Genomic DNA, 108,535 nt, shown 5'->3' on the forward strand with positions numbered 1-108,535 from the left:
GATACCGGAGACCTCCTCCGTCACCGGGTGCTCGACCTGGAGACGGGTGTTGACCTCCAGGAAGGAGATCGTGCCGTCGACGCCGACCAGGAACTCCACCGTGCCCGCGCCGACGTATCCGGCCTCCTTCAGGATCGCCTTCGACGCCCGGTACAGCTCGGCGTTCTGCTCCTGGCTCAGGAACGGCGCGGGGGCCTCCTCGACGAGCTTTTGGTGGCGGCGCTGGAGGGAGCAGTCACGGGTGGAGACCACGACCACGTTGCCGTGGGTGTCGGCCAGGCACTGGGTCTCCACATGGCGCGGCTTGTCCAGGTAGCGCTCGACGAAGCACTCCCCCCGGCCGAACGCGGCCACCGCCTCGCGGACGGCGGAGTCGTACAGCTCGGGCACTTCCTCCATGGTGCGGGCGACCTTCAGACCACGGCCGCCACCGCCGAAGGCGGCCTTGATCGCGATCGGCAGGCCATGCTGCTCGGCGAACGCCACGACCTCCTCCGCGCCGGAAACGGGGTCGGGGGTGCCGGCGACCAGGGGGGCTCCGGCGCGCTGGGCGATGTGGCGGGCGGCGACCTTGTCGCCCAGGTCGCGGATGGCGTGCGGCGGGGGGCCGATCCAGGTCAGCCCGGCGTCCAGGACGGCCTGGGCGAAGTCGGCGTTCTCCGAGAGGAAGCCATAGCCGGGGTGGACGGCGTCGGCGCCGGACTCGGCGGCCGCGGCCAGCACCTTGGCCTGGTCCAGATAGCTGGCCGCCGGAGTGTCACCACCCAGCGCATAGGCCTCGTCCGCCGCGCGCACATGAACGGCGTCCCGGTCCGGATCGGCGTAGACGGCAACGCTCGCGATCCCGGCATCCCGGCAGGCACGGGCAACACGGACAGCGATCTCGCCACGATTGGCGATGAGCACCTTCTGCATGCTCTCTCTTCCCTCTTCAGAAGTTACCGTCCGGCGGGGACGGTCACGTTGCTATCCCAGGGCCCGCTTGAGGAAATCCAGTACCACGCTCGCGTAGCCTTCAGGATCGGATTGCAGCCCGAGCAGATGCTCGGCTCCCGGAAGGACGTGCGTCTCGGCCTGGGCATAGCGCTCGGCCAGCGCGTCCACCGAGGAAGGCGGCACGATCGCATCGTGCTCGCCCGACATGAACAAGAGTGGGATCTTGGCGAACTTGCCGGTCGCGGGCGGTGGCCACCCGGCGCGCAGCATGGCGGGCCCCAGGGCGCACAGCGTGCGGGTCACCACGGAACGGGACGGTTCGCCGCTCAGCGCGGGGGGCATCGGCAGCGCCTCCGCCTCCAGGTACTTGCGCAGCAGCGGCGGAACGTCGTGCCCGGGGCCGCTGTCGCACACCAGGGCGTCGAACTCGAACCCGTCGTGAGTCAGCGCCCACATGGCCGAGAAGCAGGAGAAGGAGAAGCCGTAGACGGCGATGCGCGCCGTGGCGTACCCCTGCTTGGCGCGCAGCCAGGACACCACCGAGGTGACATCGCTCGCGAACCGGTCGCCGAGCCCGAACAGCGCCCGGTCGTCGCTGCTCGCCCCGTGGTTGCGGTGGTCGAACAGGCAGACCGTGTACCCGGCGTCGTGCAGGAACTTGGCGTGGCCGAGGCTGTGGTCCTTGCCCGCGCCCAGACTGTGCGCGAGCACCACGACCTTCTCGGTGGAGCCGGGGCAGAGCCAGGCGTGCACCCGCTTCCGGCGGCCGAACGGGATCTCCAGGTCGGTGCAGGGCAGCCCGTGGTCCCGGGGGTGCTCCCGCTGGGTCCGGTCGCGCGGGTGGAAGGCGAGATACGCCAACTGGGCCCCGTACAGCGGGGCTATCGGCAGCGCCGCGACCGAGAGGGCGCGGGACACCGGCGTGGGTGGCCGCACCGGCGTCCGGGGTGGCTCGGGCATCGGCGTCCTCCGGGAGGGGGTGGAGTGTCCGTCGGCGGTCAGGGCGGTCTCGTCTCGGTCGGTGTCGTGCGGTGGGGCAGCGGGGCGGGTACGTCAGGATGACGGCTACGCGGGAGTACGGGCGGTCACCCGCAGCCCCCGGCGTGGCCCTGGTCGCCGGACGGGGCGGCCACGAAGTCCGCGTCGGCCGGTGACTCGGGGGTGGGTGCTCCGGGTACGCGTGGGGGCGCGTCGCGGGAGCGGACCGCCCCCACGAACGCCGGGAGCCGGTCCACGCCCCAGTACTTGTCGTAGCCGAGGGTGAAGAACGGCACGCCGAACGCCCCGTCCCGGCTGAGGTCCAGCAGCGCCCGCAGCCCGCGCCCGGCGCGCAGCTCCGGGTCGCCGGCGGCACCGGCCATCCGCTCCGCCACGGCGTCCGGCAGCCCGAGGCCGGTGGCGAGGTCCGCGATGACCTCGCGGTCGCAGATGTCCCGGCCCTCCTGCCAGCGGGCCCGGTAGATCCGCTCGATGTACGCGGGGCCGCACCCCGCGTCCAGCGCGAGAAAATACGCCAGATGCGGTACTTCCCAGACCGGGTCCCGGTCCACCGGCCAGGTGATGGGGAGGTCACGGTCGGCGGTCAGACGGCGCACGTCCTGAAGGATATAGAGGTGCTTGTCGCGTGACATCGCCGTGTACGGAAAAGAGCGGCCGTGTTCGGCCATACGGCGCTCGCCCTCCGCGTCCGGCTCCCACCAGGGGTGCCATTCCACCACCTGTGCGACATCCGGATAGCGGTCCATCAGATCACGGTAGGCGATCCAGCTGTACGGGCTGCGGAAATTGAAATAGAAGCGCGGCACCCTGCTGCGCCTGGCCGTCATGTCCGTTCCCCCTTCACCGGGACCGTTCGGATCGCTCCGACCGCCGCCCGCTCACTCGCTCGCTCGCTCAGATCACGATGCCACCGTCGACCTGGAACACCGCCCCGGTCACATACTCCGCCCCGACCAGGTACGCGACCATGTCGGCGACCTCCTCCGGGCGTCCGAAGCGGCGCAGCGGGATGCTCTGCTCCGCGTCCTTGCGCACACTCTCGGACAGTGCCGCGGTCATATCCGTCTCCACGAAGCCCGGCGCGACCACATTGGCCCGGATGCCGTACCGTCCGACCTCCTTGGCGAGCGATTTGGTGAAGCCGATGATCCCGGCCTTGGAGGCCGCGTAATTCGACTGTGCCGCATGGCCGTGCACGCCCGCCACCGAGGAGATGTTGATGATGCATCCGGACTTGCGCTTCATCATGCCGAATACGACCGAACGGCATATGTGATACGTGCCGTCCAAGTTGACTTCCATGACGCCCCGCCACTCCTCGTCCTTCATCAACAGCAGCGGATTGTCCCGCGCGATGCCCGCGGACACCACCGCCACGTCGAGGGGACCGAGCCGGTTCTCGGTGAACGCCACGAAGTCGCGCACCGCGTCCGCGTCCCGTACATCCGTCTGCCGGCCGACCACCCGGCCGCCGCCGAGCCCCGCCGCCTCGTCCTCCAGGGCGCGGGCCGCGTCGGGGCTGGACTGGTGGCAGAACGCCACGTCGAAACCGTCCCGGGCCAGCCGCAGCACGGTCGCGCGGCCGATGCCCCGGGAGCCGCCGGAGACGAGGGCCACCTTGCTGTGCGCGTCGGACATGGTGTTACGTCACCTCTCCTGCCGGGGCCTTCAGTGCGGCGGCCGGGCGCATCGTCATCACCAGCCGCCCGACGGTGAGCACGGTCGCGTCACCGACCAGGCTCTCCCCCTCGAACATGTACGTCTCCCCGACCCGCCGGGCCAGCCGGACGTGGTGTTCCACCACGTCGCCGGGGAGGACCGGGCGGTGGAATCCGGCGTCGGTGACCCCGCCGAGCAGCATCGCCATGCCGTCCAGCACATCCGGATTGGGCTCCTCCCAGGCCACCAGGACCCCCGCCACATGGCACCAGGATTCGAGGAGCACCGTCCAGGGGTAGTGGTAGGCCTCCGCGGGCGCGTCGTCGGGGACGGCCTCATACCAGGGCTCGTTGCAGGTGACGGCCTTGAGGCCACGGGCGCGCGTCCCCGGGACCAGCTCGGTGACCCGGTCGACCAGCAGCATGGGGTAGCGGTGCGGCAGCACCCGCTTGATCTGGTCCACGGTGATCATCCGGTGGCCTCCCGTTTCTCGCGAGCGCCGAAGCGCAGCCGCACGCGCGCGGCGAGCCCGCGCTCGGTGGTGGCCTCGGCGCGGCAGCGCCAGTCGCCCGTCGCGTCGTCCCGCGACCAGGTGAACTCGCAGCTGAGGGTGGAGCCGGGGAAGACCGGGCCGAGGAAGCGGGCGGACTCGACCGCCGCCAGGGCGCCGCCCGGTTCGGGCAGCGTGGCGAGGGCGCCGCGCTGGACGTACTCGACGACGCACACCCCGGGGAAGATCGGGAAGCCGGGGAAGTGACCGGCGAACACCTTTTCCGTGCCGCCGATCACGGCCACGCACCGGGCGGGCCGCTCCCCCGGCGCCCCGGCGTCGACCACCTCGACGGTGCCGTCGACCGGTCCGCACGCGGTCGCCGTCACCTCACTTCTCCAGCTTCGACGCGAGCAGGTCGTGCACCTTCCGCAGGGTGGTGATGCTCTTCATCTCCCGCTCCTCCAGCTTCACCGCGTACTTCTTCTCCAGTTCGACCATGACCTCCAGGGCCATGAGCGAGTCGACGCCGAGGTCCTTGACGAATTCGGCCTCGTCGGTCACCTCCTCCTCGTCGACGTCGAGGACTTCCGCGACGAAGGTGCGCAGTTCGTCGAGGTCCAGGGCGGCGGTGGCGTCGGCCATGGCGGGTTCCTTCCCAGGGTCGGGGGTGTTCAGGGGGTTCCGGGTTCGGCGGGTTCGGCGAGCGCGGCGGGGGGCTCGACCGGGACGGCCGTCGCGTCCGCCGCGATCCGGCGGATCGTTCCGGTCAGCCTGCGGCCGGGGCCCAGCTCCACGAACCGGGCGCAGCCCGGCTCGGCTTCGAGGGTCCGGACGCCGTCCTCCCGGCGCACCGGGCGGCCCGGGCGGCGACCAGCCGCGCCGCGCGGCCCGTCATACGCGCTCCTCGTGCTCATGGCCGCCTCACCGGGTCCGCAGCAGGGCCGCGCCGACCACGCCGTCCCGGTCGATCGTGGTGACCAGGGCCGGACTGCCGGGGGCGATCTCGCCGTGCTCGGCGAGCGCGAGGACGGCCGCGATCTGGAACGCCGCCGAGGCGGCGCAGGTGTCGCCGATGGCGTCGGCCGTCGCCACCCGCAGCGGCCGGTGCCCGCCGAGGACATCGGCGAGGGCGGCCCGCTCGGCCTCGCCCTCGGCGCCGGGCGCCTGGGCGTCGGCGAGGGCCCGTACGTCGCCGGGTGCGGTGCCGGTACGGTCCAGCAGCCGCGTCACGGCGTCGGCGAGCGCCGTACGGGCCGCCGTCGGGTCCGCGGCGAAGCCGAACTCCACGCCCGCGACGTCGGCGAGCCCGCCGCGGCCGTGTTCGCGGGCCTCGTCGGCGGTCTCCAGCAGCCAGACCGCGGCGCCCTCGCCGAGCACGGCCGTCGCGTCGTCGTCGGCGCGGGTGTGCCACTCCAGCCAGGCGCGGGCGGAGGTGAACTCCTCGACCGCCCCGCACAGCACGGTGCGGGCGCGGCCCGCGCGCTGGAGCCGCAGCGCGTACCGCAGGGTGAGCAGCCCGGCGGCGCGGCCGCCCGCGATGGTGGTGTTGGGGCCCTTGAGGCCGTGCCAGATGGCGGACTGTCCGGCCGCGCAGTTCATGACGGTGTTGGGGAAGCGGGCCGGATCCACGAAGAAGGGCTTGGCGCCGACGAGCGAGTCGCGGGTGAAATCCATGATGGACTGGGCGCTTCCGGTGCTGGTGCCGAGCGCGATGCCGGTGTGCTCGCCGACGCCCGGCAGCCGTGTCGCCCCGTCGCCGCCGGCCGCGCCGCGTCCGCCGTCCCGTGCGCCCTCCCGTACGCCGCCGCGCCCGCTTTCGCTCTCGCCGGACAGCAGATGACGGATCGCGGTGACGGCGAGGCCGGTGACCCGGTCCATGGAGCGGGTGTTCTTACGGCCGAGGATCTCCCGGATGTGGAAGTCCGGGACGAGGCACGCCTCGCGGAACGGCACCGACCACTCCTCGGGGTCCAGCGGCTTGCCGGTGCCGCGGCCGGACCGCAGCCCGCTGCTGAAGTCCGCGGCCCGCAGTCCCAGGGGCGATACGGCGGTCCAGGCGGAGATGACCGGGCTGACCGCGGCGGGAGCGTTGACCATGGGCGTGGATACTCCTTCGGTTGTGGCCCGGGGGCCGGACGGGGTGCTCACAGGAACCACACCTGTTCGTAGGAGGGCCATCGCGCGGCGAGCCCGTGCGCCTCGATCACCCGCACGCCGGGCAGCAGCCGGTCGGCGGCGGTGCGCCCCAGCGCGGTCAGGTCGGGCCGCTCGACCAGCACGGTCACCCCGGCGTCGAGGAGCTTCACGACCGACGCGCGCGGATCGGGCAGGGTGTCCAGGGTGCGCCCGCCGAGGCGCAGCGGCGGCTGGGGTTCGGCGCGCAGGGCGTAGCCGGCGGCGGGTCCGCGCAGCGCCAGGTGGCAGCCCCCGCCGCTCCGCCGGTGCAGATCGGGGACGACGTAGAGGGCGTCCGCGAACTGGGTCTCGACCGATCCGCGATACGCCTTCTCCATGATCAGCAGCCAGCGCGCCTGTTCCTTCATCGGTTCAGCACACCCCCATGACCAGGCTTTTGTCCGCCGCCTTGACATGTTCGGCGAACAGGAACGGGGACCGCTTGCTGACCTGGGGGATCTGGTCGGCCGCGCCTCGGTCGTCGGCGCAGAAGCGGCAGACGTACCAGTAGAGCCGGTCGGGGTGGTCGGCGAGCAGGTCGCGGACGATCAGCGCGGTGGACGGGTGGCGGCGCTCCAGGTCGGTGAGGTCGCGCGGTTTGGTGTCGCCGAGGGCCGCGCTGGTCAGGCGGGTGGCGTCGCCGCAGGTCCAGATCTGCACCCGGGCGCCGCGGTCGAGGAGCGCGGTGGCCAGCCGGAGCGCCGAGGTGACCAGGTCGCTCTGGTGGGGCGCGCCGAAGAGGTTGAGCAGCACATCGGTGGCGGGTATGGGCCGGGCCATCAGTGCCACACCGCCCGCACTCGGGGTTCCAGCAGCTTGGCGGCCACGTCGTCCATCTCCACCATGCGGACGTCGGGGGTGAGGTCGGCGGCGGGCAGGGCGCGTTGGGCGGCCGAGAAGGTGTCCACCCACACCTCGCCGCCGTCGCGCAGGAGGGTCTCGATGCCGGGCGCGGCGCCGGGGAGGGCGGCGGTGACCCCGTTCTCGACGAGGAACAGCACCACCCGGTGGCCGTCCCCGGCCAGCCGTGCCGCGTCGCCGACGAAGCGCTCGCACGCGGGCCCGGTCTGCGGGCCGCCGCTCTCGATCAGCAGGTGGTCCGTCATGTGAGCAGTTCACCGCCGTCCACGCCGATCACATTGCCGGTGATCCAGGAGGAGTCGGTGCGCGACAGCAGGGAGACGGCCTCGGCGATGTCCTCCGGGCGGGTGAGCCGCCGGTGCGGGTTGAGGTCGCGGGCGTACGCGGCGAGCTGTTCGCTGTCGGGGATGCGCTCCATGGACGGGGTGGGGGTGACCCCGGCGCGCAGCGCGTTGACGGCGATGCCGGAGGGGGCGAGTTCCAGGGCGAGTTGGCGTACGTGGGACTCCAGGGCGGCCTTGGCGGCGGAGACGGCCCCGTAGTGGGGCATGACGCGGGTGCCTCCGGCGGAGGTCATCGCGTACACCTTGGAGCCCCGGCGCAGCAGGCCCGCGGTGAACAGGTCCTGGGTCCAGTAGACGAGGGAGTGCGCCATCACGTCGAGCGTCATGTTCATCTGACGGGAGGTGACGCTGCCCTCGCCGTCGGGGGTGACGTACGGCAGCAGGGTGCCGAACGCGAGGGAGTGGACCAGGACGCGGATGCCCGTGCCGCCGGTCAGCTCCGCGAACCTCGGCAGCAGCTCCTCGCGGGTGCGGGCGGAGGCGGCGTTGGCGTTGAAGAAGTGCGCCTGGACGCCGTGCGCGCGCATCTCCTCCTGGGCGACCGCCGCCTTCTCCTGGCCCTCGGTGGTGTCGAAGTGGACGCCCAGGATGCCGACGCCCGCGCGGGCCAGCTCGTGGGCGATGGCCAGGCCCATGCCGCTGGAGGCGCCCAGGACCAGGCACCAGGATCCTTCGAGTGAGGTGATCATCGGCCGCTCGCCCTCCGTGGTCCGGTCATCGGCTGCTCGCTTCGGCGCCGCCGGATCCGCCCGGGGTGACCAGGCAGACGGCGGTGTTTCCCTCGGCCGCCGCGGTGACGACGGCGTGTGCGTGGTCCGTCGGGTGCCGCAGGGCGGCGGCGACGTGTGCCAGCGGCGCGAGGCAGCCCGCGCCCGCCGGGACGCGTTCGGCCCCGGGGAACGCCGCCACGACCGCCTCGCCCACCGCCTCGCCGACCGGGGAGCCGTCCAGGACGGCGGTGACGGTCGGCGGGGTGCCCGGCCGGTGGCCGAGGGCGGCGAGCGCGTCCCGCAGCGCCTCCGCTGCCGCCCCGGCGCCGCCGGCCGGGACGGCGAGGGCGGGCGGCAGGAAGAACGTGACGACTCCGACGCGCCCGTACGCCCGGCCGCCGCGCTCCGCGACGGCCGCCGCGGGCTCCAGCAGCAGCGCGACGGCACCGGCCTCCGAGGTGTCCGCGCCCGGCTCGCCCTCCGGCAGCGCCTCCTCCGTCGCCCCGGCCAGCAGCCGGGAGGCGCGCCCGGCGGCGACGGCGCGGGCCCCGGTCTGCAGCGCCTCCAGGCCCGCGACGCGGGGGCTGGTGACGGTGAGGTTGAACCCCTTGAGGTCGTGTTCGGTGGCCAGCCTGCTGCCGAAGAGGTTGATGGAGAAGTAGGGCGCGGTGGCCGGGCTCAGCGCCCCGGCACCGCCCGCCCCGACGACCGTACGGTTCATCGCGTGGTGCAGGGAGGTGGCCGCGCTGTTGGTGCCCACCGCGGCGCCGCGGCGCTCGGGTCCGGCCGCCGTCAGCGCGTCCTCGCCCGCGTCGGCGAGGGCGCGCTTGGCGGCGGCCAGCACGTACTGGGAGGCGCTGGGCAGGTACTTGTAGCCGCGGCGGCCCAGCTCGGCACGGAAGTCGAAGCCGTCCGCCTCCACCTCGCCCACGCCCGTGACCAGGAGATCCATCAGCGGGCCTCCCCGAAGACGAGGGAGATGTTGTTGCCGCCGAAGGCGTAGGCGTTGACCAGCCCGAATCCGCCGCTCAGCGGGGTGCTTTCCGACGGCAGCGGCACCGCGCACTCCGGATCGGCCGCCCCGACGGGCACGTTCGGCGGCAGCGTGCGGTGGTGCAGCATCAGGGCGGCGGCCAGCGCGGCGAACGCGCCCGCCGCGCCGCCGGTGTGGCCGATGAGCGCCTTCAGGCTGTACAGCGGGGGCGCCGCCGCGCCCAGCACGGTGGTGAGCACCCGGCTCTCCACCACGTCGTTGAGATCGGTGCCGGTGCCGTGCGGCACCACGAACCCGACCTCGCCCTCCCCCGCCTCGCGCAGCGCCTCGCGCAGCGCCTCGCGCAGCGCGCGCTCGATCTGCCCGCCGCCGGGCTCGGGCGCGGTCGCGTGGTGGGCGTCGCAGCTCCAGCCGCTGCCCGCCAGGCGGGCGTAGCCGGGCCCGGCGCCCCGGGCGCGGGCGTGCGCGGCGGACTCCAGGACCAGGACGGCGGCACCCTCGCCGAAGACCGTGCCGCGCCGGTCGGCGGCGAACGGGCGGCAGCGCTCGGGGTCGATGGCGCCCAGCCGGTTGAAGCAGGCGAGCGCGACCCGGGAATACGCCTCGGCGCCGCCCGCGAACACCACGTCCGCCTCGCCCGAGCGGATCAGGTCGGCGGCGACGGACAGCGCGTAGCCACTGGCGGAACAGGCGTTGCTGACGCACAGGTTGGGGCCGCGCGCGCCGAGCAGGCCGCCGACCGCCGAGGCGACCGGGAAGACGGGCGCCCAGCGGCCCGTGCCCGGGGCCTCGCCCGTCCACCACGCCTCGTGCAGCTCCGTGTCGCCCATACCGCTGCTGATCGCGACGGCCACCCGGCGCGGGTCGACGCCGCCCGGCTCCGCGAGCCCCGCGTCCCGGGCCGCCTCCCGGGCCGCCTCGATCGCGAACCGCGAGCCGCGCCCCAGCGGCAGCCCCTCCCACTCCGCGGGGCCCTCCGGCACATCGGCCCCGGGCACCAGATACATCCGCGGATGGTCCATGTGGGCGAGGGGGTCGGGCACCCGGGACGGGGCGGTGCGCGCGGTGTGCATACCGCGCCAGAAGGCGTCCGCGCCCCCTCCCAGCGGCGACAGCGCCCCCACCCCGGTGACCAGCACGTCGTCCATCAGGTGCCGCTCGGCTTTCCGGCCAGCGCGTCCAGCACCCGCTGGTCGAAGGGGACCAGATGCCAGTCGCGGCGGTTCTCGATCAGCGCGTAGCCGTGCACGATGCCGCCGGTGGCGGTGAGGGTGAGCGCGCCGTCGCGGACCGCGTAACAGTCCATGCGGGCGGTGTAGGTGAGGTCCTTGAAGATCTCCTCCACCGTGTAGACGGTGTACAGGTCCTCCTCCATCAGCGCCTCGCCGGTGATCCGTATCCAGGAGCGCGGCACGACCGGTATCCAGCCGCGCTCGTCCAGCAGCGTCTTGATGGAGATGCCGCGGGACTTCACGAACCGGTCCTTGGCCTCCTCCATCAGCCGCAGATAGCCGGACATCTGCAGCCGCTCGGTGAAGTGGCAGTAGGGGTAGGTGATGCTCCACTTCCAGGCGTGGGTGTTACGGCCCTCCGTGAGCGCCGCCAGCACGGTCCGCTCGTCGCCGTCCGGCACCGCCGGGCGCGGCTCGGCGGGCGCGCCCTCGCCCAGCCGGTCCACCGTGAACCGGCCGAACTCGCCGGGCGGTTCGGCGGCCCCCGTCAGATAGGTGTCGGCGCGCAGCGAGGCCCGGACCTTGGCGGTGACGGCCTTGAGGACGGAGCCGTCGCGGACGATGCGCAGGGTCACCCGGAAGCCGAGCGCCGTATCGCCGTCGGAGGTCCGCGGCACCACCTCGGCCTCGGCCTCGTCGTCCAGGTGGAGGGCGTGCAGGATGCGACTGTCCAGCTCCACGATGTCCAGCCCGAGCCCGTGCTCCTCGTACAGCCGGCGGGCGGGCGCCCCGCTGCGGGCGAAGTGGACCAGCACCGCCTCCTCGATCAGATAGTTGACGTGCTTGAAGCCGATCCAGGTGCAGATGTTGGAGCCCTCGTACCGCGGCCGCAGCCGCACCGTGGTGGTGTCGGTCAGCAGGGCCTTCGTCGACGTCGGCGGGGCGGCGGCTCTCATCAGGTGCACTCCAGGGCTGAAATCTCTGACATCGCTGAAACCTCTGGCGTCCGCCGCCCGCCCGGCCCGCGCAGCAGCAACCCGGCCACGGCGTCCGCCGTGTCGTCGCCGCTGGTGATCAGCGCCTGGCCCGCCCCGGCTTCGGCCCCGGCGGTGCCGAGCCAGCCGACCGCGGCGGCGCACTGGAGGACGCCGAGCGCGCCGGAGGCGCGGCCGACGGCGGTGGTGACGTCGTGCCGCGGTACGGCAGGGGGCACGGGTGCGTCGGATGCCGGCTCCTGGTAGCGCTCCGGGGTGAACCAGACGCCCGGCCCGTCACCGCCCTCCGGCAGCAGGGCCCGCACGCAGCCCGCGAGCCCCGCCCGGCGCTCGTACGGCCCCAGGACGGCGAGGGCGCGCGCCCCGCGCTGCTCCGCCCAGCGCGCGCCCTCGACGACGAGGGCGGCCGCGCCGTCCAGCAGGTCGTCGGCGGGCCGGGCGAGCAGGTCCTCGACGACGGCGTTGTGGGTTTCGGCGCCGACCACCAGGGCGCGGCGGACGCGGCCGGCGGCCACGAGCGTCGCGGCCCAGTGGACGGCGTCGAGACCGGACGTCGGCCCGTTGCACAGCATCAGGTTGGGGCCGCGCAGCCCGTGCCGGATCGCGACCCAGGAGGCGATCACATTGCTGGAGGCGTTCGGCAGGCTCATGGGGCTCAGGGAGCGGGCCGACCCCTCGGCGATCGCGGCGGCGGTGAGGCACGCGGTGTCGAGGTTGCCCAGGTTGGAGCTGGCCACCACGCCGACGGTGTCGCCCGGCACGGTCAGCGTCCCGCCGTCGGCGTCATCGGCGGGGACGAGGGCGGCGTCGCGTAACGCGTCGAGCGCGGCGCACAGCGCGAGTTGGGTCGCCCGGTCCTTGTAGCGGTGCCCGCGGCGGCCGATGCGGGCACCGGTGTCGAACGGTTCGGGGGCGTGCCCCAGGGCGCGCGCGCCGCGCAGCAGCGCGTCCGGGGTGTCCGCGCCGGGCAGGGCCAGCCCGACCCCGGAGACGACGACGGCGCCGGGTGCGCGCGGCTCGGTCACCGGTCGGCCCTCTCCACGATGGCGACGGCGTTGACCCCGCCGAACCCGAACGCGTCGATCTGGGCGAACCGCAGGGGCTCCCCGCCGCAGGACTCCCGGACGAAGCGGAAGCCCTTCGCCTCGGGCAGCGGGTCGGTGAGGCCGAGGGTCGGCGGAATCCGGCCCGAGGTCAGCGACTTCAGCGCCACGATCAGGCTGACCAGGCCCGAGCTGCCCGAGGTGTGGCCCGTCATCGACTTGATCGCGGTCATCCGCGGCGTCGTGACGTCCGGGCCGAAGACCTCGGCGATCGCGGTCGCCTCCGCGCTGTCGTTGAGCTGCGTACCGGTGCCGTGCAGCAGCACCAGGTCGATGTCGCCGGGGGTGACGCCCGCCCGCTGCTGGGCCTCGTGCACCGCCCGCACGATGCCCCGCGCGTCGGGCGCGGTGACATGGCTCGCGTCGCAGTTCATGCTGACGGCGCGAAGCCTGCCCAGCGCGCCGGAGCGCGCGCCGGGCTCCTCCCGGCGCAGCACCACCGCGGCGGCGCCGTCGCCCATCAGCACCCCGCGGCGCTCCCGGTCGAACGGCCGCACCCGGTCCGGCGGTTCGGCGTTCACCCGGTCCAGCAGCCCGTACATGCTCTCGGTGAGGGTGTCGACCCCGGCCACGATCACGGTGTCCTCGGCGCCGGCGGCCAGCAGGTCGCTGCCGAGCGCCAGCGCGTACAGCGAGGCCGAGCACGCCCCCGCGAAGGTGTGGGTGCGCACCGCGCCGAACCGCTCGCGCAGCGCGGTGCCGAAGTGCAGCCGCGCCCCGGTGTCGAACGGGGTGCCGTCGCACCAGGCCAGCTCCGCCGAGCGCAGCTCGCGCAGCCCGGTGCCGACGAGGACCGGCACCCCGCTCAGGTCCTCGCCGAGCCCGGCCTGCCGCGCCGCCTCCCCGACGGCGCGCAGCAGCCACGCGGTGGCCCGGCCGGGCACATCGGCGCCCGGTCCCGGCCGGTCGTCGATCTCGTACGCGTGCCGCCCCCGGTAGCGCCCGGGGTCGAAGCCGCGCAGTTCACCGAGTCCGCTGGTGCCCGCGCACAGGGCCGCGAAGACCTCGTCGACGCCCTCGCCCACACTCACCACGGCGCCCGCGCCGGTCACCAGCTGACTCATGCGTTTCAATTCCAGTCCGTGCCGCGCTTGCCGAAGATCACGACGGCGTTGTTGCCGCCGAAGGCGAGCCCGTTGTTCTGTACGACCCTCAGCTCGGCGTCCACCGCCTCGTTCGGTACGACGTCGAGACCGCACTCCGGGTCGGTCTCCTCGTGGTTGATGGTCGGCGGGATGAACCCCTCGGTGAGGGCCAGCGCGCAGGCGATGGAGGCGAGCGCCCCGGCGGCCCCCATGGAGTGGCCGATCATCGACTTGATGGACACCGTGCGCGGCGGCGCGGCGTCGCCGAAGACCTGGCGGATGGCGCGGGCCTCGGTGATGTCGTTGGCCCGGGTGCCGGTGCCGTGCGCGGAGATGAAGTCGACCTCCTCCGGCTTGATCCGGGCGTCGTCGAGGGCGAGCCGCATACAGCGGGCCACGCTGTCCTGGTTGGGGGCGACGGGGTGGTCCGCGTCGCAGTTGAGGCCGTAGCCGAGGACTTCGGCGTAGATCCGGGCGCCGCGGGCCAGCGCCGACTCCAGGCTCTCCAGGACGAGGACGCCCGCGCCCTCGCCGGTGAGGATGCCCTTGCGGTCCTTGTCGAACGGCTGGCAGCGCTCGGGCGCTATGGTGCCCAGCCGGTAGAAGCCGGTGAAGGTCTTGCGGCACAGGGCGTCGGCGCCGCCGCACAGGGCGATCTCCACGTCCCCGCCGCGGATGGCGTCGTAGCCGTAGCCGATGGCGTAGTTGCCCGCCGCGCACGCCGTGGGGAGGGTGACCGCCTCGGTCCGGCTCAGGCCGAACTCCGCCGCGATGACGGCCGAAAGCCGCCCGGCGGGCACCCGGCGGGCGACGGTGGGGTCCATCCGCTCGGGCCCGAGGTCGACCTCCGTCTCGACGAGCTGGTCCAGGTCGCCCGACTCGCCGTCGGTGGTGCCGATGGAGATCAGCGACGGGAGGGCGCGCAGCGCGTCCTCCGCGACACCTGCGTCGGCCACCGCCATGCGGGCCGCCGCCACCGAGAACTGGCTCGCCCTGCCCAGGTTCTCCACATCCAGATGGTGGATCCACCGCCCGGGTTCGAAGTCCGGGACCTCACATGCCATCGCATGCTCGAAACCCTCGGTGTCGAACGCGGTGACCGGCCGTGCCGCGCTCTTCCCGGCGCGCAGTCCGGCGAGGAATTCCGCGGTGCCGACGCCGATGCCGGACACCGCCCCGAGGCCGGTGACGACGACCCTGCGACCCGACTCACCACGCATATCGCCCTGCCTTCCGAGGAGTTGGCCGAGGGTCCGGTCACCAGCCGGCCGCGTCGGAAACAACCTCGTAGACGCCCCTGAGGTGCACCATCCGGCCCAGCTCGGCCTGGTCGATGACGACGTTGAACGTTTTTTCGAGCGCCGCGAGTATTTCAATGGCACGCAGCGAATCAGCGTCATGCTCTTCTTTGAAGAGGCTGGTCTCGGTGACCTCGTCCGGGTCGATCTCAAGGATATCCGTGACGATTTCCTTGATGGTTTCCCGACGCTCTTCGACGATGGCGGCCATGACCGCGCACCTCCATTTTCGGCATGGGCAAAGCGACGACTCCCGATGACGCTATGCGCCGGTTCCGGGGCCGACAAGCCCCGAGTCCACTACCTGTCACACCGCCCGTGAACCCAACCGGACGACAACCCCCGCTGTCATAAAGCTGCACTGCGCAGCCGGTTACCGGAACGTCAGGATGCCCAATCTGCAGCAAGCTGCCACGGCGATACCCGCAGACCACGCAAATCAGCCGGAACCCGACTACCCGTCACAGCAGTCGACTAGTCGCGCTCCGCCTCCATGAGCCCCGCGCGCACGGCCCGCACCCCGGCCTGGAAGCGCGACTCCACGTTCAGGTCCCGCATGATGTCGGCCACGTAGCGCCGGTACGTCCGCACCGAGAGCCCCAGCTTCCGGGCGGCCGCGTCGTCCTTGTAGCCCTCGGCCATCAGCGTCAGCACCTCGCGCAGCACCCGGCCGCGCGCCCCGCCCTCGAACGACAGCGGCCGCATCGGGCGCTGCGCGGTGTCCCACATCCCGCACATCAACCGGTGCAGCATCGCGGCCACCGTCGAGTTCTGGATCATCGAGGCGCGGGACCCGCCCGGATCGCCCGGTGAGGCCTCGGGCGCGATCACCGCCGCGCCGTCCACCGCCACCAGTTCCTGCCGCACGGAGCCGCACACCCGCACCTCCAGACGCGGCACCGTGCCGACCGTGCGCTGCCACCCCGCCCCGCGGATCACCCGCGGCGGGCACAGCATCCGGATCCGCACGCCCTTGCCGGACAGCTGTGCGAGCGTCTGCGCGACCAGCCGCGCATGGTCCTCGCCGGTGACCTCCGGCAGGCTCCAGATCACGTCACGCTCGGCGCGCAGCACCAGCCGGGCCACCCATCCGGCCACGACCTCCCCGTCCACCGGGAGGTCCGCCGTCGCCGAGGCGAGCACGCCGCGGCGGTGGTGGGTCACCGCGGACTCGATCAGCCGTAACGCCTGGCCGAGGGCTTCTTCCAGGTTGTCCGACCTGGCTTCCGGCTCCATACGAACCGCTCCCCTTGTGCCCGCCGCGCCGTCAATACCGTCGATACCCTCAATAGGCGTACGGTCATTGGGTTGAATTCCAAAATGGCTCAAAGGACACCCCCCGTTCCCCGATCGAGGCACAGTAACGAGCCATCTGCCGAAACGGCAAGGAACATCATGGCTCAACGGGCTGTCAGCCGGGTAAATATCTTCGCTCTCCCGCGCGGGAAGACCCTCCAACGGGTTCAAGGGGCTGCGCCCCGGCTCGGCAGATTGGTAACTTCCTCTTGAGCCAGCAAGCCCTGAGCCAGCAAGCCTTGAGCCAGCAAGCCGTCCCTTGCCGTACGAGCGCGGACCCCCCACCTCCAGTGGTCCCCGAAAGGCGCCGCCCCCATGGCTGCACAGAACACCGCGATCACCGACACGGCACCGGCGGGCGCCCCGCGGTCGCCCACCGGTCGTCAATGGCTCGCCCTCGCGGTGCTGGTCTTCTCCCAACTCGCGGTATGGCTCGACAACACCGTTCTCAACGTCGCGCTCAAGACACTGGCCGATCCGGACGAGGGGCTCGGCGCCAGCCCCAACCAGCTGCAGTGGAGCATCAGCTCCTACACGCTGGTCTTCGCGGTCCTCCTCTTCACCGGCGGGGTGCTCGCCGACCGCTACGGCCACCGCAATCTGCTGCTCACCGGCATGCTCGTCTTCGGCGGGGCCTCCGCCTGGGCCGCCTACGCGGGCTCGGCCACCGAACTCATCGTCGCCCGCGGGGCCATGGGCATCGGCAGCGCCCTGATCATGCCCGCCACGCTCGCGCTGATCGCCCAGGTCTTCGACGAACGGCACCGCGCGACCGCCATCGCCATCTGGTCCGGCTCCAGCGGTATCGCCATCGCCACCGGGCCGATGCTCAGCGGGGCGCTGCTCGACCACTTCTGGTGGGGGTCGGTCTTCCTCGTCAACGTGCCGATCGTCGTGCTGTGCGTGGCCGGTTCGCTGCTCTTCCTGCCCGGGGCGGCCGCCAAGGTGCGGCAGAAGTTCGATCCGCTGGGCGTGGTGCTCTCCACCGTCGGGCTGTTCGCCATCGTCTGGGCCGTCATCGAGGGCGGCCACCGCAACGACTGGAACGATCCGGCCATTCTCGGCGCGTTCGCCGTCGGCGCGGTCCTCGTCCTGGTGTTCGTCCTGGTCGAACTGCGGGTCGCCAACCCCAGCTTCGACGTCCGGCTCTTCCGCAACAGCCGGTTCACCGGCGCGAGCGTGGCCGTCATGCTGACCTTCTTCGGCCTCAACGGCTCGATGTACTACACCAGCTTCTATCTCCAGGGTGTCCACCGGCAGACCCCGCTGGAGTGCGGACTGTCCATCGCCCCCGTCGCGATCGGCGTGCTGCTGGGCGCGCCGCTCTCGGCGAAGCTGGTCCGGGCGTACGGGGTGCGCCGCGTCGTCGGCGTCGCCATGGTCATCGCCACGGCCGGCTTCTTCGCGTACGTCTTCCTCGACGAGCACAGCGGGCTGGGCCTGTTCTGGGTCTTCCTCATCCTCCAGGGGCTCGGCATGGGCGCCGCCGTCGCCCCCACCACCGAGGCCATCATGGCCGTCCTGCCCGCCGACCGCACCGGCGCCGGATCCGCCGTCAACAACGCGATGCGGCAGATCGGCGGCGTCCTCGGGGTCGCCGTCCTCGGCTCCATCCTGGCCGGTGTCTACCGCGGCGAGATCACCCCCAAGCTGGACGATCTCCCGCCGGGCGCCGCCGACGCCGCCGAGGAGTCCCCCGAGGCGACCCGGCTGATCGCCGGGCGGCTGAGCATGCCGCGGCTGTCCGACTTCGCCGACCAGGGGTTCGTCCACGCCATGCACATCGCCTCCGTGGTCGGGGCGATCGTCGCGGCGGTCGGCGCGGTCATCATCTGGTGGACCTTCCGGCGGGCGGCGTACGCCGAGAGCACCGGCTGATCACCCCCGGGTGATCCTTTCCTTGCCTCCCCGGGGGTACGGGCATAGCCTCCCGGCACAACGTCCGTATTCCGGAGGGCTGTTCCCATGCGTACAGCGGTCATCACCGCAGCAGGCGAGGTCGAGTTACGACGGATACCCGTGCCCGGCGTCGGGGACTCGGAAGTGCTGGTGCGCATCGCGGCATGCGGCATCTGCACCATGGAGGCCAACCTGTACGCCGGGCGCATGGCCGTCTATCCGGCCGCCGCCGGACACGAGATCTCCGGGTGGGTCGAACAGGTCGGCGCCACCGCCGCCGGTCTGGAGGACATGCCCGCCGTCGGCTCCCTCGTCACCCTCGACGGCCTCCCCCGCTGCGGCGCCTGCCGCGCCTGCCGCCGCGGCCAGTCCGCCATCTGCGTCGCCCTCCAGGGCCGGGTGCGCGAGGCGGACGGCGCGATCGCCATGGGCGCCGGGCTCGCCGACCACATCGTGCTCCCCGCCTCCCGGGTCTGGTCCGTCGGCGACACCGACCCCGCGGTCGCCGCCATGGGCGAACCCCTCGCCTGCGTCGTCCACTCCCTGCGCCGGGGCGGCTTCCGCGCCGGTGACCGGGTGACCGTCATCGGCGCCGGCTACATGGGCCATCTGCACCTGGCCGTCGCCCGCGAACTGGGGGCGCGCGGGGTCGCGGTGGTGGAGCGCGACGAGGAGCGGCGCACGGCGGTCGCGGCGGCGGGCGCCGACGCGGCCGTACGCCCCGAGGACATCGCCCAACTGCCCGCCGCCGACGTCGTGTTCGTCACCATCGCCAGCGCCGAGTGCATCGCCGCCGCGCTCGCCGCCGTGGCGGACGGTGGCACGATCGTCCTCTTCGGTGGCGCCCCGGACGGCCCGCCCGCCGACCTGCCGGGCTACGAGGTCCACCGCCGCCAGCTGACCGTGACGGGCTCCTTCAGCCACGAACCGGACGACTGGCGCACGGCCGCAGAACTCCTCCGCGGCGGCTCGCTGTCGCCCCGCCTGGAGCGCCTGGTGACGGCGCGGTACGGCTTGGACGAGGTGGAGAAGGCCCTGCAGCAGGCCGCGGAAACCCCGGTCTACCGCGTGGTCGTCACCCCGTAGACCCCGCGATCGCCCGCGGACCACGGCCATCCGTACGCCACGGCGGCCCGCACGCCGCGGCGGCCCGCGGGCCACGCTCCACACCGTCCACCCCGCCACGCCCCGCGACACCCGACGAAGGCGGCCCCCGTCCCCCGGCCGGGGGCACCGCCCGCCCACCCGCCCGGCAAGGGCGGACACCGGCCCCAGCCGGGGGCGCGGGGTCCAGGGGCGGAGCACTTGGGCCGGGAAGGGGCGGGGCGGGGCGGGGAACAAACGACCACCGAAAGGACCACCGTTGCGCATCGGCGTACAGCTCCACCCCCAGCACACCGGCATCCAGGAACTCCGCGCCGCCTGGCGGCAGGCCGACGCGCTCGGCGTCGACTCGCTGTGGACCTGGGACCACTTCCTCCCCCACATCGGCGACCCCGACGGCACCCACTACGAGGGCTGGTCGCTGCTGTCCGCGATGGCGGTCGAGACCCGGCACGCCACCATCGGCCCCCTCGTCACCTGCACCGCCTTCCGCAATCCGCACCTCCTCGCCGACATGGCCCGCACCGTGGACCAGCTCAGCGGCGGGCGGCTGGTGCTGGGGCTGGGGGCGGGGTGGTTCGAGGCCGAGCACACCGCGTACGGCATACCGTTCCCCGGCCCGGCCGGGCGCATGGACGCCTTCGCCGCCTCCATCGCCGCCGTCAAGGAGCGGCTGGCCAAGCTCAACCCCGGCCCCGCCGGCCCGCTTCCGCTGCTCATCGGGGGCGCCGGGCGGCGGCGCACCCTGGAGCTGGTGGCCCGCGAAGCGGACTGGTGGAACTGGTACGGCTGGGCCGCCACCGACCCGGTCGCCGAGTTCCGGGAGCTGAACCGGACCCTGGACGAGTGGTGCGAGCGGGTCGGCCGCGACCCCGGGCAGGTGGCCCGTACGGTCATGGTCAACCCGGACCAGCTGCCGCTGGCCGAGGGGTTCGCGGAGGCCGGCGCGGTGCACCTCGTGCTGTCGCTGCCCGCCCCGTACGACCTGGAGGCCGTCGAGAAGCTGCTCTCGCTGCGCGCCGCGCTCACCCCGTGACCAGCGAGCAGCCGCTGGGGCACCGCTTCACCCTGCTCATGGGTGCCCTGCTGGTCTCCACCCTCGGCAACGGCCTGTGCTTCCCGTTCACCGCGATCTACGTCCAGGAGCTGCTGGGCCTTGGGCCCCGGGCCGCGGGCGGGTACTTCGTCGCGATGGCCGTGGCCAGCTTCGCCGCGGCCCTCGTCGGCGGCCCGCTGGCCGACCGGCGCGGGCCGCACCGGGTGGGGATGCTGGGCGCGGCGGCGCTCGCCACCGGGTACGGGATGCTGGCCCCGGCCGACACCACCTCCCTGGTCCTCGCCTCGGGCGCGTGCGTGGGCGTGGGCTTCGGGCTGTTCTACGCGTCGATCGTGGGCATCGTGGACGCGGCCGTCCCGGAGAGCGGCCGCCGCACCGCGTTCTCCGTCCGGCACATCGTCAACAACGTCGGCATCGGGGTGGGTTCGGTGGCCGCCGGGCTCGCGCTGCACGGCGCGCACACCCCGACCGGCACCCTGCGCGGGCTGTACCTGGCCAACGCGCTGGCCGCGCTCCCCCTCGTCGCCGCGATCCGGTACGTACGCCCCCACGACACCGCGCGGCCCGCACAAGCGGAGGGGCCCGCCGAGAGCGCCACCTACCGCGACCTGCTGCGCGCCCGCCCCATGGCGCTGCTCATCCTCGCCCAGGCCCTCTTCGCGATCGTCGGCTTCACCCAGATCGAGGCCACGGTTCCGCTGCTCCTGCACGACGACATGGCCGTCACCCTGGGCTGGGTGAGCACCGTCGTGGCGGCCAACTCCTTCGCCCTGATCGCCCTCCAGCCGCTGATGAGCCGCCGGCTGGAGCGGCTGCCGGAGACGGTGAGCCTGGCCGCCGGGCCGGTGCTGTGGGTGGTGGCGTTCGGCTGCGGCCTCGGGGCGGCGCTGGCCGGGAACGGGACGGCGCCGATCCTCCGTTACGGGCTACTGCTGGCCTTCGCGGTGGTCTTCGCGGCGGGCGAGCTGACGTACTCCTCGGCCTTCTATCCGCTGCTGCTGCGCTGGTCCGGCGAGGCGGCCGTGGGGCGGGCGAGCGCGCTCGCCTCGCTGGCCTGGAACCTGGGCACGGCGACCGGGCCGCCGCTCGGGCTGTTCGTGGTCGCCCACTTCTCGGCGACGGGCGGCTGGACCGCGCTCGCGGCCGGCGCCGGGATCGCATGCGCGGTGGCCGCCGCACTGCACCGGCGCGCGGCGGCCGTCCCTCCCGCGCGGGGTCAGGACTTCGGCAGGTAGCCGTTGTCGTACGCGTCCTCCGGGGTGACCGTCTTCTCCAGCAGCCCCTGTTCGTACATGAAGTCGGCCATCCGGGTCCAGGTCTGCGGGTCGTTGACGCCGACCTCGCCCCCCTCGGCCTTCATCATCGGCATCGTGGCCTTCAGGACCGCCATCGCGTTCTTCCGCTGCTTTTCGCCGCGCAGCCCGGGCACGTATTTCTCGCTGAGCTTGATGGTGCCCTCCGGGTCGTCCATCGCGTAGCGCAGCCCGCGCAGCGTGGCGGCGACGAACTTCTTCATGTCGTCACCGCGCTTGTCCAGCACCTCTTTCTTGGCGCCCAGACCGACCCCGACCAGCGGATCACCCTTGTCCCCGGAGTCGAGCGTAATCGCCCGGACCTCTTCACCGGCCTCCTCGAAGGAAATGGCGTCGTTGTTCAGATAGCCCATCACGCCCTCGACCTTGTTTCCGGTCAGGGCCGCCTGCTGGGTGAATCCAATGTTTTGGATCTTGGCCTGCTTCGGGGAAAGCCCGCCCTCCTTGAGAAGGGCGAGCAGACCGAAATAGGTCTCGCCGAAGGGCCCGGGGGTGCCGATCTTCCGGCCCTTGAGGTCGGCCGGTTTCCTGATGTCGGAGTCCTTGGGCACGATCAGGCCGACGGGGTATTTCTGGTAGAAGGTCGCGATGTCCACGACCGGCAGATCGTCGGAGGCGCGCGCCTGGAGCATTTCGTCGCCGCCCGCGTAGACGACGTCCTCCTTGCCGGACTTCAGCGCCCCGAAGAGATCTTCCGCCGCGCCGTGGTGACGTAGCGTCACCTTGAGCCCGGCGTCCTTGTAGTAGCCCTTCTCGGCGGCCACATAGAAGGGCGAGAACTGGATGTTCGGGGTGTAGGTCAGCCCGACGGTGATGTCCTTGCCGCCCTTGCCCTCCGCGTCCTTCGGCTCCTCGGCGCATGAGGTCAGGCTGGCCGCGGCCACCACCGACACGAGAGCCGCCCCCAGGACCCGCTGTCCGAGGGCGGCCCTCATGGACTTCTGCACTGAACGCACGTACTTCTCCTCACGAATCGACTCGTGCATCGAACAGGACCGGTCAGTCACGCTGTGCGAACCGCTCGACCAGCCGGACCACCCCGTACAGACCGGCGGCGAGCAGGGCGAGCATGACGAGTGTGGAGAACAGGCCGACGGTGTCGGCCGCCTGGCGCTGCACCGACAGCAGCTGCCCCAGGCCCTCGCCGCCCATGACGAACTCCCCGACCACCGCGCCGGTGATGGAGAGCGTGAGCCCGTTGCGCACCCCGGCGAGGATGCTCGGCAGGGCGAGCGGAAGCTCGATGTACCAGAGCATGCCCGACCACCCCACACCGTCCACGCGGGCGGCGCCCAGCACCTCGGGGTCCAGGGCACGCAGTCCCAGCACGGTGTTGACGAGGATGGGGAAGAAGACCAGGAGCGCGCACAGCACGGCGATCGGCAGCAGTCCGTAGCCGAGCCACAGCGCGAGCAGTGGGGCCAGCGCTACCGCGGGCACCGCCTGCGACGCGGCGATATACGGCTGGAGGGCGGCGGCCGCGAGGTCGCTGCGGGCGATGAGATAGCCGAGCGGCAATGCCACTCCGATTCCCATGCCGCTTCCGGCCAGTGCCTCCCGTACGGTTTCCCACGTGTAGTCGACGAGTGAATCGTGCAGTAACTCATCGATGAAATGCCGGGCCAACTGAACCGGCCCCGGTAGGTAGAACTCCGCCACCGCTCCGGTACGGGTCACGATGTCCCAGACGAGAAGCAACGCCAACCCGAATACGAGCGGCGGAAGCACTCCCCGGAACATGACCCCCGTACGACGTCCGCCGCGCGCGACCGCCGTGGCCGCCGCGCCGCTCCCGTACCCCTCACCCATCCCCGAATCCCCTTGTATTACCGGCTGTTGCCAGACGCGGCACGCCCGCGTGCAACCTATCCCCAGCGCACACCTGTTCACAATGTCGATGGGAAGACGAAACAATTCCGGTGCCGGACTTCACTCCCCGCCCTCAGTGTTCCCCGAGAATGCCCAGCTCGGAGGCGCGCGCCCCGGCCTGGAAGCGAGAGTTGGCGTCCAGCAGTTCCAGGATCCCGGTGACATAGCGGCGGTACGTACGCACGGAAATCGCCAGATCGCGGGCAGCCGCCTCGTCGGTCACCCCGTCCCGCAGCCGCGCCAGCACCCGCCGCACCATCTCCGTACGCGCGCGGTTGCCGAAGTCGAGCGGGCGCGGGGCCGGGGTGGCGCCCGCCCAGATGGAGCGGAACATGCCGTGGAGCGAGCCGACCACCACCTGGTCCTCGATGACCGAGGTGCGCCGTCCGTTCGCCGACTCCGTGCACACCAGCGCGGTCCGGCCGTCGGCGATCACGGCCGTGGGCAGGGGCACCGGGGCGGTCCGGACCTGCGCGGGGCGCGGGGCGGGCGCGGGCGCGTCCGCCCCCGGCTCGGGCTCCGGCGCGGATCCGGGGGCGGGCGCCGGCACGGGGACGGGCACGGGCGCGGGTCCCGGGATGGGCGTGGGCACCGGCGCGGGTCCCCCCAGTGCGCCACCACCGCCCGGACCACCGCCCGGACCGCCGCCCGGTCCGGAACCCGGGGCGCGGCCGCGCAGCACCCGCACCCCCACCGCGTCGTCGTCCAGGTGCAGCAGCAGGGCGGTCAGCGCCGCGTGCGCCGCCGCCATCGGGCCGGACGACTCCGGGAACACGGCGTCCACTCGCCGCCGGGCCGCGGTGATCACCTGTTCGGCGGCGGCCAGGAACGCCCCGTCGGTCATGCCGACCTGGGTGAACTGCCCCGTTCTCGTTCTGCGGGCCCGATGTTCGACGACGGTGGCCTCGATGAGGGCGCGCACCTCCCGTAACGTCCGCTCCAGAACGTCCCCCGGATCACGGGGTTCCTTCATGTCGTCATTCCCGCCTCGCGACGTGGTCAAGGTCTCGAGTGTCATGAGCTGTGTGGCCGTGTGGGCGCGTGGCCGTGTGGGCGCGTGGCCGTGTGGGCCAGGGATCAAGGCGGTCTCAGTGGTCCGACAGCAACCCCAGTTCCACCGCCCGCGCCCCCGCCTGGAAGCGGGACCCGGCCCCCAGCTCCCGCATCGTCTCCGCGACATACCGGCGGTAGGTCCGCAGGGACACCTGCATCTCGCGCGCCGCCACCTCATCGGTGTGGCCGGTGCGCAGGCATTCCAGGACGCGCCGCGTGGAGGTGGGGCACAGCCGCCCGCCCAGCCGCGGATAGTCCTCGAGCGCCACGGCGTTCCCCCAGGTCCCCGCGAACATCAGCTCCAGGGCCTGCACCGCGGCGGGGTCCTCGACGAGCGACGCCTGCCGCCCGCCGCCCCGCGCCGGGTCCGGCGGTTCGTTCCGTACGTAGACGATCTGGCCGTCGATGAACAGCGTCTCCGGTAACTCGCCGTCACAGACGCGGACTTCGCAGCGCGGGTCGGTGCGCGCCAGCGCCCGCACCCGGGCCGCGTCCAGCGCCCGCGGCAGGCACAGCAGCCGCACCGCGCGGCGCCCCCGGCCGCCCCGGGCGGGCCGGGCCAGCGCCGCGCAGACGACCTCCGACTGCTCCTCACCGCCCGACAGGACGACGCTCACGGTCCGTTCGGCCCCGTCCACGAGGGTGTCGACGACCTCGGCGAGCGGCACCTGCCCGAGGGCCTTCCCCGCCCAGGAGTCCTGGGCCAGCTCACGCCGGTGCCGGGTCACCGTGGATTCGATCAGATCGCGGGCGGCCAGCAGGGCCCGCTCGACATAGTCACCGGGCAGGTCGGGGGCCGAGGAGTCCGCCTCACGCTCAGGAGAAGGCTCGGACCTCGTCACAAGACCAACCATGACTTCCCCTGCAGGGCGACAGTTACCCAGGTGTGCGAATACCAGCCTGGCTCTTGGAATTCCCGTGCCTCAATAGCGGAGGCAGCATGGTGCGAAATCACTGATGACAGTAATTCGCGCACAGCGACGACGTCAACGCGGGGCGTGAAGTAAAGAATGGACCAAGTCCGGCGCGTCAGGGTGCGCCACGGCGCTCGACCTCCCGTCAAGCGACCCGATGTGTCATCAAGTTACGAACCGTCAGCTCACCGACCGCCCATCCGGACACGATCAGTCGCGACCGGCAACGCTCTGCCACAAACGAAAGCGACCGTGTCCGGTTGCTGCCACTGTCCCCGAACGGACCCGGTTCACTGCGGGCCGAAACTGATCGGACCGTGGAAGTCACGGCCCTGGATGACCGGGCCCGAGGCGGTCCCGGAGAAGGTGTTGTGCACCGAACCCGCCTCCCGCTCGGCCGGTCGGCCGAACTCCCGCAGCCAGGCGGCCAGATCGCGCCCGAACTCCGGGTCCCGCCCGGCCCGTTCGACCAGCAGGTCGGCCAGCCGGCGCAGCCTCTCCTCGTCGTCGTACGGAATGGCGACCGGCTCGGGCTCGCCCACCGGCTCGGCGTCACCGCGCCGCCACACCCGGCGGACCAGCGCGCCGAGCGATTCCATGGCCCGCCGCCCCGCCTCGCCCCCGGCGCCCGACACCGCCGAGTTGACCGCCGCGACCAGCGCTCCCGCTGTCACCGGATCCATGGAACCTCCCCCTGCCGCTCCGTCGACTCCACGCTAGCGGCGCCGGCGCTCACCGATCCACCGTTTCGGCACACAGCGTGAACCAGACCGTCTTGCCGCTGCCGTGAAGATCCGTACCCCACTCGTCGGCGGTCTTGCTGAGCAGGAACATCCCGCGCCCGCACTCCGAGAGGAAGTCCGGCTCCTTGGCCACCGGCAGTGAGGGCTCGGTGTCGGTGACGGCGGCGCGTATCCCGCGCGGGCGGTTCTCAAGCGTCAGCACGCAGTCGGGCGAGGCCGCGTGCTTGTGGACGTTGGACAGCAGCTCGGTGACGCACATCGCCGCGGGCGTGATCAGCTCCTCACGCCCCCACAGCCGCAGCCGGGCACCGACGGCGCGGCGCACCTCGGCGAGTTCCTGCGGGTGGACACGGAGGCGAAGCTCGTACCGCTGCGGGATGTTGTCTGCCATATGACCCGGGGCCCTCCGATGCGCGGCGCACTGCCGCCGTCTCGCAAGAGCGATCCTGACCCATCGGGAGCGTCACTCGCAATGTTTCGACCCATTGCCTCAAGACTGGCATATGCCGCCTGGTCGCCCCAGTTGGCGATAGGCCAGACTGACGGCATGTCCTACCAGCCAGTGCCCACCGTACGGCGCAGGCGTCTGGGGTCGACTCTGCGGAAGCTGCGCACCGAAGCGGGGATGACACTGGACGCGGCCGCCGAAGCGCTCAACGCGACCGCGAACGGTTCCCCGGGCGCCCGCCACTGGACCGCACCCAAGCTCTCACGCATCGAGAACGCCAACGCGACCATCCGCACCACCGAAGTCGAGATCCTGCTGCGGGCGTACCAGGTCACCGACCGCGACATCCGGATCGCGCTGGAGGGGCTGGCCAAGGACGCGGGCAAACGCGGCTGGTGGCAGACGTACCGCGGAGTCGTCGCGCCCGCCTACGCCGACTACATATCGCTGGAGTCGGACGCCGACTCCGTCCGCGACTACGCCCCGCTGGTCGTCCCCGGGCTGCTCCAGACGTCCGAATACGCGCGCGAGACGATCGCCGCGAACGCCCGGGCGCGCAGCGCGGCCGAGGTGAGCGCCCTCGCCGAGGTGCGGCTCGCCCGCCAGGCCGTGCTCACCCGCCCGGACACCCCGCTCAAGCTGTGGGCCGTCATCCACGAGACGGCGCTGCGCCGCCGGTTCGCCGACCGCCCGGCCATCATGGCCGACCAGCTGCGCCGGCTGCTGGACGTCGCGGACTGGCCGACGGTGACGCTCCAGGTGATGCCGATCGACGCGGCACCCAACCCGGGGGACGCCGGCGCGTTCACACTCGTGGGCTTCCCCGGTCCGATGCCGGATGTGGTCTCCCAGGAGAACCTGCGGGGCCCCACGTACGTCGAAGGAGTCGACGACGTCAACGTTTTCGTCGACGCCTTCGGCCGCATCGCCGACAGCGCGCTGTCACCGGATGCGACGAAGGGCCTCATCGCAGATCTCGTATGAGAAAGAGGGCCCCACACATGAACACCTCATGTACCTCTGCCCCGTTCGCCGGTAACCAGCACCGTCCCCGCTGGCGCAAGTCCTCGTACTCCGTGGGCGAGGGCCAGTGCGTGGAGATCGCCGCCAGCGGCGGACGGCTCCTGATCCGGGAGAGCGACGACCCGGGCGTGGTCCTGACCACGGCCCCGGCGACGCTCGCCGCCTTCCTGCGGGGTGCGAAGGCGGGCACGTTCGACGCGTGACGCAAGCCGATGAACGGCCGCCCGGCCTCACGGCCGGGCGGCCCTTTCCGTAGCGGCCCTGTCCGTAGCGGCCCTTTCCGTAGCGGCGCGGGCCGTCAGAACTGCACGTCCGAGCACGCGTAGAACGCGTTCCCGGTGTCCGCGATGGTCCAGACGGCGAGGATCACATGCCGCCCGGTCATCCCGCTCGGGATCGTCCCCGAGTGCGAGAGCGTGGACGGCGGCCGCTGCCCGTTGTACGGCACGGTCAGGAAGGGCTGGGACTGGAGGCTGGAGCGGGTCACCTTGGTGCTCGGATTCCAGCCGTTCTTGGTGATGTAGTACCTGAAGTCCGTGGTCGCGTGCGAGGCCGTGAACCGCCAGTTGAAGGTGTAGCTCTTCCCGGCGGTCAGCCTGGTCGCCGGCCACGCCCCGCCGCGCGGATCGTCGAGCTGGGCGAACCGGCTGTTGCCGCCCGCACAGATCGTCCCGTCCGCGGGCCCGCCCGACGGGAACCCCTTGGGCCCTTCCACGCTCTGCGGCTCGTACTGGATCTCGCCACAGTTGGCGACGGTCCCGCCGGCGCACAGCTTCTGCCTGCTGATCGGTGAGTCGGTGTAGCCGTGACTGCTGGCGCTGCCGCCGGTCGCGAGGACGGTGACCGCCGCGAGCCCGATACCGACGACGGCGGCGCGGATCTTCTTGCGCATGCTTCGCTCCTGAAGACGTGGGGAGTGCTTCTGCGAGCCGTGCGATGCGGTCTAGACCAAGTCGGAGCGTAGCCAGGTCGCCTGGTCATGTCCATACCAAATGCAGCAGGCTGGTTCGGACCACGCTCCGAGGTCCGGTAGGATTCCGTCGTCAGCAGGCGCCGCTAGCTCAGTTGGTTAGAGCAGCTGACTCTTAATCAGCGGGTCCGGGGTTCGAGTCCCTGGCGGCGCACCTGGTTTTACGTCACTGACCTGGGGTTTCCTGGCTCGTCCGGGAAACCCCGATCGTGTTTACGCGGCAAGTGCTCTCCCTGTGCGACGGCCCCTCCCCCTGCGCGACAACGCGGACTCGGGCGCCGACGACGGTCAGGCCGCCCGCCGGGCCGCCCGCCATTCCGGCGCGAGCACCGACCAGATCTCCATGTCCGCCCGCTTCCCCCGGCACAGGAAGCTCTCCCGCAGCACGCCGTCCTTCGTCATCCCGAGCCGCCGGGCCACGGCGATGCTGGGCTCGTTCGCCGCCGAGACGTGCCACTCCACCCGGTGGATGCCCCGCTCCTCGACGGCCCAATCGATGATCACGCGGCAGGCCCTGGTCACCAGCCCCCGGCCCACCGCCGACGGCTCCAGCCAGCAGCCCGCCTCGGCCGTCCCCTGCGCGAGGTCCATCGTCCGGAACAGGACCCCGCCGACCAGCTTGTCGTCCGTCCAGATCCCGTAGATCCGGCCGGTGTCCGTCGCGGCCTTCTTCGCGTACGACTCGAGGAACGTCCGGCTCGACGCCAGGTCCGTGACGACATCGGCCAGCCCGACGTGCCGCCCGATGAGATCCCGTCCCCGCTCCATGTGGGCCAGGAACTCCTCGGCCTGCCACGGTTCGAGCGGACGCAGCTCCGCGCCGTCGTCCCCCAGGGATATCGCGTACATCATCGCCCTCCACGCCCCAGCCCACCCCACGGTGGGACGGATCTTCTCATGGGCGTCAGCGGCGGTACCGGTGGTTTTCCGGCGGCGCGAAGCACACGAACGCCCCGGCGCGCTCAAGGCGCCGGGGCGTTCGCACAACGGCGGGGCCGGCGATCAGCCGCAGGAGGGGCACGGCTCGCAGTGGCGGACCGACACGTCGTCGATGACCGGCCCATAGGCGCCGGACACCGTGCTGGCGAAGGCCAGCGTCGTGGTGGCGCCGGTGGCCACGAAGGACACCTCGTGGGTCACGTAGCCCATGTTCGCGGTCGTCCTGCCGGTGACATCGAAGGTGAAGTCCTGGAAGTTCTGGCCGTCGACCAGCACCTTTCCGGTCCTCACGGCCGGACCGCCGGCCGGGTTACCGGCGAGCGAGTACGTCACCGTGTACCTCTTGCCCGGCACCGTGGTGAAGGTCTGGCTCACCCTGCCCGCGTCGCCCCCGTTGAGGTCGACGGACTGGTCCCCCTCGGCCGCCTGCCAGAACCCGGCCCCGATCAGGTCGACGTTCCCCCCGGTGACCTTCCACGGCCCGATGGACCCTCCCGTCCCCACATTCACGAAGGTGCCGGCCGCCATCCGGGGCGTTTCGAAGCTGCCGTCATCGAAATGGCTGGCCGCCGGCGCGGCCAGCGCGGCACCCGTACCGGTTCCCGTGAGAACACCGGCGATGATGACCGCGGCGACGAAAGTACGAATGGGTGACATATTCCCCTCCTGGATGAAAGATGCGCGAGCGTCTGAATTGACCGCCCGGACGAATCTCCCGCACCCCCCGACGGAGACCAAGACCGAGTCACGGGCGCACGGTGGCGCGCGACGGCCCGAACTCCCCGGGCGCGCCGTCCAGTTGACGCACCCGCCCCTGAAGGGTCGCAGCCAAAGGGCGCCGGGGGGCCGTCAGCCCTCGGGGGTCTGCTGGAGCTTGGCGAGGGTCAGGACGTTGCCGCCGAAGCCCCAGCCGCCGTCGGTGACCTCCTCGACCAGGACCAGGGTGTTGGCCCGAGCCCGTTCGCCGTAGATCTCGGCGTACAGCTCGGTCGTGCGCGTGATGATCTTCTCGCCGCGCTCGTCGGCCCGGCCCCGGCAGTGCGCGGCCCCGCGGCGAGCCTGGTCCACCGCTGGTTCACCGACCCCGGCGCCCGCGCCGTCTACCCGGCCGAGGACCACCCCCACCACTCCCGGGTCTTCGTCGCCGACCTCCAGGCCGTCGCCGCCCGGCGCGGCGGTGACGCCACGGTGACCCGGCTGGTGGCCGAACTCCGGCACCGCAGCGAGGAGTTCGCGGCTCTCTGGGCCACCCACGATGTCGCCCTCCGACGGGCCGACCACAAGCGCATCGTCCACCCCACGCCGGGCGTCATCGAAGTGGACTGCCACAGCCTGTTCAGCGAGGACGGCTGCCAGCGCCTCCTGTGGTTCACCGCCCCACCCGGCACCGAGGGCGCCTCCCAGCTCGAACTCCTCTCCGTCATCGGCACCCAGGACATGGAACCTGCCATCATGCCTGGGTGGAGATCGCCGAACTCGTCCTGAAGTACATAGAGGCCCTGGCCTGGCCCTTGGTGACGGTGGGTCTGGTCTGGGGCTTGCGCAGCCACATACGCGAGGCGTTTTCGCGGATGACCCGCTTGGAGACGCCGGCGGGCGCGATCGAGTTCGAGGCGCAGGTACGGGACGTACTGACCCGGGCGGAACAGGCCACCATCGCCGACGCGCCGAGGGGCCCCTACGGCCAAGGGGTGCCTACGCCACGTCCCCAGCCCTGGCCGCCGTACCCCGCGCCGGCCGGGGAGCGCGTGGAGGAAGGGCTGGGCCCTTCCGCACACGAGGAGCCCCCGGCACCGGCACAGTCATCACCACAGCCCCAGGCCCAGGCACCGGGGCCGGCACCGGGGCCGGCACCGGGGTCGGGGTTCCCGCAGGGGCCGCCGGCCCCACCGCTCGAGGACCCGTGGCCCCTCCCCCCGCAACCGCGGGTGGCCGCGTTCGAGGCACCTCCGCACTGGCACGAACAGCTCCAGGAAGCCCGGACCATAGCCGACGCGTCCCCCGTCGGAGCCATCATCACGGCGTGGAACGCGCTGCTCACCACGCTGCCGAACGACCTGCCGCCCGACATCGTCGTGGTCGTCAACCGGCTGCGCACCCTCCGCAACCGGGCCGTGCACCAAGCCGACACCGTCACACCGGGCGCGGCCCGGGACTTCGTCGAAAGTTGCCTTCACGTCGCCCGGCTGGCCGGGACACCGAGGTAGCTTCCGCGGACATGGCGATCGTTTCTCTTGAGAGGCTACGCGCCGGGCTGCGCGATCTGGCGGAGCCGGCCATCCGGGTCCAGCAGCTTCGCGTGCTCACCCCCGCCGACGACGACCAGCTGCTGGGCGTGCGGGTGCCCGCGGTACGGAAACTCGCCCGTGCCCACCGGGGGTTGACGCTGGACGACGTGGACGTGCTGCTGCACAGCCGGGTTCACGAGGAGCGGTTCGCCGGGCTCCTGGTACTGGCCGAACAGGTGCGCTCGACGCACGGCGCGGAACGCGGGACGCTGGTCGATTTCTCTCTGGGACGCACCACGTGCGTGGACAACTGGGACCTGGTGGACGGCTCCGCGCATGTCGTTCTGGGCCCCTGGCTGCTGGACGATCCGCCACGCTTCTGGGACGTGCTGGACGAGCTGGCCGCTTCCGCATGGCTGTGGGACCGCAGGATCGCGGTGGTCTCCACGCTGGCCCTGATCCGCGAGGGCCGCTTCCAGCCGACGTTTCACCTGGCGCTGACCCTGTGCCGGGATCCGGAGCCGCTGATCCACAAGGCGCTCGGCTGGATGCTGCGGGAGATCGGCCGCCGGGACGGGCCTCTGCTCGTGCGATTCCTCGACCAGCGTCTCGCCGAGCTGCCGCGCATCACGGTGCGCCACGCGACGGAACGGCTGGCGCCGGGCGACCGGGCGCGGTTCGTGAAAGGGCGGTAGGGCTGCGGCCGACCGCGGTCCGGGTGGCTACGCTCGTCCCTCCACCGACCTACAGGGGAGCAGAGTGTGCGCAACGCCGCCGTGACGCCCGAGGGCGACCAGATCCGCTGGGTCGAGCTGCCGGGGCAGGAACCGCCACGCGTCTACGTGCACGGGCTGGGCGCCACGTCACCCGCCTACTTCACCGCCACCGCCGTCCACCCCCTGCTCGCCGGTCACCGCTCCCTGCTGATCGACCTCCTGGGCCATGGCATCAGCGATCGGCCGACGGGCTTCGACTACACCCTGGAATCCCACGCCGACGTGCTCGCCACCGCCCTGACCCACGCGGGTGTCAGCAACGCGGAGCTGATCGCGCACAGCATGGGCGGCTCGGTGGCCATCGTCCTGGCGGCCCGGCACCCCCATCTGGTCTCCCGGCTGGTGCTGGTCGACGCCAACCTCGACCCGATCCCGCGCATCCCCTCCTCCGGAGGCAGCAGCGGCATCGCCGCCTATTCCGAGCAGGAGTTCCTGACGGACGGCTGGCGAGAGGTCCGCGACCGGGTCGGCCCCCACTGGTGGTCCACGATGCGCCTGGCCGGACGGGAGGCCCTGCATCGCAGCGCGACCCACCTCACTCGCGGCACCGTTCCGACCATGCGCGAGCTGCTGCTGGACCTGAAGATCCCCCGCACCTACCTCCTGCCCGAGGCCGACGGTCCGCTCCCGGGCACCGACGGCCTCACCGACGCCGGGGTGTCCGTCGTCGCGATCCCCGACTGCGGGCACAACATCATGCTGGACACCCCGGAAGCGTTCGCGCGCGCCACGGCCGCGGCGCTCACGGACGGTGGCCCTCTTGCTCCGCGTACCGGAACGAATACACTGAGTGACGATCGCGCGTGTGGGCACGTCAAGCGGAGGCATTGATGAACCGTGTCTGGGAAGCCGACCCGTCAGCGTTATTCGCCCGACGTCTGGGCAAGACCGCACAGGAGTTGCACAAGTCGGACGACGACGAGGACTGCCCTGACATCTGGCAACTCGAAAACGGCGACATCGCCGTGATCGGACGGGACCTGACGACCGCCTACACCGATCATCTGCCCTCCGGTGTACGGATCGGCCACGACGAGCGCCTCGTGGTGATTCCCGGCATCATGCTGTCCGTCGCGAAACAGGACATCCCGGATGCCTAGCCCCGCTCCGGCACTCGACCGCGCACTCGGCTCACGGCTCGACCTGGATGCCTACCACCGCGATTTCGCGGAGGTCAGGGCCCGCACGCTCGGCCAGGATTCATGGAAGCTTGAGCGTCAGCAGCACTTCGAGGAGCAGAACAACCCCGGGCGGGACGCCCTGCGCCGCGGAGACTGGGATGAGGTGATGCGTCAGTTCGAAAAGAAGCGGCCCCGGTTCCTGGAGAGCGTTCAGAAGGACCGCGAACGCGGTAGCGCCTTCCACCGGGTCCGGGTCGTGGAGCATCCCTTCACTCCGTACGTGCGCTGGGAACTGCTCTCTCTGCGAGTCCAGGCCGAGTGCGGCAAGCCGATCCGTGTCGTTCGGGCCGACCACGTGCGGGAGTTCGAGCAGCGGGCGATCCTGCCGGAGGTCGTGGTGCTGGGGGCGCGGGTGCTGTACGAGGTGGTCTACACCGACGAGGGCGTGCCGGACGGCGCCGTGCGGCACAGCGATCCGGAACTGGTTGGCCCGTGGGGGTCGTTCATCTCCGACCTGTACGCCGGGGGCGAGGACGTCGTGGCGTATGTGGAGCGCCACACGGACTCTTTCCCCCCGCAAGCACTGATGCGGGGGTAGGCGATCGACGGCGGAACCGACCGGGAGGAAACCCCCGGCACCCATGCGGAGCTGTCCGGCACGGCACATGACGTCGTGCAGGCGCGCGATGTCAGCGGCGGCGTCCATTTCCACGCCCACGACAACACCGCCCGCTCCGCCCCCGTCCCGCCCCGTCAGCTCCCCGGAGACATCAGGAACTTCGTGGACCGCACCGACGCACTTGAACGGCTTGACGCGATCCTCCCGAGCGATGGGGGCAAAGATCCGCTCATCGTCTCCGTCTGCGTCATCGCCGGTACTGCCGGCGCGGGTAAGACATCGCTCGCGCTGCGCTGGGCACACCAAGCCAAGGGCTGGTTCCCCGACGGGCAGCTGTACGTCAATCTGCGCGGCTACGATCCCGGCGAGCCGGTCGCCGCGCACGAGGCACTGCACCGCTTCCTGACCGCGCTCGGCACACCCGCCGCGACGATCCCGGCCGACCCGGATGCGGCAGCGGCCCTCTACCGCTCGATGCTGTCCGGCCGCCGGATGCTCGTGGTGCTCGACAACGCGGCCACCGTCGCCCAGGTCCGGCCGCTGCTGCCGGGCAACTCCCACTGCCTGGTCGTGGTGACCAGCCGTGGTCGGCTGTCCGGGCTTTCCATACGTGACGGAGCCGAGCGGATCACCCTCGGAACGCTCCCGGAGACGGAGGCGGTCGCGCTCCTGCACGCGGTGACCGCCGGACACCGACCCGCAGACGACAGCCGGAACCTTGCCGAACTCGCCCAGCTGTGTGCCCGCCTGCCGCTCGCTCTGCGGATCGCCGCCGAGCGGGCGGCCACTCACCCCCACATGGGGATCGATGAGCTGATCGAAGACCTCCGGGACGAGTCTGCTCTCTGGGACGCGCTGAGCACGGGCGATGAAGTGGAGGCGGACGCGGTGCGGACGGTCTTCGCCTGGTCCTACCGGGCCCTCTCTGCTGACGCGGCACGCCTGTTCCGGCTTCTCGGGCTGCATCCCGGGCCGGAGTTCGGGCTGGCAGCGGCCACGGCCCTTTCGGCGCTGCCCATTCGGCGTACCCGACAGTTACTCGACGTCCTGGTCGGCGCCCATTTGCTGGAGCAGACCGCCCTTGATCGCTACGAGTTCCATGATCTGCTCCGTGCCTACGCCGCCGAGCAGGCCAAAGCCGAGGAGCCGCCACGAGCCCGGCTGGCCGCTCTCCGCCGCCTCCTCGACTGGTACGTGTACGCCGCCGATGCGGCAATGACATTGCTGTGGCCCCACCACAAGCGTCTCGGACTCGGACAGCCGCCTCCGGACGTCAACGTTCCGGGGTTTGTTGACTACGAGCAGGCGGTGGACTGGGCGGAGCGGGAACAGGCCAACGTCGTGGCGGCGGTGCGTGTCGCGGAGCGGGAAGGTCTCGACCGGTACGTCAGCTGGCTGGCCGACCTGGTCTGGTCCGCGCGGGCACCGTCCGCCGTGATTCCGGATCTCCTCCCCGTGATGGAGCAGGGCCTCCGCGCGGCGCGGCGGTCGGGTGACCGTGAGGCGGAAGCGCGGTTGCTGGAGGCGCTCGGTCTGGGAAACCGGATGGCGAACCGGCTCTCGGCGAGCCGGGAGTTCCTGGACGCCGCCCTGACACTGCGGCGGGAACTGGGCGACCGAAGGGGAGAGGCTGCAGCGCTCAACGCCCTCGGACTGCTTGACGCCCGGACCCGGCGTCTCGACGCTGCCGACGGGCACTTTCTCCGGGCAGGGGCTGTCTACCGCGAGGTGGACGAGGGCCGACTGGAGATCGTGGCCCTCTCGAACCTGGCAGCGTCCCGCCTCCAGGCCGGCCGTCTCGATGAAGCGGCCCGCGACGCGCGACGAGCGCTTGAGTTCCATCGCGAGGCGGGCAACAAGCGCAGCATCGGCAACGCGCTGCGCATCCTCAGCGCCCTCCACCTCGACCGTGGCGAACCGCTGGAGGCCCTGCGGACGGCGGATGAGGCCATCGCCATCGCACTCGAACTGCGCAACACCACCCTCGAAGGCTATTGGCTGCTTGCCCGGGCCGATGCCCTGCGTGCCCTGAGAAGGTTCGGGGAGGCGTTGGAGGCGGGGCAGCGGTCGGCGGTGTTGCACGGCAGGTTGGGAGACACATCGCGGGCGGCGATGGGGTGGCACGGTGTGGGCGAGACGTACCAGGCGATGGGGAGACCGGCGGACGCCGAGCCGTTTCACCGGATGGCGGTGGAGGCGCACCACGCGCTCGGGGAGACGTGGCACGCGGCTGTCGCGCTGGACGGGCTCGCCCGGGCGGTCCAAGAGGATCATCCGGCGCAAGCCGTCGCGCACTGGGACGAAGCCATAGGGCTCATCGCCGAATACCGAGACGACCGCGCGGTGGCGTTCCGGGACCGCATGATCCGCGCGCGACAGCAGGCGAGCCACGGCGGTGTCTAGTGCCGCGTCAGCCAAGGTTCACCCCGCTCGCCGCCCTGGCACGGCCATCTGCGGCGTTGCCGAATCGACCGAGTAGGCCCACTACGAGGCCGATCCGGCGCCTTGCATCTGACCGCACCAGGACGCCTCGCTACCGGGAACTCCTTGGCTGACGCGGCACTAGTCGCGCCGTGAGGTGACCTGCGCCCAGACGGCCTTGGCCGGGCGCCGTCGGCCTGGTGTGTCGGTGGCGCCTTCTAGTCTCGGCACGAACACACAGGTTGCGGTTTGGGGAGGGCGTCATGGGTGACGGTATTCAGTGGCTGAGGGGCGGGAACACGGGTACGGCCTGGATGGTGAGTGTGGTTTTCGCGCGCGGGATCGACCCGGAGGAGCTGGCGTTACGGATGGGTGCTCCGCGTGGTGCGGTGACCGAGCCGATCACAGACGCCGAGGTGCTCGACTTGGACCTGGACTTCTACCGGCCGCTCACGCACGGTGACGCGGTGGCCCGGGTCGGCGAGCACGCGGGATGGTCGTTCGCGATCGAGTACGGGCACGCGGTTGGAGTCAGCCGCCTGGCGGAGGTCTCCCGCGACGGCGTGGAAGCCTTCCACTACGACCGCAACCCGGAACACCCGCCCACCATCGTCTTCTATGCGCGCGACGGCCAGAAGGTCTGCGGCTTCGGCTTGGGGGAGGAGCCCATCCGGTGGGGCAAGGAGCCCGACCTGCTGCTGCCCGACCTCGTCGCCGCCGGCATCCTCAATCCCGACGGGGACACCTACCCCGCGGACCCGGACGAGGACGAGGACGAGTCCGTGGATTACGCCGCCCGTGACCGCCGGGCTCTGGCCGTCGTCGAGGAACGCTTCAGCCTCTCTCTGCCGCGGACCGTCTTCACCGAGGACCGCCTTCCCGCGTACGTGACCAACAGCACCCCCGCTCCCGACTTCGAGGCCATCCATGACTGGGCCGCCACCAACGGTCGCCCGCTCCCCGACGCCCGGCTCGGCCTGATCCCCGCCACCCTGCGACGCAATTACGAGCACGCCACCGATCCCCGCTGGCACAAGCGGCAGCGGTAGGGCGTCGGGTGTCCGCACGAAGCCCGTCGGAGTAACCCGCCCCCGTCACCCCGGAGCTGTCACCACGTGCGCCCAGACGGTCTTGCCCGGGCCCCGGCGTTCCTTGACGCCCCAGCGGTCGGCCAGCGCCTCGACCAGGAGCAGGCCACGGCCCTGTTCGTCGTCGGAGGCGGGCGCCTTGGGGGTGGGCTGACGGTCGTGGGTGTCCGACACCTCGATCTCCAGGCGGCCGGTCTCATGGTCGTACCGCAGCAGCAGCGCGAAGTCCCGTCCGGGGACGCGGCCGTGGAGGACGGCGTTGGCCGCCAGCTCGGCAACGACGAGGACGGCGGCGTCGCTGGGCCCGAGGCCCCAGGAGGCGAGCTGGTTCGCGGTCAGCAACCGGGCGAGCCGGGCCCCTCGTCGGGTGGCGGAGAATCGCTGTGCGAACGTACGTACGGTGACGGGAGCTTGGCCCTGTGGTGCGGTCATGGGCGGAAGCGTTGCGGTGCGGGTGGGGCTCCGGCCAGGTATGACACCCACCCAGTTTTCGCTGTACCAGTTGACTCGCTGAACTGGGGCGGTCACCGCGCGTGACGATAGGCATATGGGAGCAGACAACAGCGAACCCGAAGTCTCGGACAGCCTCAAGACGTTTGGCGCGGTGCTCAAGGCACTGCGGGACGAAGGGGGGTTGACCCAGGAGCAGTTCGCGCCGCGCGTGCGGTACTCGGTGACGTACGTCGCCAAGATCGAGCAGGGCAGGCGCTTCCCCCCGAAAGAACTCGTCCCACGGACGGAAGAGGTGTTGGGCCCGTTGGCCGCGCGGGTGCTAGGTGCCGCGTATCGCAGTCTGACGCGGAAGGTGGGGTTAGCGGCATGGTTTCAGCACTGGGCGGGAATCGAGGAGGAGGCGCTGACGCTCCTCACCTACGAGTGCACGGTCATCCCTGGGCTGCTCCAGCCCGAGCCGTACATCCGCGCCGTCTTCGAGCGCCGCATCCCGTACATCACGCCGGAGCAGTTGGAGCAGCAGGTCATCGCACGCCTGGCCAGGCAGGGGCTGTTCTCCGAGCTGCCGAACACCTCGTTCTGCTTCATCATCGAGCATGCGCTGCTGGACCGGGGGTTCGGTGGCCCCGATGTCACGAGGGCGGTTCTCGACAACCTTCTGGAGCAGGGGCGCTGCCGCAACGTGGAGATCCAGATCATGCCGCTGAAGCAAGCGGATCACTTCGGCGCCGACGGACCGATGTGCCTCGCCGAAACGCCGGACCACCAGTGGGTCGGCTACATCGAAGCGCACGACACCAGCGTGCTGATCACGGACCCGAAATCCGTGAGTGCGATGCTCCAGCGCTATGGCAAACTGCGCCCACAGGCACTGAGCCCTGAGGCCAGCGCGAGCCTGCTAGAGCAGATGCGAGGAGCGCTATGAGTGGTACCGAACTCGACTGGTTCAAGAGCAGCTACAGCGGAAGCGGGGGCGGCAACTGCGTCGAGGTGGCCATGTGCCTGGACACCGTGCATGTTCGCGACTCCAAGGACACCCGACTCGGCTCCCTGACCGTCTCGCGCCAGGCGTGGTCGGCTTTCACCACCGAACTCGACTGGTTCAAGAGCAGCTACAGCGGCGGCGGGGGCGGCGATTGCGTCGAGGTCGCCATACGCCCGGACACCGTCCACGTCCGCGACTCCAAGGACACCCAGCTCGGCCGACTGACGGTTTCCCCCACCGCTTGGGCCGCATTCACCGCGCAGCTCTGAGGGAACACCCGGCACCGCTGCCGCTAAGCTGACCGAAATCGGAGGTGGCGGTGGCGGCGCAGGCGCGGGGTGGGATGGCGGGCGACATCCAGGAGCGCGTCAAACGGCTCATCGTCGACCGGCGACTCCCCTCCGGCGCGCCCCTGCCCACCGAGACGGAGCTGATGGAGCTCCTCGGGGTCAGCCGTAACTCCGTGCGCGAAGCACTCAAGGCACTCCAGGCCATGGGGATCGTGGAGATCCGGCACGGCTTCGGGACGTACGTGGGGCCCATGTCGATGGCGCCCATGATCGAAGGCCTGATCTTCCGCACCGTCGCCGGTCACTACCGGGGCGAGGACAGCCTGCTGCAGCTGCTGGAGCTGCGGGAGGCCGTGGAGACGGGGCTGATCGCCCGGCTGGCCGGGCGGATACCGGCGGATGACCTCACGACGCTGGACGCCATCGTGCGGCGCATGGAGGCGGAGGCGGCCGAGGGGGCCGTGCACGCGGAGACGGATCGCGCCTTTCACGCCGCGCTGTACGGGAGCCTGGACAATACGCTGCTCAGCGAGGTGCTGGAGGCGTTCTGGGACGCGTTCCACCGGGTGCGTACGGACCTGGTCGACGTACCGACCGACCCCCATGTGACCCTGGCCCAGCACCGGCGGATTCTGGAGTCCGTGCGCTCCGGCGATGCCCTACGCGCCGAAGAGGCGATTCGCGACCACTTCTGCAACATTCGCAACAGGCTGCGTTCGCCGCATCACGAATAAGCCGTTTTCGCGACCGATTCGCGACGCCCCCCCATGGCACGCCTTGTCTGAATAAAGGTGCGTTTCGCCTTGTGGCCACCCGGGCGCCCTCGGCCCCTGATCTGGGTGCACCCCACACCAACCTGCTGCGCGGCCAGGTGCTCGATGACCGACCACGGCACATCCAGCGGGTCGTCCACCAGGAACCAGCCGACGTACCGGACGGTGCACATCTGGACCGCGAACCCCAGTTGGTGCGCCGCCGTACGGCGCAACGCGATCAGGTCCCGGTCCACGTCGTCCAGGAAGAAGAACCGCTCCAGCTCCGGCCGCGATGCCGCCGTGCTGTGGACGACCCGCTATCTGGACGCCGCCGTCGAGGAGTTGCGAGCGCTGCCGCCCACGAGCGCGAGCACGACGTCTTGGACGAGGACGACGACAGTGAGGAATGACCGCACGAGGCCCTGCGGTGGTGGAGCGGACCCACGCACGAGTCCTCACGGGCGGACCGTGAGGCCGTCCAGGGTGAGGTCGAGCAGGCGCTCCGCTTGCTGTCGGTGTTCAGCACCCGCCGAGGTGAGGGCGATGCCTTCCAGGGCAGCGCCGATGTCGGTGGGCTGGATATCAGTGCGGATCGCCCCGGCGGCCGTGCAAGCGTCCATGAGTGAGGTGATGGCGGCCTGGATCATTTCCCGGCTGTGACCATAAGGATTGCTTCCCGTCGCGGCGATAGCGCGCAGGGCGTCGATCATGCCGTACTTGGCGGTGACGTAGTCCAGGAATAGGCGTGTCCACGCGCGCAGGGCCTCTGTCGGCGACTTCTGCGTGAGGAGAGCGGGGGCGGCATCGCACAGGTGGGCTACCTCGTTGCGGTAGACCGCCTCGATCAGGGCCTCCCGGGTGGGGAAGTTCCGGTACAGCGTCGCACTGCCCACGCCCGCCTCCTTGGCGATGCGTTCCAGGTGCGCGTCGAGCCCCTCCGTCGTGAACACGCGTACAGCGGCCGTGAGGATCTTCTCCCTGTTCCGCCGTGCGTCAGCCCGCAGCGGCCGAAGCGTTCCATCGGTCATCAGTGCTCGCCGTCCCCTCTTCGAAGCCCTCTCGAACTTGTTAAGTGGATGCGCCCCCATTTAATGTGAGCTAACCGGGGACACCTCCGGTTTCACTGTAGGTCACCGCCCTGACCTGCGCGCACTCCAGGAAAGGAAGCGATCATGTCGGGTATCCAGGGCAAAGTCATCGCGATCACAGGTGCCAGCAGTGGCATCGGTGAGGCAACCGCGGCCTACCTCGCCGAAAAGGGCGCCCAACTCGTGCTCGGAGCCCGGCGTGAGGACCGGCTGAACGCCGTCGTGGACGGCATCACGGCGAAGGGCGGCACCGCCACCGGCGTCATCGTCGACGTCACGCGCCGCGAAGACCTCCAGCGCCTGACGGACACGGCCCTCAACCAGTACGGTCGGCTCGACGTCCTCGTCTCCAACGCGGGCACGATGGCCGTCTCGCCGTTCGACGACCTGCGCCAGGACGACTGGGACGCCATGGTCTCCACCCACATCACCGGCCTGCTCAACGGCATCGGGGCGGCCCTTCCCGTCTTCCGCCGGCAGCGCTTCGGCCAGTTCGTCAACGTCGGCTCCACTGCGGCCTACGTCGTCAAAACCCCCCAGGCGGTCTACGCGGCCACCAAAACGGCGGTGAAGGTGCTTACCGAGGGCCTGCGCCAGGAATCGGGACCCGACCTGCGCGTCACCCTTGTCTCACCCGGCTTCACCAATACCGAAGGCGTCGGCAAGGGAGCCAGCCCTGAAGCCGCGGCCGCGATGACCCAGCAGCGGGACGAGATCGCCATGCCGCCCTCGGCGATTGCCTCCGCCATCGGCTACGCCATCGAACAGCCCGACGGCGTCGATGTCAGCGAGATCGTCGTCCGCCCCACCGTGCAAGCCTGATCGCAGCGAGCCGGGCCACGCGAAACCGCCTCCGGCGCCTCGCCCCGCGCATCCACGACGGCGCCTTCTCCGCGATGGACCTCACCGCCCGCCACCCGCGCACCGGCGAGCTGCCGTCCACCGTGAAGTTCATGGTGCAGACCCTCGCGGCCGCCGGCGAACTCCAGCGGGACCTCCAACGTGAACTGACCTACGACGGACTGTGCGCCGCCGAGTCCAAGGGCAGCGGGGGCGGCGCCGCCCCCGCAGTGGCGGCCGCGAAGACCGCCGACGTACGCACCGCGTACCTGGAAGGCCGGCCCATCGCCGCCCTCGCCCGCGACCACGGCGTCAGCCGCGGCGCGATCCGTACCGCCGTCGCCGACCTCCTGCCCGAACACACGACTGCCGACCCGGGCGCCCCGGCCCCGGAGCTGCCTGTCGTCCTCGACATGCCGGGCAAGGTAGCCGACCTCCTTCGCACCGCCGAGTTGGACGACGCCGAGCGGGCCGTCCTCGACCACGGCGTGTCCGTACGCCGTGGCCAGGGCTACCCCCTGCGCGCCAACGCCCTTCGGGCTGCTACAGCCAGACCATGATCAATCTCAGCGCCAACCACGGTTCATGACTTCTTCGCATCGGTCGATACCGATCACGTCCCGCTGCCGAACTATCTGGAACGGATGCTCGACTACTTCCGCGATCCGGATATCGCCTTCGTCGTCGGCCCGCAGGTGTACGGGAACCACGGCGCGGCGGTCACCAAGGCCGCCGAGAGCCGGCAGTTCCTGTTCCACGCGCTGATCCAGCGCGCCGGGAACGCTGCCGGTGGGGAAGCTCTTCAACTACACCCTGATGGTGATCTTCTATCCGATGGCGGCGCTGAACTGGATCCTCGCCGGGATCAGCTGCGCGCTGTTCCTCGGGTTCGGGGCATCCGGCATCCAGATCGATCCCGCCATGTGGATGATGCTGTACGGCAATGCCTCCGCGCCGCAGATCGGGCTCTACGTCTGGAACCGGCGGCACAACGTTTCCCCGCATGAGCCGGAAGGGTCGGGGGGCGTGGGCCGGAATGGTGATGTCCGCGATGTCCGCACCGGTTTACGCGCGCTCCCTGCTGAATGCCGTATCGCGCCGGAAGAGCCGCTTCGCCGTCACCCCCAAGAGCGACTCGTCGAGCCCCGACACCCTCTTCGGTACGTTCCGGATCCATCTTTTCTTCCTGGTGCTCTTCGGCGGGTCGCTCGCCTCTTCCTTCTACTTCGGCCACAGTCATCCAGCGATGACCGTTTGGGCATCACTCGCCCTGGCTATCACAGCCGCCCCGATCATCGCCTGGCGGTGGACCGTCCGCCAGGAGAAACGGACAACGCAGCCCGCTCTTGGGGGACGATAAGACGTGAAGTACCGACCGAGTCGCCGCACCCGCCGCTTCGGAATCGGTGCGGCGGCCGTGACCGTGCTGGCCGGAATGAACGGACCGGCGCTCTACCGATTCAGCTCCGCGCAGTATCGCGATTACAAGATCAACCAACCGGAGTACAAGGCCGAGAACGGCCACTGGGACGTCGTGAACGTCCCGAAGGCTTATCGGATCAATACGATCCACGCCGCCCTGCTGCACACCGGAAAGGTGCTGCTGGTCGCCGGTTCCGGGAACAACGCCAAGAACTTCGACGCCAAGTCCTTCCGCACCGTCCTGTGGGACCCCGAGAAGAACACCTACCGGAACATCCCCACGCCCCAGGACCTCTTCTGCTCCGGGCACACCCAGCTCCCGGACGGAAAGCTGCTGGTGGCGGGCGGTACACAGCGGTACGAGAAGCTCAAGGGCGATGTCGAGAAGGCGGGCGGGCTGATGTTCGTCCACAACGAGGACCCGGACAAGCCGAAGACCCTCCCGTCCGGGACCCGCTTCACGGGCAAGGAGAACGGAAAGACCTTCGAGTCCAGGGACCCGGTCCTCGTTCCGCGTGCGAAGAAGAAGACGAACGCCAAGACCGGAAAGGTCACCGTCACCGCCAGCACGGCGCGGGTCTACGTCGAGGCGCTCGGCAAGGGGAAGAAGTACCAGACCGGGACCGAGGACAATTACCGGATCGCCGGGCTGAAGGGCAAGGACCGGCAGAACTTCTACGGCATCGCGCAGAAGCTGTCGTTCGACAAGAAGGACTTCCAGGGCATCAAACAGGCCTATGAATTCGACCCGGAGTCGGAGCGGTACATCACCGTGGACCCCATGAACGAGGCCCGCTGGTATCCGACCCTGACGACCCTGAGGGACGGCCGGGTGCTGGCCGTGTCCGGGCTCGATGAAATCGGCCAGGTCGTGCCGGGCAAGAACGAGATCTACAACCCGAAGACGCAGAAGTGGAAGCGCATGAAGAAGCAGCGCTTCTTCCCCACCTACCCCGCGCTCTTCCTCACCGAGAAGGGCCGGATCTTCTACACCGGGTCGAATGCCGGCTACGGCCCGGACGACAAGGGCCGCACCCCGGGGATCTGGGATCTGAAGGGCAACACGTTCACGGTGGTGCCGGGCATCAGCGACCCGAAGCTGCTGGAGACGTCGATGTCGGTCATGCTGCCGCCGGCGCAGGACCAGCGGTTCATGGTGCTGGGCGGCGGCGGGGTCGGCGAGTCCACCGCGTCCACCGCCGGGACCCGGATCGTCGACCTGAAGGACGATCAGCCCCGGTTCAAGGACGGACCGGATCTGTACGAGAAGGTGCGCTATCCGAGCAGCGTCATCCTGCCCGACGACACGATCCTGACCACCAACGGCTCCGGCGACTACCGGGGGCGCGGCGACACCAATGTGCTGAAGGCCGAGCTGTACGACCCGAAGACCAACCGCACGCGCGGCGTCGCCGATCCGCTGGTCGGGCGCAACTACCACTCGGGTGCGCTGCTGCTGCCGGACGGGCGGGTCATGACCTTCGGCTCCGACTCGCTGTTCAGCGACAAGGCGAACACCCAGCCGGGCGAGTTCCAGCAGCAGATCGACCTGTACACGCCGCCGTATCTGTACCGGGACTCCCGGCCGGAGCTGGTCGACGAGGGCGGGCCGAGGACGGTCAAGCTGGGCGCGACGGCCGCGTACAAGACCGCGCACACCTCGGCGATCAAGAGGATGCGGCTGATCCGGCCCAGCTCCTTCACCCATGTGACCAATGTCGAGCAGCGGTCGATCGCGCTCGACTTCAAGCGGACGAAGGACGGCATCACGGTGACCCTGCCGAAGGACCCGTCGCTGGTGCCGCCGGGCTACTACATGCTGAACGCGGTCGACGGCCGGGGCACGCCGTCGAAGGCGGTGTGGGTGAAGGTGCCCGTGGCACCCAAGACCGCCTCCCGGCGCTGATCAGCGGCTAGTCGGCGTTCCGGCGTTCCGGGCGAGATCGAGCGCGTACCGCGGCCACCACTGGCCCGCCTTGGGGCCGCCCTTGCAGGGGCCGTCCGACTCGCCCGGACGCTTGATCCACAGATAGGCGTCGACGCTCTTGTCACCGGTGTGGACCGTCGGCGGCTCGCCCAGCGCCCGGCCCTCCGGGTTGCACCAGGCCTCCGGGTCGTCCTTGCCGGTGGCCGGGCCGTTACCGTTGCGGCTGGTGTCGATCACGAAGGGCTTGCCGCCGACCATCGCCGACAGCCTCTTGCCGTAGGTCTTGTTCTCCACGGTGGTCTGGTAGTTGGAGATGTTGAGCGCGAAGCCGTCCGCCTTGGCGATCCCCGCGCGCTTGAGCGGCCCGGCGATCGCCCTCGGGTCCTTGATCCAATGCGGGTTTCCGGCGTCCAGGTAGACCTTGGTGCGGGGCAGCCCCTTGAGCTTGTCGACGGCGCCGGTGAGCAGGTCGTACCGCTCCTCGAGGAACTTCTTCGGCGTGCAGCCGTCCGCCACGTGCGGCAGCGCGTCCGGCTCCAGGATCACCGTGGCCGGGCGGTCCCCGATGCCCCGGACGGCCTTGTCCAGCCACGCCCGGTAGGCGGCGCCGTCCGCCGCGCCGCCCTTGGAGTACTGGCCGCAGTCGCGGTGCGGGATGTTGTAGAAGACCAGTAACGCGTTACGGTCCGCATGCCTGGCGGCCTCGGTGAAGCCGCGCGCCTGCCCCTCCGGGTCGTCCACCCCCAGCCACTCCGCGACCGGCTGCTCGGCGATCTTCTGGACCAGCCGGGCGTCGCCCTTCGCGCCCTTCTTGCGGTACGCGGCGACCTGCCGCGCGGCGCTGCCGTCGGGATTGACCCAGTAGGGGACGGCGGCCTTGGGGCGCTGCTTCTGATGGACCGGCGGGGCCACGTGATCGTTCTTCCTGGGGCCCCCGGAGGCGCCGAAGCAGCCGGTGAGCGTCGCGAGCGACAGCAGCGCCCCGGCGGCCGCCACGCCGCTGCGCCTCAGATTCCGCTTACGGTCGTGGTGACGGGCAACAGGGTGCCGACGGCCGGTGCAACTGCCGTACATCCGCTCCCCCTTGGGTGCACGCTCCGGGGGAGGACAGTGGGCCCCCCGGGTGGGACAAGCCGGTCTAATCCATCCTTGCACAGGGCCCCGGCCGCCCAGGTCCGCATCGTCAACCGGGGGCGGGTTTTCGCCCGTCCGGCGCGATGCGCACGGCGCTCCACGCGAGGCCCCGATCGGCGCTTTACGTTCCACTTGCGCCCGGCATCACCCAGCGGTCCCGGCGGTCCCGGCGGTCCCGGCGGTCCCGGCGGTCCCGGTGTTCCCGGTGTTCCCGGGCGTGGGGTGGCTCGGAGGCCGCGTCGTGCCCGTCAGATACGCGGACACCACCACGTTCGCCGAATACGTCCGCGTCTTCGGGTCGAACCGCCCGCCGCACGTGATCAGCCGCAGCTCCGCCCGGCCCGTGGTCCGCGCCCCGTACACCCGGCGCGCGTCGAACCGCTTGGCGGTCACCATCGCCACGTCCTCCACCGTGAACTCCGCCGTCGAACCGTCCGACCGCGCGACCCGGACCGTCTCCCCGCGCCGGAGGTCGCTCAGCCGGTAGAAGACCGCCGGCTTGGACCTGGTGTCGACATGGCCGACCAGCAGCGCCGCCCCCACCGTGCCCGGCTCGGGCCCGCCCCGGTACCAGGCGACGGAGTCCGCGCGGCTGAACGGCGGCGGCTTCACCGCCCCCTTGCGGTCCAGGCCCGCGCCGACCACCGGGGCGTGGACCCCGGCCGCCGCGATGTCGACCCGTTGCGGCCGGGCGGCCGCGATCGGGGCGTGCGCCTCGGGCAGCGGATGGGCCGGGGGACGGCCGACGGCGGCCGCGTCCCCCGTCATCGGCGCCGGGGCGCCCGTACCGTCGGTGATGTCCCGGCCCCACATCCACAGCCCGAGCAGCAGCGCCACCCAGGCCAGGCCCATGGCCAGCCGTCCGGCCCCCGCGAAGCGCGTCTCAGACATCGCCACCCACCCGCTGCCGACGCCGCCGTACCGCGAGCCCCGCGACGACCACCGCCGTACCGCCGGACAGCGCCAGGCCGTACGCCTCCGCGCCGCCGACGTCGTCCCGTGGCGCCCGGTCCTCGCTGCCCGGCGCGGGCCGTGGCGCACCACCTCCGCCCGCGCGCACGGGCGCGACGGGCGAGGGCGGGCGCTGCACGGCGACCGACACCCTCCCGGCGCCCGGTTCCGCGCCACCACAGTCCACGGCGACCCGGTGCGCGCCCTGGGTCGCCGTCGAACGGATCGTCGCCTCGCTGAACAGCCCGTCGCCGTCGGGCGTCAGCTCGGCGTCGCTGACGAACACCGGCGACGTGGCCGTCGCCACCGTGCCCTGACAGCCGAAGGCCCGTACCTCCACCTCGCTGCCGGGCGCGATGGCCAGCGCGCTGACCCGGATCGTGGCGGTGCCGTCATGACGCCGATCGGCGAGCGCGGGACCTGCGGCGATGAGACAGAGAGCGGCCGTACAGAGCGTGAGGGTGGCGATGCGCATCGTGAACCTCCTGACATCACGAGGCTCACGCGCCCGGCCGGGCCCCGCATCCGCTGCGGACCCGGCCCTGCTCCATATGGGTGCTCAGGCGGAGGCTGAGGCGGAGGCCGAGGCGGGTGCTCAGACGACGCGTTCCACGAGGTCCGCGATCGAGTTCACGACGGTGGACGGGCGGTAGGGGAAGCGGTCGACCTGGTCGGCCTGGGTCACCCCGGTGAGCACGAGGAACGTCTCCATGCCCGCCTCCAGACCGGCCCGTACGTCCGTGTCCATCCGGTCGCCGATCATCGCGCTGCTCTCGGAGTGCGCGCCGATCGCGTTCAGCCCGGCGCGCATCATCAGCGGGTTCGGCTTGCCGACGAAGTACGGCTCCTGGCCCGTCGCCTTGGTGATCAGCGCCGCGACCGAGCCCGTGGCGGGCAGCGCGCCCTCGGCCGAGGGGCCGGTCTCGTCGGGGTTGGTCGCGATGAACCGGGCGCCGTCGTTGATCAGGCGGATCGCCTTGGTCAGCGCCTCGAAGCTGTACGTACGGGTCTCGCCGAGCACGACGTAGTCCGGCTCAACGTCGGTGAGGACGTAGCCGATGTCGTGCAGGGCGGTGGTCAGCCCCGCCTCCCCGATCACATACGCGGTGCCGCCGGGGCGCTGCTCGTCCAGGAACTGGCCGGTGGCCAGCGCCGACGTCCAGATGTTGTCGACGGGGACGTCGAGGCCGATGCGGGACAGACGGGCGTGCAGATCGCGCGGGGTGTAGATCGAATTGTTGGTGAGCACGAGGAACGGCCTGCCGGACTCGCGCAGCCGCTTGATGAAGGCGTCCGCCCCGGGCACCGGTATGCCCTCGTGCATCAGCACCCCGTCCATGTCGGTAAGCCATGACTCGATCGGCTTGCGCTCTGCCACTGCTTGCTCTCCGCTCGGCTTGACCGTCTGGCGACGTCAACAGCCTAACCGGGGCCGTCGCGGCCTCAGCGCGACAGACCCGCACAGCTGTCCGATCCTGAGGGGAGGGGAAACGCGAGCCGACGGTTAGGAGACCGCCATGGGCATCATGGACAAGCTGAAGGACGCGATCGGCAAGAACCCGAACAAGAGCAGACAGGCTGCGCGCAAGGGGGCGGACACCGCCGACAAGAGGACCGGCGGCAAGCACTCGGAGCCGATCCAGCACGGTTCGGACAAGCTCGACGACGAGCTCCGCCGCCGGGGCGAGGGGCCCCGGGGCGGTTAGCGGCCGCGTCCTCAGCGCCTGGCGCGCCGGGACTTCACGACGAGGGCGGCGCCTGCGGCCACCAGTCCGACACTGACGACGCCGAGCCCGGCGAGCCGGACATCACGGCCCGTCGCGGCCAGCTCGGGCTTCCAGTGTTCGGGGCGGCGGGCGCCGTCCTCCTCGTCTGCCTCGTCTGCCTCGTCTGCCTCGCCTTCCTCGGCGGTCTTCTCGGGGTCGGGGGCGGTGCCCGTTTCGGTGCCGGGGTCCGTTCCGGGGTCTTCGGTTTCGTAGCCGGGGTCGGTGCCGGTTCCTGTTTCGGTGTCGGTGCCGGTGCCGGTGCCGGTGCCCAGGTCGGTGCCGGGGTCGGTACCGGGGTCGGTACCGGGGTCGGTGCCGGTGTCGGTGCCCAGGTCGGTGCCGGGGTCGGTACCGGTCTCGGTGTCGGTCTCGGCGCTCGTGTCGGTACCGGGGTCCGTCTCCGTATCCGCCTCGTCCGTGCCCACCTCGTCCGTGCCCGCCTCGCCCGTGTCGGTGCCCAGATCCGCATCGACGTCCAGGTCCTCGTCCGTGCCGGAGTCCGCCGGGTCCTGGGCGCCCTCATCCGTCTTGGCCTCGCTGTCGGGGCTCGGCGGCACCGCGACCGGGCTGCGGTCCAGTCGGCGCTCCGGGCTCGGCGTGGCGCTGGGTTCGCCGGTCGGTTCGGCGCTCGGCTCGGGGTCCAGCTCCGGCACGGCGCTCGGCTGCGTATCCGGTACGGGCGCGCTGTCCGCCCCCGCCGTGCCGTCCGCGCTGGGGGCCGCCCCCGTATCGATCCGGAACGCGTAGTCGTTCGACTGCCCGACCCAGTCCCCGTCGTCCGCGCGCCGCTGTACGGCGATGGCGTTGGCCGTGACCGGGCCCAAGGGGGCGTCGGGGGTGAAGCGGGAACGTATCGTCACGTCGACCGTCTTGCCCGCCTCCACGGTGAACCCCTTGAAGTCCTTCTCGAACACCCCGATGTTCTCGTCCTCGTCGGTCGTCTGGAAGGAGACCTCCCGCCAGGTGCCGCCGTCCGCGTACGGGTCCAGGAACTCGAACTGGATCTGACGGGGCCGCAGCGCGTGACCCTGGTCGACGAGAACCGCGACCGGGTGGATCGCCCGGCATCCGGTGTCCGTGGTGTTGCGCAGTTCCAGGTGCCACTGCCGCCATCCGGCACCCCGTGCGTAGCGGTCGGGTCCGCCGCGCAGCCGGGTCTCGATGGGGAAGTCGGAGGTGGTGCCGTCGCCGCAGACCGGGGCGGGTTGGGCCGCGGCGGCAGGCGCTCCCAGCCCGTACAGGGCCGGGGCGAGGGCGAGCGCGGCCGCGGGCACGGCGGTGCGCAAGGCGGCACGAAAGGACAGGGTGGTGGGCAGGCGCATGGGTGACCTCTGCTGGCAGCGGCGTATCCCCGAGCACTCCGCCACATTCCGCGTCCGCACGCCGACACACCGGCGGGGCGGCCGATTGACCCCGACCGGCCGTCAACAAACCCTCGATCAGCCCAATGCGAAGAGCGGGGCGAGCACGAGCTGCGCCGCCCCTTCGACCACCGCCCGCGTCCCGCCGCGTACGACGTCGACCGGGACCGTGGGGCGGTTGGTGCGGGCGGCGTCCTCGGCGAGGACGGCGGCCACGCCGCGTACGTACGACTCGGGGGCGGCCAGCACGATCCGGCCGCCGAGCAGCACCCGGTCGATGTCGAGGAGCCGTACGAGGTTGGCCGCGCCGACGCCGAGCAGCCGGGCCGCCTGTTCCTGTGCGCCGCGGGCGACGGCGGCCAGGCACAGGGCTTCGAGACAGCCGTAGTTGCCGCAGCCGCAGCGCGGCCCGTCGAGCTGGACCACCTGGTGGCCGAACTCCCCCGCGTCGGTCCGCGCGCCCCGGTACACGCCGCCGTCGAGCACGAGCCCGGCGCCGAGGCCGGTGCCGAGGTGGAGGTACGCGAACGAGCCGGCCGCCGGGGCGGCGAGGCCGAGGGCGGCGGCGTTGGTGTCCTTGTCGAGGACGACGGGCAGGCCGAGCCGCCGGGCGAGCGCGTCGCGCAGCGGGAGGCCGTCCCACTGCGGGAAGCCGGTGACCCGGTGCAGGACGCCGGAGCCGTGGTCGAGCGGCCCGGGCGCGGCGACCCCCACCCCGAGGAGCCCGCTCCCGGGCACCCCGCCTCCGGGCAGTGCGCCTGCGCCCGCGTCGGCGATCAGCGCCTCCACCTCCGACGCCGCCGCCGTCAGGGCCCGTTCCGCCTCGGCGCCGAAGTCGAAGCGTGCCGTACGGAGGGCCACCGGCGTGCCCGCGAGGTCGACCACGACCGCCGTCAGCTCGTCGCGGTCCAGGTGCAGGCCGATCGCGTGACGGGCGCCCGGGACGAGGCGGAGGACGGTGCGCGGCTTGCCGCCGGTCGAGGCGCGGCGGCCCGCCTCGGCCGCCAGGCCCTCGGCCCGCAGCCGGGCCGTGATCTTGCTGACGGCCTGGGGAGTGAGGCCGGTGCGCTCGGCCAGCTCCAGCCTGCTGACGCCGTCCTCACCCGCGTCGCGCAGCAGGCGCAGGACAAGGGCCGCGTTGTGGCCGCGCAGGGCGGAAAGATTGGCTCCGCCTCCGGCCGTCGTCCCCGACATCGTGCTGTTCACACCCCCATTGTGGCCATCGCTTGCGCTTTGGCAACGCTGTTGTCAAAGTGGCGGCATGGATGAGAAGAGCAGCGATGAGAACAGCACCCTCCGCGCAGGACTGATCGGCTACGGCCTCGCGGGCTCCGTCTTCCACGCCCCCCTGATCGCCGCCACCGACGGCCTCGCCCTCGACACCGTCGTCACCTCCAGCCCCGAGCGGCAGAAGCAGGCCCGCGACGAGCACCCCGGCGTACGGATCGCCGCGTCCGCCGACGAGTTGTGGGACCGGGCCGATGAGCTGGACCTGATCGTCATCGCCTCCCCCAACCGCACCCATGTGCCGCTCGCGCGCGCCGCGCTCGAAGCCGGGCTGCCGGTCGTCGTGGACAAGCCGCTGTCCGGGACCGCCGCCGAGGCCGAGGAGCTGGCCGCGCTCGCCGAGTCCCGCGGGCTGCTGCTGAGCGTCTTCCAGAACCGCCGCTGGGACAACGACTTCCTCACCCTGCGCTCGCTGCTCGCCGACGGCTCGCTCGGCGAGGTGCTGCGCTTCGAGTCACGCTTCGAGCGGTGGCGGCCGCAGCCCAAGGGCGGCTGGCGGGAGTCCGGCGACCCGGCCGAGATCGGCGGGCTGCTGTACGACCTGGGCAGCCATCTGGTCGACCAGGCGCTCACCCTCTTCGGCCCGGCCGACTCCGTCTACGCCGAGGTCGACGTACGCCGCGCTGGAGCGGAGGCCGACGACGACACCTTCATCGCCATCCGCCACGCGAACGGTGTCCGCTCGCAGCTGTGGATGAGCGCCGTCACCGCCCAGCTCGGCCCGCGCTTCCGGGTGCTGGGCCGCGAGGCGGGCTACGTGAAGTACGGCCTCGACCCGCAGGAAGCGGCGCTCCGCGAGGGCCTGCGCCCCTGTGAGGCCGAGGCGTGGGGCATCGAGCCCGAGTCCGCGTGGGGGCGGCTGGGCGCGGGCGAGTCGCCGCTGACCGGCGGCGGGCGGCCCGTCCCCACCGCCTCCGGCGACTACCCCGCGTACTACGCCGCCATCGCGGCCGCCCTCCGCGACGGCACCCCGCCCCCGGTCACCGCGGCCGAGGCGGCTGTGGCGCTGCGGGTGCTGGAGGCGGCCCGGGTGTCGGCGGCGGAGGGCCGTACGGTCCGTATCGGGGGCGCCGCGTGAACACCCCGGCACCGGACATCTGCGATCTCATCGCCCGCCTGGAGGAGCAGGAGCGCCGGCTGCGCCTCACGGGCCTGTCCCATGACGACGCCTGGCGCCTCGGCTGCCTGATCGCCGACATGGCGCGGGAGCGCGGCGCGGCCGTCACCATCGGCGTACGCCGAGGCGGCCAGCGCCTCTTCCACCGCGCCCTGCCCGGCACCTCCGCCGACAACGACGAGTGGCTGGAGCGCAAGTGCCGGGTCGTCGACCGGTACGCGGCCTCGTCGTATCTCGTCGGCACCCGCTTCCGGGCGAAGGGCACGACCTTCGAGGAGTCCTCCCGGCTCGACCCCGACCGCTACGCCGCGCACGGCGGCGCCTTCCCGCTCCATGTGACGGGCACCGGCGTCGTCGGCACGGTCGCCGTGAGCGGTCTGCCGCAGGCGGAGGACCACGCGCTGGTGGTGGCCGCCCTGGAGCGGTTCCTGGCCGCCTGAGACCGGCGGCGTGATCACTTCGCCGGGTGCCGAAGCTTTTCGCGCCTACGGTGAAGCGCATGGCGACGCAAACCGGCACCCCGGGCGCATCCACCACCCGCGGACCAGCGCGCGTTCTGTCGTTCGCGCTGGTCGCGGTGTGTACGGGCTACTTCATGGTCATCCTGGACAGCACGATCGTGAACGTCGCCCTGCCCGCCCTGCGCGGCGATCTGCGGGCGGGCGTGAACGGGCTGCAGTGGGTGGTCGACGGCTATCTGCTGGTGCTGGCGGCCGGGCTGCTGTCGGGCGGGGCGCTCGCGGACCGCTTCGGCGCCCGGCGGGTGTTCCAGACCGGGCTCGGGGTGTTCGTCGCGGCGTCCCTCGGCTGCGGACTGGCCCCCGGGGTGCCGGTGCTGGTGCTCGCCCGGGTCGCGCAGGGGGCCGGGGCGGCCCTGTCGGTACCGGCCTCGCTGGCGCTGCTGCGGGTCGCGTACGCCGACCGGACGACGCGCGCCCGCGCGGTCGGGGTGTGGGGCGGCATCGCCGGGGTGGCCGCGGCGGGCGGGCCGCTCCTCGGCGGCGTCCTGGTCGGCACGGTCGGCTGGCGGTGGGTCTTCTTCGTCAACGTGCCCATCGGGCTGGCCGCGATGGCGCTGACCGCACGGTACGTACCGGCGCCGCGCGCGCAGACCGGCAGGGGGCTGGACCCGGCCGGGCAGCTCACCGGCGTCGCGGCGCTGACCGCGCTGGCGCTCGCCATGATCGAGGGCGGCCGCTTGGGGGTGGACCCGCTGGTGGCGGGCAGCGCGCTGGTGTTCGTCCTGGCGGTGGCCGGGTTCCTGGCCGTCGAACGGACGGTCCGCACGCCGATGCTGCCGCTCGGGCTGTTCCGTACGCCCACCTTCTCCGGGGGCACGGCCGTCGGCCTGCTCATCAACCTCGGCTTCTACGGCGAACTGTTCGTCCTCAACCTCTACTTCCAGCAGACCCTGCACTACTCCGCGCTGCTCGCCGGGCTGGCGCTGCTGCCGCAGATGGGCATGGCGGTGGCCGGTTCCTGGCTGTCCGGGCGCTTCACCGCCCGGGCCGGCAGCCCGCGGCCCACGCTGCTCATCGGCCTGGTCACGGGCGGGGCGGGGCTGCTCGCGCTCACCGGTCTCACCGCCGCGGCCGCGCACGTCCCGTATCCGCTGATGGTGCTCCCGCTGGTGGCCACCGGCTTCGGGATGTCGTTCACGATGCCCGCGGCGACGACGGCCGTCACCGACGGCGTGCCCGCGGAGCAGGCCGGGCTCGCCTCCGGAGTGATCAACGCGGCCCGCCAGACCGGCGGCGTCATCGGCGTCGCCCTCCTGGGCGCCCTGGCCGGTGCCGGCACCCTGCCCGGGCTGCGTACGGCGCTGGCCGTCGCGGGGCTGGCCTTCCTGGCGGGGGCCCTGATCACCCTGCGCACCGTCGACCGCGCCATGCCATGATCCTGCGGTGCCCGCAGCGACGATACGTCCCCGAACCGGCCAGGACCTGGCGGCCTGCCTCAGCGCGCTCGCGACCGTACAGCGGGCCGACCGCTACCCGGTCGACTGGCCCGAGGACCCGGAGGGCTGGCTGACCCCGGACGGGATGCTCGGCGCCTGGGTCGCGACCACGGCCGAAGGCCCCGCCGTACAAGAACCCGCCGTACAAGAACCCGCCGTGCTCGGGCATGTGATGCTCACCCGCGCCGACCCCGCCCTCGCGGACGCCATCGGCGCACCGGCCGAAGGGCTCGCCGCGGTCGCCCGACTGTTCGTCACCGCCGCGGCACGCCGCCGTGGCCTGGCCGCCGGGCTGCTCGGGCACGCGGCCCGGGCGGCGGTGGCGGACGGGCTGCGGCCCGTGCTGGAGGTCGACTCGGGCGCCACCGCGGCCATCGGGCTGTACGAGCGCGCCGGGTGGCGCTTCGTCAGGGCCATGACCGCCGACTGGCACACCGCGGACGGACACCTCGCCGTGGTGCACGCGTACAGCGGACCTGCTGGTCTTTGAACACACGCGGCCGCCGGGCCGTACGGATAACGGCGGCCCTCGACCCCCCGAGCCTGGTCCGCCGTGTCACACCGGGCCCCGCACGGAAGGACCTTCGGGATGCGCCAGCTGCCGGACAAGGACGAGGCCGACAAGGCTGCCCCGGAGGAGGGCGAAACCTCCGAAGACCGCCCACCAAAGCGGACGCCGGAAGCCAAGGGCGAGGACGGCGCCAAGGATCAGGACGCCGAGGCCCAAGCCCCCGAGGCCCAAGCCCCCGAGGCCCGGGACGAGGCCGACGGGCGGACCGAACTGCTGGGCGGTGCCACCCCCGGCGACGGCACCGAGGACGACGGGCCCGGACCCGACCGGGCCGTCGCGCCCGGCCGTGGCGGCTGGCGCGGCCGGTATCCCGTCGCCGCGCGCGCCCTGTCGTGGACGGTGACCGGCCTGTCCGTGGCCCTGGTCTTCGTCGCCCTGCTGCTGCCGACGAAGCTGGAACTCCTCACGGTCGACCACTTCGCCCGCATCCCGGTGGAGCTGATCTTCGGCGCCGGTCTGCTGCTCCTCCTGCCGGCCCTGGCCCGAAGGGTGGTGGCGGTGGCGGCGGGGCTGTTCCTCGGCGCGCTGGCCATCCTCGACATGCTCGACATGGGCTTCAACGAGTTCCTGGGCCGCGGGTTCAACGTCGTGCTCGACTGGATCCTGTTCGACGACGCCCAGTCGTACCTGGAGGACTCGGTCGGCCATACGGCCGCGATGGCCGCCGTGGTCGGAATCGTGGTGCTCGCCCTCGCCGTGGTCGCCCTCATGGCGCTGGCGGTCCTCCGGATCGGCGACGTCATGGCCCGCAACAGCGTCGTGGCGACCCGCGCCACCCTGGTGGCCGGGACCGTCTGGGTCGTCTGCGCGTCGGCCGGCGCGCAGGTCGCGGGGCTGCCGGTGGCGTCCAGGAGCACCTCCGCGCTCGTCCAGGACCGGGCGGAGCGGGTGGAGAAGACCATCAAGGACGAGCAGGAGTTCAAGAAGGTGGCCGCCTTCGACACGTACGGGGACACCCCGGGCGATCAGCTGCTGACCGGGCTGCGCGGCAAGGACATGATCTTCACCTTCATCGAGAGCTACGGCCGCAGCGCGATCGAGGACCCGGCGATCGCGCCCGGTGTCGACCCGACGCTCCAGAAGGCGACCAAGCGGCTGGACAAGGCCGGATTCGCCGCCAAGAGCGGGTGGCTCACCTCGGCGACGTACGGCGGCAACAGCTGGCTGGGCCACTCCACCTTCCTGACCGGCCTGTGGATCGACAACCAGAACCGCTACCGCACCGTCACCGCGGGCAACCACCTTTCCCTCACCCACGCGTTCAAGCGCACCGGCGCCTGGCGGACGGTCGGCATCATGCCGGGCGTGCAGAAGAGCTGGCCGGAGGGCAGGTTCTACGGCCTCGACCACGTCTACGACTCCCGCGAGCTGGGCTACAAGGGGCCGAAGTTCAGCTGGTCGACCATGCCCGACCAGTACGCGCTGAAGGCGTTCGAGCAGCTGGAGCACGGCAAGAAGCACGACAAGCCGCTGATGGCGCTGAACATCCTGACCTCCAGCCACCAGCCGTGGGCGCCGATCCCCAAGACCATCCCGTGGAGCAAGGTCGGGGACGGCTCGGTCTACAAGGACATCGAGAAGGCGGGCAAGCGGCCCGAGGACGTCTTCACCGACTCGACCAAGGTGAAGCAGGAGTACGGCAAGTCCGTCCAGTACTCGGTGAACACCCTCATCGACTACGTGATCAAGTACGGCAACAAGAACACCGTGCTCGTCTTCCTCGGCGACCACCAGCCGCTGGCCCGGGTCAGCGGCAACCACGCGAGCCGGGACGTGCCGGTCTCCATCGTCGCCCATGACCCGAAGGTGCTGAAGCGGATCTCGAGCTGGAACTGGGCGGACGGCCTGATGCCCCGCGCGGACACCCCGGTGTGGAAGATGAACAGCTTCCGCGACCGCTTCCTGAAGGCGTACGGCTCGACCCCGAGCGCCACTCCCCAGCAGGCGAAGCGGGCGGTCAAGTGAGCCGCGCGGCCCCCGGGCGCCGGTGGCGTCCGGGGGCCGCGCCGGGCATCACGCGTCCTTGAACTCCTGGCGCTGGCGGCCCAGCCCGTCGATCTCCAGCTCCACCACGTCCCCGGCCCGCAGATACGGCTTGGGCTCGGGGCGGCCCATGGCGACGCCCGCCGGGGTGCCGGTGTTGATGACATCGCCCGGGTAGAGGGTCATGAACTGGCTCAGATAGCGGACCACATGGGCGACGCCGAAGATCTGCTCGGCCGTCGTGCCGTTCTGCTTGAGCTCACCGTTGACCCACAGCCGCAGGCCGAGGGCCTGCGGGTCGGGGACCTCGTCGGCGGTGACCAGCCAGGGGCCCAGCGGGTTGAACGTCTCGCAGTTCTTGCCCTTGTCCCACTGGCCGCCGCGCTCGATCTGGAACTCCCGCTCGGAGACGTCGTGCGCGACCGCGTAGCCCGCGACGGCGGCGAGGGCGGCCTCGTCGGAGTCGAGGTAGCGGGCGGTGCGGCCGATGACGATGGCCAGCTCCACCTCCCAGTCGGTCTTCAGGCTGCCGCGCGGCACCAGCACGGTGTCATCGGGGCCGATGACCGTGTCGGGGGCCTTCATGAAGAGGATGGGCTCCTCCGGAAGGGCGGCGCCGGTCTCGGCCGCGTGATCGTGGTAGTTCAGCCCGATGCACACGATCTTGCCGATGCGGGCCAGCGGCGGGCCGACCCGTACGCCGCCGTCACTGATCACCGGCAGCGCGTCGGCGCCCTCGGCCGCGGCAGCCTCGCGGATCCGGGCGAGCGCCGCCTCGTCCGCGAGCAGGGTGCCGTCGATGTCCGGGACCAGGCCGGACAGGTCGCGGAGGGTGCCGTTCTGGTCGAGGAGGGCCGGGCGTTCCGCCCCGACCGGTCCGACGCGCAGCAGCTTCATCCTCACAACTCCCTGGTCTCAGGACGGTGGCCAGGGGCGACTCCGTGGCCTCCGGCCGCTTGATCCTCCACGAGCCTCATCCGGCCCGCAAGAGCCCGTTCACGGACTGGACCGTCGGCTCACCTGAGACCGACGGCTCACCTGCCCGTCTCCCCCGCTCACCGTCCGCGCAGCAGCAGGGCCCGCTCCACCGCGGTCCAGGTGGTGCTGGTCGCGAGGTAGAGCGCGGCGGCCAGCGGCACCACGGCGGCGGTGACCAGCGTGCCGAACGACAGCAGCGGCAGCGCCCGCGCCATCCTGGACGCACCGGGAGCCGCGGACGCACCGGGAGCGCTGGGGACCGCCGCGTCGCGGGCGGCCTTGCGGGTGCGGACGTAACTCCAGGTCGCGACGGCCGCGAGCAGCGCGAACAGGCCCAGGTAGACCAGCCCCCGCTGCCCGTCGAGCGCCCCGCCCCAGCGGCCGTCGAGCGGGGCCCCGGCCAGCGTGTGGTCCAGCAGGTCACCGGCGCCGCTGCCGGTGGAGAACACGTGGTACATGACGAAGAAGACCGGCAGCTGCACGAGGGTCGGCAGACAGCCCGCCAGCGGCGACGCCCCCTCCTTGTCCCGCAGGTCGGCCATCGCGCGGCGCAGCCGCTCGGGGTCGTTCTTGTGCCGACGGCTCAGCTCGGCGATCTTCGGCGCCAGCGCGGCCCGGGCCTTCTCGCCGCGCGCCGCCGCCCGGGCGAGCGGATGGAGCGCGGCCCGGACGCACAGGGTGAACAGGACGATGGCGGCGGCCGTCGCCGACGCCCCGAACAGCGGATCGAGCGAGTCGGCCAGGGTGGTCAGCAGGGTGCCGAGGGATGCGAAAACAGACATGGGAGCCCTCCACGGGTCTCGTCATGGGCCGGGGTGACCGAAGGGAAAACGGATCGGCGTGACGAGCCGCGTGGGCGCGGCGGGCGGGTGCTGCGGGATGCTGCGGGTGCGTGCGCCTACGCGGCCGTCGGGAGACGACGGCCGGGCGCCCGGGGCCTGGGGCGGCCCGCGGCATCGGGGTCCCGCTGCGGCAGGAACGCGGTGCGGCGCTCCCGGTCCCGTATCGCGGTGCGTATCCGCCCCGGGGGCGCGGGCACCCGGGCCCGGGCGGCGAGCACCGCGCAGGTCAGCAGCGCGGCCGCGACGGCGGCGGTGGCAGCGGTGGTGGCGGCGAGGGCGACGGCGCTGAGCAGCCCGGTCTGGGTGAGCAGGGCGCCGGTCAGCAGGAAGAGGAGAACGCCCAGGTGCATGCGCAGCGTCTCGACGCGATGAGTCATGCGGCTCCCCCTCTCCACTCGGCCACCACCACTCTAAGAGGTGCCACTCTAAGAGGTGCCACCGACAACGCGCGGCCCGGCCGCCTTCAGCCTGGCCCACACCACCAGCCGGTAGCGGGAGGTGTATTCGGGGGTGCAGGTGGTCAGCGTGAGATAGGAGCCGGGCTCGGTGTACCGGTAGCGCGGGTGGAACGAGCTGTACGGCACCTTCGCGATCACCGTGCCGTCGGAGGGCGAGGTGCGCGGCAGGGTGTGCTCGACGACGTAGGTGAAGCGGGCGTGGAAGGTCTCGACGCTCACCCGGTCCCCCGGGCGCAGCTCATCGAGGTGGCGGAACGGTTCGCCGTGGGTGTTGCGGTGGCCCGCGAGCGCCACGTTGCCCATCTGCCCGGGCTGGGCGGTTCCCGGATAGTGGCCCACGTAGCCCTGGTTGAGGACGTACGGCTTGCTGATGCCCTCGGCGATCGGGGCGGTGAGCCCGATGCGCGGGATGCGGATCACCGCGTACGTCTGGTTCCGGTCGGGGGTCCCGGCGCGGAGGGTGGTGGTGGCGGTGTCCTTCTGACGGTGCGTACCGCCCGTACCCCCGGAGGCCGTACCGTCCGTGTCGTCCGTACCGCCGGATTCCGTGGAGCCCGCATCGCCGGAGGGGGCCGTCACCGAGGGGTCGTCGGTGTCCCATCGCCGTTCCAGCTCCGCCACTTGGCGCTTCGCGCCCGCCCGCGCCTCCCGGTTGGTCCACCACAGCTGGTGGGCGACCAGCAGGAGCACGACGAGCCCGATGGTGACGGCGATCTCGCCGCCGGTCCACAGCACCCGGGCCACAAGGACCTGCCGCCGCCGTCGCACACCGACCTCCCCACCCAGGCCACCGGGAGGGGCACCATAGGCCCTGCGGCGCGCACCCGCCAGACACGCGACCCGTCAGCCGCCGCCCAGCGCCCGCGAGAGGGTGTGGATGACCAGCCCCGCGAGCGCTCCCACCACGGTGCCGTTGATGCGGATGAACTGCAGATCGCGGCCGATATGGGCCTCGATCTTCCGGGAGGTGTGCTCCGCGTCCCAGCCCGCGACCGTCTCGGTGATGAGCGAGGTGATCTCGTTCCGATAGGTCGTCACCACATAGACGGCCGCGTCCTCCAGCCAGCCGTCGATCTTGCCGCGCATCGTGGGGTCCGTCACCATCCGCGTGCCCAGCGACAGGATCGCCGTCCGGGCCCGCAGCCGCAGCTCGCTGCGCTCGTCCTCGGCCGCCGCGACGATCATCGACCGCACCGAGGCCCAGGTGGAGGCGATCAGGTCCTGCACCTCGCCGCGGCCCAGCACCTCGCCCTTGAGCCGTTCGACCCGGTCGCGGGTGCCGGTGTCCGACTGCAGGTCACCGGCGAAGTCGGACAGGAAGCGGTCCACGGCGCCGCGCGCCGGATGGTCCGGCATGTCGCGCATCTCCCGGACGAACCGCAGCAGTTCGCGGTAGACCCGCTCGCCGACCTTGCGGTCCACGAACCGCGGCGTCCAGCCGGGGGCACCACCGGTCACCGCGCCCATCACCGACTCGTTGTGCTCCACCAGCCAGTCGTGGGCGTGTACGCACACCAGGTCCACGGCCCGGCGGTGGCCACCGTCCGCGACGATCCGCTCCAGCAGCTTGCCGAGCCCCGGCGCGATCTCCTGGGCGTCCGCGCGCCGTGTGATCGCCTCGCCGACGACCGCCTGCACATCGGAGTCGCGCAGCACGGTGAGCGCGCCGCGCAGCGCGGTCGCCAACTCGTCCGTCACCCGGTCTGCGTGCGCGGGTTCGGCCAGCCAGGTGCCCAGCCGGCCGCCGATGCCGACGGCGCGCAGCCGCATCCGTACGACGTCCCCGGACAGGAAGTTCTCGCCGACGAAGTCGCCCAGGGTCGCCCCGAGCTGATCCTTCTTCGTGGGGATGATCGCGGTGTGCGGGATGGGCAGCCCCATCGGCCGCCGGAACAGGGCGGTGACCGCGAACCAGTCGGCCAGCGCGCCGACCATGCCCGCCTCGGCGGCCGCCGCCACGTAGCCGGACCAGCCCCCGGCGCCAGAGTTCTGCGCCCACTTGGCGACCGCGTACACCAGCGCGACGGCGAGCAGCATGCCCGTGGCGATCGCCTTCATCCGGCGCACACCGCGCCGCCGCTCCTCGTCGAGGGGGGTGTCCGCGAACGCGGCGACGCCACCGGCCGGCGCTCTCACGCCGGGCGGCCTCGGCCCGTTTTCGTCCGTCGTTGTCCGGTTCATGGCCTCCACCCGGTCGAGCCGTCCCCTCTGCATTGTCTCGTTCCTGTCTCACTCGTCCTTGAGTGGAACGAACGGCGAGTTCCCGTCGTCTGTCTGGGGGAGCGACCCCGTCCAACCGGGGGCAGGCCGACAGGCGGACCTCTGTCCGGACATGGGATCATGAAGGACCGACCGGACCGCATCGGCGAAGCAGCGTCGCTCGCCGTTCCCGTTCACTTTCGGAGCCTGACGCTCCGGCTGCCCGAGGAGACCTCCGCCCATGAGCGTGCCCCCTATGCCCAGACGCACGGCCTATGCCGTGTTCGCTGCGCTGGCGGCTGTGGTGGTCCTCGTCTCGACCGCGATATTCGTCGGGGTCGGCGGCCGGGACCGGAACGTGAACGAGGCCGCGCAGGGCACCCGCAATTCGGCGGCCCCCGCTTCGTCGGGGTCCTGGGTGGGTACCTGGTCGGCGTCGGCCGCCGCGGCCGAACCGAACACGCTCCGCGGCCTGTCCGGCATGTCGATACGGAACGTCATCCACACCAGCATCGGCGGCACCGGCGCCCGCATCCAGCTCTCCAACCTGTACAGCGCGCGCCCGCTGACGATCACGCATGCCTCGCTGGCGCTGGCGGCCGCCCCCAGCAACCCGACGGCCGCGACCGGCACCATGCGCCGGCTCACCTTCGACAACCGCCCCTGGGTGACCATCCCGCCCGGCCAGGCCACCACCAGCGACCCGGTGCGCATGAACATCCCGGCCGCCGCCGACCTGCTGATCACCACCTACGCCCCGCAGGCGTCGGGCTCGGTGACGTACCACCCGCACGCCCGCCAGACCTCGTACCTGGCGCGCGGCGACCGTACGGAGGACACGGCGGGCGCCGCGTACACCGAACAGAGCCCGTTCTGGCGCTACCTGAGCGCCGTGGACGTGTGGTCCAAGGAGGCGCAGGGCTCGGTCGCGGTGCTCGGCGACTCGATCACCGACGGCATCACCTCCACCGCCGGGGCCAACCGCCGGTGGACCGACTTCCTCGCCGAGCGGCTGCGCACCGAGCCGGGAGCGCCCCGCCTCGGCGTGCTCAACCAGGGCATCAGCGGGAACCGGGTGCTGAGCGACGGCACCCAGTTTCCGCCGAACAACCCCAGCGGGCTGTCCCGCTTCACCCGGGACGTGCTCGACCGCACGAACGTCAAGGCCGTGATCATCGAGCTGGGCGTCAACGACATCCTGCGCATCCCCCACCAGACCGACCCGAACAAGATCGTGGACGGGCTGCGGCGGATGACCGAGCAGGCGCACGCCCGGGGCCTGCGGGTCATAGGGGCCACCCTGTCGCCGTTCTACGGCCACCGCGGCTACACCCCGCTGCTGGACTCGGTGCGCGAGCGGGTCAACGCCCAGATCCGGGCCGGGAAGGTCTACGACGAGGTCGTGGACTTCGACAAGGCGCTGCGCGACCCGGCCAGCCCGCTGCGGCTGCGGCCGTCGTACGACTCGGGCGACCATCTGCACCCGAGCGACGAGGGCTACCGGGCGATGGCGCGGGCGCTCCCCCTCGACTACCTGCGGGGGAGCGCGGCCGCCGAGCTGTGAGAGGCCGACGCGGGGCGCGCTAGTGCCGCGTCAGTCAGGGTTTGCCCGGTAGCGAGGCGTCCTGGTGCGGTCAGATGCAAGGCGCCGGATCGGCCTCGTAGTGGGCCTACTCGGCTGATTCGGCAACGCCGCAGATGGCCGTGCCAGGGCGGCGAGCGGGGCGAACCTTGGCTGACGCGGCACTAGTGCCCCCAGTCGTGCCTGCGGGCCCGGCGCTCGGCCCGCCCGTCCTCCAGCTCCGCACGGCGCTCACGGCGCGCGGCGCGCAGTCCCTCCCTGCGCGCCTCCTTCTCCCGGCGGCGCTCCGCCTTGAGCCGCTTGTGCTCCTCCTTGCGGAGCTTGCGCTGGACGTTGACCCCGCCGAAGATCGCCAGGCCCGTGATGGTCACCCGGGGGCCGGCGGGGTCGCCGTCGGCCGACCCCCGGTGGTCGAAGCCGCCCATGATGCCGATGCCGCTGACGTGCGTCTCCAGGTCCGGCGGCACGATGACCTCTATCCCGCCCATCAGCGCGAAGCAGCGGACCACGATCTCGTGGCCCTCGAAGCGGGCCTCCCGCAGATCGATCTCGCCGCCGCCCATGAGGGCGAAGGCGGTGAAGGCGCGGGGCGCGGTCCAGGTGCCCTTGCGCTGGAAGCCGCCCATGATCGCGAGGGCCATCCTCGATGTCGGGGCGCCGCCGACCCGCCCGGCCCAGCCGTCCCGGCCGGCGGGAGCCGTGGCGACGCCCGGGGACGGCGGCGCGGGAGCGGCCGCCGCGCCGGGCACCGGCAGGTCCCGGATCAGCGGCTCCAGCTGGGCGTGGGTGCGTGCCGTGTAGGCCGCGTCCAGCCGCTCCTCGAACTCCTCCATGTCCAGGCGGCCTTCGGCGACGGCGTCCCGCAGCACCTCGGCGATGCGCTCGCGTTCGGCGTCGGAGGCACGCATCTGGGACCCGCCCGGAAGGTCGGGGACCGCTCCCTGCGGAAATCCCTCAATTGTCATACCGACAGACTAATGCGGACCGACTGGCCTGACCGTCCCTCGCGCCCCCTCGACACCCGGGTCCGTTTCGGGGTTTTCCCCGGGATTCCCCTCGGGGTCCTCCCCGGGGAAGAGCATGCGGGCGATGACGTCCTCGATCTCCGGCTCCCGCACCGACAGATCCACCAGCGGATATCGGTCGGCCACCGCCGCGACCAGCGGTGCCGCGCTGGCGGCGGCCGGGAACGCCAGCCACTGCCGAGGCCCCTCGACCCGCACGGTCCGCGCGCCGGGGATGTCGACCGGCGGCAGCTCCCGCTCCAGGTCCACCACCAGGGTGCGTTCGCTCCCGCCCACCGCGTGCAGCCCGCCCAGCCCGCCGTCGTACACCAGACGGCCATGGTCGATGACCATCACCCGCTTGCACAGCTGTTCGATGTCGGTCAGGTCGTGGGTGGTCAGCAGCACGGTGGTGCCGTGCTCCGCGTTCACCTCGCGCAGGAAGGCCCGCACCTTCGCCTTGCTGACCACGTCCAGCCCGATCGTCGGCTCGTCCAGATACAGCACCTCGGGGTCGTGCAGCAGGGCGGCCGCGATGTCGCCGCGCATCCGCTGGCCCAGCGAGAGCTGACGGACCGGCACGTCCAGCAGGTCACCGAGGTCCAGCAGTTCGACACAGCGGTCCAGGTTCGCCCGGTGGCGTTCGTCGGGAATCCGGTACATCCGTCGCACCAGCGCGTACGAATCCCGCAGCGGCAGGTCCCACCACAGGGTGGTGCGCTGCCCGAACACCACCCCGATACGGCGCGCGAGCCGCGTGCGCTCCCGTGACGGGTCGATCCCCGCGACCCGCAGCCGGCCGCCGCTGGGCACCAGGATCCCGGTCAGCATCTTGATCGTGGTGGACTTCCCGGCACCGTTCGGGCCGATGTAGCCGACCATCTCACCGCGCGGCACCCGGAAGCTGATGCCGTCCACCGCGCGCACCTCGCGCCGCTCCCGGCGCAGTAGTCCGGCCCGGCGCCGCACCTCGAACACCTTCTCGACACCGTCGAGTTCGATCACGTCGTCCATGGCTCCTCAGCTCCCCGTGCTCTGATACGCCCGCAGCCCCGCCCGCCAGGCCAGCCCCGCGACCGCCGCACAGCCCAACGCGACCAGCGGCGCCGCGAAGCCGATCCAGCCCGGCAGCCCCAGCGGGTTCGGGCGGCCCAGGACGTACAGCCCGGGCAGCCAGTTGACGAAGGCCAGCGGGATGAGATAGGTGACGCCGCGCAGCAGCTCCTCGGCGAAGATCGTCGGCGGGTACTGGAGCATCGTCGTCCCGCCGTACGTGAACGAGTTCTGCACCTCGGAGGCGTCCTTCGCCCAGAACTGGAAGGCCCCGCCCAGCACGAACACCGCCCCGAAGATCACCGCCCCGCTCAGCAGCATCAGCGGCACCAGCAGCACCCGGCCGGCCGTCCAGTCGATGTCCAGCCGGGTCAGCGACCAGCCGAACAGCAACGCCCCCTGACCGATCCGGCCCAGCCGGCGCAGCGCGAAGCGGTCGGCGGCGACCTGGGCGAGGATCGGCACCGGACGCACCAGCAGCGTGTCCAGCGTGCCGTCGCGGATGCGCCGCCCGACCCGCTCCATGCTGCCGAGCGTCAGATCGGCCAGCCCGAAGGCGGTACCGGACGTGCCGTACAGGAAGGCGACCTCGGCGAGGGTGAAGCCGCCCAGCGTGTCGATGTGCGAGAACATCAGCGCGATCGCCACGAAGTCCAGCGCGTTCACCGCGAAGTTCCCGAACGCCATGATCAGGAACGAGGTGCGGTACGCCATCGTGGAGCGCACCCACATGCCGACGATCAGCACATAGGCGCGCAGCCCCTGACCCACCCGCGCCCCGAACGCCTCTTCACCCGCCCCCGGCTCAGCCACCCTGGACCACCACCTTCCGGGTCGCGACCGACTGCAGCGCCCGCCCGGCCGCGAACAGCACCACCGCCCACCCCGCCTGGAAGGCCAGCGCCCCCGCCACCGCGGCCCCCCGGTGGTGCCCCAGGAAGACATCCGCGGGCACCTGGAGCATCGCCGCCCACGGCAGCGCCCGGGCGACCTCGCCGAGCTGCCCGGGGAACACGTTCAGCGGCAGCACCATCCCGGAGAAGAACATGCACAGCAGCCCGCTCATCAGGCTCAGCCCCGACCCGTCCAGCAGCCAGAACGCGGCCAGCGCGACCAGATAGCGCACCGCGAACCCCACACACACCGCGAGCACCACCGACAGCAGAAAACACAGCCAGGTCAACACCGAGCCCGGCAGGGTGAGTTCAAAAGCCAGTGCCCCGCACGCCATGGGCACGATGCCGCGCCCCAGCAGCTGGAACGCCGCCCGGCCGAGGTCCGAGGCCAGCCACCACAACTGGAGGTCGACCGGCCGGTAGAGGTCGACGGCGATGTCACCCGACCGGATCCGCTCCTGCAGCTCATCCTGGAAGCCGCCGCCGAACAGCGCAACGGTCGCCAGCAGCGCCTGGCCCAGCCAGACGAACGTGAGCGCCTGGGAGAGGTCGTACCCGCCGAGATGCGGACGTATCTCCCATAGCGCGCGGTACGTGTACGCCACGATGAAGCCGAAAACGGTGTTGGTGAACACCCCGGCCACGGTGGCCACCCGGTACGTCGCGTAGCGTTTGAAGCCGCTCAGCGCGACGGCCGCGTAGAGCCGCATCAGCCCCTTTCCCCCTCCCCCGTCCGCACGGCGCCAAAGCTTGGAAGCCTAGTCCGCGGGAAGGCGACACAGCCAGGTGTTTTTCACCGGATGGTGTGAGGGGAATCACTCATCCGGCCGGTTACAGACCAGTCACGGATGCGTGCCACGCCCCTGGCCCGGAACGGATGATGCGACAGTGTTTTATGGGGCGTACGACGCGAATCGCCCGACCGTGCACGATTCCGCCGCGGCGCAACCCTCGACGGCGGCCGAGGAGTCTCAGGAGACATGAGCGACGAGCCCCAACTGATCCACGGCGGCGCGGCCGGTGTGGGCGACCCGAGCAGCCGCAACGGCTCCGGCAGCGGCGGCACCGCGGGCAGAAAGGGCCGCCCCCGGCGCACCGGCTGGCGCCGGCTGCTTCCCACCTGGCGGATGACGGTCGGCGGATCGCTGCTGTTCCTCCTGCTCGTCGCGGGCGGCCTGGTCACCGGCTATCTGCTCGTCGACATCCCCGCGGCCAACAAGGCGGCCATCGCCCAGAGCAATGTCTTCCTGTACTCCAACGGCTCCCCGCTCGCCCGCGAGGGCAAGGTCAACCGGGAGAACGTACAGCTCAGCCAGGTGCCCAAGCGGACCCAGCACGCGGTGCTCGCCGCCGAGGACCGGGACTTCTACTCCGAGTCCGCGATCAACCCCGAGGCGATGGTCCGGGCCGCCTGGAACACCGCAACCGGCAAGGGCAAGCAGTCCGGCTCGACGATCACCCAGCAGTACGTGAAGAACTACTACCTGGACCAGGAACAGACGGTCACCCGCAAGGCCAAGGAGTTCTTCATCGCGATCAAGCTGGATCGCGAGGTGAGCAAGGGCAAGATCCTCGAGGGCTACCTCAACACCAGCTACTTCGGCCGCAACGCCTACGGCATCCAGGCCGCCGCCCAGGCCTACTACGGCAAGAACATCGACGAGCTGAACACCGCCCAGAGCGCCTACCTGGCCACCCTGCTCAACGCCCCCAGCGCGTACGACATCATCGCCCACCCGCAGAACAAGCCGCGGGCCGAGGCCCGCTGGAACTACGTCCTCGACGGCATGGTCAAGAAGCACTGGCTCAGCCGCGCCGAGCGCGGCAAGATGACCTTCCCCGAGCCCACCGAGGCCAAGGCCCCCTCCGGCATGTCCGGCCAGCGCGGCTACCTCGTCGAAGCGGTCGAGGACTACCTGACCAGCAACGGCATCATCGACGAGCAGACCCTGGCCCGGGGCGGCTACCGGATCACCACCACGATCGACAAGAACAAGCAGGACGCCTTCGCGGAGGCCGTCCACGACCGGCTGATGAGCAAGCTCGACGACGACCGCAAGGTCGACCGCTACGTGCGGGCGGGCGGCGCCTCGATCGACCCCAAGACCGGGAGGGTCGTCGCCCTCTACGGCGGCATCGACTACACCAAGCAGTTCGTCAACAACGCGACCCGCCGTGACTACCAAGTGGGATCCACTTTCAAGCCATTCGTCTTCACCTCGGCGGTGGCCAACGGGGCCACCACCCAGGACGGCCAGACGATCACCCCGGACACCCTCTACAACGGCGACAACAAGCGCGAGGTGATCGGACCGGACGGCCCCACCGGCTACGCGCCCGCCAACGAGGACGACGTCGACTACGGCGACATCGACGTCACCACGGCCACCGACAACTCGGTGAACTCGGTGTACGCGCAGATGGCCGAGGACGTCGGCCCCGCCGAGGTCCAGCGGACCGCCATCGACCTGGGCCTCCCCAGGGACACCCCCGACCTGCACGCCTCCCCCTCCATCGCGCTCGGCCCCGCCACCGCCAGCGTGCTGGACATGACCGAGGCCTACGCGACCCTCGCCAACCACGGGCGGCACGGGCAGTACAGCCTGGTCGCCCAGGTCACCAAGGACGGCGCCCAGGTCAACCTGCCGGACCGGGAGGAGCGCCAGGCCATCCCCCGGACCGCCGCGGACACCACCACCTCGATACTGCAGAGCGTCGTCGACGGCGGCACCGGCACCGCCGCGCAGGGCGCCGAGCGCCCGGCCGCCGGCAAGACCGGCACCGCCGAGGAGGACAAGGCGGCCTGGTTCGCGGGCTACACCCCCGACCTGGCGACCGTCGTGGCCGTCATGGGCCAGGACTCGAACACCGGCGTCCAGAAGCCGCTGTACGGGGCCACCGGACTGGACCGGATCAACGGCGGCGGCTACCCCGCCGAGATCTGGGCGGACTACGTCTCCGGGGCACTGGACGGAAAGCCCCCGGCCGACTTCGACCTCAAGCTGGAGGACGGCGCCGACGCCCCCGATCTGCCGACGACCCCCACCGAGGCCGCGACCTCCGCCCCGTCGAGCCCCACCACGGCGCCCAGCACGGAGCCGACGGCCCCCAGCCGGCCCCCCACGTTCCCGACGTTCGACCCGCCGACCGAGCCCAGCACCGAGCCCCCGCCGAGCCCGTCCACGGACTTCCCGACCGACCCGCCGACCGACGGCGGCCCCGGCGGACCCGGCGACCCGGGCGGGGACATCGGAGGCCCGGACGGCGGCTGAACCCGGCGCCCGCGCCCGGCGGACACGGCAGAGGGTGGTGACGGAGACCCGTCACCACCCTCTGCACACTCCTCGCGCTCCTCGCGCTCTTCACATCGCTACAGGTACAACCCCGTCGAATCCTCCGCGCCCTCCAGGCGCTCGGCGGCGACGGCGTGCAGATCGCGCTCGCGCATCAGCACATAGGCAACCCCGCGGACCTCCACCTCGGCCCGGTCCTCCGGGTCATAGAGCACCCGGTCACCCGGCTCCACGGTCCGCACGTTCTGCCCGACCGCGACCACCTCGGCCCAGCCCAGCCGCTTGCCGACCGCCGCGGTCGCGGGGATGACGATACCGCCGGTGGACCGGCGCTCACCCTCCGGAATGTCGGTACGGACCAGCACACGGTCGTGCAGCATCCGGATGGGCAGCTTGTCATGGGACGTGTTCGCACTCACGGTCATGACCGTACCCGCCCGAACGGCGTATCGGTGCCACAGGGCGGCCAGGAACCTCCTACACCCTTACGTACCCGCGCACTACCTCCGGCGCTTGCAGCCCTTGCCCTTGCCGCCACCGCCACCGCCGCGCGACGACATGGCCAGCAGCCCGACGACCCCCACCACGACGAGCGCGACCGGCACGATCCGCTCCATCCGCGGCGCCCCCTCCTCGGTGACCAGTTGGCCGCGCACATTGGTGACCACCCGGTTCGCGGACACATACGCCCGCCCCGCCGTCCGGTCCACGGCCGACGCCGCCTTCGCCTTCGCGTCACCCATGATCGTCTTCGGGTGCACCCGCACCCCGATCTCGTCGAGCGTCACGGCGAGATCCTGCCGCCGCCGGGCGATGTCCGCCTCGATCTGCGCAGGGGTCCTGGCATCCGACACCGCGCTGCCTCCGTCGCTCTCGATCAGTCTCGATGATTCGTCATGGACAGTCTGTCAGCTCGTTCCCGCTCCCGCCCCGTGGCACCCCCGGCGAGGACGCTGGCTAATGTCGTCATGTAACGCCTGCCGTTACGGAAACACCCCACGCCACGAGGAGTACCCGACCATGAGCGAGCGACTGCAGCCCGGCGACACCGCCCCCGCCTTCACCCTCCCCGACGCGGACGGCAAGCAGGTCTCGCTCGCCGACCACGCGGGCCGCAAGGTCATCGTCTACTTCTACCCCGCCGCCCTCACCCCCGGCTGCACCAAGCAGGCCTGCGACTTCACCGACCAGCTCGAATTCCTCGCCGGACACGGCTACGACGTCATCGGCGTCTCCCCCGACAAGCCGGAGAAGCTCGCCAAGTTCCGCGACCAGGAATCCCTCAAGGTCACCCTGCTCGCCGACCCCTCCAAGGAGACCCTGGAGGCCTACGGCGCCTTCGGCGAGAAGAAGCTCTACGGCAAGACGGTCACCGGCGTCATCCGCTCCACCGTCATCATCGACGAACAGGGCAAGGTCGAACGCGCCCTCTACAACGTCAAGGCCACCGGCCACGTAGCCAAGATCATCAAGGACCTGGGCCTCTGACCCCCGGCTCTCCACACCCCGGACCGATCATGGTCCGGGGCGTTCGACATCCACGCCCGACATCAACGGCGGCGTCAGCCAGCGAGCCGCGACAGCAGGCCCGAGGCACCGCTTGAGCGGCCGGTCATGGGGGCGCGGCGGGCCTCCCGCACCGCGTGGTGCAACCCGTTCCCGGCGGCGCACCACCGCCCCGCCCGGCAGTCGGCGCAGTCCACGGCATGGCCGAGGAACCGGCCCCAGGGCGTGGCCTCGCCGCAGGCGGGGGCACACGCCCACACCTCGTACGTCGTCCGGGTCGCCCCATGGCCGATCGTGACGGTGCCCAGCGGCCGGTCCACGGTGAGCGGCGCGCCGCAGAGCGCGCAGGCCCAGCCCCGGAGCTGTTCGCGGCTGAGCGTGGCCGGGTCGATCTCGGCCGCGGTCATCCCTGCCGCCTGAAGGCGACGTCCCGGTCAGGGAGGGTCCGCTCGAACGGGTCGCGTTGCCCGGGGAAGCTGTCAGCGCACGCGCCCGGACAGGCATAGACGGTGCTGCCGCCCGCGCTCGCGCCGTACCCGATCGCGACCACGACCGGCTGGCTGGTGGTCGTCTGACAGCGGGCACAGACCTGGGGCATCACCGGGCCGTCGCCTCCTCGGCGAGTTCAGCGGCAACCGCCCGCACGAGAGCCTCGCGGAGCCGGGCCACGTCGGTGAGGTACCGGTCGGGCCCCACCGGAACCCGCCAGTGCAGACGCGGACCGCCCCTCCAGTGCGCGGGCGGTACGCCAACGTACGTAACCTCGGCACCATGCGCACCCAGCGCGTGGATTCCTTCCCGGATACGTCGCCAGCCCTGAGCATGCCCCGCCGGGATGAGCCAGTACATCAGGCCGTAGTCGGCGATGACGGCGCCGGACGCGTCGCCGAGTAAGTCCAGCACCCGTTCGCCGATCTCGGCGGGGGCACGCAGCACGTCCCAGTGCGGGCCGACTTTGACCATCTCGACGTCGCTGCCGTGCGGCGGCGTCCATGGAACAGTTGCGGTCGTCCCGTGGTCAGCGAGGCCGGGATAGCTGGAAGTGTCCATGCACCGATGTCACCGCAAAAGCAGGCACTGCGGGATATGACAACCTATGACACGGAGTAGATCATGACTCGGTCTGTGACCATCACCGGTACCCGGTCGACAGGGCATCGCGGTCTCGACAGCTACGCCGAGCTGTTCACCAACTACCTCACCCCGTTCGCCGACATCGAGACCCGCTTCTACATCGGCGGTGCCAACGGCATCGACAGCCTCTCCCTGCTGTGGCTGGCGGAGAACACCCACGCGCAGATCACCATCGTCGTCCCCGGCACCACCCGGCAACAGCCCGCCGAGGCGCAGCACGCCATCACCCACACCCGCGACCGCATCACGGAGGTGGTCGAGCTGCATGCGGCAGAGCTGGACAGCCCGGCCTTCCACGCCCGGAACCGGTGGATGGTCGATCACTCCGACATGGTGATCGGATTCCCTCTCCCAGGGCCCCAAGGGAGGTCGGGCACGTGGCAGACCCTCAACTACGGTGCCGAACAGGGGAAACCACACCTGGTCGTGCCCGTATGACGTGGATCACCGGCATGATGACGGCATGAGCACGTGCGATGCCCTCCTCGGCGCTGCCGCCCTCAAGTCCCTCCGCAAAGCCCGAGGCTGGTCCCTGGCCGATACCGCGCGGGCGCTCATCGCCACGGCGCGCCGCCTCGGCCAGCCCCTCGCCCCCTCCGTCCCGAGCGTGCAGCGATCCGTCGCGCGGTGGGAGAGCACCACACACCCCATCCTGCCCAGCGACCGGTACCAGCTCCTGCTGGCGCACCTCTACGCCCGAGGCACTGACGGTCACCTCTCCCTCGGGCCTGGCAGCGATTTCGCCGAACTGCTCGACGCCCTCGCGCATCTGGGCGAAGCAGAAGCCCAGCTCCACGAACTACGCACCCTCCTGAGCCGCACGGCAACCGATAACGGAAACGGCCTCCTCGCCCTGCTCGGGCCCACCACCCAGGTGACCATGGCAGCCGCGCTCGCCGATCCGGCACTCGCCGACGACACACTCCTCGACGGCCTGCGGACGGCGGTCGAAGATGTCAACGCGCACGTAGGTTCGCTCCCCTTCGCCCGACTGCAGCTCCTGCTCGCCCCCGTAACCGAGTCCTGCCGACGTCTCCTGGCCGGCGGCGCGCCCGAGCCCCTGCTGCCCGGGTTACGTACGGTCGCCGCGCAGGCGTACACCCTCGCCGGACGGTTGGCGTTCGAAACCCGCGACGACCAGGCGTCCCGTGCTCTGTACACGGCCGCAACGGACGCGGCAGGACTGCTCGACACCACCTGGCACCGAGCCGTCGTTCACATGAGCCACGCCCTGGTCAAGCTCTACTCAACCCCCGGCATCGACACGGCCCGTGGACTGGTCGACGCAGCGGTACGCGATGCCCGCACGGGCGACAGCATCCGCGTACGCGCCCGAGCCCACGCACTGCAAGCCGAGATCGCCGCCCGGTCCGACGCCGAACGGCAAGCCCAGACCGCACTGGCGCTCGCCTGGTACGACATCGAACGCGACGCGGACGGCGATCCGGTGCCCACGAGCTTCAGCGCTGATCACCTGCGGGGCTTCGAGGGCTTGTGCGAGCTGTACGTAGGAGACGCGGCAGTCGCCCACGACGTCTTCGCCAGCAGCGCAAAGGCCCTGCGAGGACCACGCGAGCGCGTACAACGAGCCATCATCACCACCGATCAAGCCCTGGCCTGCATCCGCCTCGACGCACCGGAAACAGCCGTGGACCTCCTGCACAACTGCATCACCACCGCCGCCACCACTGGCGGACGCGTGCCCGCGCTTCGCCTACGCCAGGCGCGTAAAGCCCTGCGGCCCTGGCGCCACGAAAAGTTCGTCGCGGACCTGGACGACCACCTCATAGACATACTCGGCAGCTGACGCAACGAGCCGTTCCCCTCGACCTCGGCCGAGAGTGCGACTGACACGGGCGCCTCGGAGCGAGTGGTGGCAGACGACCTTCCCTACTGCTTCACGCGGCTCGCTCCGCTCACCGCGCAGGGCCCGGCCCTCGGCCATGCCTGCACCCCTGTTTCCGCCTCGCTCCAGCCCGAGCACCGTCCCTGCCACGCGCACAGCCAGGGGTCAACAGCGGTCAACAAGGGTGCTGGGCGGGTGCACCCGGGGTGCGTAACCGATGGGCGGGTGGCTCGTTACTCAGTGCGATGGTGCGACACGTGGTCGCACAGGGGGGAGGAAAGCGTGCCAGTCAGCCCGTACACGCGAGAACGCCTTGCCGAAGTCGCGGGATCCTCGACGACACTGTCGGAGGCATTGGCCAAACTCGGAGTCGACCCCGAAAGCTCGACCCGCCGCTATATCCGCGAGCGCATGAAGAGAATGGACATCGATACGTCGCACTTCGAACGAAAAGGTGGCCGCTGGACAAGGGAGATCCTCGAACCAGCAGTGGCGGCGTCAACAAGCGTGTACGACGTATTACGGTATCTCGGCATCGAATTGGTAGGTGGCCATCACACCAACATCAGCCGCCGGATCAAGGCATACGGCATCGACACGTCGCACTTTGTCTCGCAGCGCCGCACCGACGCGATGAAAGACAACCGTCGACGCCGCAGTCCGGAAGAGTTGCTGGTGGAGATGGCCCCCGCTCATGCCCGCCGCGTTCCCAGCGAGCGGCTGAAGCGGGCGATGCTGACGCTCGGCGTGATCGAACGCTGCGCGCTGTGCGGGACCGGACCACGCTGGCGTGGCGGACGACTACCGCTTGAGGTCGATCACGTCGATGGCGACTGGCGCAACAACCGCCCCACTAACCTGCGCCTCCTGTGCCCGAACTGCCACTCGACGACGGACAACTACCGAGGGCGTGGCAAGGTACGGCGGCCTCACACCACCGAAGTCGGCGCAGCCCTATGAGCCATCGTGTCCACTACACGCGGGAGCTCCTGGTCGAGGCCGCCGAGAACTGCTCCGACATGGACCAAGTCATCGCCTTCTTGGGCACTCGGCCCTACGGTCGTCTGCGTCGCTACCTCTACCAGCGTTTCGATCACTTCGGCATAGACATCTCGCACTTCGCGCTCCCCAGACTCCGCAGCAGCAAGGCGCGTCCGGCAGGGAAGGTACTTCGCCGTGTCGTCGCCGAATCCACATCCATAGCCAGCGCCTTGCGGCAGCTCAACCGGCCGGACAACGCACGCTCACGCGCTCTGTTCCGTCTCTGGACAGCCGAGGAAGGCATCGGCACCGCACACTTCCTGGGGCAAGCCCACCAACGCGGGAAGCCTGGCGCAACGCCCCGAAAGACATCCGAGCAGATCCTGGTCAAGCACAGCGGCGAGCGGCGCACGAAGACAGTGCTGCTGCGGCGAGCCCTCAGGGACATCGGCGTGCCCGAGCAGTGCGTGGGATGCGGGACAGGACCCCTCTGGCATGGGCGGCCGATGACGCTGGAGGTGGACCACATCAACGGCGACTGGAGCGACGACCGACCCGAGAACCTCCGACTGCTCTGTCCCAACTGTCACGCGGCCACGAATACCTGGTGCCGGGGCGGCCGTCGCGCAGCGTCGATGCGAAGTGACCGTTCAGATGTCAGCCCGCTACGATGGTCGGAAGCGAGCGGCGGTGGCGCAACGGCGACGCAGCAGACTTAGGATCTGTGGCCCGTGACAGGGCTTGAGGGTTCGAATCCCTTCCGCCGCACCGCATACGGCCTGCGATTCATGACTCGAATCGCAGGCCGTTATACGTAGCCGCAGCGCGGCACCTACCCCAGCAGTTCGCGCACCACCGGTGCCATCGCCCGGAAGGCCTGGCCGCGGTGGCTGATGGCGTTCTTCTCGTCCGGGGTGAGTTCGGCGCAGGTGCGGGTGTCGCCGTCGGGCTGGAGGATCGGGTCGTAGCCGAAGCCGCCGCCTCCGGTGGGTTCGTGGCGGAGGGTGCCGGTGAGGCGGCCGGAGACCACGCGCTCGGTGCCGTCGGGGAGGGCGAGGGCCGCGGCGCATTCGAAGTGGGCGGTGCGGTGCTCGTCGGGGACGTCACGGAGCTGGCCGAGCAGCAGGTCCAGGTTGGCGCGGTCGTCGCCGTGGCGGCCGGACCAGCGGGCCGAGAAGATGCCGGGGGCGCCGCCGAGGACGTCGACGCAGAGCCCGGAGTCGTCGGCGATGGCCGGGTGGCCGGTGGCCCGGGCCAGGGCGTGGGCCTTGAGGAGGGCGTTCTCGGAGAAGGAGACGCCGGTCTCCTTGACGTCCGGGACCTCCGGATAGGCGTCGGCGCCGACGAGCTCGACGTCGAGCCCGGCGTCGCCCAGGATCGAGCGCAGCTCGGTGATCTTGTATGTGTTGCGGGTGGCCAGGATCAGGCGGCGCGGGTGTGCGCTGTACGCCGCTGCGGTGTGCTGTGGCTGCATAGCTATCGATTAGATCAGGCGCACGGATCAGGGTGTGCAGACGTCGGTCAGTTCGGCGGCGGCGTCCTTGACCGGGCTCAGGTCGGGGTGTTCGCCGCTGTCGACGGACGTCTGGACGTTGTCCACGGCCTTGCGGAGGTCGCCCAGGGCCTTGCCGACGTCCGCGTTGTCGGTGTGGTCGCCGACCTTGTCGATGTCCTTGTCGAGTGCGTCGAGGACCTTGTCGGCGTCGGAGGCGTCGGCGGTGGCGCCGCTGAGGGCGTCCTGGAGGTTGTCCACGTCGTTGGATATCTCGACCGCGAGCCGGCCGCAGTCCAGGGCCTTGTCCACGGCGTCGCAGCCGGTGGTGAGCGGCGTCAGGAAGGCGACGGCGGCGAGTGTGGTGGCGGCGAAACGGTGGCGGGCCTGGCGCGGCGTCATGGACGGTCCCTCCCCTGGGATCGGACGCGGGCGCGCGCAGGTGTCGCGCGCGCCCGTCATCTGATTACACGCCGAGCGCCGCCCGCTGGTTGCCCGCCAGCTCGACGCAGCCGCCGACGGCGAGGTCGAGCAGGCTGTTCAGCTCGTCGCGGGCGAAGGGCTCGCCCTCCGCGGTGCCCTGGACCTCGACGAAGCGGCCATCGCCGGTGCAGACGACGTTCATGTCGGTTTCGGCGCGTACGTCTTCCTCGTAGCACAGGTCGAGCAGCGGGACGCCGCCGACGATGCCGACGCTGACGGCCGAGACGGTGCCGGTGAGCGGCTGCCGGCCGGCCTTGATCAGCTTCTTGCCCTGGGCCCAGGTGATGGCGTCGGCGAGGGCCACATAGGCGCCGGTGATGGCGGCGGTGCGGGTGCCGCCGTCGGCCTGGAGGACGTCGCAGTCGAGGACGACGGTGTTCTCGCCGAGGGCCTTGTAGTCGATGACGGCGCGCAGCGAGCGGCCGATGAGGCGGGAGATCTCGTGGGTGCGGCCGCCGATCTTGCCGCGGACGGACTCGCGGTCGCCGCGGGTGTTGGTGGCGCGCGGCAGCATCGCGTACTCGGCGGTGACCCAGCCCTCGCCACTGCCCTTGCGCCAGCGCGGGACACCTTCGGTGACGCTCGCGGTGCACAGGACGCGGGTGTCGCCGAAGGAGACGAGGACGGAGCCCTCGGCGTGCTTGCTCCATCCGCGTTCGATGGTCACGGGGCGGAGCTGGTCGGGCGTACGGCCGTCGATACGAGACATGGGACGAGCCTATCGGCAACGCGGCGGGCCCCGGTCCGGTGAGGAGCGGGGCCGGGCGGCCTCAGGCCGTGACGGTAAGCGCGGTCACATCAGGTCTTCGATCTCGGCGGCGAGGGGGTCCGCGTCGGTGCCGATGACGACCTGGATCGCGCTGCCCATCTTCACCACGCCATGGGCGCCGGTGGCCTTCAGGGCGGCCTCGTCGACCAGGGAGGGGTCCTTGACCTCGGTGCGGAGGCGGGTGATGCAGCCCTCGACCTCGACGATGTTGTCGATCCCACCGAGCCCCGCGACGATCTTCTCAGCCTTGCTGGCCATGTCCACTCCCTGTTGTCCTGAGCTGTCCTGTGTTGTCCTGTTGTCTCGGCCCTTCCGGATACCGGGTGAACGCCACCCCTACGGTAACCACGCGGGCCCGGCCGCGCAGGATCGTCAGTGGTTCAGACCACACAGGAACGATGGATTCCTTTATCTGATCCTCACGTGCTACAACAGGTCTACACCACTTGTGGTGTAGACCATATCGCGGGCCGTCCCCAGTATTCCGAGCGCCCGCCTCACCAGGAGGAATCCGATGAGTACGGCCACCGCCTCGGCGGCGCCCGCCCAGAAGCGGGGCGCCGGTCTGATCAAGGGTATGCAGAAGATCGGACGCAGTCTGCAGCTGCCCGTCGCCGCCCTGCCCGCCGCGGGCATCCTGAGCCGGCTGGGCCAGGACGACGTCTTCGGCAAGGCGGGGCTCGGCTGGAACAAACTCGCGGAGATCTTCGCCCACGCGGGCGGCGCGCTCTTCGACAACCTGGCCCTGCTGTTCTGCCTCGGCGTCGCCATCGGCTTCGCGAAGAAGTCGGACGGCACGACGGCGTTCGCGGCCCTGGTCGGCTTCCTCGTCTACAAGAACGTGCTGACCGGCTTCGTCAGCGACGTCACCGGCAAGCCGCAGGACCCGGGCGTGCTGGGCGGCATCGTGGTCGGCATCACGGCGGCCGTGCTGTGGGAGAAGTACCACCGCACCCGGCTGCCGGACTGGCTGGGCTTCTTCAGCGGCCGCCGCTTCATCCCGATCCTGATGTCCTTCGCGGGTGTGCTGTACGGCGTCGTCTTCGGCTATCTGTGGGGGCCGATCGGTGACGGCCTCAACAGCTTCTCCGAGTGGCTTTCGGCCAATGGCGCGGTCGGCTCCGGGATCTTCGGCGTGGTCAACCGGCTGCTGATCCCCGTCGGCATGCACATGCTGCTGAACTCGTTCGCCTGGTTCCAGTTCGGCGACTTCTCCTCCGGCGGTCAGGTCTGGCACGGCGACATCGCGCGCTACTTCCACGACGACCCGTCGGCCGGAATGTTCATGACCGGCTTCTTCCCGATCATGATGTTCGCCCTCCCCGCCGCCGGTCTCGCGATCGCGCACTGCGCCCGCCCGGAGCGCCGCAAGGCCGTGATGGGCATGATGATCTCGGTCTCGCTGACCGCCTTCGTGACCGGTGTGACGGAGCCGATCGAGTTCTCGTTCATGTTCATCGCGCCGGTGCTGTACGGAATCCACGCCGTGCTCACGGGCGTGTCCATGGCGCTGACCTGGGCGCTCGGGATACGCAGCGGCTTCACGTTCTCCGGCGGGCTCTTCGACTATCTGCTGGGGTGGTCGCACAGCGAGAAGGCCTGGATGATCATCCCGATCGGGCTGGCCTTCGCCGTCCTGTACTACGTGGTCTTCCGCTTCGTGATCACGAAGTTCAACATCCCGACACCGGGCCGCGAACCGGAGGATTCCCTCGACGACGCGGCCGCGACGACCACCGCGAAGCGCTAGCCGCGCACGCGAACGCACACGCGAACGCACACGCGAACGGGAACGGGCCGGATCTGCGGGGCAGATCCGGCCCGTTCCCGTTCGTCAGACCTCGTAGACGGCGCCCGCGCGCGCCAGGGTCACCGAGCCGTCGAAGACGGCCTCGGCGTCGCGCTGGTTGAGGTGCGGGTCGGTCCACGGGGGGATGTGGGTGAGGATCAGGGCCCCGGCGCCCGCGGCCTGCGCGTGCTCACCGGCCTGGCGGCCGTTGAGGTGCAGCTCCGGGATGTCTTCCTTGCCGTGGGTGAAGGCCGCCTCGCAGAGGAAGAGGTCGGCGCCCCGGGCCAGGTCGGTCAGGGCCTCGCAGGGGCCGGTGTCACCGGAGTAGACCAGGGCGCGGCCCCGGTGCTCGACGCGGAAGCCGAAGGCCTCCACCGGGTGGCAGACCCGGGCGGCGCGGATCGTGAAGGGGCCCAGTTCGAAGGTGCCCGGGGTCAGGGTGCGGAAGTCGAAGACCTCCTGCATCGACTTCTCGTCGGGCACGTCGTCGTACGCCTGGACCAGCCGGCGTTCGGTGTCCTCGGGCCCGTAGACCGGGATCGCCTCGGCGCGGCCTCCGTCGTGCCGGTAGTACCGGGCGACGAAGTAGGCGCACATGTCGATGCAGTGGTCGGGGTGGAGGTGGGAGAGGATCACGGCGTCGAGGTCGTAGAGACCGCAGTGGCGCTGCAACTCGCCGAGGGCGCCGTTGCCCATGTCGAGGAGCAGCCGGAAGCCGTCGGCCTCTACGAGGTAGCTCGAGCAGGCCGATTCCGCGGACGGGAACGACCCCGAGCATCCGACGACGGTGAGCTTCATGGAGCAGGAACCTCCCTGGAGGGTCCCCATGCCGAGGGCCATGGGCGAGGCGACGGGTGCGGGGGTCATACGGGGTGCCCACGAGCGTAAGACGCTAAAGCCCTGGTCGGTCCTCCGCAGGCCCGCGTTGTGGGCGGAATCACCAGGACGGAGCCCCTGGGCAGCCGCGTATGCCCGCACCCGGGCCGCGAGACCTACGCCCAGAGCTGGCCGTGGAGGGTCTCGACCGCCTCCTCGGTGGTGGCCGCCGTGTAGACGCCGGTCGACAGGTACTTCCAGCCGCCGTCGGCGACGACGAAGACGATGTCGGCGCTCTCGCCCGCCGTGACCGCCTTGCGGGCGACGCCGAGGGCGGCGTGCAGCGCGGCACCGGTGGAGACGCCCGCGAAGATGCCCTCTTCGGCGAGGAGTTCACGGGTGCGGGCCACCGCGTCCTCGGAGCCGACGGAGAAGCGGGTGGTCAGTATGGACTCGTCGTACAGCTCGGGGACGAAGCCCTCATCCAGGTTGCGCAGCCCGTATACGACGTCGTCGTAGCGCGGCTCCGTGGCGACGATCCGCACGTCGGGCTTGTTCTCGCGCAGGAAGCGGCCGACGCCCATCAGGGTGCCGGTGGTGCCCAGACCGGCCACGAAGTGGGTGACGGAGGGCAGGTCGGCCAGGATCTCGGGGCCGGTGGTGGCGTAGTGGGCGCCCGCGTTGTCCGGGTTCCCGTACTGGTAGAGCATCACCCAGTCGGGGTGCTCGCCGCTCAGTTCCTTGGCCACCCGGACGGCGGTGTTGGAGCCGCCGGCGGCGGGCGAGGAGATGATTTCCGCGCCCCACATGGCGAGCAGCTGGCGCCGCTCCTCGCTGGTGTTCTCCGGCATGACGCACACGATGCGGTAGCCCTTGAGCTTGGCCGCCATGGCGAGCGAGATGCCGGTGTTGCCGGAGGTCGGCTCCAGGATGGTGCAGCCGGGGGTCAACCGGCCGTCCTTCTCGGCCTGTTCGATCATATGGAGCGCGGGGCGGTCCTTGATCGAACCGGTCGGGTTGCGATCCTCCAGCTTCGCCCAGACCCGGACCTCCGGGGAGGGCGAGAGCCGTGGCAGCCGGACGAGCGGCGTGTTGCCGACCGCTGCCAGGGGGCTGTCGTACCGCATCAGCGCATTCCACCGGCGACGGCCGGGAGGATCGTCACGTTGTCGCCGTCCGAGAGCTTGGTGGAGATGCCGTCGAGGAAGCGGACGTCCTCGTCGTTCAGGTAGACGTTGACGAAGCGGCGCAGCTCGCCGCCGTCGACCAGGCGCTCCTGGATGCCGGAGTGCCGGGACTCCAGGTCGGCGAACAGCTCGGCGAGCGTGGTCCCGCTGGCCTCGACCGCCTTCTGGCCGTCGGTGTAGGTGCGGAGGATGGTCGGGATGCGGACCTCGATGGCCATTCTCAATCTCCTGTGGGAGGGCGGGGTGGGACTTCCCGGCCAAAGGGGGCCGGAGGGCGTCGTCGAAGGCTTCGGGCGGCGGGCGCGAGAGGACGCGGGACGCGCTCAGGCAGCCTCGGCGCGGCGCGGACACATCGCGCTGGCGAGCCGGCACAGGTCGACGTGGAGCCGCGCCACGAGCAGCATGCCCGGCGTCTTCTCGCTCACGTCTTCGGAAACCATGAACTCATCGTATCGATTCCCGGTCCGGCCCTCGGAAGCATGTACCGCGATACGGACGGGTAACACCCGCGATGTGAGACGGTCCTATCCGGTCAGCCCGGGATGATCTCGACTTCTTCCTCGGTGACCTCGCCGTCGACGATCCGGAAGGAACGGAACTGGAAGGGGCCCTCTTCGTTGCCGCAGTCGGCGGTGGACACGAGGACGTAGTGCGCACCGGGCTCATTGGCGTAGGAGATGTCCGTACGGGAGGGGTAGGCCTCGGTCGCGGTGTGCGAGTGATAGATCACGACCGGCTCTTCATCACGGTCGTCCATCTCGCGGTAGAGCTTGAGCAGATCGGTCGAGTCGAACTCGTAGAACGTGGGAGAGCGGGCCGCGTTCAGCATCGGGATGAACCGCTCGGGGCGGCCGCTTCCGGCCGGGCCCGCGATCACGCCGCACGCCTCGTCGGGGTGGTCGGCCCGGGCGTGGGCGACGATCTGGTCGTGGAGGGCCTGGGTGATGGTCAGCATGGGGCACAGAATAGGAAAAACAAAAGGGGCGGCGCGCAGCGCCCCGGTTGAGGGTGGTGGTGGGAGACGGGCGGGCGGGCTCCGGACCGAGGTCCGGAGCCCGCCCGCTGAGACGACGCGCCCAAAGGGCGGAAGCGTCAGTCCTTGGCGAACTCGGGCTTGCGCTCCGGGTCGGTGACCTCGGGCCTACGGCTCTTGAGCACGAACCAGCCGATCACCATGATCACCGCCCACACGGCCCCGACGTACAGGCAGATGCGGGTCTCCGAGTCGTACGCGATGAGACCGGTGACGCCGATGAGGAAGACCAGCGCCACCCAGCTGAAGACCGTGCCGCCGGGCGCCGGGAAGGACGAGGCGGGCAGCCGGCCGGCCACGACGGCCTTGCGGTACCGGATGTGGCTGATCAGGATCATCATCCAGGCCCAGATGCCCGCGGCCGTGGCGACCGAGGTGACGTAGGTGAAGACCTTGTCCGGAACGGTGTAGTTCAGTATCACGCCGATGCCCATGAGGAAGGCGGAGAGGGCGATACCGGCGAACGGGGTCTTGCGGGCGTTGAGCTTGCCGAAGATGCCCGGCGCCTCGCTGTTGGCGGCCAGGTCGCGCAGCATGCGGCCGGTGGAGTACATGCCGGAGTTGCAGGAGGACAGGGCCGCGGTGAGGACGACGAAGTTGACGATGCCCGCCGCCAAGGGGATGCCGATCACCGAGAAGGCGTGCACGAAGGGGCTCTCGCCGGCGGAGAACTCGGTCCACTTCACGACGGAGAGGATGACGAGCAGGGCGCCGACGTAGAAGACGATGATGCGGAACGGCAGGGTGTTGATCGCCTTGGGCAGGGTCTTCTCGGGGTCCTGGGACTCGCCCGCGGTGACGCCGACCAGCTCGACGGCGAGGTAGGCGAACATGACGCCCTGGAGCGTCATCAGGCTGTCGCCTATGCCGTTCGGGAAGAAGCCGCCGTGCGACCAGAGGTTGGAGACGGCCGCGGTGTCACCGGCGTCCGAGAAGCCGAGGGTCAGCACGCCGAGACCGATGACGATCATGCCGATGATCGCGGTGACCTTGACCATCGAGAACCAGAACTCGACCTCGCCGAAGATCTTCACCGAGATCAGGTTGACCCCGAAGAGCAGCACCAGGAAGACCAGGGCGCTGACCCACTGCGGGATCGACGGGAACCAGAAGTGGATGTAGATGGCCGCGGCGGTCAGCTCGGCCATTCCGGTCACGACCCACATGAGCCAGTAGGTCCAGCCGGTGACGTAACCGAAGAACGGGCCGAGGAACTCGCGGGCGTACTCCGCGAAGGACCCCGAGACCGGGCGGTACATGAGCAGCTCGCCGAGCGCTCGCATGATGAAGAAGATGATCACGCCGGCGAGGGCGTACATCAGGATGATGCTGGGCCCCGCCTTGGCGATGTTGGCCCCGGCCCCCATGAACAGGCCGACACCGATGGCACCGCCGATGGCGATCATCTGTACCTGGCGACTGCCCAGGCCGCGCTCGTAGCCCTCTTCGGGCGCCGCTGAGGTCATGTGGTGTGCCTTTCTCCCTGTGCGGCTGGCAATCGTGAAGATTTATCACGACGGCAGCGCTGATCCGCCCAGCGAAATGTGAGGCACGCCACAAGAAGAAGAGGGCAAAGGGAATCGCGCCCGACAAAGTGTGCGGGCGCGGTGATGCGATCGTTATTCGGAGTTGAGCACTCCTTAAACGAACACTTAGTGATCGCAAGCGGAAGCCATCACGCCATGAGCGTCAGGCCATCAGTGTCTCGATGAGCGTCTCCTGCAGCCCGCCGAGCCAGAAGTACGCCATCACCATCGGCTTCCGCGGATCGGAGTCGGGGAGCCCGAGCAGCTCACCGCCGTCGTCATCGTCGGTGACCTCCAGCCGGGTGCCGATCGCCAGCCGCAGATCGTTGAGGGCGCCGAGCCACTGCCGGGACTTCTGCGGGGCCAGCTCCAGCACCGCCTGCTCCTTGGCGGCCGACCCGGTGGACCCGGCAGTCAGCGAGTCCAGGTCGCGGACCATCGCCAGGGCGTCATCGCGCTTGCGGGCCCGCAGGTCGTTCTCGGTGTACCGGCGGAACTCCGCCGAGGCGGCGCGCGCCTCCTTCTCCGCGTCCGCGTCCAGCTCCTGGCCGGGCGCCACATAGGCGTCCGGAAACAGCCGGGCCAGCGCCGGGTCGCTCGGCGGCCGGGTGGGCCCCTCGGCGAACAGCGCGTCCAGCGGGTCCTCCGCCCCGGCCGACTGGTCGCCGGGGCCGATCAGCTCGGCGAGCTGCACGGCCAGGCTGCGCAGGATGGAGATCTCCACCTCGTCCAGGGCGACGGCGGCACCGCCGCCGGGCAGCGGCTCGAATCGTCCCGACATCAGCGCTCCTGCGTGAGCGTCGCCCACAGCCCGTACCCGTGCATCGCCTGCACGTCGCGCTCCATCTCCTCGCGGCTGCCGCTGGAGACGATCGCGCGCCCCTTGTGGTGAACGTCGAGCATCAGTTGGTGCGCCTTGTCCTTGGAGTAGCCGAAGTAGCTCTGGAACACGTACGTGACATAGCTCATGAGATTGACGGGGTCGTTGTGGACCACCGTCACCCAGGGGACGTCAGGCTCGGGCACCTCCATCGGCGCCTCGCTGGCTTCAGGACGTTCGATCTCCACCGGACTGACACTCACACCCCCAATGCTGCCACCCGGTGGGGGTGGTCGCCTAAACCGGCACCCAGATCTCGTCACTCTGACGAGTATGCGAGGTAGCATCATCAACATGGACACTGCGGACTTGGGACTGCCGGTGGACGTGCCGTCGACCGCACTCTTCACCGACCGGTACGAACTCACCATGCTGCAGGCCGCGCTGCGGGCCGGCACCGCCGACCGCCGCTCGGTCTTCGAGGTCTTCACCCGGCGCCTGCCCGAAGGGCGCCGCTACGGCGTCGTCGCGGGCACCGGGCGGGTCCTCGACGCCGTCGAGAACTTCCGCTTCGAGGGCGGCGTGCTGGACTTCCTCGCCCAGCAGCGGATCGTGGACGAGCCGACGCTCGAATGGCTCGCCGGCTTCCGGTTCCGCGGCGACATCTGGGGCTATCCCGAGGGCGAGGTGTACTTCCCCGGCTCACCGATCATGCGGGTCGAGGGCAGCTTCGCCGAGGCGGTGCTGCTGGAGACGGTGATCCTCTCCATCCTCAACCACGACTCGGCGGTCGCCGCAGCCGCGTCCCGGATGTCGGTCGCGGCGGGCGGCCGGCCGCTGATCGAGATGGGGGCGCGCCGCACCCACGAGCTGGCCGCCGTGGCCGCCGCCCGGGCCGCCTACGTCGGCGGCTTCGCCACCACCTCCGACCTCGCGGCCGGATTCCGCTACAACATCCCCACCGTCGGCACCAGCGCCCACGCCTTCACCCTGCTGCACGACAGCGAGCGCGACGCCTTCGTCGCCCAGGTCGACTCCCTCGGCAGCGACACCACCCTGCTGGTGGACACGTTCAACGTCGCCGAGGCCGTGGGCACCGCGGTGGAGATCGCGGGTCAGGAGCTGGGCGCCGTCCGGATCGACTCCGGCGATCTGCTGCTGCTCGCCCACCGGGTGCGGCAGCAGCTGGACGACCTGGGCGCCAAGGGCACGAAGATCGTGGTCACCAGCGATCTGGACGAATACGCGATCGCCTCCCTCGCCGCGGCCCCCGTGGACGCGTACGGGGTCGGCACCCGGCTGGTGACCGGCAGCGGCCATCCGACCTGCTCCATGGTCTACAAGCTGGTCGCCCGCGCCGAGTCCGCCGGACGGGACGCGCCGCTGGTGCCGGTGGCGAAGAAGTCCATGGGCGCGAAGACCTCGGTCGGCGGCCGCAAGTGGGCGGCCCGGCGGCTGGACGCGGAAGGGGTGGCCGAGGCCGAGGTCGTCGGCAGCGGGCCCGTACCGGAGGCCCTGGCCGGCCGTGAGCTGCAGGTCGAGCTGGTGCGCGGCGGCGAGATCGTGGCCCGGGAGCCGCTGGACGCGGCGCGCGACCGCCACGCGGCGGCGCGGGCGGGGCTGCCGCTGTCCGCGACGCAGCTGTCGCAGGGCGATCCGGTGCTGCCGACGGAGTACGTGCGGGCATGAGGGGTACGTCCATGACGACCATGGCGCCGGCGGCGACCGTACCCCTCGCCGTGGTGACCACCGCTGTGCCCACCTCGGGCCGAGCCGGAAGGCGTGCGTGATGCACCGGGCACTGATCGTCGTCGACATCCAGAACGACTTCTGTGAGGGCGGCAGCCTCGCGGTGACGGGCGGCGCGGAGGTCGCCGCCGCGATCACCGACTACATCGGGGAGGCGACGGCCGGTTACCGGCACATCGTGGCCAGCCGCGATCGCCACATCGACCCCGGCGATCACTTCTCCGACCACCCGGACTACGAGCGCACCTGGCCGCCGCACTGTGTCGCGGGCACGGAGGGGGTGGGCTTCCACCCCAATTTCGCGCCCGCGGTGGCCTCGGGCGCGATCGACGCGGTCTTCGACAAGGGCGCGTACGCCGCGGCGTACAGCGCCTTCGAGGGCGTCGACGAGCACGGCACGCCGCTGGCGGCGTGGCTGCGGGAGCGGGGCGTGACGGAGGTGGACGTGGCCGGGATCGCCACGGACCACTGCGTACGGGCCACGGCGCTGGACGCGCGGCGTGAGGGGTTCATGACGCATGTGCTGCTGGGGCTGACGGTGGGAGTGGCCCCGGCCACCACCGAGCGCGCCCTGGAGGAGCTGCTGGCGGCGGGCGTGCGGCTGAGCGGCCGGCCGGTGGCCTGACGGGGCGCTCAGGGCCCCGTCAGGCGTGTCCCGGGCGTGTCCCGGGCCCCGGGGAGCGTCAGACGGTCGCCGCGGGGCGCAGAAGGGCGGCGATGGGGTGCCACAGCTCGCCGCCGATGTCGGGGGACGTGCGCCAGATGAGGCCGTCGGGGTGGTGGAGCACCGCCGTCACCTCGTCGGGCGTCGGTGGCGCGCTGTTGCCGCGCAGATACACGGCGCGCAGCCCCAGGTTGCGCAGCCTGGTCAGGGCGCGCGCCCGGTTCGCGGCGTGGACCAGGACGCGGACGCCGCCCTCGCCGAGCGGGCGGGGCAGGGTCAGTGCCACCACCACATTGCCCCCCGGCAGCTTGGTGAATCCTCCGTCGGCCATACGGTTCATGTCCCCCGTGAGACGTCGTGTCAATAAGAAGGTCTGGGTGCATCTAAACGCGAACGGCCGTCGCCCGCTAGTGGGTGACGGCCGTCACGGCTTTGACCTGCGGTTATGACGACGGACTCACCTGGACGGTCATCGTCTGGCCGTCCGGGCGCTCCCGGAGGATCGCGATCCGGGTGTTGGTGTCAGCAACCTGAACCCCGGCGGTTGGGTTGCTTTTGTCCCAGTACGCACCCTTGCGGTCGTCGAAGACCGGGGCGCCCCACTTGCCCTTGATCTTCGCGGCCTTCCCGTCCTGGTGGAGGGTGAAGCCGTCGGTCCGGTACCAGCTGAAGGTGGAGTCGTACGCCTGGATCCGGTTGCGCATCAGCGTGCCGTCCGCCCACTTCTCCGGGGTGGCGTGCGCGTCGACCGGCAGGATGAGGCCCTTGCCGGGGTGGACGCCGGTGTTGTTGTCCGGCTGCGAGGTGTCCCACTGCCAGATCAGCAGACCGTTCTGGTACGGGAAGTGCTCGACCCAGGCGGGGCGGGTGGAGGCCCAGCCGAAGTTGTACGGGCCGACCTTGAGGGTCTTGTCGTAGCTGACGTACTGGCGGTTCTCGGCGAGGTAGTACTGCGGGTAGTCCTTGGTGAAGGACGCGCCGACGCGCGAGAAGCCGTTCGCCGTCCAGCCGCTGTCGTCGCCCTCGGCGCCGTCGGTGAGGACGGGCTCGCCGTCCGCGGTGAGGGTGAGGGCGTCGGCGGCGAAGCCCTTCTGCGCGACCCCGCCGTCCGTCTGGTAGCGGAAGCGGAGGTCGATCTTCTTACCGGCGTAGGCGTCCAGCGGGAAGGAGAGCTTCCGGTACGCCCCGGAGGTGCCGGTCAGGGCGGGCTTGTCGCTCGCGTCGCGCGGGACGGCCTTGCCGTCCGCGGTGCCGTCGACCGGCGTCCAGTTGGCGCCGCCGTCCGTGGAGACCTCGGTGTAGAGGTAGTCGAAGTTCTCCTCGATGTCCCACCAGCCCTTGAGGTCCAGGCTCGCCGTGGACGCGCCGGTGAGGTCGACGGGCCGGGTGAGGGTGTTCTTCAGGTCGTCGCCCATTCCGCTCCACCACTGCTTGCCGCCCTCGGCGGGCGTGGTGATCTCGGTGGTGACGGGCTTGTCGGGGAGGTTGACGACCAGCGCCTGCTGGTGCTTGGTGTTGTACTCGGCGACCCCGAGGGTGTGCCGGGACTTCGTACCGGCCTTCGCGGTGCCGTAGTCGAGCCAGCCGAGCTGGAGCTTGTCCCAGGCGGACATGTCGCCCGGGAGGTCGCCGATGGAGTCCTCTCCGGTGCCGAGCCATGAGCCCGCGGACATCAGCGACCAGTAGGCAACGGAGGACTCGCCCTTGCCCGTGGTGTCGTACTCGTCGGGCAGGCCGAGGTCGTGGCCGTACTCGTGGGCGTAGACGCCGAGCCCGCCGTTCTCCGGCTGCATGGTGTAGTCGCCGACCCAGATGCCGGTGTCGCCGATCTCGGTGCCGCCCGCCTTGTTGGCGCCGGGGCCGGTCGCCCCGGCGTCGGAGCCGTACGCGTACCAGCGGTGCGCCCAGATCGCGTTCTCACCCTCGGCCCCGCCGCCCGCGGACTCGTCCTCACCGGCGTGCACGATCTGGAAGTGGTCGATGTAGCCGTCGGGCTCGTTGAAGTTGCCGTCGCCGTCGAAGTCGTAGCGGTCCCACTGGTCGTACTGGGCCAGGTCCGCCTTGATCTGCGCGTCGGTGCGGCCGGCCGCCTTCTGGTCCTCGGCCCACTGGTCGACGCCGTCGCGTATCAGGTCCCAGGCGTTGGCGCAGTTGGTGTCGCCGCAGTAGTTGGAGCCGTAACGGGCCTCGTTCCAGCCGACCTTGACCCAGTCGGAGACCTCGCCGTCGACCGAGTAGCGCCCCGAGGACTGCTTCTCGTAGTACTTCTTCAGGGACTCCTTGCCCTTGGCGTCCGAGAAGTACAGGTCCTGGAAGTGCTTCCGGTCGTAGTCCTTCTGCCAGGCGGTGCTGTTGTCGACCTCGCGGTCCGGCTGGGCGATCGTGTTGTGCGCCGGGCCCGGGGCGCCGCCGTACTTCTTCACCGGCGGCCGGGGACCGTCGGGGCCGTCCGGGTCGTACATCGTGGTGTCGTCGACCTTGTCGCCGAACTCGACGAGCACGGTGAAGATCTTGTCGGTCTTCTCCCGGGCCAGCTCGACGTATTTGTTCTTGCCGAGCTTCACCACCTGCGACGCGCCGCGCCGCGTGGCCTCCTTGTCCCCGGATATGACCTGGCGCAGCGCGTCCTGGCGCTGCGCCTCCTGCCGCTTGCTGAACGGGCCCGCCAGATCGTGCTCGACGTCCGTCTTCGCGGGCGCCGGGTCATGGCGTTCGACACGCGTAGACGGCGCGTCGGCCCGGGCCACGCCCGTTGACAGGGCGGCCGCGCCGAGCGCGGCCACCACCGTGGCCACCGCGGCCGATCTGACCGCCCTCCGTTGGCTGTTCACTTGTTCCTCCCCTTCCACACACCGGTGCCGCACATTTGACCGGAGAGGCAAGCGAAAAGACAGTCCTTGACGTGGACTTGAGGGGTCGTTACGTTTCCCGGTCCGCCGTGTACCGGTTACCGGACACCGCTGTGCACGCCGCCGGGCAGCGGGGAAACGCGGCAGCGCCCACGGATGGGGCTGTGCGTGATTCCGTGCGCCCCCCGTGCATCCCCGCCGTGGCTGGGGTCACGATTGGTCCCGCCCCCCATCGGGCATCCAGCACCGTAGAGTCAATTTGACGGCGCACATCTGCCCGATTCATGCCCCCGCATATCGATGCCCCTGAGGACGGATCCCGCCATGCCGCGTCCGACTTCCGCCCAGCTCGCCTACGGTTCGGCCACCGTCGTCCTGTCGACACTGGCCATGCTGCTGCTTTCCGAGACCCGCTCGGGCCTCGGAGTGGGCATGGTGACCGTGGCCGGTCTCGCGCTCGGGCTGCTGGTAGCCCTCACCGTGCCGGTGCACCGTCAGTCCCGCGCCCCCCGCACGGGCCGTACGGTGCGCAGCCACCGCCCGCTGGCCGGGTCCGCGGTGGCCGAGCCCCGGCGGGAGCACTCACTGCACGGCTGACACGACGACCGTCCGCGCCGCCTTGTCGTGCAGGCAGCGCCGGAACGGCTTGTCCCACAGCTGCCACACCACGTTCAGCACCCAGAACAGGGTGCCGACGAGCACCGGGATCAGCAGGCCCGGCAGCGTGTAGACGCCGGCGCGCACCCAGCCCTGGCCGCCCGGGATGTTCCCGTCCGAAAGCATCGCCACGCGGATGCGCATCGCCTTCTTGCCGAGGGTCTGCCCACTGCGGGCCAGCATCGTGCCCTCGTAGCCGAGGTACACCAGCATGGTGATGATCAGCGCGATCATCACCTTCCGGATGTCCTGCTGGCCCGGGTGCTCCATGCTGTACCGGAGCGCGCCCGTCATGCCGAGGGCCACCGTCCAGATGACTCCCAGCACGAGACCGTCGATCAGCCGGGCCACGAAGCGCTGACCGGGTGTGGCCAGCGGGGGCATCCCGGCGAGGTCGGGGGACGGGGGCGACGACAGCTGGTCGGGGCTCATGCCCACGATTACATCAGCAGGTCTTCCGGCCCTCCTCGGCGGGCCGCAGGGGTCAGGGCCCGGCCTGCACCACGACCGTCTTGGCCACCTTGTCGTGCAGACACTGCCTGTACGGCCGGTCCCAGGTGCACCACAAGACGTTGACCAGCCAGAAAACAAAGCCGCAGCAGGGCACGATCTCGGGGAGCGCATACGTGGCGGCGCGTGCCCAGCCGGGTGCGCCGGACGGAAGCTCGCCGGTCTCCAGCATGGCCACCCGGATCTTCATCGCCTTCTTGCCGACGGTCTGGCCGTAGTGGGTCAGCATCAGCCCCTCGTAGACGAAGTAGACCAGGACGTAGGCGAGGGTGAAGACCGATGAGCGGGCGTCGCCGCCGTCGCCCATCGGGTAGTAGGTGCCCAGGACCAGGGCCATGATCAGGCCCACGGGGATGCCGATGATCAGCCCGTCGATGATCCGGGCGGCCAGGCGGCGGCCGAGATGGGCGAGCGGGGGCATGCCCGCGAGCGGATCGTCGCCGCCGCCGTGATCGCCGTAGGGGGAGCCGTTCGCCCGGGGCGGCGGCTGCTTGGCGAACGGATCCCGGTCGCGGGGCTCGTCCCCGGGTGGCGGCGGCTGGTCGGTGCTCATGGCCCGAGTCGACCGCCGATCGAGGGCGATCGCATCCGGATCGCCCCGTTCGGGCGACCCGGATGGTCCATCCGCCTCAGCGGCGCCCCATCAGCCGGCCGTGGCGACGAACGTACGGGCCGCCTTGTCGTGCCAGCACTGCCGCCAGGGGCGGTCGACCAGACACCACAGCACGTTCACCACGCCGATCACCAGCACCCCCAGCACCCCGTACACCAGCCAGCGGCGCAGGGCGGCGCCGAACGACGGCTTGTCGTGCTCCTCGATGTCCAGGACCCGCACCCCGCACAGCTTCTTGCCGAGCGTACGGCCCCACAGGGCCACCGGCAGGGCCTCCAGGAGGACCCCGCCCAGCAGCAGCACGCCCAGCACGAGGGCGAGATAGCCGCCGGTGGTGCCGTCGAGGAAGTAGACGGTGACGGTCTCGCCGGACTGCTTGGCCGTCTCCACCTTCTCGTCGATGTGATCGGCGGCCTTCCCCCACAGCGGGAACGCGACCGCTCCGGCGATGGCGAGCAGCACGATCATGTCGATCAGCCGGGCGGAGAAGCGGCGGCCGAGCCCGGCGGGCCGCCCCTGGGCCTGGGCGGCCAGGAGGAACGGATTGTCGACCGGCGGCTTCCAGGGGATGACGCCCTCGGGCGCGCCCTGCTGAGGGACCGGGGGCTGATGGGACTGCGGCTGCTGCGGCTGCTGCTGGGCGAGCTGGTGCACCTGCTGCTGCCAGCCGGGGCCGCCGCTGTGGGACGGCTGGGCCGGGATGCCGCCGAAGGGCTGCTGCGGCTGCTGCTGGGGCAGCTGCTGCGGTGGCTGCTGGGACTGGGGCCGGGACGGCTGCGGGGAGTGCTGGGGACCCTGCGGGGCGTCGCGGTCGGGCGTACGGAACGTCATCGTGCCCTCGTCGCGGCCGGTCGGCCGCAGCGCGCGGATCGCCATCGTGCCGTCCGCCGCAGCGGGCTCGGCCGAGGCCGACGCCGACGCCGAGGGCAGCTCCGGGGTGCTGCGTACGGCGGGGAGGGCGTGGGTGGCGCGATCCTTGCGGTCGCCCGTACGGTCCGTGACGCCCGCGCCCTCCGCGCCGCCGCCGCGCATCGTCAGCGTGCCCTGGTCGCGACCGCCTTCACCACGGCCCCTCCCCTCACCACCCGGGCCGTCCGCCGCGCCGCGCGGGTCGGGGACCGCCGCCCGCGGGTCGTCCCCCTCCGAGCCCCAGGAGATCCGGCGGTCCTGCTCGCCGCCGAACCCGGACTGCCGGGACGCGTCGGCCTGCCAGGCGGACCCGGCCCCGGGGCGGGTGCCGTGCAGCCGCCGCGGATCGTCCCAGTCCACCGGGGCGGCCATCCCGCCGGGCGGCACCGGCTCGGTGCCCATGACGCTGCCCGGGCCGGCGTCCCGTATGTCCATCTCGGCGCGCCGCCGCACCTCGGGCAGAGCGCTGCCGGCCGGCTCCTCCGCGGGCAGCGGCTGCGGGTCCTCGTCCAGGAACATCGGGCCGGTCTCGTCCGGCACCGGGCTGGTGACCTGGGTGTGGGTCACCCCGGGCGGTGCGGCGGGCATGGCCTCGCCCTCGGCCGGGGCGGGCCGGCTGGTGCCGGGCACCCAGGCGGCTCCGTTCCAATACCGGATGTAGTTGGGAATGGACGGATCCGGATAAAAACCTGGAATGGAACTGCCGTCAGCGGATCCTGAGGTAGGGGCGCTCATGATCTCCGATGTCCCGTATCTGTGCTCGCCATGCTGCTGTGCTGCGCCGCGGCAGTGCAACCCGGAGCGCGCTGTCAAGGTCTATCAGACCGGCCCGCGGCCCGTACCCACTGTGGCATCGCCTCGCGACTTTTTGGCGGTCAATACGGGAAGCCGGTGAGGGAGCGCGAGCGGCCTCACCGGAACAACTTGCCCGGGTTGAGGAGATTCAGCGGGTCGAAGACCTCCTTGATGCCCTGCTGCAGCTCCACCCCCACCGGCCCCAGTTCGCGCGCCAGCCACTCCCGCTTCAGCACGCCCACCCCGTGCTCCCCGGTGATCGTGCCGCCCAGTTCCAGGCCCAGCGCCATGATCTCGTCGAACGCCTCGCGCGCCCGCCGCGACTCGTCCGGGTCCGCGGGGTCGAAGCAGACCGTCGGATGGGTGTTGCCGTCCCCGGCGTGGGCCACGACGCCGATCGTCAGGTCGTTCTTCTCGGCGATGGCCGCCGTGCCGTCGATCATCTCGGCGAGGCGGGAGCGCGGCACGCACACGTCGTCGATCATCGTGACGCCCTTGACCGCCTCCAGCGCGGTCAGCGTCATGCGGCGGGCCTGGAGCAGCAGGTCGGACTCGGCCGCGTTCTCCGCCGGGACCACCTCGGTCGCCCCGGCGGCCGTGCACAGCTCCCCCACGGCGGCCAGGTCGGACGCGGGGTCCGGGGTGTCGAACGCGGCCATCAGCAGGGCCTCGGTGGACTCGGGGAGCCCCATGGCGCCCATCGCGTTGACGGCGCGCACGCTCGTACGGTCCATCAGCTCCAGCAGCGACGGCACGTGGCCGCGCTCCATGATGCGGCAGATCGCGTCGCACGCGGCCGCGGTGGAGGGGAACTCGGCGGCCAGGACGAGTTGTTCGGGCGGGGCGGGCTTGAGCGCGAGGACGGCCCGTACGACGATGCCGAGGCTCCCCTCGGAGCCGACGAAGAGGCGGGTCAGGTCGTAGCCCGCGACCCCCTTGGCGGTGCGGCGGCCGGTGGACAGCAGCCGTCCGTCGGCGAGGACGACCTCCAGGCCGAGGACGTACTCGGCGGTCACGCCGTACTTCACACAGCACAGCCCGCCCGACGCGGTGCCGATGTTGCCGCCGATGGTGCACTGCTCCCAGCTGCTGGGGTCCGGCGGATAGTACAGACCCTTCTCCAGCACCGCCCGCGACAGCGCCGCGTTGACCACGCCCGGTTCGACGACCGCGATCCGGTCGACCGGGTTGATCTCCAGGATGCGGTCCATCTTGACCAGGGACAGCACGATGCAGCCGTCGGACGCGTTGGCCGCGCCCGACAGGCCGGTGCGCGCGCCCTGCGGGACGATGGGCACGCGCAGCGCCGTGGCCGTACGGCATACGTGCCGCACCTGCTCGACGGTGCGGGGCAGGACGACCACTGCGGGCGCGCCCGCGTCGCAGAAGCTCGCCATGTCGTGCGCGTAAGCCGCCGTGACATCGGGGTCGGTGAGCACTGCCTCCTCGGGGAGGCCCTCCCGCAGCGACTCGATGAGGTCGGTCATACGTCCAGGCTCGCACTCGGCCGGGCGCCAGGGAAGGCGGCGCGGCGGCTGGGTCAGGACGCGGCCACCGCGGCCCGGTTCACTGTGGCTTGTAGTAGACGCTCAGTTCGCGGGCGCCGGACGGGCCGGAGGCGAAGCCCATGCACAGCCGGCGCGGGCTGGTGAGCTGGACGGCCATGCCCTCGGGCTCGCGGTAGTCGAGTGAGTACCCGGCCTCGGTGCGGGCGCGCTGGACCAGTTGGCCGGTGCGCAGATCGACGCAGGAGACCTGGGCGTTGCCGTGGCCGGAGGGCGGGTTGGGGCCGTTCTCGTCGGAGTACGCGGTCCCGGTGAGCTGGTACACGTAGTCGCCGAGCACCGTGAAGCCCTGGAAGACCTCGCTGTCCTCGACACCGGCCTGGGGTATGTCGTCGTAGACCGCCGAGTAGTCGCCCGCGGTGACCCCGGCCAGGCTCATCAGCCGGTAGCGGACCTGGCCGTCCTGGCGGTAGCGCAGCAGCAGCCGCTTGTTGAGCATGTCGACGGCGGGCTGGTTGCTGGTCGAACCGGGCACCGGGCGGTGGGTGGCCAGGGCGGACGAGCCGTTGTCGAGGACCGCGCCGTCCTGGAACGCGAAGCGGCTGATGGCGCGCCCGTAGCCGGAGTCGGGGTTGGCGTCCGACTCGGTCCACAGATAGGTGGTGGCGCCGACCGGCTCACAGCCGATCGCGACGCCGTGGCCGAAGCCCCTGACGTACATGGAGCCCAGCTCGCCGCCGGTGAGGGACAGCTTGGTGACGCACATGTCGCCGCGGGCGGCCCGGTCGGCGCCGGAGACGGGGGCGGATTCGCCGCTGAGCCGGACGCCGCCCTGCATCAGCTGGATCGTGTAGAGGTGTCCGCCTGCGTCGTCGAACGCGAAGGACTGCAGCACGGTGTTGTTGTGCGGTGCCTTCTCGCGTATCAGCTGCGTGGAGGGCACCGAGAGGTCGAACCGGCCCCCGGCGGAGGCGGCGGCCCCGGGGGCGTCTTCGGCGGCGGCCTCCGTGGGCCGTACCGCGAACGCCCCGAGCGCACCCGCGGCGGCCGCGCCACCGGCCAGCGCGAACCTACGCCTTGTCAACCGACCCGCAGCGTACTTGTCCGTCTGCATGCGTACTCAACAACTCCCAAGAAAACACACCGTGTTGGAGTGAACAGGAACGCCGAGAGTGTAGACGGTGCGATTCTGCGGCCGAGCTGGTGTTCCCTTTTTCTGGCATGAGCGGCGCATTGTGTGCCGCATCACTCTCTTTCTCCGGGCTTGGGGTAGACCGAATACCGGATGACGGGCGTATACCCGGCGAAGACAGAGATCCGGGAGTGACAGATGACCGTCGAGGCGAGGAGATCGCCGATGTCTGAGATCCAGGATCCGCTGCGGACTTTGTTCCGGCAGGCCGGTGACGCCGGGCAGGCCCACGCCGGGGCGGCGCCCGTGGCGCGCATCGCCGAGCGCGGCAGGCGGGCGCACCGGCGCCGCGTCGCCGCGCTGGCGGCGGGGGCCTGCCTGGTCATCGCGGGCGGCGGGGCCGCCGCGGCCGCGCTCCTGCCGGGCGCGCCACCGCCTGCGGCCCCGGCCACCAGCCCCTCGGCCGGACAGCCGTCGTCCGGGCCACCGTCCGGGTCCTCGACAGGGCCCTCGACCGGCCGGCCGTCCGCCGAGTCCTCGACCGGCCGCCCCTCGACCGGCCGGCCCTCGACGGGGACGGCCGGGCCGCCTCCGTCGACGGGCGAGGCCACAAACGAGGCGTCCGGGGGCGTGACGTACCCGCCCACGGCGACGTCTCCCCCAGGAGACGACGCCCCCTGACCCCCTCCCACATGACCCGCCGGCCGTCGCCGGGCGCTCCGCACCCTCACGCCTACGCGAAAGATCCCCGTATGACAGTCGCACCACCCGAGCCGCGCCAGAGCCCCACCCGGTCCGCCGCACCGCCCGAGCGGCCCTCACCGCGCCCGCGGATCCTGCGCCTCGTCCGGCTGAACCCGGGCGACCGCGAGGTGCTGTGGCTGTATCTGCTGACCCGAATATCCATATGGATCACCGCCTACTGTGTGCGGTGGCTGTTCCCCGGGAACGGCGACGCCCACCAGCCCTCGCCCCTCCTCGAACCCTTCGCGCGGTGGGACTGGGGGCACTACCTCCGCATAGCGCGCGACGGCTACTTCCCCGGGGAGAGCGGCCCCTGGGACAGGAAATGGGACAGCCGGGAGGCGTTCTTCCCCGGATTCCCGCTGCTGCTGCGCGCCGTGCACACCGTCGTCCCGAGCTGGACCGCGGCCGGGCTGCTGATCTCCTTCGTGGCCGGGGCCGTCGGCGTGCTGGCGCTGGCCCGGATCGCCCGGCTGTATCTGCCCGGCACCGGCGCGGACCGGCGCACCGTGCTGTTCTTCCTGCTCTCCCCGTGCGCGATCTTCCTGGCCGTCGGCTACACCGAGGCGCTGTTCCTGGCGTTCGCGCTGCCCGGCTGGCTCGCCGCCCAGCGGCATCGCTGGGCCACCGCCGCCCTGCTGACCGCCCTGGCCACCACCGTGCGGATCAGCGGCCTGTTCGTGGCCGCCGCCATCGCCGTCCACTTCGTCCTCACCGCCGCCCGCGCCCGCGGGCACTGGCGCTCGCTGCCCTGGCCGGCGCTGCCCGCGCTGCCCGCGGCCCTTTTCGCCTGGTACCTGCACGCGCACACCGGCGACTGGATGGCCTGGAAGCACGCCCAGGAGCGCGGCTGGTTCCGCACCTTCCACACCCCCCGGGAGAGCTGGTCCCACACCTGGGGCGCGGCCTTCGAGCGGACGCAGAGCGCCGGATACGCCGTCATGTTCCAGGCCGAACTGGTGGCCATGGCCCTCGGGCTGCTCGTCCTCGCCGTGCTGCTGTGGCGGCGCCGCTGGGCCGAGGCCGTCTACATCGGCATCACGCTGTGGGCCCTGGGCACCTCGTACTGGTACATGTCGATCCCCCGCTCCACCCTGCTGTGGTGGCCCCTGTGGATCGGCCTGGCCGCCTGGAGTCTGCGCAGGCCCCAGGTCAAGACCGTCTATCTCGGCCTGGTCGCGCCCGTGAGCACGGTCTTCACCCTCGCCTTCCTCTCGGGGCGGTGGGCGGGCTGACCACGGGCGCCGGGGCCGGCGAGCCCCGGCAGCGTGGCGGTCAGAGGTTGCCGCGCTTGGCCTGCTCGCGCTCGATCGCCTCGAACAGCGCCTTGAAGTTGCCCTTGCCGAACCCCATCGACCCGTGCCGCTCGATCATCTCGAAGAAGACCGTCGGCCGGTCCTGGACCGGCTTGGTGAAGATCTGCAGCAGGTACCCGTCCTCGTCCCGGTCCACGAGGATCTTCAGCTCCCGCAGGGTCTCGATCGGCACCCGCGTCTCCCCGGCCCAGTCCCCCAGCGTGTCGTAGTACGAGTCGGGCGTGTCCAGGAACTGGACGCCCGCCGCGCGCATCGCGCGCACCGTCGCGACGATGTCGTTCGTGGCGAGGGCGATGTGCTGGACGCCCGGGCCGCCGTAGAACTCCAGGTACTCGTCGATCTGCGACTTCTTCTTCCCCAGCGCGGGCTCGTTCAGGGGGAATTTGACCTTCCGGGTGCCGTCCGCGACGACCTTCGACATCAGGGCGGAGTACTCGGTGGCGATGTCGTCGCCGACGAACTCCTTCATGTTGGTGAAGCCCATGACCCGGTTGTAGAAGGCCACCCACTCGTCCATGTGGCCCAGCTCGACGTTGCCGACGCAGTGGTCGATGGCCTGGAACAACCGCTTCTCAGGCCCCTCGACGATCGGGGCGGCGGCCACGTACCCCGGCAGATACGGGCCGTCGTAGCCGGAGCGCTCGACGAAGGTGTGACGGGTGTCGCCGTAGGTGCGGATCGAGGCGAGCACCACCGTCCCGTGCTCGTCCTTGACGTCGTGCGGCTCCTCGATCCCGGTGGCGCCGTGCTCCACCGCGTACGCGTACGCGGCCCGCGCGTCCGGGACCTCGACGGCGAGGTCGATCACGCCGTCGCCGTGCTCGGCCACATGCCCGGCGAGGAAGCGCCCCCAGGGGCCGGACGGCTTGACGACGGAGGTGAACACGAAGCGGGCGCCGCCCGAGACGAGGACATAACTGGCGGTCTCCCGGCTGCCGGTCTCCGGTCCGGAGTAGGCGACGAGCTTCATGCCGAAGGCGGTGGCGTAGAAGTGGGCGGCCTGCTTGGCGTTGCCGACGGCGAAGACGACCGCGTCCATACCCTTCACCGGGAAGGGGTCTGCCCGCCGCGCGGTGGTCGGGGTGGGGTTCAGGATCTCAGTCATGAAGGCAGCGTCTCCCCACGGCTCAGGGTGCGCAACAGTTCGCGAAATCGCTGGGCATGTTGCCTAGCGCTGCCTGCGAACAGGGCAGCATTCTGTACAGAGTGACCACCATCACAGTCCGCCCAGCCCTGGAGGCCCCATGGGAATCGACGCGCTCGACGCCCGTCTGATCGAACTCCTCGCCCGGGAGCCCCGCATCGGCGTCCTGGAGGCCTCGCGCCGCCTCGGCGTCGCCCGCGGCACGGCGCAGGCCCGGCTGGACCGGCTGCGCGCCCAGGGCGTGATCCGCGGCTTCGGCCCGGACGTGGACCCGGCGGCGCTCGGGTACCCGGTCACCGCCTTCGCGACGCTGGAGATCAAACAGGGCCAGGGCCCGGACGTGCGCACCCATCTGGCCGGCGTCCCCGAGGTGCTGGAGCTGCACACCACCACCGGCGAGGGCGACATGCTCTGCCGCCTGGTCGCCCGCTCGAACGCCGACCTCCAGCGGGTGATCGACCGCGTCGTGGGCATCGAGGGCATCGTCCGGGCCTCGACGGCGATCGTGATGGAGAACCCGGTCCCCCTGCGGATCATCCCCCTGGTGCGGCAGGCGGCCGAGGACTGACCGGGGCCGTGCAAAAAACCCGTTGCAAAGAAATCTTTGCACACTTACGCTGCCGCACATGGCCCAGCACGACCACCACACGGACGACGACGTACGGGTGCTCGACCCGCGCTCCCTGCGCGGGCTCGCGCACCCCCTGCGGATGCGGCTGCTCGACGCGCTGCGCGAGTACGGGCCGGCCACCGCCTCCCAACTGGCCGGCCGGCTGGGCGAGTCCAGCGGCGCCACCAGCTACCACCTGCGGCAGCTGGCCGCCTACGGCTTCGTCACGGACGACCCGGAGCGCGGCAAGGGGCGCGAGCGGTGGTGGAAGGCGGCGCAGCGCCGTACGCGGGTGGGCACCGACGAGCTGCTGCGCCACCCCGACCCGTCCGTGCGCGGCGCGATGAACACCCTGCTGCACGAGTGGGCCACCGTGCACGGCCAGGAGCTGTCCACCTGGCTCGGCACCCTGCACGAATGGCCCGAGCAGTGGCGCGAGAGCTCGGACATGAGCGACTTCACCCTGCGCCTCACGCCCGCGCTCGCGCGGGAAATGCTCGAGAAAGTGCATGAAGTGATCAAGGGCTACCGCGAGCAGGAGGTCGACCGGGACACCGAGCACTCCGCCCGGTACCGCGTCCATCTGCACGGCTTCCCGCGCGACGAGGACTGACCGGACTTCTGGGAGAGCGTATGTACGGCGACTACGTCCACCACGTACTGCACCGGCTGCGCGCCGAGCAGCTGCGGCTCGATGCCCCGCGCAGGCCGCGGCACACGTATCCGCTGCGGACCCGGCTCGGCTGGCGGCTCGTGGAGGTCGGGCTGCGGCTGGCGACGCCGCGCGTGCCCTCCCTGCCACAACTCGAGTAGCTAGTGCCGCGTCAGCCAAGGTTTGCCCGGTAGCGAGGCGTCCTGGTGCGGTCAGATGCAAGGCGCCGGATCGGCCTCGTAGTGGGCCTACTCGGTCGATTCGGCAACGCCGCAGATGGCCGTGCCAGGGCGGCGAGCGGGGTGAACCTTGGCTGACGCGGCACTAGCAGTGCGGGACCGCGCCGCCCGACTGGAGGTTCCGCAGGGCCCGCACGGCGCCGTCGAGGGTTGTGACGGGGACCAGCCGCAGGCCCTTCGGCTGCTCGGCCCGGGCGTCCCCGCACTCCGCCTTGGGGACCAGGAAGACCGTCGCGCCGTCCCGCTTGGCGGCCTGGGTCTTGAGCGGGACGCCGCCCACCGCGCCCACCGTGCCGTGGGCGTCGATCGTGCCGGTGCCCGCGATGGTGCGGCCGCCGGTGAGGTCGCCGCCGCGGCCGTCGCCGTCCAGCTTGTTGACGATGCCGAGGGAGAACAGCAGTCCGGCGCTGGGCCCGCCCACGTCCGCGAGGCGCAGCGTCACCTTGATGTCGCGGGGCGACTTGTGGAGGTAGCCGAGGGCGGCGCTGGTGGCCGTGTTCTGCGACTCCCGCATCTGGTCGGCGTTGTGCCGCTCGATCTCCTTGGTCGTGTCGCCCACGTACACCGCCTCGCGCGGCAGCACGGCGCGGTCGGTGCGGAACCAGCCGCTGACCACGTCGCCCAGCCGGACGGTGGCCTCCGGTCCGGTCGCCGCGATCGTCGTCATCCGCAGCTGGCCCGTGCTCTTACGGGTGCCGCTCCCCGAGATGGTGATCACCTGCTTGCCGCCGTTCGCGCCGAGGACGTTCACCGTGGAGCCCGGCTGGGCCACGGTGAACGGCAGGGGCGCGAGCGCGGCGACCGCGAACAGGACGATGACGAGCGCGGCGCACACGGCGATGATCCGGGCGCGGGGGGAGAGAGCGCGGGGGGAGACGGCAGGCATAGGAGTGAATTTAGTTGACCGGCGGGACGGATGACGCGCCGCCCTGGTCAGGCGGGGTCGGTGGCCGGCGCGGGGCGTGGCCTCACCGCAGGGCGTCCGCGACCTCCCGTGCCGCGTCCACCACCCGCGGGCCGACCCGCTCCGGCACCGCGTCGCACAGCATCACCACGCCCACGCTGCCCTCGATCCCGGTCACCCCGACCAGCGGGGCGGCCGCGCCGCTCGCACCCGCCTCCAGCTCACCGTGGGTGAGCGCGTACCCGGGGTCGTCGGAGCGGCCCGCGCGGGCGGCGAGGATCGCGCGCCCGGCGGCGCCCCGGTCCAGCGGGTGCCGGAATCCGGGCCGGTAGGCGACGTGGTAGTCGGTCCAGGTCGGCTCGACGACGGCGACGGCGAGCGCCTCGGTGCCGTCGACCAGGGTGAGATGGGCGGTGGCGCCGATGTCCTCGGCGAGGGACCGCAGCGCGGGCAGCGCCGCCTCCCGTACCAGCGGATGCACCTGGCGGCCGAGCTGCAGCACCCCGAGTCCGACCCGCGCCCGCCCGCCGATGTCCCGGCGGACCAGGGAGTGCTGTTCGAGGGTGGCCAGCAGCCGGTAGACGACGGTGCGGTTGACGCCGAGCTTGGTGGACAGCTCGGTCACGGTCAGCCCGTGGTCGGTGTCGGCGAGCAGCTTCAGGACACGCAGTCCCCGGTCGAGGGTCTGTGAGGTCTCCGCGGTCACGACGCCCCCTCCTCGGTGATGAGTGGCGGCTCCCCGCGAAGGTGCTCCGCCGGTCGCGGTGGTACGCACCGGCTGCCCTCCGCGGCGACGCTGCCACGGGGCGTGTGCGTGCACGAACCGTAGCGAGCGGGTCCGGTCAGCGGAAGTGGTTGTCCAGAATCCGAGCAGATCTCTCGCTCACCGCACACCACACGGCATGCGCGCCGTCACCGGCCGGGGCGCGACGTCACCGCATCCGGGTGGCCCACTCCTGCACCTTCTTGATGCGCTCGCGGATCTGGCCCGCCGTCGCCTCCGCGCTCGGCGGTCCGCCGCAGACCCGGCGCAGTTCGGTGTGGATCACGCCATGCGGTTTGCCGCTCTGGTGGACGTACGCCCCCACCAGCGTGTTGAGCTGCTTCCGCAGTTCCAGCAGCTCCTTGTGGGTGACCACAGGGCGTCGCTCGGCGGGCATCTCCAGCAGGTCCGCCTCCGCGTCCGGCTTCTTGCGGCTGTGCGCGATCTGCTTGGCCTGCCGCTTCTGGAGCAGCATCTGCACCTGGTCGGGTTCGAGGAGCCCGGGGATGCCGAGGTAGTCCTGCTCCTCCTCGCTGCCCGGGTGTGCCTGCATGCCGAACTCCGCGCCGTCGTACAGCACCCGGTCGAAGACCGCGTCCGACTCCAGCGCCTCGAAGGGCAGCGCGTCCTGCTCGCCGGTGTCCTCGTCCTGCTGCTTCTCGGCCTCTTCGAGGAGCTTCTCCTCCTCCGCGTACGGGTTCTCCTCCTCGCCTTCCTTCTTCGGCTTGTCGAGGACGTGGTCGCGCTCGACCTCCATCTCGTTTGCGAAGCCGAGCAGATTCGGGATGGTGGGCAGGAAGACGGACGCGGTCTCGCCGCGCCGCCGCGACCGTACGAAGCGGCCCACGGCCTGGGCGAAGAACAGCGGGGTGGAGATGGTCGTGGCGTACACCCCGACCGCGAGGCGCGGCACGTCCACGCCCTCCGACACCATGCGGACCGCGACCATCCAGCGGTCGTCGGAGTTGCTGAAGTCCTCGATGCGCTGCGAGGCGGCGGCCTCGTCGGACAGCACCAGGGTGGCCTTGGTGCCGGTGATCTCGCGCAGCAGCTTGGCGTACGCGCGCGCCGAGTCCTGGTCGGAGGCGATGACGAGGGCGCCCGCGTCCGGGATCGCCTTGCGGACCTCGGACAGCCGGCGGTCGGCGGCGCGCAGCACGTTCGGCATCCACTCGCCGCGCGGGTCGAGCGCGGTGCGCCACGCCTGCGAGACGGCGTCCTTGGTCATCGGCTCGCCGAGCCGGGCCTCGATCTCGTCGCCCGCTTTGGTGCGCCAGCGCATGTTGCCGCTGTAGGAGAGGAAGATGACGGGCCGCACGACGCCGTCGCCCAGGGCGTTGCCGTAGCCGTACGTGTAGTCGGCGGAGGAGCGGCGGATGCCGTCGTCGCCCTCTTCGTAGGTGACGAAGGGGATGGGGTTGGTGTCCGACCGGAAGGGCGTGCCGGTGAGCGCGAGCCGCCGGGTCGCGGGCTCGAACGCCTCCAGGCAGGCCTCGCCCCAGGAGCGGGAGTCACCGGCGTGGTGGATCTCGTCGAGGATGACGAGCGTCTTGCGCTGCTCGATCCGGTTGCGGTGCAGCATGGGCCGTACGCCGACGCCCGCGTAGGTGATGGCGATGCCGTGGTACTCGCGGCTCAGCGGGCCCGCGCTGTACTCCGGGTCCAGCTTGATGCCGATGCGGGCAGCCGCCTCCGCCCACTGCTTCTTCAGGTGCTCGGTGGGCGCGACCACGGTGATCTGCTGCACGACGTGGTGGTGCATCAGCCAGGAGGCGAGCGTCAGCGCGAACGTCGTCTTACCGGCGCCGGGGGTCGCGACCGCGAGGAAGTCCCTCGGCTGCTCCTCGATGTACTTGTCCAAGGCGCCCTGCTGCCAGGCGCGCAGCTTGCTCGCGGTACCCCAGGGCGCCCGTCCGGGAAAGGCGGGCGAGAGGTGATGGCTGGTGGAGGCGGCAGTAGTACTCACGGTCTCCGTCAGGCTGGCTCGGCGGGGTCGATCGGGAACCGCGTCAGCCTACCGGTGCCGTGCTTCATGCTCCGGGGGTACGTCCCGGTCCCACCCGCGGGTGGGATCAGGCTCACATCGACTCGTGCAGCGCCTTCAGTCGCGCGGTGATGTCACCGACGTCGTCGAGTGCGCCTGAGGCCACGCCGACCACCAGCTTGTACGCCGCGTCCTGGTCGATGTCGACCATCTCGACCCCGTTGAGGTCGAGGAAGACGACCGTGCACATCCACGCCATCCGCTTGTTGCCGTCCACCAGCGGGTGGTTGACGGCGAGCGACTGGAGCAGCGCGGCCGCCTTCTCGAACAGCTCCGTGTACGCCTCGATGCCGAACATCTGCGACTGAGGACGGTGCACCGCGGAACTCAGCAGCCCGAGGTCGCGTACCGCGATCCGCTGCCCCCCACAGGCGATCTCCGCCAGGTCCAGCACTTCCTGGACCGTCAGGTACTTCACTTACTCCCCCAGCCTCCGTAGCAGGTCCGCGTGGCGTGCCGCGTACTTCGCCCCGAGCCGCTGGACGGACTCCCGGTCCGCCTCCTGCTCCAGATACCGGTCGATCGCCTGAAGCACTATGGCGTGCATGCTGCGGCCCTCCTCTTCGGCCCGCTGCTTGAGCGCCTCTTGCTGGTCGTCGCGCAGTCGGAGATTCATTGCCATACCATCACGGTACCACTTTTGGGGCCAGCGTGGTACCAGAATGTGGCCGCAGGCGGGTGGTCACCCAGGCGCCCGCCAGGGCCACGGTCGCCATCGCCGCGTACACGGCGGCGAAGGCGGCGGGGTGGGAGGAGGGGGCGGCCGGGGCGGCGGCCGTGGGATGGGCGGGGGCGATCGCGGCGCCGCCGAAGGCGACGAAGAGGACACCGCTCAGCCCGACCAGGGTGATGTTGCCGAGCGCGTCGGAGACCTGGAGCGAGGAGGAGTTGCTGCCCGCGTCCTCGGGTCCGGACAGCTTCAGCATCAGGACGCTGGCGCTGGAGATGGTCATCCCCATCCCGTAGCCGCCGACCGTCCAGGCGACGGCGACGGTCCACACCGGTACGGAGTCGGCGAGCGCCAGCGGCACCAGGGCGATGGCCACGGCGATCAGCAGCATGCCCAGACCCATCAGCCGCTCCCGGTACGGCTCCAGCCGGGCCCGGCTCTGGGTGTACGAGCCGAGCGCCCAGGTCAGCCCGCCGCCCGCGAGGGTGAGCCCGGCGGCGGTCGGGGACAGGCCGCGCTGGGTGACCAGCATCAGCGGGACGAAGCTCTCCGCGCCCAGGAAGGCGCCCGCGGCGACCCCGCGCAGCAGCACCACCGACGGCAGCCCGCGGGCGGCGCGGAAGGTGCCCGCGGGGAGCAGGCGCAGCACGCACGGGACGAGCAGCGCGAGGCCGGCGGCGGCCGGGAGGAGGGAGTACCAGGCCAGGTCCTGGGCCGCGTACTGGAGCAGCCCGGCGCCGCAGGCGACGGCCAGCGCGAGGAGGATCCGGTGGCCGTTCACGGCCGGGGAGGGGCCGCCGGGCGGCAGGGTGCGCAGGGCCGGGAGCATCACCGCGAGCGGCGGCAGCACCAGCACCGGGATGGACAGGAACACCCAGCGCCACCCGGCCTGTTCGGTGATCGTCCCGGCGATGAGCGGCCCGACGATGACCGGCAGCACCCACGCGGCGGAGAAGGAGGCCAGCACGGCGGGCTGCAGCCGCGGCGGATAGGCCCGGCCGACGACGACGTACAGGGCGACGATCACCAGGCCGCCGCCGACGCCCTGGACGGCGCGCCCGCCCACGAACATCCACATCCGCTGCGCCGTCCCCGCGATCAGCAGCCCCGCGCCGAACGCCACGATGCCGGTGAACAGCGGCGTGAGCGGGCCCCTGCGGTCGCACCACTCCCCCGACAGCGCCATCGCGAAGAGGCTCGCGGTGAAGTAGGCGGAGAAGGCGTACGCGTACAGCTCGACGCCGTCCAGGGCGCGGGCCGCGATCGGCATGGCGGTGTTGACCGCGCTCGCCTCGAAGGCGATGAGGGAGACGACGGTGACGATGCCGAGGGTCAGCGCGCGGTGGCGGCGGCCGAGGACGGTGTCGCCCGTGCGGTCCGACGCGAGGCCGGTGTCCGGCTCCGCCGTGCGCGAGGGGGTGCCGGGGCCGGCGTCAGGCGGGTCGAGAGCGGTCATGCCGGTCAGCGTAAGAGCCGTGGCGCGATGTGACACCTGTCGGAAGTCGGTGGTGTGCCTCGGCCCTCGGACGTAGGCCGTGGGTCACGTCGTGCGTCAGGTGGTGAGCAGCACGCCCGCGTACGAGACGCCCGCGATCACCACCCAGGCGCACAGGCCCAGCGCCGCGACCCGGGCGCCGGTGCGGGTGAGGGAGGGGAGGTGGACCGCGCTGCCGAGGCCGAAGAGGGCGGCGGCGAGGAGGAGTTCCTGGCCGGTGGCGGCGGTGTCCAGCGCGCCGGCGGGCAGCAGGCCGGTGCTGCGCAGGGCGACCATGCAGAGGAACCCGGCGACGAAGAGCGGCACCAGCGGGGGCCGCCGGGCCTCGGTGGTGCGGCGGGCTCCCGCCCGGGCCCGTACGGACACGGCGAGCGCGGCGACGAGCGGGGCGAGCAGCGCCACCCGCATCAGCTTGACCAGCACCGCTTCCTTCAGCGCCGCGGGCCCGGCGGTCTGCGCCGCCGCCACGACCTGGCCCACGTCGTGGACGCTCGCGCCCACCCAGCGGCCGAACGGCGCGTCGCCGAGGCCCAGGGGGTGCTGCAGCAGGGGCAGCACGGCGATGGCGAGCGTGCCGCACAGCGTCACCAGCGCGACGGAGGTGGCCACGTCCTGTTCGTCGCTGTCGGACACCTCGCCGACCGCGCCGATCGCGGACGCGCCGCAGATCGAGTAGCCGGTGGCGATCAGCAGCGGCTGGTCGCCGCGCAGCCCCATCCGGCGCCCCAGCCACCAGGTGCCGCCGAAGGTGGCGGCGACCACGCAGAACACCATCGCGACGGTGGCCCAGCCGAGGCCGAGGACGTCGTCCAGGCTGAGTTTCAGGCCGAGCAGCACGATCCCGAGCCGCATCAGCCGCTTCCCGGCGAGGGTGAGCCCGGCCCGGCAGCGGCCGCGTACGAGCCCCCGGGTGCCGGGCAGATGCGCGGCGCCGATGCCGAGCACGACGGCGGCGGTGAGCAGGGGCACGGCGGGCAGGGCCCGGTGCACGCCCCACGCGACCGCGACCCCGCAGGCGGCCAGCCCGAGCCCGTACGCGGCGGCGGGCATCCGGGGCCGGGGAGGCGCCGTGGTGGACGGTCCACCCGCCCCGGTCAGGGCCCTCGCCCCGGTCACCGCCATGCCGTCACCCCGGCGGCGTCCGCGCGCCGGAACCCGGTCACAGCTCGTCCGCCACGGGGGCCTCGTACACCCGCCGTACGCTGCTGCCGAGCCGCACGATGTCCGCGCCGTAGACGTGGATCGAGATCGCCTTCGTGCCGCAGGCGTTCCACACCCTGTGGATATCGCCG

Annotated in this window: 121 protein-coding genes, 2 tRNA genes and 3 pseudogenes (1 of these 126 cut by a window edge); 45 read left to right on the top strand and 81 right to left on the bottom strand. The window is 71.3% G+C overall.

Annotated features, from left to right (window positions below; translation table 11 throughout):
• The 21 genes from ASC60_RS26495 to ASC60_RS26595 all read right to left on the bottom strand — a co-directional run.
• A partial coding sequence (locus ASC60_RS26495) for a biotin carboxylase N-terminal domain-containing protein (RefSeq protein WP_159043326.1) occupies window positions 1-915 on the bottom strand: 915 nt, incomplete at its 3' end.
• A gap of 51 nt (window positions 916-966) precedes the next feature.
• Window positions 967-1,896, bottom strand: coding sequence for a S9 family peptidase (locus tag ASC60_RS26500; RefSeq protein ID WP_055555203.1), 930 nt, complete (start codon window positions 1,894-1,896; stop codon window positions 967-969).
• A 125-nt stretch (window positions 1,897-2,021) separates the two neighbouring features.
• A complete protein-coding gene (locus tag ASC60_RS26505) occupies window positions 2,022-2,762 on the bottom strand; it encodes a 2-hydroxychromene-2-carboxylate isomerase (RefSeq protein WP_055555205.1) in 741 nt (246 codons plus the stop codon).
• 67 nt (window positions 2,763-2,829) lie between these two features.
• The gene (fabG, locus tag ASC60_RS26510; protein ID WP_055555206.1) at window positions 2,830-3,573 is read right to left on the bottom strand and encodes a 3-oxoacyl-ACP reductase FabG; all 744 of its coding nucleotides are present in this window, start codon (window positions 3,571-3,573) and stop codon (window positions 2,830-2,832) included.
• Window positions 3,574-3,577: 4 nt separating this feature from the next.
• Window positions 3,578-4,066 carry a 3-hydroxyacyl-ACP dehydratase FabZ family protein gene (locus tag ASC60_RS26515; RefSeq protein ID WP_055555208.1) on the bottom strand — a complete coding sequence of 163 codons (489 nt, stop codon included), beginning with the start codon at window positions 4,064-4,066 and terminating at the stop codon, window positions 3,578-3,580.
• A complete protein-coding gene (locus ASC60_RS26520; protein ID WP_055555209.1) occupies window positions 4,063-4,473 on the bottom strand; it encodes a 3-hydroxyacyl-ACP dehydratase FabZ family protein in 411 nt (136 codons plus the stop codon). The genes ASC60_RS26515 and ASC60_RS26520 overlap by 4 nt, the downstream gene beginning before the upstream one ends.
• 1 nt (window position 4,474) lies before the next feature.
• Entirely contained in the window at window positions 4,475-4,729 is a 255-nt protein-coding gene (locus tag ASC60_RS26525) for an acyl carrier protein (RefSeq protein ID WP_055555210.1), read from the bottom strand.
• 29 nt (window positions 4,730-4,758) lie between these two features.
• Window positions 4,759-5,001 carry a hypothetical protein gene (locus ASC60_RS26530; RefSeq protein WP_199831063.1) on the bottom strand — a complete coding sequence of 81 codons (243 nt, stop codon included), beginning with the start codon at window positions 4,999-5,001 and terminating at the stop codon, window positions 4,759-4,761.
• A 7-nt stretch (window positions 5,002-5,008) separates the two neighbouring features.
• Window positions 5,009-6,184 carry a beta-ketoacyl synthase N-terminal-like domain-containing protein gene (locus ASC60_RS26535; protein ID WP_055555213.1) on the bottom strand — a complete coding sequence of 392 codons (1,176 nt, stop codon included), beginning with the start codon at window positions 6,182-6,184 and terminating at the stop codon, window positions 5,009-5,011.
• Window positions 6,185-6,231: 47 nt separating this feature from the next.
• Window positions 6,232-6,630, bottom strand: coding sequence for a hypothetical protein (locus ASC60_RS26540; protein ID WP_055555215.1), 399 nt, complete (start codon window positions 6,628-6,630; stop codon window positions 6,232-6,234).
• Window positions 6,631-6,634: 4 nt separating this feature from the next.
• Window positions 6,635-7,042, bottom strand: coding sequence for a hypothetical protein (locus ASC60_RS26545; RefSeq protein ID WP_055555217.1), 408 nt, complete (start codon window positions 7,040-7,042; stop codon window positions 6,635-6,637).
• On the bottom strand, window positions 7,042-7,368 hold the full coding sequence (locus tag ASC60_RS26550; protein ID WP_055555219.1) for a DsrE family protein: 327 nt from the start codon (window positions 7,366-7,368) through the stop codon (window positions 7,042-7,044). Before ASC60_RS26550 ends, ASC60_RS26545 begins: the two co-directional genes overlap by 1 nt.
• A complete protein-coding gene (locus ASC60_RS26555) occupies window positions 7,365-8,156 on the bottom strand; it encodes an SDR family oxidoreductase (protein ID WP_055555221.1) in 792 nt (263 codons plus the stop codon). Before ASC60_RS26555 ends, ASC60_RS26550 begins: the two co-directional genes overlap by 4 nt.
• A 25-nt stretch (window positions 8,157-8,181) precedes the next feature.
• A complete protein-coding gene (locus ASC60_RS26560) occupies window positions 8,182-9,129 on the bottom strand; it encodes a beta-ketoacyl synthase N-terminal-like domain-containing protein (protein ID WP_055555222.1) in 948 nt (315 codons plus the stop codon).
• A complete protein-coding gene (locus ASC60_RS26565; protein WP_055555223.1) occupies window positions 9,129-10,319 on the bottom strand; it encodes a beta-ketoacyl synthase N-terminal-like domain-containing protein in 1,191 nt (396 codons plus the stop codon). Before ASC60_RS26565 ends, ASC60_RS26560 begins: the two co-directional genes overlap by 1 nt.
• A complete protein-coding gene (locus ASC60_RS26570) occupies window positions 10,319-11,299 on the bottom strand; it encodes a hypothetical protein (protein WP_055555225.1) in 981 nt (326 codons plus the stop codon). Before ASC60_RS26570 ends, ASC60_RS26565 begins: the two co-directional genes overlap by 1 nt.
• Entirely contained in the window at window positions 11,299-12,363 is a 1,065-nt protein-coding gene (locus tag ASC60_RS26575) for a beta-ketoacyl synthase N-terminal-like domain-containing protein (RefSeq protein ID WP_055555227.1), read from the bottom strand. The genes ASC60_RS26570 and ASC60_RS26575 overlap by 1 nt, the downstream gene beginning before the upstream one ends.
• On the bottom strand, window positions 12,360-13,505 hold the full coding sequence (locus tag ASC60_RS26580) for a beta-ketoacyl synthase N-terminal-like domain-containing protein (RefSeq protein WP_055555229.1): 1,146 nt from the start codon (window positions 13,503-13,505) through the stop codon (window positions 12,360-12,362). Before ASC60_RS26580 ends, ASC60_RS26575 begins: the two co-directional genes overlap by 4 nt.
• A gap of 5 nt (window positions 13,506-13,510) precedes the next feature.
• On the bottom strand, window positions 13,511-14,746 hold the full coding sequence (locus ASC60_RS26585; protein WP_055555231.1) for a beta-ketoacyl synthase: 1,236 nt from the start codon (window positions 14,744-14,746) through the stop codon (window positions 13,511-13,513).
• A 37-nt stretch (window positions 14,747-14,783) separates the two neighbouring features.
• Window positions 14,784-15,035, bottom strand: coding sequence for an acyl carrier protein (locus ASC60_RS26590; protein WP_055555233.1), 252 nt, complete (start codon window positions 15,033-15,035; stop codon window positions 14,784-14,786).
• 263 nt (window positions 15,036-15,298) lie between these two features.
• Entirely contained in the window at window positions 15,299-16,060 is a 762-nt protein-coding gene (locus ASC60_RS26595) for a LuxR C-terminal-related transcriptional regulator (RefSeq protein WP_055555235.1), read from the bottom strand.
• A gap of 375 nt (window positions 16,061-16,435) precedes the next feature.
• Here ASC60_RS26595 and ASC60_RS26600 point away from each other — a divergent pair, with 375 nt between their 5' ends.
• The 4 genes from ASC60_RS26600 (at window position 16,436) to ASC60_RS26615 (ending at window position 21,415) form a co-directional block, all read left to right on the top strand.
• Window positions 16,436-17,998, top strand: coding sequence for an MFS transporter (locus ASC60_RS26600; RefSeq protein ID WP_055555236.1), 1,563 nt, complete (start codon window positions 16,436-16,438; stop codon window positions 17,996-17,998).
• A gap of 87 nt (window positions 17,999-18,085) precedes the next feature.
• Entirely contained in the window at window positions 18,086-19,105 is a 1,020-nt protein-coding gene (locus ASC60_RS26605) for a zinc-binding dehydrogenase (protein ID WP_055555238.1), read from the top strand.
• Window positions 19,106-19,382: 277 nt separating this feature from the next.
• Window positions 19,383-20,159 (top strand): LLM class F420-dependent oxidoreductase, encoded by a 777-nt coding sequence (locus tag ASC60_RS26610; RefSeq protein ID WP_055555240.1) that lies wholly within the window; start codon window positions 19,383-19,385, stop codon window positions 20,157-20,159.
• Window positions 20,156-21,415: an MFS transporter gene (locus tag ASC60_RS26615; protein WP_234357154.1), complete on the top strand. Its 1,260-nt coding sequence runs from the start codon at window positions 20,156-20,158 to the stop codon at window positions 21,413-21,415. The genes ASC60_RS26610 and ASC60_RS26615 overlap by 4 nt, the downstream gene beginning before the upstream one ends.
• Here ASC60_RS26615 and ASC60_RS26620 read toward each other — a convergent pair.
• From ASC60_RS26620 to ASC60_RS26645, 6 genes are all read right to left on the bottom strand, one after another.
• Window positions 21,397-22,449, bottom strand: a complete 1,053-nt coding sequence (locus ASC60_RS26620) for an ABC transporter substrate-binding protein (RefSeq protein WP_234357155.1) — start codon at window positions 22,447-22,449, stop codon at window positions 21,397-21,399. The two genes, ASC60_RS26615 and ASC60_RS26620, sit on opposite strands and share 19 nt — an antisense overlap.
• A 43-nt stretch (window positions 22,450-22,492) precedes the next feature.
• On the bottom strand, window positions 22,493-23,029 hold the full coding sequence (locus ASC60_RS26625; protein WP_267892824.1) for an ABC transporter permease: 537 nt from the start codon (window positions 23,027-23,029) through the stop codon (window positions 22,493-22,495).
• A 406-nt stretch (window positions 23,030-23,435) separates the two neighbouring features.
• A complete protein-coding gene (locus ASC60_RS26630; protein ID WP_055555244.1) occupies window positions 23,436-24,335 on the bottom strand; it encodes a hypothetical protein in 900 nt (299 codons plus the stop codon).
• 115 nt (window positions 24,336-24,450) lie between these two features.
• Entirely contained in the window at window positions 24,451-25,257 is an 807-nt protein-coding gene (locus ASC60_RS26635) for a hypothetical protein (protein WP_234357157.1), read from the bottom strand.
• A gap of 362 nt (window positions 25,258-25,619) precedes the next feature.
• Complete coding sequence (locus tag ASC60_RS26640) at window positions 25,620-26,012, bottom strand: hypothetical protein (protein ID WP_055555248.1); 393 nt, start codon at window positions 26,010-26,012, stop codon at window positions 25,620-25,622.
• 49 nt (window positions 26,013-26,061) lie between these two features.
• On the bottom strand, window positions 26,062-26,463 hold the full coding sequence (locus tag ASC60_RS26645; protein WP_055555250.1) for an ATP-binding protein: 402 nt from the start codon (window positions 26,461-26,463) through the stop codon (window positions 26,062-26,064).
• A gap of 156 nt (window positions 26,464-26,619) precedes the next feature.
• Here ASC60_RS26645 and ASC60_RS26650 point away from each other — a divergent pair, with 156 nt between their 5' ends.
• Together ASC60_RS26650 and ASC60_RS26655 are read left to right on the top strand one after the other, a co-directional pair.
• Window positions 26,620-27,504: a DUF5753 domain-containing protein gene (locus tag ASC60_RS26650; RefSeq protein WP_055555252.1), complete on the top strand. Its 885-nt coding sequence runs from the start codon at window positions 26,620-26,622 to the stop codon at window positions 27,502-27,504.
• A 17-nt stretch (window positions 27,505-27,521) separates the two neighbouring features.
• A complete protein-coding gene (locus ASC60_RS26655; protein ID WP_055555254.1) occupies window positions 27,522-27,746 on the top strand; it encodes a DUF397 domain-containing protein in 225 nt (74 codons plus the stop codon).
• 95 nt (window positions 27,747-27,841) lie between these two features.
• Here ASC60_RS26655 and ASC60_RS26660 read toward each other — a convergent pair whose 3' ends face one another.
• On the bottom strand, window positions 27,842-28,435 hold the full coding sequence (locus ASC60_RS26660; protein ID WP_055555255.1) for a lytic polysaccharide monooxygenase: 594 nt from the start codon (window positions 28,433-28,435) through the stop codon (window positions 27,842-27,844).
• Window positions 28,436-28,593: 158 nt separating this feature from the next.
• On the opposite strand from ASC60_RS26660, the gene ASC60_RS26665 reads away from it, so the two are divergent.
• Window positions 28,594-28,667, top strand: a tRNA-Lys gene (locus tag ASC60_RS26665).
• 134 nt (window positions 28,668-28,801) lie between these two features.
• Here ASC60_RS26665 and ASC60_RS26670 read toward each other — a convergent pair.
• The 3 genes from ASC60_RS26670 to ASC60_RS26680 form a co-directional block, all read right to left on the bottom strand.
• On the bottom strand, window positions 28,802-29,362 hold the full coding sequence (locus ASC60_RS26670; RefSeq protein ID WP_055555502.1) for a GNAT family N-acetyltransferase: 561 nt from the start codon (window positions 29,360-29,362) through the stop codon (window positions 28,802-28,804).
• A gap of 153 nt (window positions 29,363-29,515) precedes the next feature.
• Window positions 29,516-30,109 carry a choice-of-anchor C family protein gene (locus tag ASC60_RS26675; protein WP_055555257.1) on the bottom strand — a complete coding sequence of 198 codons (594 nt, stop codon included), beginning with the start codon at window positions 30,107-30,109 and terminating at the stop codon, window positions 29,516-29,518.
• A 192-nt stretch (window positions 30,110-30,301) separates the two neighbouring features.
• On the bottom strand, window positions 30,302-30,520 hold the full coding sequence (locus tag ASC60_RS26680) for a tautomerase family protein (protein WP_055555259.1): 219 nt from the start codon (window positions 30,518-30,520) through the stop codon (window positions 30,302-30,304).
• On the opposite strand from ASC60_RS26680, the pseudogene ASC60_RS26685 reads away from it, so the two are divergent.
• The 8 genes and pseudogenes from ASC60_RS26685 to ASC60_RS26720 form a co-directional block, all read left to right on the top strand.
• Window positions 30,458-30,937, top strand: a pseudogene (locus ASC60_RS26685) (transcriptional regulator); the annotation flags it as partial. The gene ASC60_RS26680 and the pseudogene ASC60_RS26685 overlap by 63 nt on opposite strands.
• A complete protein-coding gene (locus ASC60_RS41800; protein WP_159043327.1) occupies window positions 30,913-31,659 on the top strand; it encodes a hypothetical protein in 747 nt (248 codons plus the stop codon). The pseudogene ASC60_RS26685 and the gene ASC60_RS41800, both read left to right, overlap by 25 nt.
• A gap of 11 nt (window positions 31,660-31,670) precedes the next feature.
• Window positions 31,671-32,375 (top strand): DNA alkylation repair protein, encoded by a 705-nt coding sequence (locus tag ASC60_RS26695; RefSeq protein ID WP_055555262.1) that lies wholly within the window; start codon window positions 31,671-31,673, stop codon window positions 32,373-32,375.
• Window positions 32,376-32,441: 66 nt separating this feature from the next.
• Window positions 32,442-33,287: an alpha/beta fold hydrolase gene (locus tag ASC60_RS26700; protein WP_055555264.1), complete on the top strand. Its 846-nt coding sequence runs from the start codon at window positions 32,442-32,444 to the stop codon at window positions 33,285-33,287.
• Window positions 33,287-33,556, top strand: coding sequence for a hypothetical protein (locus ASC60_RS26705; RefSeq protein ID WP_055555265.1), 270 nt, complete (start codon window positions 33,287-33,289; stop codon window positions 33,554-33,556). Before ASC60_RS26700 ends, ASC60_RS26705 begins: the two co-directional genes overlap by 1 nt.
• Window positions 33,549-34,175, top strand: coding sequence for a DUF6879 family protein (locus tag ASC60_RS26710; protein WP_055555267.1), 627 nt, complete (start codon window positions 33,549-33,551; stop codon window positions 34,173-34,175). Before ASC60_RS26705 ends, ASC60_RS26710 begins: the two co-directional genes overlap by 8 nt.
• 183 nt (window positions 34,176-34,358) lie before the next feature.
• Entirely contained in the window at window positions 34,359-36,599 is a 2,241-nt protein-coding gene (locus ASC60_RS26715) for a tetratricopeptide repeat protein (RefSeq protein ID WP_234357158.1), read from the top strand.
• A gap of 281 nt (window positions 36,600-36,880) precedes the next feature.
• The gene (locus ASC60_RS26720; protein ID WP_055555271.1) at window positions 36,881-37,666 is read left to right on the top strand and encodes a hypothetical protein; all 786 of its coding nucleotides are present in this window, start codon (window positions 36,881-36,883) and stop codon (window positions 37,664-37,666) included.
• Window positions 37,667-37,711: 45 nt separating this feature from the next.
• On the opposite strand, the gene ASC60_RS26725 is transcribed toward ASC60_RS26720, so the two are convergent.
• A complete protein-coding gene (locus ASC60_RS26725) occupies window positions 37,712-38,137 on the bottom strand; it encodes an ATP-binding protein (protein WP_055555272.1) in 426 nt (141 codons plus the stop codon).
• A 115-nt stretch (window positions 38,138-38,252) separates the two neighbouring features.
• Here ASC60_RS26725 and ASC60_RS26730 point away from each other — a divergent pair, with 115 nt between their 5' ends.
• From ASC60_RS26730 to ASC60_RS26740, 3 genes are all read left to right on the top strand, one after another.
• Window positions 38,253-39,083 (top strand): helix-turn-helix transcriptional regulator, encoded by an 831-nt coding sequence (locus ASC60_RS26730; RefSeq protein WP_055555274.1) that lies wholly within the window; start codon window positions 38,253-38,255, stop codon window positions 39,081-39,083.
• Window positions 39,080-39,412, top strand: a complete 333-nt coding sequence (locus tag ASC60_RS39870; RefSeq protein WP_079038652.1) for a DUF397 domain-containing protein — start codon at window positions 39,080-39,082, stop codon at window positions 39,410-39,412. The genes ASC60_RS26730 and ASC60_RS39870 overlap by 4 nt, the downstream gene beginning before the upstream one ends.
• A 74-nt stretch (window positions 39,413-39,486) precedes the next feature.
• Entirely contained in the window at window positions 39,487-40,167 is a 681-nt protein-coding gene (locus ASC60_RS26740; RefSeq protein WP_055555276.1) for a FadR/GntR family transcriptional regulator, read from the top strand.
• Here the strand turns inward: ASC60_RS26740 and ASC60_RS43310 are convergent.
• Window positions 40,158-40,481 (bottom strand): annotated as a pseudogene (locus ASC60_RS43310) (DUF4158 domain-containing protein); the annotation flags it as partial. The gene ASC60_RS26740 and the pseudogene ASC60_RS43310 sit on opposite strands and share 10 nt — an antisense overlap.
• 162 nt (window positions 40,482-40,643) lie before the next feature.
• On the bottom strand, window positions 40,644-41,216 hold the full coding sequence (locus ASC60_RS26750; protein WP_079038653.1) for a TetR/AcrR family transcriptional regulator: 573 nt from the start codon (window positions 41,214-41,216) through the stop codon (window positions 40,644-40,646).
• 144 nt (window positions 41,217-41,360) lie between these two features.
• Here ASC60_RS26750 and ASC60_RS26755 point away from each other — a divergent pair, with 144 nt between their 5' ends.
• The 4 genes and pseudogenes from ASC60_RS26755 (at window position 41,361) to ASC60_RS26770 (ending at window position 45,444) form a co-directional block, all read left to right on the top strand.
• A complete protein-coding gene (locus ASC60_RS26755; protein ID WP_055555278.1) occupies window positions 41,361-42,098 on the top strand; it encodes an SDR family oxidoreductase in 738 nt (245 codons plus the stop codon).
• A 74-nt stretch (window positions 42,099-42,172) separates the two neighbouring features.
• Window positions 42,173-42,676, top strand: coding sequence for a hypothetical protein (locus ASC60_RS26760; protein WP_234357160.1), 504 nt, complete (start codon window positions 42,173-42,175; stop codon window positions 42,674-42,676).
• 24 nt (window positions 42,677-42,700) lie between these two features.
• Window positions 42,701-43,476: pseudogene (locus tag ASC60_RS39875) on the top strand (hypothetical protein); the annotation flags it as partial.
• Between the two features lie 3 nt (window positions 43,477-43,479).
• Complete coding sequence (locus ASC60_RS26770) at window positions 43,480-45,444, top strand: kelch motif-containing protein (RefSeq protein WP_055555284.1); 1,965 nt, start codon at window positions 43,480-43,482, stop codon at window positions 45,442-45,444.
• Here the strand turns inward: ASC60_RS26770 and ASC60_RS26775 are convergent, their stop codons facing one another.
• The 4 genes from ASC60_RS26775 to ASC60_RS26790 form a co-directional block, all read right to left on the bottom strand.
• Window positions 45,445-46,539: a glycoside hydrolase family 6 protein gene (locus ASC60_RS26775; RefSeq protein ID WP_055555286.1), complete on the bottom strand. Its 1,095-nt coding sequence runs from the start codon at window positions 46,537-46,539 to the stop codon at window positions 45,445-45,447.
• Window positions 46,540-46,743: 204 nt separating this feature from the next.
• Complete coding sequence (locus ASC60_RS26780; RefSeq protein ID WP_079038654.1) at window positions 46,744-47,490, bottom strand: class F sortase; 747 nt, start codon at window positions 47,488-47,490, stop codon at window positions 46,744-46,746.
• A complete protein-coding gene (locus ASC60_RS26785; protein WP_055555288.1) occupies window positions 47,483-48,025 on the bottom strand; it encodes a hypothetical protein in 543 nt (180 codons plus the stop codon). Before ASC60_RS26785 ends, ASC60_RS26780 begins: the two co-directional genes overlap by 8 nt.
• A 120-nt stretch (window positions 48,026-48,145) precedes the next feature.
• Window positions 48,146-48,928, bottom strand: coding sequence for an HAD-IIA family hydrolase (locus ASC60_RS26790; protein ID WP_055555290.1), 783 nt, complete (start codon window positions 48,926-48,928; stop codon window positions 48,146-48,148).
• Window positions 48,929-49,067: 139 nt separating this feature from the next.
• Between ASC60_RS26790 and ASC60_RS26795 the strand changes: the two genes are divergently transcribed.
• Entirely contained in the window at window positions 49,068-49,256 is a 189-nt protein-coding gene (locus tag ASC60_RS26795) for an antitoxin (protein WP_055555292.1), read from the top strand.
• Window positions 49,257-49,267: 11 nt separating this feature from the next.
• Here the strand turns inward: ASC60_RS26795 and ASC60_RS41080 are convergent, their stop codons facing one another.
• Both ASC60_RS41080 and ASC60_RS26805 read right to left on the bottom strand, forming a co-directional pair.
• Entirely contained in the window at window positions 49,268-50,638 is a 1,371-nt protein-coding gene (locus ASC60_RS41080) for a hypothetical protein (RefSeq protein ID WP_055555294.1), read from the bottom strand.
• A gap of 117 nt (window positions 50,639-50,755) precedes the next feature.
• Complete coding sequence (locus ASC60_RS26805) at window positions 50,756-51,871, bottom strand: ROK family transcriptional regulator (protein ID WP_055555296.1); 1,116 nt, start codon at window positions 51,869-51,871, stop codon at window positions 50,756-50,758.
• A 67-nt stretch (window positions 51,872-51,938) separates the two neighbouring features.
• Between ASC60_RS26805 and ASC60_RS26810 the strand changes: the two genes are divergently transcribed.
• From ASC60_RS26810 to ASC60_RS26830, 5 genes are all read left to right on the top strand, one after another.
• A complete protein-coding gene (locus tag ASC60_RS26810; RefSeq protein ID WP_055555298.1) occupies window positions 51,939-53,042 on the top strand; it encodes a Gfo/Idh/MocA family oxidoreductase in 1,104 nt (367 codons plus the stop codon).
• Window positions 53,039-53,521: a heme-degrading domain-containing protein gene (locus ASC60_RS26815; protein WP_055555300.1), complete on the top strand. Its 483-nt coding sequence runs from the start codon at window positions 53,039-53,041 to the stop codon at window positions 53,519-53,521. Before ASC60_RS26810 ends, ASC60_RS26815 begins: the two co-directional genes overlap by 4 nt.
• A 59-nt stretch (window positions 53,522-53,580) precedes the next feature.
• Entirely contained in the window at window positions 53,581-54,978 is a 1,398-nt protein-coding gene (locus tag ASC60_RS26820) for a DHA2 family efflux MFS transporter permease subunit (RefSeq protein WP_234357161.1), read from the top strand.
• A gap of 7 nt (window positions 54,979-54,985) precedes the next feature.
• On the top strand, window positions 54,986-55,528 hold the full coding sequence (locus ASC60_RS26825) for a GNAT family N-acetyltransferase (protein WP_199831064.1): 543 nt from the start codon (window positions 54,986-54,988) through the stop codon (window positions 55,526-55,528).
• A 99-nt stretch (window positions 55,529-55,627) separates the two neighbouring features.
• The gene (locus ASC60_RS26830) at window positions 55,628-57,574 is read left to right on the top strand and encodes a sulfatase-like hydrolase/transferase (protein ID WP_234357162.1); all 1,947 of its coding nucleotides are present in this window, start codon (window positions 55,628-55,630) and stop codon (window positions 57,572-57,574) included.
• 48 nt (window positions 57,575-57,622) lie between these two features.
• Here ASC60_RS26830 and ASC60_RS26835 read toward each other — a convergent pair whose 3' ends face one another.
• The 5 genes from ASC60_RS26835 to ASC60_RS26855 all read right to left on the bottom strand — a co-directional run bounded on the left by ASC60_RS26835 (window position 57,623) and on the right by ASC60_RS26855 (window position 62,051).
• Window positions 57,623-58,489, bottom strand: a complete 867-nt coding sequence (locus ASC60_RS26835) for a fumarylacetoacetate hydrolase family protein (protein WP_055555303.1) — start codon at window positions 58,487-58,489, stop codon at window positions 57,623-57,625.
• Window positions 58,490-58,647: 158 nt separating this feature from the next.
• Window positions 58,648-59,352, bottom strand: coding sequence for a membrane protein insertase YidC (locus tag ASC60_RS26840; protein ID WP_055555305.1), 705 nt, complete (start codon window positions 59,350-59,352; stop codon window positions 58,648-58,650).
• 116 nt (window positions 59,353-59,468) lie between these two features.
• The gene (locus ASC60_RS26845; RefSeq protein WP_055555308.1) at window positions 59,469-59,789 is read right to left on the bottom strand and encodes a DUF6412 domain-containing protein; all 321 of its coding nucleotides are present in this window, start codon (window positions 59,787-59,789) and stop codon (window positions 59,469-59,471) included.
• 48 nt (window positions 59,790-59,837) lie between these two features.
• Window positions 59,838-60,638 carry a class E sortase gene (locus ASC60_RS26850; RefSeq protein WP_055555310.1) on the bottom strand — a complete coding sequence of 267 codons (801 nt, stop codon included), beginning with the start codon at window positions 60,636-60,638 and terminating at the stop codon, window positions 59,838-59,840.
• 75 nt (window positions 60,639-60,713) lie between these two features.
• Window positions 60,714-62,051, bottom strand: coding sequence for a DUF445 domain-containing protein (locus tag ASC60_RS26855; RefSeq protein ID WP_055555515.1), 1,338 nt, complete (start codon window positions 62,049-62,051; stop codon window positions 60,714-60,716).
• A 274-nt stretch (window positions 62,052-62,325) separates the two neighbouring features.
• Here ASC60_RS26855 and ASC60_RS26860 point away from each other — a divergent pair, with 274 nt between their 5' ends.
• Window positions 62,326-63,633: an SGNH/GDSL hydrolase family protein gene (locus ASC60_RS26860; RefSeq protein ID WP_055555312.1), complete on the top strand. Its 1,308-nt coding sequence runs from the start codon at window positions 62,326-62,328 to the stop codon at window positions 63,631-63,633.
• A gap of 182 nt (window positions 63,634-63,815) precedes the next feature.
• On the opposite strand, the gene ASC60_RS26865 is transcribed toward ASC60_RS26860, so the two are convergent.
• The 4 genes from ASC60_RS26865 to ASC60_RS26880 all read right to left on the bottom strand — a co-directional run bounded on the left by ASC60_RS26865 (window position 63,816) and on the right by ASC60_RS26880 (window position 67,314).
• Window positions 63,816-64,616, bottom strand: a complete 801-nt coding sequence (locus ASC60_RS26865) for a DUF1707 domain-containing protein (RefSeq protein WP_055555314.1) — start codon at window positions 64,614-64,616, stop codon at window positions 63,816-63,818.
• 9 nt (window positions 64,617-64,625) lie between these two features.
• The gene (locus tag ASC60_RS26870) at window positions 64,626-65,669 is read right to left on the bottom strand and encodes an ATP-binding cassette domain-containing protein (protein WP_055555316.1); all 1,044 of its coding nucleotides are present in this window, start codon (window positions 65,667-65,669) and stop codon (window positions 64,626-64,628) included.
• 6 nt (window positions 65,670-65,675) lie between these two features.
• On the bottom strand, window positions 65,676-66,440 hold the full coding sequence (locus ASC60_RS26875) for an ABC transporter permease (protein WP_234357172.1): 765 nt from the start codon (window positions 66,438-66,440) through the stop codon (window positions 65,676-65,678).
• A gap of 73 nt (window positions 66,441-66,513) precedes the next feature.
• Window positions 66,514-67,314 (bottom strand): ABC-2 family transporter protein, encoded by an 801-nt coding sequence (locus ASC60_RS26880; RefSeq protein WP_055555318.1) that lies wholly within the window; start codon window positions 67,312-67,314, stop codon window positions 66,514-66,516.
• A 270-nt stretch (window positions 67,315-67,584) separates the two neighbouring features.
• Here ASC60_RS26880 and ASC60_RS26885 point away from each other — a divergent pair, with 270 nt between their 5' ends.
• Window positions 67,585-69,876: a transglycosylase domain-containing protein gene (locus ASC60_RS26885; protein WP_055555320.1), complete on the top strand. Its 2,292-nt coding sequence runs from the start codon at window positions 67,585-67,587 to the stop codon at window positions 69,874-69,876.
• Window positions 69,877-69,974: 98 nt separating this feature from the next.
• Here the strand turns inward: ASC60_RS26885 and ASC60_RS26890 are convergent, their stop codons facing one another.
• Entirely contained in the window at window positions 69,975-70,322 is a 348-nt protein-coding gene (locus ASC60_RS26890) for a co-chaperone GroES (protein WP_055555322.1), read from the bottom strand.
• 75 nt (window positions 70,323-70,397) lie between these two features.
• Entirely contained in the window at window positions 70,398-70,751 is a 354-nt protein-coding gene (locus ASC60_RS26895; RefSeq protein WP_055555324.1) for a DUF3618 domain-containing protein, read from the bottom strand.
• A gap of 166 nt (window positions 70,752-70,917) precedes the next feature.
• Here ASC60_RS26895 and bcp point away from each other — a divergent pair, with 166 nt between their 5' ends.
• The gene (bcp, locus tag ASC60_RS26900) at window positions 70,918-71,385 is read left to right on the top strand and encodes a thioredoxin-dependent thiol peroxidase (protein ID WP_055555326.1); all 468 of its coding nucleotides are present in this window, start codon (window positions 70,918-70,920) and stop codon (window positions 71,383-71,385) included.
• 74 nt (window positions 71,386-71,459) lie between these two features.
• Here bcp and ASC60_RS26905 read toward each other — a convergent pair whose 3' ends face one another.
• Together ASC60_RS26905 and ASC60_RS26915 are read right to left on the bottom strand one after the other, a co-directional pair.
• A complete protein-coding gene (locus ASC60_RS26905) occupies window positions 71,460-71,810 on the bottom strand; it encodes a hypothetical protein (protein ID WP_234357163.1) in 351 nt (116 codons plus the stop codon).
• A 190-nt stretch (window positions 71,811-72,000) separates the two neighbouring features.
• The gene (locus tag ASC60_RS26915; RefSeq protein ID WP_055555518.1) at window positions 72,001-72,366 is read right to left on the bottom strand and encodes a hypothetical protein; all 366 of its coding nucleotides are present in this window, start codon (window positions 72,364-72,366) and stop codon (window positions 72,001-72,003) included.
• A gap of 150 nt (window positions 72,367-72,516) precedes the next feature.
• Between ASC60_RS26915 and ASC60_RS26920 the strand changes: the two genes are divergently transcribed.
• The 5 genes from ASC60_RS26920 (at window position 72,517) to ASC60_RS26930 (ending at window position 76,132) form a co-directional block, all read left to right on the top strand.
• The gene (locus tag ASC60_RS26920; protein WP_055555330.1) at window positions 72,517-72,975 is read left to right on the top strand and encodes a DNA-processing protein DprA; all 459 of its coding nucleotides are present in this window, start codon (window positions 72,517-72,519) and stop codon (window positions 72,973-72,975) included.
• 25 nt (window positions 72,976-73,000) lie between these two features.
• Window positions 73,001-74,344 carry a hypothetical protein gene (locus ASC60_RS26925; protein ID WP_199831065.1) on the top strand — a complete coding sequence of 448 codons (1,344 nt, stop codon included), beginning with the start codon at window positions 73,001-73,003 and terminating at the stop codon, window positions 74,342-74,344.
• 321 nt (window positions 74,345-74,665) lie between these two features.
• On the top strand, window positions 74,666-75,343 hold the full coding sequence (locus tag ASC60_RS39885) for an HNH endonuclease signature motif containing protein (protein WP_079038658.1): 678 nt from the start codon (window positions 74,666-74,668) through the stop codon (window positions 75,341-75,343).
• Window positions 75,340-76,083 carry an HNH endonuclease signature motif containing protein gene (locus tag ASC60_RS39890; protein WP_079038659.1) on the top strand — a complete coding sequence of 248 codons (744 nt, stop codon included), beginning with the start codon at window positions 75,340-75,342 and terminating at the stop codon, window positions 76,081-76,083. The genes ASC60_RS39885 and ASC60_RS39890 overlap by 4 nt, the downstream gene beginning before the upstream one ends.
• Window positions 76,049-76,132 (top strand) — tRNA-Leu (locus ASC60_RS26930). Before ASC60_RS39890 ends, ASC60_RS26930 begins: the two co-directional genes overlap by 35 nt.
• Window positions 76,133-76,196: 64 nt before the next feature.
• On the opposite strand, the gene rdgB is transcribed toward ASC60_RS26930, so the two are convergent.
• From rdgB to ASC60_RS26950, 4 genes are all read right to left on the bottom strand, one after another.
• Window positions 76,197-76,838 (bottom strand): RdgB/HAM1 family non-canonical purine NTP pyrophosphatase, encoded by a 642-nt coding sequence (gene rdgB, locus ASC60_RS26935; RefSeq protein ID WP_055555331.1) that lies wholly within the window; start codon window positions 76,836-76,838, stop codon window positions 76,197-76,199.
• 27 nt (window positions 76,839-76,865) lie between these two features.
• Window positions 76,866-77,258 carry a hypothetical protein gene (locus ASC60_RS26940; protein ID WP_055555333.1) on the bottom strand — a complete coding sequence of 131 codons (393 nt, stop codon included), beginning with the start codon at window positions 77,256-77,258 and terminating at the stop codon, window positions 76,866-76,868.
• Between the two features lie 64 nt (window positions 77,259-77,322).
• Window positions 77,323-78,048, bottom strand: coding sequence for a ribonuclease PH (rph, locus tag ASC60_RS26945; RefSeq protein WP_055555335.1), 726 nt, complete (start codon window positions 78,046-78,048; stop codon window positions 77,323-77,325).
• Between the two features lie 84 nt (window positions 78,049-78,132).
• Entirely contained in the window at window positions 78,133-78,426 is a 294-nt protein-coding gene (locus ASC60_RS26950; RefSeq protein WP_079038660.1) for a glucose PTS transporter subunit EIIB, read from the bottom strand.
• A gap of 196 nt (window positions 78,427-78,622) precedes the next feature.
• Here ASC60_RS26950 and ASC60_RS26955 point away from each other — a divergent pair, with 196 nt between their 5' ends.
• The gene (locus ASC60_RS26955; protein WP_055555336.1) at window positions 78,623-79,858 is read left to right on the top strand and encodes a PTS transporter subunit EIIC; all 1,236 of its coding nucleotides are present in this window, start codon (window positions 78,623-78,625) and stop codon (window positions 79,856-79,858) included.
• Between the two features lie 84 nt (window positions 79,859-79,942).
• On the opposite strand, the gene ASC60_RS26960 is transcribed toward ASC60_RS26955, so the two are convergent.
• The 8 genes from ASC60_RS26960 to clpS form a co-directional block, all read right to left on the bottom strand.
• Window positions 79,943-80,695, bottom strand: coding sequence for an MBL fold metallo-hydrolase (locus ASC60_RS26960; protein ID WP_055555338.1), 753 nt, complete (start codon window positions 80,693-80,695; stop codon window positions 79,943-79,945).
• A 194-nt stretch (window positions 80,696-80,889) separates the two neighbouring features.
• On the bottom strand, window positions 80,890-81,840 hold the full coding sequence (locus tag ASC60_RS26965) for a PLP-dependent cysteine synthase family protein (protein ID WP_055555339.1): 951 nt from the start codon (window positions 81,838-81,840) through the stop codon (window positions 80,890-80,892).
• Window positions 81,840-82,118 (bottom strand): MoaD/ThiS family protein, encoded by a 279-nt coding sequence (locus tag ASC60_RS26970; protein WP_055555341.1) that lies wholly within the window; start codon window positions 82,116-82,118, stop codon window positions 81,840-81,842. Before ASC60_RS26970 ends, ASC60_RS26965 begins: the two co-directional genes overlap by 1 nt.
• 105 nt (window positions 82,119-82,223) lie before the next feature.
• Window positions 82,224-82,340, bottom strand: a complete 117-nt coding sequence (locus ASC60_RS44185; RefSeq protein WP_361487485.1) for a putative leader peptide — start codon at window positions 82,338-82,340, stop codon at window positions 82,224-82,226.
• Between the two features lie 92 nt (window positions 82,341-82,432).
• Window positions 82,433-82,855, bottom strand: coding sequence for a Mov34/MPN/PAD-1 family protein (locus ASC60_RS26975; RefSeq protein WP_055555342.1), 423 nt, complete (start codon window positions 82,853-82,855; stop codon window positions 82,433-82,435).
• A gap of 137 nt (window positions 82,856-82,992) precedes the next feature.
• Window positions 82,993-84,399, bottom strand: a complete 1,407-nt coding sequence (locus ASC60_RS26980) for an amino acid permease (RefSeq protein WP_055555344.1) — start codon at window positions 84,397-84,399, stop codon at window positions 82,993-82,995.
• A 223-nt stretch (window positions 84,400-84,622) separates the two neighbouring features.
• Entirely contained in the window at window positions 84,623-85,240 is a 618-nt protein-coding gene (locus tag ASC60_RS26985) for a DUF2017 domain-containing protein (RefSeq protein ID WP_055555346.1), read from the bottom strand.
• On the bottom strand, window positions 85,240-85,551 hold the full coding sequence (gene clpS / locus ASC60_RS26990) for an ATP-dependent Clp protease adapter ClpS (protein ID WP_063787220.1): 312 nt from the start codon (window positions 85,549-85,551) through the stop codon (window positions 85,240-85,242). The genes ASC60_RS26985 and clpS overlap by 1 nt, the downstream gene beginning before the upstream one ends.
• A gap of 82 nt (window positions 85,552-85,633) precedes the next feature.
• On the opposite strand from clpS, the gene ASC60_RS26995 reads away from it, so the two are divergent.
• Window positions 85,634-86,968, top strand: a complete 1,335-nt coding sequence (locus tag ASC60_RS26995) for a nicotinate phosphoribosyltransferase (RefSeq protein ID WP_055555349.1) — start codon at window positions 85,634-85,636, stop codon at window positions 86,966-86,968.
• A 100-nt stretch (window positions 86,969-87,068) separates the two neighbouring features.
• Entirely contained in the window at window positions 87,069-87,653 is a 585-nt protein-coding gene (locus ASC60_RS27000; protein WP_055555351.1) for a nicotinamidase, read from the top strand.
• Window positions 87,654-87,711: 58 nt separating this feature from the next.
• On the opposite strand, the gene ASC60_RS27005 is transcribed toward ASC60_RS27000, so the two are convergent.
• On the bottom strand, window positions 87,712-88,023 hold the full coding sequence (locus ASC60_RS27005) for a hypothetical protein (protein WP_055555353.1): 312 nt from the start codon (window positions 88,021-88,023) through the stop codon (window positions 87,712-87,714).
• A gap of 112 nt (window positions 88,024-88,135) precedes the next feature.
• A complete protein-coding gene (locus ASC60_RS27010; protein ID WP_055555355.1) occupies window positions 88,136-90,523 on the bottom strand; it encodes an immune inhibitor A domain-containing protein in 2,388 nt (795 codons plus the stop codon).
• 342 nt (window positions 90,524-90,865) lie between these two features.
• Here ASC60_RS27010 and ASC60_RS27015 point away from each other — a divergent pair, with 342 nt between their 5' ends.
• Window positions 90,866-91,138 carry a hypothetical protein gene (locus tag ASC60_RS27015; protein ID WP_055555356.1) on the top strand — a complete coding sequence of 91 codons (273 nt, stop codon included), beginning with the start codon at window positions 90,866-90,868 and terminating at the stop codon, window positions 91,136-91,138.
• On the opposite strand, the gene ASC60_RS27020 is transcribed toward ASC60_RS27015, so the two are convergent.
• The 5 genes from ASC60_RS27020 to ASC60_RS27040 all read right to left on the bottom strand — a co-directional run bounded on the left by ASC60_RS27020 (window position 91,124) and on the right by ASC60_RS27040 (window position 96,614).
• A complete protein-coding gene (locus ASC60_RS27020) occupies window positions 91,124-91,630 on the bottom strand; it encodes an RDD family protein (protein WP_055555358.1) in 507 nt (168 codons plus the stop codon). The genes ASC60_RS27015 and ASC60_RS27020 overlap by 15 nt on opposite strands.
• A 52-nt stretch (window positions 91,631-91,682) precedes the next feature.
• Window positions 91,683-92,261, bottom strand: a complete 579-nt coding sequence (locus ASC60_RS27025) for an RDD family protein (RefSeq protein WP_055555360.1) — start codon at window positions 92,259-92,261, stop codon at window positions 91,683-91,685.
• Between the two features lie 90 nt (window positions 92,262-92,351).
• Complete coding sequence (locus ASC60_RS27030) at window positions 92,352-93,965, bottom strand: RDD family protein (protein ID WP_055555362.1); 1,614 nt, start codon at window positions 93,963-93,965, stop codon at window positions 92,352-92,354.
• 176 nt (window positions 93,966-94,141) lie between these two features.
• Window positions 94,142-95,512 carry an FAD-binding oxidoreductase gene (locus ASC60_RS27035; RefSeq protein WP_055555364.1) on the bottom strand — a complete coding sequence of 457 codons (1,371 nt, stop codon included), beginning with the start codon at window positions 95,510-95,512 and terminating at the stop codon, window positions 94,142-94,144.
• A 79-nt stretch (window positions 95,513-95,591) separates the two neighbouring features.
• The gene (locus tag ASC60_RS27040; RefSeq protein ID WP_234357165.1) at window positions 95,592-96,614 is read right to left on the bottom strand and encodes a teichoic acid biosynthesis protein C; all 1,023 of its coding nucleotides are present in this window, start codon (window positions 96,612-96,614) and stop codon (window positions 95,592-95,594) included.
• Between the two features lie 273 nt (window positions 96,615-96,887).
• Here ASC60_RS27040 and ASC60_RS42350 point away from each other — a divergent pair, with 273 nt between their 5' ends.
• Both ASC60_RS42350 and ASC60_RS27050 read left to right on the top strand, forming a co-directional pair.
• Window positions 96,888-97,343, top strand: coding sequence for a hypothetical protein (locus ASC60_RS42350; protein WP_079038666.1), 456 nt, complete (start codon window positions 96,888-96,890; stop codon window positions 97,341-97,343).
• Between the two features lie 71 nt (window positions 97,344-97,414).
• Window positions 97,415-98,641 (top strand): mannosyltransferase family protein, encoded by a 1,227-nt coding sequence (locus tag ASC60_RS27050; protein WP_055555369.1) that lies wholly within the window; start codon window positions 97,415-97,417, stop codon window positions 98,639-98,641.
• A 40-nt stretch (window positions 98,642-98,681) separates the two neighbouring features.
• Here the strand turns inward: ASC60_RS27050 and hppD are convergent, their stop codons facing one another.
• Window positions 98,682-99,827 (bottom strand): 4-hydroxyphenylpyruvate dioxygenase, encoded by a 1,146-nt coding sequence (hppD, locus tag ASC60_RS27055; protein ID WP_055555370.1) that lies wholly within the window; start codon window positions 99,825-99,827, stop codon window positions 98,682-98,684.
• Between the two features lie 139 nt (window positions 99,828-99,966).
• On the opposite strand from hppD, the gene ASC60_RS27060 reads away from it, so the two are divergent.
• From ASC60_RS27060 to ASC60_RS27070, 3 genes are read left to right on the top strand one after another with little or no spacing between them, the layout of a single operon-like run.
• Window positions 99,967-100,434, top strand: coding sequence for an Lrp/AsnC family transcriptional regulator (locus tag ASC60_RS27060; RefSeq protein WP_055555372.1), 468 nt, complete (start codon window positions 99,967-99,969; stop codon window positions 100,432-100,434).
• Window positions 100,435-100,492: 58 nt separating this feature from the next.
• Entirely contained in the window at window positions 100,493-101,089 is a 597-nt protein-coding gene (locus ASC60_RS27065; protein ID WP_055555374.1) for a transcriptional regulator, read from the top strand.
• Window positions 101,090-101,109: 20 nt separating this feature from the next.
• Window positions 101,110-101,289, top strand: coding sequence for a hypothetical protein (locus ASC60_RS27070; protein ID WP_055555376.1), 180 nt, complete (start codon window positions 101,110-101,112; stop codon window positions 101,287-101,289).
• A gap of 163 nt (window positions 101,290-101,452) precedes the next feature.
• Here ASC60_RS27070 and ASC60_RS27075 read toward each other — a convergent pair whose 3' ends face one another.
• From ASC60_RS27075 to ASC60_RS27110, 8 genes are all read right to left on the bottom strand, one after another.
• Window positions 101,453-102,253, bottom strand: coding sequence for a S16 family serine protease (locus ASC60_RS27075; RefSeq protein ID WP_055555378.1), 801 nt, complete (start codon window positions 102,251-102,253; stop codon window positions 101,453-101,455).
• A gap of 82 nt (window positions 102,254-102,335) precedes the next feature.
• On the bottom strand, window positions 102,336-102,977 hold the full coding sequence (locus tag ASC60_RS27080) for an IclR family transcriptional regulator (protein WP_055555381.1): 642 nt from the start codon (window positions 102,975-102,977) through the stop codon (window positions 102,336-102,338).
• A 226-nt stretch (window positions 102,978-103,203) separates the two neighbouring features.
• A complete protein-coding gene (locus ASC60_RS27085; RefSeq protein WP_079038661.1) occupies window positions 103,204-105,000 on the bottom strand; it encodes a DEAD/DEAH box helicase in 1,797 nt (598 codons plus the stop codon).
• A 112-nt stretch (window positions 105,001-105,112) separates the two neighbouring features.
• Window positions 105,113-105,496, bottom strand: a complete 384-nt coding sequence (locus ASC60_RS27090; RefSeq protein ID WP_055555384.1) for a type II toxin-antitoxin system death-on-curing family toxin — start codon at window positions 105,494-105,496, stop codon at window positions 105,113-105,115.
• A complete protein-coding gene (locus tag ASC60_RS27095) occupies window positions 105,497-105,694 on the bottom strand; it encodes a ribbon-helix-helix protein, CopG family (RefSeq protein ID WP_014061073.1) in 198 nt (65 codons plus the stop codon).
• A gap of 10 nt (window positions 105,695-105,704) precedes the next feature.
• Window positions 105,705-107,204, bottom strand: coding sequence for an MFS transporter (locus ASC60_RS27100; protein ID WP_234357166.1), 1,500 nt, complete (start codon window positions 107,202-107,204; stop codon window positions 105,705-105,707).
• 96 nt (window positions 107,205-107,300) lie between these two features.
• On the bottom strand, window positions 107,301-108,365 hold the full coding sequence (locus ASC60_RS27105) for a putative sulfate exporter family transporter (RefSeq protein WP_055555388.1): 1,065 nt from the start codon (window positions 108,363-108,365) through the stop codon (window positions 107,301-107,303).
• A gap of 37 nt (window positions 108,366-108,402) precedes the next feature.
• Window positions 108,403-108,535, bottom strand: partial view of a cysteine dioxygenase family protein gene (locus tag ASC60_RS27110; RefSeq protein WP_055555390.1) — the 3' end only. 428 nt of this gene lie beyond the right edge of the window; 133 of the gene's 561 nt are visible here — the last part of the coding sequence; its start codon lies off the right edge, out of view; it ends in the stop codon at window positions 108,403-108,405.

The sequence above is a fragment of the Streptomyces sp. NBRC 110028 genome (assembly GCF_001417735.1).
Lineage (GTDB): Bacteria > Actinomycetota > Actinomycetes > Streptomycetales > Streptomycetaceae > Streptomyces.

Excerpts from the sequence above, each read along its gene's own strand:
- ASC60_RS26500 (WP_055555203.1), bottom strand. The coding sequence starts at position 1,896 with ATGCCCGAGCCACCCCGGACGCCGGTGCGGCCACCCACGCCGGTGTCC.
- ASC60_RS26505 (WP_055555205.1), bottom strand. The coding sequence starts at position 2,762 with ATGACGGCCAGGCGCAGCAGGGTGCCGCGCTTCTATTTCAATTTCCGC.
- fabG (WP_055555206.1), bottom strand. The coding sequence starts at position 3,573 with ATGTCCGACGCGCACAGCAAGGTGGCCCTCGTCTCCGGCGGCTCCCGG.
- ASC60_RS26515 (WP_055555208.1), bottom strand. The coding sequence starts at position 4,066 with ATGATCACCGTGGACCAGATCAAGCGGGTGCTGCCGCACCGCTACCCC.
- ASC60_RS26525 (WP_055555210.1), bottom strand. The coding sequence starts at position 4,729 with ATGGCCGACGCCACCGCCGCCCTGGACCTCGACGAACTGCGCACCTTC.
- ASC60_RS26530 (WP_199831063.1), bottom strand. The coding sequence starts at position 5,001 with ATGAGCACGAGGAGCGCGTATGACGGGCCGCGCGGCGCGGCTGGTCGC.
- ASC60_RS26535 (WP_055555213.1), bottom strand. The coding sequence starts at position 6,184 with ATGGTCAACGCTCCCGCCGCGGTCAGCCCGGTCATCTCCGCCTGGACC.
- ASC60_RS26540 (WP_055555215.1), bottom strand. The coding sequence starts at position 6,630 with ATGAAGGAACAGGCGCGCTGGCTGCTGATCATGGAGAAGGCGTATCGC.
- ASC60_RS26545 (WP_055555217.1), bottom strand. The coding sequence starts at position 7,042 with ATGGCCCGGCCCATACCCGCCACCGATGTGCTGCTCAACCTCTTCGGC.
- ASC60_RS26550 (WP_055555219.1), bottom strand. The coding sequence starts at position 7,368 with ATGACGGACCACCTGCTGATCGAGAGCGGCGGCCCGCAGACCGGGCCC.
- ASC60_RS26555 (WP_055555221.1), bottom strand. The coding sequence starts at position 8,156 with ATGATCACCTCACTCGAAGGATCCTGGTGCCTGGTCCTGGGCGCCTCC.
- ASC60_RS26560 (WP_055555222.1), bottom strand. The coding sequence starts at position 9,129 with ATGGATCTCCTGGTCACGGGCGTGGGCGAGGTGGAGGCGGACGGCTTC.
- ASC60_RS26565 (WP_055555223.1), bottom strand. The coding sequence starts at position 10,319 with ATGGACGACGTGCTGGTCACCGGGGTGGGGGCGCTGTCGCCGCTGGGA.
- ASC60_RS26570 (WP_055555225.1), bottom strand. The coding sequence starts at position 11,299 with ATGAGAGCCGCCGCCCCGCCGACGTCGACGAAGGCCCTGCTGACCGAC.
- ASC60_RS26580 (WP_055555229.1), bottom strand. The coding sequence starts at position 13,505 with ATGAGTCAGCTGGTGACCGGCGCGGGCGCCGTGGTGAGTGTGGGCGAG.
- ASC60_RS26585 (WP_055555231.1), bottom strand. The coding sequence starts at position 14,746 with ATGCGTGGTGAGTCGGGTCGCAGGGTCGTCGTCACCGGCCTCGGGGCG.
- ASC60_RS26590 (WP_055555233.1), bottom strand. The coding sequence starts at position 15,035 with ATGGCCGCCATCGTCGAAGAGCGTCGGGAAACCATCAAGGAAATCGTC.
- ASC60_RS26595 (WP_055555235.1), bottom strand. The coding sequence starts at position 16,060 with ATGGAGCCGGAAGCCAGGTCGGACAACCTGGAAGAAGCCCTCGGCCAG.
- ASC60_RS26600 (WP_055555236.1), top strand. The coding sequence starts at position 16,436 with ATGGCTGCACAGAACACCGCGATCACCGACACGGCACCGGCGGGCGCC.
- ASC60_RS26605 (WP_055555238.1), top strand. The coding sequence starts at position 18,086 with ATGCGTACAGCGGTCATCACCGCAGCAGGCGAGGTCGAGTTACGACGG.
- ASC60_RS26625 (WP_267892824.1), bottom strand. The coding sequence starts at position 23,029 with ATGGGAATCGGAGTGGCATTGCCGCTCGGCTATCTCATCGCCCGCAGC.
- ASC60_RS26630 (WP_055555244.1), bottom strand. The coding sequence starts at position 24,335 with ATGAAGGAACCCCGTGATCCGGGGGACGTTCTGGAGCGGACGTTACGG.
- ASC60_RS26640 (WP_055555248.1), bottom strand. The coding sequence starts at position 26,012 with ATGGATCCGGTGACAGCGGGAGCGCTGGTCGCGGCGGTCAACTCGGCG.
- ASC60_RS26645 (WP_055555250.1), bottom strand. The coding sequence starts at position 26,463 with ATGGCAGACAACATCCCGCAGCGGTACGAGCTTCGCCTCCGTGTCCAC.
- ASC60_RS26650 (WP_055555252.1), top strand. The coding sequence starts at position 26,620 with ATGTCCTACCAGCCAGTGCCCACCGTACGGCGCAGGCGTCTGGGGTCG.
- ASC60_RS26655 (WP_055555254.1), top strand. The coding sequence starts at position 27,522 with ATGAACACCTCATGTACCTCTGCCCCGTTCGCCGGTAACCAGCACCGT.
- ASC60_RS26660 (WP_055555255.1), bottom strand. The coding sequence starts at position 28,435 with ATGCGCAAGAAGATCCGCGCCGCCGTCGTCGGTATCGGGCTCGCGGCG.
- ASC60_RS26670 (WP_055555502.1), bottom strand. The coding sequence starts at position 29,362 with ATGTACGCGATATCCCTGGGGGACGACGGCGCGGAGCTGCGTCCGCTC.
- ASC60_RS26675 (WP_055555257.1), bottom strand. The coding sequence starts at position 30,109 with ATGTCACCCATTCGTACTTTCGTCGCCGCGGTCATCATCGCCGGTGTT.
- ASC60_RS26695 (WP_055555262.1), top strand. The coding sequence starts at position 31,671 with ATGGCGATCGTTTCTCTTGAGAGGCTACGCGCCGGGCTGCGCGATCTG.
- ASC60_RS26705 (WP_055555265.1), top strand. The coding sequence starts at position 33,287 with ATGAACCGTGTCTGGGAAGCCGACCCGTCAGCGTTATTCGCCCGACGT.
- ASC60_RS26710 (WP_055555267.1), top strand. The coding sequence starts at position 33,549 with ATGCCTAGCCCCGCTCCGGCACTCGACCGCGCACTCGGCTCACGGCTC.
- ASC60_RS26720 (WP_055555271.1), top strand. The coding sequence starts at position 36,881 with ATGGGTGACGGTATTCAGTGGCTGAGGGGCGGGAACACGGGTACGGCC.
- ASC60_RS26725 (WP_055555272.1), bottom strand. The coding sequence starts at position 38,137 with ATGACCGCACCACAGGGCCAAGCTCCCGTCACCGTACGTACGTTCGCA.
- ASC60_RS26730 (WP_055555274.1), top strand. The coding sequence starts at position 38,253 with ATGGGAGCAGACAACAGCGAACCCGAAGTCTCGGACAGCCTCAAGACG.
- ASC60_RS39870 (WP_079038652.1), top strand. The coding sequence starts at position 39,080 with ATGAGTGGTACCGAACTCGACTGGTTCAAGAGCAGCTACAGCGGAAGC.
- ASC60_RS26740 (WP_055555276.1), top strand. The coding sequence starts at position 39,487 with ATGGCGGGCGACATCCAGGAGCGCGTCAAACGGCTCATCGTCGACCGG.
- ASC60_RS26750 (WP_079038653.1), bottom strand. The coding sequence starts at position 41,216 with ATGACCGATGGAACGCTTCGGCCGCTGCGGGCTGACGCACGGCGGAAC.
- ASC60_RS26755 (WP_055555278.1), top strand. The coding sequence starts at position 41,361 with ATGTCGGGTATCCAGGGCAAAGTCATCGCGATCACAGGTGCCAGCAGT.
- ASC60_RS26760 (WP_234357160.1), top strand. The coding sequence starts at position 42,173 with ATGGACCTCACCGCCCGCCACCCGCGCACCGGCGAGCTGCCGTCCACC.
- ASC60_RS26775 (WP_055555286.1), bottom strand. The coding sequence starts at position 46,539 with ATGTACGGCAGTTGCACCGGCCGTCGGCACCCTGTTGCCCGTCACCAC.
- ASC60_RS26780 (WP_079038654.1), bottom strand. The coding sequence starts at position 47,490 with ATGTCTGAGACGCGCTTCGCGGGGGCCGGACGGCTGGCCATGGGCCTG.
- ASC60_RS26785 (WP_055555288.1), bottom strand. The coding sequence starts at position 48,025 with ATGCGCATCGCCACCCTCACGCTCTGTACGGCCGCTCTCTGTCTCATC.
- ASC60_RS26795 (WP_055555292.1), top strand. The coding sequence starts at position 49,068 with ATGGGCATCATGGACAAGCTGAAGGACGCGATCGGCAAGAACCCGAAC.
- ASC60_RS41080 (WP_055555294.1), bottom strand. The coding sequence starts at position 50,638 with ATGCGCCTGCCCACCACCCTGTCCTTTCGTGCCGCCTTGCGCACCGCC.
- ASC60_RS26805 (WP_055555296.1), bottom strand. The coding sequence starts at position 51,871 with ATGTCGGGGACGACGGCCGGAGGCGGAGCCAATCTTTCCGCCCTGCGC.
- ASC60_RS26810 (WP_055555298.1), top strand. The coding sequence starts at position 51,939 with ATGGATGAGAAGAGCAGCGATGAGAACAGCACCCTCCGCGCAGGACTG.
- ASC60_RS26820 (WP_234357161.1), top strand. The coding sequence starts at position 53,581 with ATGGCGACGCAAACCGGCACCCCGGGCGCATCCACCACCCGCGGACCA.
- ASC60_RS26830 (WP_234357162.1), top strand. The coding sequence starts at position 55,628 with ATGCGCCAGCTGCCGGACAAGGACGAGGCCGACAAGGCTGCCCCGGAG.
- ASC60_RS26835 (WP_055555303.1), bottom strand. The coding sequence starts at position 58,489 with ATGAAGCTGCTGCGCGTCGGACCGGTCGGGGCGGAACGCCCGGCCCTC.
- ASC60_RS26840 (WP_055555305.1), bottom strand. The coding sequence starts at position 59,352 with ATGTCTGTTTTCGCATCCCTCGGCACCCTGCTGACCACCCTGGCCGAC.
- ASC60_RS26845 (WP_055555308.1), bottom strand. The coding sequence starts at position 59,789 with ATGACTCATCGCGTCGAGACGCTGCGCATGCACCTGGGCGTTCTCCTC.
- ASC60_RS26855 (WP_055555515.1), bottom strand. The coding sequence starts at position 62,051 with ATGAACCGGACAACGACGGACGAAAACGGGCCGAGGCCGCCCGGCGTG.
- ASC60_RS26860 (WP_055555312.1), top strand. The coding sequence starts at position 62,326 with ATGCCCAGACGCACGGCCTATGCCGTGTTCGCTGCGCTGGCGGCTGTG.
- ASC60_RS26865 (WP_055555314.1), bottom strand. The coding sequence starts at position 64,616 with ATGACAATTGAGGGATTTCCGCAGGGAGCGGTCCCCGACCTTCCGGGC.
- ASC60_RS26870 (WP_055555316.1), bottom strand. The coding sequence starts at position 65,669 with ATGGACGACGTGATCGAACTCGACGGTGTCGAGAAGGTGTTCGAGGTG.
- ASC60_RS26875 (WP_234357172.1), bottom strand. The coding sequence starts at position 66,440 with ATGTGGGTGCGCTCCACGATGGCGTACCGCACCTCGTTCCTGATCATG.
- ASC60_RS26880 (WP_055555318.1), bottom strand. The coding sequence starts at position 67,314 with ATGCGGCTCTACGCGGCCGTCGCGCTGAGCGGCTTCAAACGCTACGCG.
- ASC60_RS26885 (WP_055555320.1), top strand. The coding sequence starts at position 67,585 with ATGAGCGACGAGCCCCAACTGATCCACGGCGGCGCGGCCGGTGTGGGC.
- ASC60_RS26890 (WP_055555322.1), bottom strand. The coding sequence starts at position 70,322 with ATGACCGTGAGTGCGAACACGTCCCATGACAAGCTGCCCATCCGGATG.
- bcp (WP_055555326.1), top strand. The coding sequence starts at position 70,918 with ATGAGCGAGCGACTGCAGCCCGGCGACACCGCCCCCGCCTTCACCCTC.
- ASC60_RS26905 (WP_234357163.1), bottom strand. The coding sequence starts at position 71,810 with ATGACCGCGGCCGAGATCGACCCGGCCACGCTCAGCCGCGAACAGCTC.
- ASC60_RS26915 (WP_055555518.1), bottom strand. The coding sequence starts at position 72,366 with ATGGTCAAAGTCGGCCCGCACTGGGACGTGCTGCGTGCCCCCGCCGAG.
- ASC60_RS26920 (WP_055555330.1), top strand. The coding sequence starts at position 72,517 with ATGACTCGGTCTGTGACCATCACCGGTACCCGGTCGACAGGGCATCGC.
- ASC60_RS26925 (WP_199831065.1), top strand. The coding sequence starts at position 73,001 with ATGAGCACGTGCGATGCCCTCCTCGGCGCTGCCGCCCTCAAGTCCCTC.
- ASC60_RS39890 (WP_079038659.1), top strand. The coding sequence starts at position 75,340 with ATGAGCCATCGTGTCCACTACACGCGGGAGCTCCTGGTCGAGGCCGCC.
- rdgB (WP_055555331.1), bottom strand. The coding sequence starts at position 76,838 with ATGCAGCCACAGCACACCGCAGCGGCGTACAGCGCACACCCGCGCCGC.
- ASC60_RS26940 (WP_055555333.1), bottom strand. The coding sequence starts at position 77,258 with ATGACGCCGCGCCAGGCCCGCCACCGTTTCGCCGCCACCACACTCGCC.
- rph (WP_055555335.1), bottom strand. The coding sequence starts at position 78,048 with ATGTCTCGTATCGACGGCCGTACGCCCGACCAGCTCCGCCCCGTGACC.
- ASC60_RS26955 (WP_055555336.1), top strand. The coding sequence starts at position 78,623 with ATGAGTACGGCCACCGCCTCGGCGGCGCCCGCCCAGAAGCGGGGCGCC.
- ASC60_RS26960 (WP_055555338.1), bottom strand. The coding sequence starts at position 80,695 with ATGAAGCTCACCGTCGTCGGATGCTCGGGGTCGTTCCCGTCCGCGGAA.
- ASC60_RS26965 (WP_055555339.1), bottom strand. The coding sequence starts at position 81,840 with ATGCGGTACGACAGCCCCCTGGCAGCGGTCGGCAACACGCCGCTCGTC.
- ASC60_RS26970 (WP_055555341.1), bottom strand. The coding sequence starts at position 82,118 with ATGGCCATCGAGGTCCGCATCCCGACCATCCTCCGCACCTACACCGAC.
- ASC60_RS44185 (WP_361487485.1), bottom strand. The coding sequence starts at position 82,340 with ATGGTTTCCGAAGACGTGAGCGAGAAGACGCCGGGCATGCTGCTCGTG.
- ASC60_RS26975 (WP_055555342.1), bottom strand. The coding sequence starts at position 82,855 with ATGCTGACCATCACCCAGGCCCTCCACGACCAGATCGTCGCCCACGCC.
- ASC60_RS26980 (WP_055555344.1), bottom strand. The coding sequence starts at position 84,399 with ATGACCTCAGCGGCGCCCGAAGAGGGCTACGAGCGCGGCCTGGGCAGT.
- ASC60_RS26985 (WP_055555346.1), bottom strand. The coding sequence starts at position 85,240 with ATGTCGGGACGATTCGAGCCGCTGCCCGGCGGCGGTGCCGCCGTCGCC.
- ASC60_RS26995 (WP_055555349.1), top strand. The coding sequence starts at position 85,634 with ATGGACACTGCGGACTTGGGACTGCCGGTGGACGTGCCGTCGACCGCA.
- ASC60_RS27000 (WP_055555351.1), top strand. The coding sequence starts at position 87,069 with ATGCACCGGGCACTGATCGTCGTCGACATCCAGAACGACTTCTGTGAG.
- ASC60_RS27005 (WP_055555353.1), bottom strand. The coding sequence starts at position 88,023 with ATGGCCGACGGAGGATTCACCAAGCTGCCGGGGGGCAATGTGGTGGTG.
- ASC60_RS27015 (WP_055555356.1), top strand. The coding sequence starts at position 90,866 with ATGCCGCGTCCGACTTCCGCCCAGCTCGCCTACGGTTCGGCCACCGTC.
- ASC60_RS27020 (WP_055555358.1), bottom strand. The coding sequence starts at position 91,630 with ATGAGCCCCGACCAGCTGTCGTCGCCCCCGTCCCCCGACCTCGCCGGG.
- ASC60_RS27025 (WP_055555360.1), bottom strand. The coding sequence starts at position 92,261 with ATGAGCACCGACCAGCCGCCGCCACCCGGGGACGAGCCCCGCGACCGG.
- ASC60_RS27030 (WP_055555362.1), bottom strand. The coding sequence starts at position 93,965 with ATGAGCGCCCCTACCTCAGGATCCGCTGACGGCAGTTCCATTCCAGGT.
- ASC60_RS27035 (WP_055555364.1), bottom strand. The coding sequence starts at position 95,512 with ATGACCGACCTCATCGAGTCGCTGCGGGAGGGCCTCCCCGAGGAGGCA.
- ASC60_RS42350 (WP_079038666.1), top strand. The coding sequence starts at position 96,888 with ATGTCTGAGATCCAGGATCCGCTGCGGACTTTGTTCCGGCAGGCCGGT.
- ASC60_RS27050 (WP_055555369.1), top strand. The coding sequence starts at position 97,415 with ATGACAGTCGCACCACCCGAGCCGCGCCAGAGCCCCACCCGGTCCGCC.
- hppD (WP_055555370.1), bottom strand. The coding sequence starts at position 99,827 with ATGACTGAGATCCTGAACCCCACCCCGACCACCGCGCGGCGGGCAGAC.
- ASC60_RS27060 (WP_055555372.1), top strand. The coding sequence starts at position 99,967 with ATGGGAATCGACGCGCTCGACGCCCGTCTGATCGAACTCCTCGCCCGG.
- ASC60_RS27065 (WP_055555374.1), top strand. The coding sequence starts at position 100,493 with ATGGCCCAGCACGACCACCACACGGACGACGACGTACGGGTGCTCGAC.
- ASC60_RS27070 (WP_055555376.1), top strand. The coding sequence starts at position 101,110 with ATGTACGGCGACTACGTCCACCACGTACTGCACCGGCTGCGCGCCGAG.
- ASC60_RS27075 (WP_055555378.1), bottom strand. The coding sequence starts at position 102,253 with ATGCCTGCCGTCTCCCCCCGCGCTCTCTCCCCCCGCGCCCGGATCATC.
- ASC60_RS27095 (WP_014061073.1), bottom strand. The coding sequence starts at position 105,694 with ATGAATCTCCGACTGCGCGACGACCAGCAAGAGGCGCTCAAGCAGCGG.
- ASC60_RS27100 (WP_234357166.1), bottom strand. The coding sequence starts at position 107,204 with ATGACCGCTCTCGACCCGCCTGACGCCGGCCCCGGCACCCCCTCGCGC.
- ASC60_RS27105 (WP_055555388.1), bottom strand. The coding sequence starts at position 108,365 with ATGGCGGTGACCGGGGCGAGGGCCCTGACCGGGGCGGGTGGACCGTCC.